We start from the raw sequence: 113,005 nt of genomic DNA, 5'->3' as shown, positions 1-113,005 counted from the left end.
GGTCTTTCGAGCGCTGGCGATTTATCTGTTCCTCGTGGTGGTATTTAAAGTGGCCGGGCGGCGCGCGCTGCTGCAGATGACCAGCTTCGATCTCATTCTGCTCCTGATAATTAGTGAAGCTACTCAGCAGGCGCTTCTCGGACAAGATTTTTCCGTCACCGGTGCGATGATAACCATTACCACGCTGGTGGTGGTGGATATTATATTTGGCCTGCTGAAGAAATATTTTTCTCCTGTGGAGAATATTCTGGATGGCACTCCCGTCATTTTGGTTGAGAACGGCGTACCTTTATCAGATAAAATTAAAAAAGTCGACGTGTCGTGTGAGGATATTCTGGTGTCGGCGCGCCAGAATAATGGCATCACGCAAATGAGTGAAATTAAATATGCCATACTTGAACGCAATGGGCATATTTCAATCATTCCTTTCGAGAAATAAGAGGCGAAAAGATGAGCAATCTTTTTCACGACAACAATTATACCGTGGGTGAACTGACGAAAAAACTGGCGAGCAAATTAACCGATCTCGGGCTTCGCTTAACCACGGCGGAATCCTGTACCGGGGGAAAGCTCTCGGTAGCACTCTGTGCCGAAGAGAACACGGCCGATTTTTATGATGTTGGCCTGGTCGTATTCAGCGACGAAGCCAAAGCGCGGATCCTCGGCGTTCGTCCTGAGACGCTCGCGCGCTATACCGCCGTCAGTGAGCAGACGGTGACCGAGATGGCCGCCAGCATCCGCGACATCGCCCAGGCGGATATCAGCATCGCCATCAGCGGATACGCAGGTCCGGAAGGGGGCGACGACGGCACGGCGGCGGGGACGGTCTGCTTTGCGTGGAACATCCGCGGTGAGACGAAAACCCGCACCGTACTGTTTTCCGGAGACTGTCAGGACGTAGTGGAAAAAGCGGTGCATTTTTCGCTGGCCGAGCTGGTAACAGCATTGTCGGACGGGCATAACGGATAAACTCACGTGGAGGTTCTATGGCTGTCATAGTGATTACCGGTGGGACGGCGGGCGTGGGAAAAGCCACGGCGCTGCACTTTGCTAAAGCAGGTTACGATGTCGGCCTCATCGCCCGCGATGAAGCAAGCCTGCATTCTACCCAGGAAGAGTTGCGCCGCTTCGGCGTAAATGCACACGCCGTACAGGCGGACGTCGCCGACAGTCAGGCGGTGGTGGATGCGGCTAACGAGATTGAGTATCGCCTCGGCGCGATTGATGTCTGGGTGAATAATGCCATGGGGGCCGTGCTGGCGCCGTTTCGCACCCTTACGCCGGACGAGTTTCGGCGCGTGACTGAGGTGACCTACCTCGGCTACGTGAACGGTACCCGCGCGGCGCTGGAGCTTATGGTTCCGCGCGACAGGGGCGTGATTATCCAGGTAGGGTCCGCGCTGGCCTACCGTTCCATACCCCTGCAGTCCGCCTACTGCGGGGCCAAAGCGGCGATCCGCGGCTTTACCGATGCGGTGCGTACCGAGCTGATGCATGAGAACAGCCGCGTTCAGCTTTCGATGGTGCAGATGCCGGGGCTTAACACGCCGCAGTTTGAATGGGCAAGGAACAAGTTCGCCTGGGCCATGCGCCCGGTGCCGCCGGTTTTCGAGCCAGAAGTCGCCGCCAGCGCCATCTTCAGGGTGGCGCAAAAGCCGGTGCGCGAGCTGTGGGTTGGCAGCAGCACCATTCAGTCGATTGTCGGGCAGTTCCTCTTTCCGGGCTTTCTTGACCGGCTGATGGTGAAGAAAGCCTGGGAAGGTCAGATGACCGACGATCTGAACGCGCCGGACCGCCGGGACTATCTTGACCAGCCGGTTAACGACCTGCACAAAATCCATGGCCGTTTCACTCACGAAGCGAAAACCCGCGCGACGTCCGTGACCTCCGGTATGCCGGGCAAAGTGGCGTTAGGGGGGCTGGCGGTGGCGGGGCTTGTATTAACGCGTTTGCTAACCCGCCGGAAACCGTAATCAGCGCAGCGCGCTGCGGTGCGTCCAGAACCAGCGATAGCCGTAGCCGCCAAGGCTGAGCTCAACGGTTTTACCGCAAACCAGCGCGTCATCGTAGCGTTTGTCCGCGAGACAGGCGGTCCAGGTGGCGTTGCGGATCCCCTTGACGGTGAACCGTACCTGCTGGTCGCTGAAGTTAACAAACGTCAGGATGCTGCGTTCTTCGGTTTCGTAATAGATCCCCAGCACCGCGTCACTATCGATCGTGAGGAGCCGAAAGGGCGCAACGGCGATTTCGGGAAACTCCGAGCGGGTATTGGCGATATCAATGATCCGGTGCAGGAGCGAGTTGCGGTGGAGCAGCGAATCGGCGACGTTGATTTTCTGATAGCGATAAGGGCCGTGGTCGATAATCGGCGCAATAAATTTGCCCGGATCGGCCGCTGAGAAACCGCCCCCTTGCGATCCCGCCCACTGCATCGGCGTGCGGACGGCGTAGCGCTCCTCCAGATCGAGGTCATCACCCATGCCGATCTCGTCGCCGTAGCGCATCACCGGAACACCCGGCAGGGAAAACAGCACCGCATGACAGAATGCCAGCCGCTTCCTATCGCCATTGAGCATCGGCGCCAGGCGGCGGCGGATCCCGCGCTGATAGACGTTCATCTCCTCATCAGGGGCGAAGGTATCGAGGACAAACTGTTTGTCTTTCTGGCTGATGCCTTCCAGATCCAGCTCGTCGTGATTGCGCAGCCAGTTGGCAAAACAGCAGGAGTCAGGCGGGACGATCATCTTTTTCACCGCCTTGCGCAGCGGGCGGGCGCTTTTGCGGGCCAGGCTGACGTAGAAATACTTGTTGAGCCAGAAATTGAGCACCAGATTCAGGCGATCGTTATTGCCGAAGTAGTCCTGATAGGCCTCCACCTCGACGTCCACCTCACCCAGCAGGATCGCCTCCGGATTATGCTCTTCGATAAGACGCCGCATGTGTTCGAGGATCCAGAGCCCCTTTTTTTCATCACCGTTTCCCGCCTGCGTGGTGAGGTGGGACGCGGCATCGAGGCGGAACCCCGACACGCCCAGCTTGAGCCAGAAGAGGATGATATTCTCAATCTCTTTCAGCACCGCGGGCGAGGTGAGGTTCAGATCCGGCTCGTGGCGATAGAACATGTGCCGGTAGTATTGTCCCGCCTCGTCGTCCCAGCTCCAGATGCTCTTCTCCACGCCGGGGAACATGGGGGGCGTATCGTCCTCGTCGCTATCCGACCAGAGGTAATAATCACGATAGGGTGACGCCGGGTTGCGGCGGGCCTGCTGGAACCAGGGATGCGCGTCGGAGGTGTGCTGGATTAGCAGCTCGATAATGACCTGCATGCCCAGCTCGCGGGCCTGTTCGATAAGGGCAATGATATCGGCCAGCTTTCCGAAGCGGGGGTCCACCTGAAGATGATCGCTGACGTCATAGCCTTCATCGAGAAAGGGCGTGAGGTAAAACGGGGTGATCCAGATAACCGTCGCCCCCATCCGGCGAATGTAGCGCAGCTTGGCCGCTATCCCGGCGATGTCCCCGCAGCCATCGCCGTTCAAATCATAAAAGAGTGCGGTATCAATCTGGTAAATAATGGCTCGTGTATGCAAGTCCGTCATAGCGTTCCTCAGTGATAGCCTTCAGTATCCGAAACCTTGCCCCGGAAGACGTAGTAGCTCCAGGCGGTGTACACCAGGATCACCGGAATAATCAGCAACGTGCCTACCAGCATAAACAGCTGGCTGGCAGGCGGTGCCGCGGCTTCCCACAGGGTGATGCGCGGCGGAATTATGTTCGGCCAGAGGCTGATGCCCAGCCCGCTAAACCCGAGGAAAATAAGCCCCAGCGTCAGCAGGAAAGGGCGCGCGTGGCTGGCCGGATTGCGGGTCAGGCGCCAGATCAGCACGCTGAAGATCCCGACCAGCAGAGGAACCGGCAGGAACCAGAAGAAGTTGGGTAAGGTAAACCAGCGGTCGGCGACGTACTGCCAGCCGAGCGGCGTCCAGACGCTGACCACCGCGATAACCACCATCAGCGCCAGCAGCACGTGGCGGGTCAGCTCGCGCATGCGGACCTGCAGCGCGCCTTCGCTTTTCATAATGAGCCAGGTGGTGCCCAGAAGCGTGTAGGCGACGACCAGACCGATGCCGCAGAAGAGGTTAAAGGGGGTGAGCCAGTCCAGCGCGGAGCCGACAAAACGTCGGCCCTCCACGTCAAAGCCGTTGATCACGGCGCCCACCACCACGCCCTGGCTGAAGGTAGCGAGCAGAGAGCCGCCTGCAAAGGAGTAGTCCCAGAATTTGCGGTGCGACGGCGTGGCTTTGAAGCGGAACTCAAAGGCGACGCCGCGAAAGATGAGGCCAATCAGCATCGCGGTGAGGGGGATCGTCAGCGCATCAATAATGACCGCATAGGCCAGCGGAAACGCGCCGAAAAGACCCGCGCCGCCGAGCACCAGCCAGGTCTCGTTGCCGTCCCAGACGGGCGCTACGCTGTTGACCATCACATCGCGCTCTTTCGCATCGCCCACGAAGTTAAACAGCAGGCCGATGCCCAAATCAAAGCCATCCATGATGATGTACATCAGCGTGGCAAAGACGATGATGGCAAACCAGATAACTGAGATATCGATGCCCATCAGATTCTCTCCTCTTCCGGAACAGACTCAGCGGCAGACAGCGGACGGGCTGGCGTGCCCGAAGTGTTTGACGTCAGCGTATCGACAGGCTGCGGCCCTTTCTTAATCAGCCGGATGAGGTAAACATAGCCCACGCCAAACACGGACGAGTAGACGACAAAGAACGCCAGCAGGCTGATGCTCATCTGCAGCGTGCTGTGCAGCGATACCGCGTCGATGGTGCGCAGGTAGCCATAGACGACCCATGGCTGACGTCCCACTTCGGTAGTCACCCAGCCGGCGAGCAGCGCCAGCAGCCCGGCTGGCCCCATGCACAGGGCAAACCAGTGGAACGGGCGCGAGTGGTAAAGTCGATGGCGATAGCGCAGCCAGACGCTGATAAGACCAAGGGTAATCATCAGCAGTCCCATCCCGACCATCACGCGGAACGACCAGAAAACGATGGTCGAGTTTGGGCGATCCTCTTTCGGAAAGTCTTTCAGCGCGGGGACCTGCTTGTCCAGGGTGTGCGTCAGGATCAGGCTGCCGAGCGCGGGGATTTCCAGTCCGTATTTGGTGCGCTCCTCCTCCATATCCGGCAGGCCAAACAGCAGCAGCGGGGTGGCCTCGCCGGGGGGATTTTCCCAGTGACCCTCAATGGCGGCAATTTTTGCCGGCTGATGCTCAAGCGTGTTCAGGCCGTGCATATCACCCACCACCGCCTGAATGGGCGCGACCAGCAGCGCCATCCACATCGCCATCGAAAACATGGTGCGAACGGCGGGCGTATCGTTACCGCGCAGCAGATGCCATGCGCCCGACGCGCCGACAAACAGTGCGCTGCTGAGAAACGCGGCGATAGCCATATGAATAAGACGGTAAGGGAAGGAGGGGTTAAAGACGATGGCCAGCCAGTCCTGCGGGATCACCTGCCCGTTTTCGATAGTGAAACCCTGGGGCGTGTGCATCCAGCTGTTTGAGGCAAGGATCCAGAAGGTCGACATCAGCGTGCCGAGCGCCACCATGCAGGTCGAAAAGAAATGCAGGCCCGGACCGACCTTATTCCAGCCGAACATCATGACGCCGAGGAATCCGGCCTCCAGGAAGAAGGCGGTTAAGACCTCATAGGTCAGAAGCGGGCCGGTAATGCTGCCTGCGAACTGGGAGAACCCGCTCCAGTTGGTGCCAAACTGGTACGCCATCACCAGCCCGGAAACGACGCCCATGCCGAAGTTAACGGCAAATATCTTTAGCCAGAAATGGTATAGCGATCGCCAGACGTCGTTTTTGGTGCGCAGCCACATGCCCTCCAGCACCACCAGATAGCTGGCGAGACCGATGGTGATCGCGGGAAACAGGATGTGGAACGAGACGGTAAAAGCGAACTGAATTCTGGCCAGATGAAATGCATCGAGTTCGAACATGGTCCGTACCTCTGAGACGATGGGGCACGCGAATTGCCGGGCAGTTCAGTGCTGCCCGGCAAACCGATTACGGTTTAGTCTTTCCGGCACCCAGCTCGGCGCCGGTCAGCGGATCGGAATGTGGATCGGATTTAGTGCGGGCAGACATCGCCTTGACCAAGGTTGCCTGTTCGGTCGTGAGCGTTACGCTGGCACTGCCATCGCCGCCGTCCACCGCAGGCTGGGGGGACTCAACGTAATCGAAATGTTTATCGCTGTTCCAGCTTCCGCGAACCTCTCCACCTTCAGACATATTGTAGTACTTGTTGGTGAATTCCTCGATTGGCGGCAGTTTTCCCGGCGGGAAATTATTACGGATGGACTGCAGCGCCTTCTCAAAGGAGAGCTGATGCGCCGCCTCACGCGTCATCAGAAACGCCAGCGCGTCCTTAACGCCGGGATCGTCGGTCACGTTGATCAGCCGTTCATAGATGATTTTCGCTCTGGCCTCGGCCGCCACGTTTGAGCGCAGGTCCGCCGTCGGCTCGCCGATGGTGTCGACGTAGGCCGCCGTCCAGGGCACGCCCGCCGAGTTGGTAAGCGGGGTACCTCCGCCGTAGAGCAGGGAGGTGATGTGGCTGTCATTGCCGTTTTCGGTCATGGACCGATACAGTTCAGCCTCATTTTCGACCCCTTCCGCCAGCGCGCCTTTGGCACCTTTATTCAGCATGCCGACCAGGGTACCGATGATTTCGAGATGGCTTAGCTCCTCGGTCGCGATATCCATCAGCATATCCTTGCGGCCCGGATCGTCATCGCTCAGCCCTTGCGTAAAGTACCGGCAGGCGGCGGCCAGTTCGCCCTGCGGCCCGCCAAACTGTTCCAGTAAAAGGTTGGCAAGGCCAGGGTTGGGTTCGGCGACGCGAACCGTATATTGCAGCTGCTTGACGTGTCGAAACATAGGCACTCTCCTGTGGATTATTTTTTCGCTTCGACACCCGATGCGTCTGAGCGCAGCAGGAACTGTTCCGTCGTTTGCGGGATATGGCGAATCAGCCAGTCGGCCATTTCACGTTCTTCTGCGAGGATCGTCTCAATAGCGGGTATCGAAGCGGTGTCCCCGGCTTTTTTGGCCGCTGCCAGCAGGGAGGTATAGCAGGCGATTTCAAACTGTTCGAAGACATAGCCGCTGATGGAGCCTTTAACGATCTCATCAGAAGGGAACATGCCGCCGATGGATTGACCCAGCGCCGCCATTTTGCTCATTGAGTCTTTTAAGACCGAACGAGAAATATCATTACGATCGAGGATTTCCTCCAGCAATGTAATTTGCCGTTTTGTCTCATTAATATGCTGTTCAATTCTGGCGCGAACATCAGGATAATTATCGATACGGCTGGCCATGGATTCCAGCATTGATTCGGCTTGCTTTTCCATCGCATGGGCATCGCGTAGCCAGTCATGGTAGTGTTCTACGTGATTCATTAATGTATCCTCTTTAGGGGTTCGCTTATTTGGTCTCACTTTCAGCAGCCTGATCGGCACGTGCGGCGCTGTAGCCAGATAAATGGCCGACAATATTGGCGTAAATACTGATGATAATGACCCAAAGCACGCTGTTCTTCCACCATATTACGGAAGGGATAGCGAGAATGAACCATATTATGGCTGCCGTTAAATGGCACCGTTTAATTGTCCTGGGACTGATGCTCATTTTATTTAACCTGTGTTATTGCGTCATTTCTGCGCTTTTTGGTTAATATTTCCAACGGCCAGGTCGGTGAGTTTAAGGTCGGTCTCTTTTTCTTCTTCCAGCGTTTCGGCAAGAAGTTTAACGGCTTTTTTATAGCCCAGTTGTTCTGCTAATGTGGCAAGGGTACCGTAGCTGGCTATTTCGTAATGCTCAACTTTTTGTGCAGCGGCAATTAACGCGGCATCACGCACTTCATTTTTTTCCGTGCTCTCGATAACTTCGTTGGCTTCTTCAATTAAGCCTTCCATTGCCACGCACTTCATGCGTTTGATCTTAATACCGTCTTCCTGCTCGACGATCTGGTCAATACGTTCAATCTGCCCCTGCGTCTCTTCCAGGTGTGCGGTAAAGGCTGCGCTCAGCTTCTCGCTGGACGCGGCGCGGGCGAGCTTGCTCAGCGCGCGGGTAAGCTGCTTTTCTGCGCTGTAGGTATCCGACAGAAGATGAATAAATACATCCTCAACACTTTTCATATTCATAATAATTACGCTCCGGTAAAATAAAGAAAGGGTACTGCGAGCTATTCAGCCCGCAGCATGCTCTCTGGTTTTATTAAAAGAGTACTAAATAAGATCAGGAGTTATCAGACTTACGGCCTCCGCCGTGACTGTTCTGTCCCCCTTTCTTACCCGCTTCAGATGCGCGTTGCGGATCGTTTTTAAAATTACCACCGCTGTGCTGGCCACCTTTACGTCCAGCTTCTGATGCTTTTTCACGGTCTTCAGCGAAATTACCGGAACCACCACGATGCTCTGCCATATTAAACCTCATAGTCATATATTGGTTATGTCAGTACGATACGAAATTATTCCGTATCACTCGTCGTTCGAGTAATAACTCTAGTCGCTGTGCGTCATCCGTCAAATGCGGTTTGCTATTTGCGGTTGCGTTATTTTTAAATGTTTGTAAATTTGCGCTTCGCTTAAAATGGAAATATGGATAAGCAGGAAGGACTTGAAAACATCCATTCGGATTAATCCTAACTTCGAACTAAAAATTTGAAAGATGAGGGAATAATTACGGCGTGCTCAAATTGGTTAATTTGCAGTCAGTAGAAAGGCAAAAAATACTCCTTTATAGCTAGAAAGCGGAACCCTAAATAATTATAAGGAAAATCCTGGATAAAAGCGTTCAGGTAGAAAGGGCGGTTCCGTTCGGCGCTGTTCAGGGGCCAGTAGCACACGGTTTAACCACTGTCGTCTTAAGATCACAAATCAGAAATTCTTCCCCCCGGAAGGAACGGGTTTCTCTACACTCCAGGTAATATTCACTGGAGGCATGACATCATGGCGAACACCATCACGGCTGATGACATTCGGGAACACTTTTCGCAGGCTATGTCGGCGATGTACCAGCAGGAAGTTCCGCAGTACGGCACCTTGCTTGAACTGGTTGCGGACGTAAACCTGGCGGTGCTGGAAAATAACCCACTTTTACATGAACAACTGGCTAACGCCGATGAGCTTGCTCGCCTGAACGTTGAGCGTCACGGGGCAATCCGCGTTGGCACAGCACAAGAACTTTCAACCCTGCGCCGTATGTTTGCCATTATGGGGATGTACCCGGTCAGCTATTACGATCTCTCTCAGGCGGGTGTGCCGGTCCACTCAACGGCGTTTCGTCCGATCGATGATGCGGCGCTGTGCCGTAATCCGTTCCGTATCTTTACGTCGCTGCTGCGCCTTGAGCTGATTGAAAACGTCGCGCTGCGCGAACGTGCGGCGGAAATCCTCTCTCACCGAAACATCTTCACCCCGCGCTGTCTGGCGCTGCTCGATCTGTATGAATCAGAAGGGCAGTTCACTGACGAACAGGCGCACGAGTTTGTGCAGGAAGCGCTGGAAACCTTCCGCTGGCACCGTCACGCGACGGTCGATCAGGAAACCTATCAGGCGCTGCATAACGAGCACCGCCTGATTGCCGACGTGGTCTGCTTCCCGGGCTGCCACATTAACCACCTCACGCCGCGCACGCTGGATATTGACCGGGTGCAGGAGCTGATGCCGAAGTACGGTATCGAGCCGAAAATTCTGATTGAAGGGCCGCCGCGTCGCGAGGTGCCCGTGTTATTGCGTCAAACGAGCTTTAAAGCCCTGGAAGAGCCGGTGCTGTTTGCCGGTGAACACAAAGGCACCCACACCGCGCGCTTCGGTGAGATTGAGCAGCGCGGCGTGGCGCTGACGCCGAAAGGACGTGAACTGTACGATAGCCTGCTTTCCCAGGCCGGTACCGGCAAAGATAACCTGACGCATCAGCTGCATCTGCGGGAGATCTTTAGCGCCTTCCCGGACAGTGAACTGTTAATGCGCCGTCAGGAGCTGGCGTATTTCCGCTACCGTCTGACGCCTGCGGGTGAAGCGCATCGCCATGCGTTTCGGCCGGGAGACGATCCGCAGCCGCTCATAGAGCGCGGATGGGTGGTCGCCCAGCCGATCACCTACGAAGATTTCCTCCCGGTCAGCGCCGCCGGGATTTTCCAGTCCAATCTCGGGAACGAAACCCAGGCCCGCAGCCACGGTAACGCCAGCCGCGATGCGTTTGAAGACGCGCTCGGCTGCCCGGTGTATGACGAGTTTGCGCTCTACCAGGAGGCTGAAACCCGCAGCAAACAGCGTTGCGGTTTGCTCTGAAATCGTTACTCTGCTGGGGTGTGATGGAAAAAATAAGGTCGTTATGCAAAATCCTTCCGCCCCTGTGGTTGAAACGCGCCAGGGCGCACTGTCTGGTTTAACCGATGAAAATGTCCACGTCTGGTGCGGTATTCCCTACGCAGCACCGCCCGTGGGCGAGTGGCGCTGGCGCTCCCCGCAGCCCCCTGAGCCGTGGGATGGCGTTCGCGAGGCCACCGCCTTTTCGGCCTCAAGCTGGCAAAGCAGCGAATATTGTCAGGAGCTGGGCGGGGGCGACCCCGGACAGTTCTCGGAAGACTGTCTTTATCTGAACGTCTGGTCCCCCAAAGAGCGCGCCGGGGCGCTTCCGGTCATGTTATGGCTGCACGGGGGCGGGTTTACGATTGGTGCCGGCGGCCTGCCGCCCTATAACGGCAAAGCGCTGGCCACGCGCGGGGTGGTTGTGGTCACGATTAACTACCGTCTCGGCCATCTCGGCTTTTTCGCCCATCCCGCGCTGGAAGGCGAGGAAGATCGCGTGGTGCATAATTTTGCCCTGCTGGATCAGATCGCGGCCCTCGAATGGGTAAGGGACAACATCGCCGCATTTGGCGGCGATCCCGCTAATGTGACCCTGTTTGGCGAATCCGCCGGCGCGCGCAGCGTGCTCTCACTGCTGGCCTCTCCGCTGGCAGCTGGATTATTCCATAAGGCGATTGTGCAAAGCGGGTACACCTTGCCGGACACGCCGCGTGAACAGGCGCTGCAAAAAGGGGAGGCGCTGGCCGCCCATTTTGGCCTGGAGAAGGCGACTGCCGAGCAGCTGCGCGCCATTCCGCCCGAGGCGTTCTGGCCGTTAACCGCGCCGCTGAACGTCGCTCCGGCGCCCATCGTCGGGGACTGCGTTCTGCCCGAAGCGATGCTGGACGTCTTTTTCGCGGCCCGCCAGCATCCCGTACCGGTAATGATTGGGTCGAACAGCGATGAGGCCAGCGTGATGGCGGTTTTTGGCATCGATCTCGCCGGGCAAATCCAGAAGCTCCGCCGGGAGCGGCGCTTCGGACTGGGGCTGATTAAGCTGCTCTATCCGGGCGTCAAAGGCGATGAAGAGCTGGGCAGGCAGGTGTGCCGCGACATGGCGTTTACCACCATGGGCTACGTCGTGATGCAGGCCCAGCAGCGCGTCGGCGGACTGTGCTGGCGTTACTGGTTTGACTATGTCGCGGAAGCAGAACATGCCACCTACATCAACGGCGCCTGGCACGGCAATGAGGTGCCCTACGTCTTCGATACCCTCGGCCAGGTGGAGCCTTCACGGCAGTATGTCAACGAACGGGATTTACAGTTTGCTGCCCGGGTGGCCGATTACTGGGTGAGCTTTGCGCGAGACGCAGGGCCTCGCGAGATCCTGCCGGGGCCGACGCACTGGCCCGCGTGCCGAAAAGGGCGGGACGTTTTGTTACGCATCGGTGTGAATAAACATGCAGGTTTCCGGCTTGAAAACCGCTTTATGCGCGCCCGCATGAGCCTCTTCAAACGGGTGATGAAGCACCACGTCAGCCTCGATTAAGCAAACAGGCGCGAAACGCCGCCAGTCCATTTTCCTCCCCTGGCGTTTCGCGCAGCACCAGACGGTAGCTTGCGCCGGTTTTTATGCTGGTTTCATAAGGCCGTATCAGTCTTCCCGCGCGAACATCTTCGGCCACCAGCGTTTCGTCGGCAATGGCAACGCCCAGCCCCTGAATGGCGGCCGTGATGGCGAGATCCATCGTGTCGAAGTGTTGATTTTTGCGCATGGCAAAGCCCGGACCTTCCTGTTTCGTCAGCCACAGCGACCAGTCTGTCTTATCTCTTGTCGGGTGAAGAAACGTTAACGATCCCAGCGCTGCACCTGCCCGCACCGGGCTAATTACCGGGGTGAGCGCCTCTTCGAACAGCAGGTCGCCTGCGCTCATGTGCGTGCCGAACACGATGGCCGCGTCGTAAGATTCGGTTTTGAAATTGACGTTGTGATCGGTGGTGGTGGTCAGGGCGATTTGCAGATCCGGCTGCTCGAGCTCCACTTCCAGCAGGCGCGGCACCAGCCAGCGCATGGCGCAGGTGGGCGCCTTGAGCCGGATCACGGTCTGCTGGCTGCGGGCCCTATCGGCCACGGTCAGCAATTGTTCGAAAGCAGACTGCAGTTCAGGAAGCAGGGCGCTGCCCTGCGAAGAGAGGCGCAGGCCGCGCGCGTGGCGTTCAAAAAGCGGAAAACCAAACCACGCCTCAAGGGAGGCTATCTTGCGGCTCACGGCCCCCTGCGTCAGGCAAAGTTCTGCGGCAGCATGGGTCAGATTCAGGTGACGCGCGGTGACTAAAAATGCGTCAATGGCATTGAGCGGGAGCGAACGGCGCGACATGGAAACACCTCAGCTATGCATTTTTCTCATGGCTATTATGACAACAATTCGATTGTCCCGACAACAGAGATGTTGTTTGAATAGTTATGCAATGTCCATGAGAAGGGAAAGAGGATGACTTTACGAACGCCAGTGCAAACGCGCTCCAAACTGCCCGATGTGGGCACCACCATATTTACCGTTATCGGCCAGCTTTCGGCGCAGCATAACGCGATTAACCTTTCTCAGGGCGCACCGAATTTTTCCTGCGACCCGAAGCTTGTTGCGGGCGTCACCCGCGCAATGGAGGCGGGGCATAACCAGTATGCGTCGATGACCGGTCTGCAGCCGCTCAAAGAACGTATTGCCGATAAAATAGCCACGCTGTACGGCACTCGGTATGACCCGGCCAGCGAGGTGCTGGTGACCGCCAGCGCCAGCGAAGGGCTCTATTCGGCGATTAGCGGGCTGGTGCATCCGGGCGATGAGGTGATCTACTTTGAGCCGTCATTTGACAGCTACGCGCCGATTGTCCGTCTGCAGGGGGCAACGCCGATTGCCATCAAGCTCACCGTGCCGGATTTTGCCGTTAACTGGGATGAAGTCCGCGCCGCCATCACCCCGCGCACGCGCATGATCGTCGTCAATACGCCGCACAACCCGAGCGGCAAGGTCTTTTCAGCCAACGACCTGCAGCAGCTTGCGGCGCTGACGCGCAATACCGACATCATTATTTTGTCTGACGAAGTGTATGAACACGTGGTGTTTGACGGTGAGCCGCACCACGGTATGGCCACGCACCCGCAGCTGGCGGAGCGTAGCGTGATTATTTCTTCTTTCGGAAAAACCTATCACGTTACCGGGTGGCGCGTGGGTTACTGTGTTGCACCGGCGGTGCTGATGGACGAGATTTGTAAAGTCCATCAATTTTTAATGTTTTCTGCTGATACGCCAATGCAGCACGCGTTTGCTGAACATATGGTCGACCCGCAAACCTGGCTGTCGCTGTCGGCGTTTTACCAGCGCAAGCGCGATCTGCTGCACAGTCTGCTGGCCGATTCGCCGTTCGCGCTGCTGCCCAGCGCCGGATCGTTCTTCATGCTGGCGGACTACAGCCAGTTCAGCGACGAGCGCGACAGCGATCTGGTGAAGCGGCTGATCGTCGAGTATGGTGTTGCCACCATTCCGCTGTCGGCGTTTTATGCGGACGGTACGGATAATAAATTGATTCGTCTCTCTTTTGCGAAAGATGAGGCGACGTTACGGGCAGGTGCCCAAGCCCTGTGTCGGGTTAAACCACGCTGAGATAGGCTCTGAGGAGTTTGAGATGAAAATACGCGCGCTAGTTGTCGGCATGGGATTGCTGTGTACCTTTTCCTCCTTCGCGGCGTCCGAGCTGCGTTACGGTCTGGAAGCCGAGTATCCGCCGTTTGAAAGCCGCAATGCGGCAGGCGAACTGGAAGGGTTTGACGTTGAGCTGGGGAATGCCATCTGCAAAGCGGCAGCGCTGAAGTGCAGCTGGGTGGAAACCTCGTTTGATGCGCTGATCCCGGGCCTGGTGGCGAAGAAATTCGACGCTATCAACTCGGCGATGAACATTACCGAGCAGCGCCGCAAGAGCATTGATTTTACCCAGCCTATCTACCGTATTCCGTCTCAGCTGGTGGGCAAGGCCGGTACGGCGGTCGAGGCGACGCCTGAAGGGTTGAAGGGGAAAACCATCGGCGTGCTGCAGGGCTCCATTCAGGAAACCTATGCCAAAGAGCACTGGGAAAAGCAGGGTGTCACCGTGGTGTCTTATAAAGATCAGAATATGGCCTGGGGCGATCTGCTGAATGGCCGTATCGACGCCTCGCTGGTCATGTCCGCGGCCGGGCAGGCAGGTTTCCTCAGCAAGCCGCAGGGGAAAGGGTTTGGCTTCATCGGCAAGCCGGTGTCTGACGACACTATCCTCGGCAGTGGGATCGGTTTTGGGTTGCGTAAAGGGGACGAGGCCACCAAAAAGCAGCTTGATGCCGCGATTGATAAAGTACGTGCCGACGGCACGATCGCCAAACTCGCTGATAAGTACTTCCCGGGTATCGATGTCAGCGTAAAATAACCGCCTCATTCGCCCCGTCAGCTGATGTCCTGACGGGGCATTTTTATACACATTTTCCAGGCTTTCTTTACACCACTTTCGGGCCGTTCTGGTCGACAGAAAATATTTCTCACTTTGTTCAGATAATCACCGGCCAACAATTGGATTCTTAACCATTTTTGTTTAGGCTGTGCGTTCTTTCTTGCCGTCATTTCGCCGAGCGCGAAACACATTCACACGACCATAAGGACGTTTTTCCAGGCATGAATCGCAGACGTTTTCTAAAAGGCTCGCTGGCAGTGGCAGCCCTGAGCGGCACATCCGGCCTTGCTTCCCTGTTTTCCAAAGCGGCATACGCTGCCGACTCTGACATTGCTGACGGCCAGAGCCGTCGTTTTGACTTCTCCGTACTGCAATCCATGGCGCATGACCTGGCGAAAACCCCGTGGGGTGGCGCGCCGCGCCCGCTGCCGGAGACGCTGGCGACCATGACGCCGCAGGCGTACAACGCCATCCGCTACGATGAAAAACAGTCACTGTGGAACAACATTGAAGGGCGTCAGCTGGACGTGCAGTTCTTCCATATGGGAATGGGATTCCGCCGTCGCGTGCGGATGTTCTCGCTGGACCAGTCCACCTCTATGGCGCGCGAAATCCACTTCCGTCCGGAGCTGTTCAGCTACGGTGAAACGGGGGTGGATACCAAACAGCTGGAAGGGCAAAGCGATCTCGGCTTTGCGGGCTTCCGCGCGTTTAAGGCGCCGGAGCTGGCGCGTCGCGATATCGTCTCTTTCCTTGGCGCGAGCTATTTCCGCGCGGTGGATGACACCTACCAGTACGGCCTTTCCGCCCGCGGCCTGGCGGTAGACACTTTCACCGACACGCCGGAAGAGTTCCCGGACTTTACCTCCTTCTGGTTTGAAACCGTCAAGCCAGGCGACACGACCTTTACCGTTTATACGCTGCTCGACAGCCCGAGCATTACGGGCGCCTATAAATTCGTGATCCACTGCGAGAAAAGCCAGGTGATCATGGAGGTGGAAAACCACCTCTACGCGCGGAAGGACATCAAGCAGCTCGGCATCGCGCCGATGACCAGCATGTTCAGCTGCGGCAATAACGAACGCCGCATGTGCGACACCATTCACCCGCAAATTCATGACTCCGACCGCCTGGCGATGTGGCGCGGCAACGGGGAGTGGATCTGTCGTCCGCTTAACAACCCGCAGAAGCTGCAGTTCAATGCCTATATGGATAAGAACCCGAAAGGGTTCGGCCTGCTGCAGCTCGATCGCGATTTCTCGCACTATCAGGACGTAATGGGGTGGTACAACAAGCGTCCAAGCCTGTGGGTGGAACCGCGTAACGACTGGGGCAAAGGCGCGGTTGGCCTGATGGAGATCCCAACCACCGGTGAAACGCTGGATAACGTGGTCTGCTTCTGGCAGCCGGAAAAAGCCGTCAAAGCGGGCGACGAGCTGGACTTCAAGTATCGCCTCTACTGGAGCGCGATGCCGCCGGTGCGCTCCCCGCTGGCCAACGTCTACGCCACCCGTACCGGCATGGGCGGCTTCCCGGAAGGCTGGGCGCCGGGCGAAAACTACCCGAAAGTGTGGGCCCGTCGCTTTGCGATTGATTTCGTGGGCGGCGACCTTAAGGCCGCCGCGCCAAAAGGCATCGAGCCGGTGATTACGCTCTCCAGCGGTGAAGCGAAGCAGGTGGAGATCCTCTACGTTGAGCCGTTTGACGGCTATCGCATTCTGTTTGACTGGTATCCGACGTCGGATTCGACGGAACCGGTGGATATGCGCCTGTTCCTGCGCTGCCAGGGCGACGCCATCAGTGAAACCTGGCTGTACCAGTATTTCCCACCGGCGCCGGATAAACGTCAGTATGTTGACGACCGGGTAATGCGTTAACTTTTGTGGAATTGTGCCGGGTGGCGGCTTCGCCTTACCCGGCCTACGTTTCAGTACTGTAGGCCCGGTAAGCGCAGCGCCACCGGGCGATGACGAGGCGCCATGACATCTGAAATCATCCCCGTTTCACAACACATCGAACTACGTTCCGTCGAAGAACGCTACACCGCTGACCTGCATAATCTCGTCGTCAAAAACAGAGCCTTTCTGCAAACCGCCTTTGACTGGGCGCAGCACGCGGGCAGCGTAGAGGATACTCGCCGTAACGTGCAGAGTAACCAGATGCTGCACCAGCGCGGCTACGCCAAAATGTTTCTGATCTTCAAGGATGATGCGCTGGTTGGCGTACTGTCGTTCAACACGATTGAACCGACCAACAAAGCCGGGTACATCGGCTACTGGCTGGATGAAGCCCACCAGGGGCAGGGCATTCTCTCACAGTCACTGCAGGCGTTTATGCGCTACTACGCTGAACGCGGTGAGATCCGCCGTTTTGTGATCAAATGTCGGGTGGCGAATCAGCACAGCAACAGCGTTGCCGTGCGCAACGGTTTTACGCTGGAAGGGTGCCTGCGGGAAGCGGAATACCTGAACGGCCGCTTTGACGATGTGAATATCTACGGCAAAATATATACCCTATAACGCGCCCAGCAGCGGCGTGCGGGTGATGCGCTGCTCGCCGTTAATCACTTTTTCGCCGCGCAGGTGAATGCTCTCGCCGGCAAACGCTTCAATGACCGCATCGTCGGTGATTTCAACCCGATGTTCGATCAGCACATCTCCGCTGATGCGCGCGCGCCCCTGAATGACCACTTTATCATCCAGCATGATCGGCCCGCCGCGTAGCCATGCCTGGCCGCCAATCAGGACGTGATGCTTGATGACGCAGTTGCCTTCGACCACGGCATTCTCCGCAATCTGCGAGCTGTAGCGCACCGTCGGGATGGCATCGTCGTCAAACCCGGCAATCACGCGGGCGTTACCGTAGACTTTTGCGCAGTCGCATACCCAGACGTTGTTCAGATCGTTACCCTCGAGGATCGCGTTGTCGAAGACTTCGGCCCGGTGTTCAACAAAGGCAAAGTTGACCATCGCCTCGCCGTAGATTTGCGCCTGGTGCACAATCCGCGACTGGCTCACCGTCGCCTTGTCGTAGATTTGCAGGATCTGTTCATGGTCCGGCGTCAGCCCTTTGGCGGCAATGACCACGCTGTGATGCAGCACGCGCGCTTCGCCGTAGATATGACACTCGCCCCGTACGCAGGATTGCTGAATGGTGACGTTGTCACTTATGCGCGCCCCGTGGCTGACCTCCGCGCCGTCCAGCCAGCAGCTGTCGCCTATACGCGCGTCATGGCTAATGATGCATGGAAGGGTAAGCCGCGCGTTGCCGGACACGACTGCACCCGCGAACACCACGCTGTTTTCATCGTAGATCCAGCAGTCGCCGTCCTGCGCGAGGGCGCGCTCGTCGTCAATCCAGCCGCCTCTCGTGCCGACCGTCACGTCGTTAAAGTCCGCCGTGGCGATAATCTGCCGCAGCGTGGTGGCGTGGGTAGTTTCGCCGTTTTTCCATTGCCAGAGGCGGGTCTTGTCGCTAAGGCGATATTTGTTCATCTTCATGTCTCTGCTAAGCGTCTTCACTAAACGTAGCAAAGTTTTCGCTTTTCGAGCGGCTGGAAACCAGACGGTAAACGCCTTAAAATGGCATCCAGAATACACTTTCAGCTTATGTAGGCTCAGGAAAAAATAATGACCGTCGATGAGAATTACTTCACAGAGAAATATGGCTTAACCCGTACCCATTCAGAGGTGCTGTACAGCGCGGGGATTGTGAAGCCCGGTAAAACGCTGGATCTGGGCTGTGGCAACGGCCGCAACAGCCTGTACCTTGCGGCTAACGGCTACGACGTGACCGCGTGGGACAAGAATCCGATGAGCATCGACAATATCGAGCGCATCAAGGCGGAAGAAGGGATCGCTAATCTGAATACGGCGATTAAGGATCTGAACAACCTGAGCTTTGACGGCCAGTACGATTTTATTCTCTCCACCGTGGTGCTGATGTTCCTGGAGGCAAAAACCATCCCGGGCCTTATCGCCAATATGCAGCGCTGCACGAAGCCGGGCGGTTACAATCTGATCGTTGCCGCCATGGATACGGCAGACTACCCCTGCACGGTCGGCTTCCCGTTTGCGTTCAGGAGCGGTGAGCTGAGCAACTACTACGAAGGCTGGGAGTTGCTCAAATACAACGAAGACGTTGGCGAACTGCACCGCACCGATGAAAACGGCAACCGCATTAAGCTGCGCTTTGCCACGATGCTGGCACGCAAGCCCGCTTAACGGGCGGCCAGCAGGCAGATCTGCAGGGCTGTTCTGTAAGACGCTTCGAACGAGGAGAGCGGCAGGAATTCAAACTTCGAGTGGAAGTTATGCGCCCCGGTGAAGAAGTTCGGCGTGAGTAGCCCTTTTGCCGAGAGCGCCGCGCCGTCGGTGCCGCCGCGCATCGGCGTCGGTTTCGGCGTGATGCCGAGCGATTCCATCGCCTCGAACATCAGATCGATGGCGCGCCGGTCTTCTCCAATCGCATTGCTGATATTGCTGTAGGTATCCTCAATGCGATAGTCCACCCTGGCCGTCGGATGTTGGGCGGCAATTAGTGCGGCAACGTCGGCAATCTGCTGCTTGCGGGCGGCAAAGCCCTCCTTGTCAAAGTCGCGGATATTGGCCTTAAGAACGGCCTCGTTCTGTCCGGCCTGAATGCCGTTAAACCAGATATAGCCTTCACGTCCCTCGGTACATTCGGGCGTTTGCTGGCGGTCAAAATGGCTGATGTAATCAGTCGCCATCAGCAGGGGATTCACCAGCACGCCTTTGGCGGACATCGGGTGCGCCGTCACGCCGGTAAAGCGGATCTCCGCGGCTGCCGCATTAAAGTTCTCGTAGACAATCTCACCCAGCTCGCAGCAGTCAATGGTCCAGGCAAAGTCTACGTCGAAGCGCTTAAGATCCAGCGCCTTGGCACCGTTCAGGCCGATCTCTTCGTCAGGCACAAACGCCACGACGATATCGCCGTGCCGATGCTCCGCCGTCAGGTTTTCCAGCACCGTCATGACCACCGTGACGGCGGATTTATTATCGGCACCCAATACGCTGGTACCGTCGCTGAAAATAATCTCCTCGTTCGGATAAGCCAGAATTTCAGGGTGCTCTTTAACCCGCAGCCAGATGTCTTTCTCTTTATTCAGACAGAGATCTTCACCGGTAAACGTTAATATTTGTGGATGAATATCCGGTGAAAGTCCCACGTCGACGGTATCAATATGGGTTATAAAGCCGATGCGCGGCGCACCGGGAACGTTGCCTTTTTTCACCGCCGTCACCGTGGCGAATTCATCAATCACAATGTCGTCTAACCCCAGCTGTGCCAGCTCCTGCGCCAGCTCCCGCGCCATGTCATGCTGGCCCGGCGTTGAGGGCAAGGTTTTGACTTTAGGATCGCTCTGGCTGGTGATAGAGAGATAGCGGAAAAAACGATGCGTTAATTGTCTGGAAAGCGGCGAGCCCATAGTGATTTATTCCTTATTTATTTTTCAGGTGTTTGCCACATCACTTTAATGTTATTTATGAAATGGCAAAAGAATTAATTAGCCGTCGAATTAAAAGACAGGAATAAATGATGACAAGCAAACTCACAACTTTCACGCTGGCGCTCGCGGCACTCACGGTCAGTTCCGCCGTCGCCGCCAAAACGCTGGTGTATTGCTCCGAAGGATCGCCGGAAAACTTTAACCCTCAGCTTTACACCTCGGGAACCAGCGTGGACGCCAGCGCGGTGCCGGTCTATAACCGTCTGGTTGATTTCAAACCCGGCACCACGGAGCTGGTGCCGAGCCTGGCGGAGCGCTGGGAGGTGAGCGACGACGGTAAGGTTTACACCTTCCATCTGCGTAAGGGCGTTAAGTTCCAGAGCAATAAATCCTTCACCCCGACCCGCGACTTTAACGCCGACGACGTGATCTTCTCTTTTATGCGGCAAAAAGACGTGAATCATCCCTACCACAACGTCTCTAACGGCAGCTACTCCAACTTCGAAAGCCTGGAGTTCGGCAGCCTGATAACCGCCATTGATAAAGTAGATGACCACACCGTGCGCTTTACCCTGGCGCACCCGGAAGCGCCGTTTGTCGCCGATCTGGCCTGGTATTTTGCCTCGATCCTTTCAGCGGAGTATGCCGACGCGATGCTGAAGGCGGGCACGCCGGAGAAGGTGGATATGGAGCCCATCGGCACCGGGCCGTTTAAGCTGGCGCAGTATCAGAAGGATTCCCGGATCCTGTTCACGGCGTTTGCCGACTACTGGCAGGGGAAATCGAAGCTGGACAGGCTGGTGTTCAGCATCACCCCGGATGCCTCCGTGCGTTTTGCAAAAGTTGAGAAGAACGAATGTCAGGTGATGCCGTTCCCGAACCCGGCCGATCTGCCGCGCATGAAGGCCAACAAAGATATTAATCTGATGAGTAAGGCGGGGCTGAATACCGGTTTCCTGGCGTTCAACACCCAGAAGCCGCCGCTGGATAACGTGAAGGTCCGTCAGGCGCTGGCGATGGCCATCAACAAACCGGCCATTATTGATGCGGTGTTCCACGGTACCGGCACCGTGGCGAAGAATCTGCTGCCGCCGGGCGTCTGGAGTGCCGACAGCGAGCTTAAGGATTACGACTACGATCCTGAAAAAGCCAAAGCGCTGCTGAAAGAGGCAGGGTTTGCCAATGGCGTGAGCGTCGACCTGTGGGCGATGCCGGTTCAGCGTCCGTACAATCCGAATGCGAAACGCATGGCGGAGATGATTCAGGCCGACTGGGCGAAAATAGGCGTTCAGACCAAAATCGTCACTTACGAATGGGGCGAGTATCTGAAACGCGTGAAGGGTGGAGAACATCAGGCCGCGCTAATGGGCTGGACGACGGCCACCGGGGATCCGGACAACTTCTTCGGCCCGCTCTTTACCTGCACCTCGGCGAACGGCGGGTCAAACTCGGCGAAATGGTGCTACAAGCCCTTTGATAGCATCATCGCCGAAGCGAAATCGATAACCGATCATGATAGGCGCGTGGCGTTGTATAAAGAGGCGCAGCAGATGATGCATGACCAGATGCCCGCGGTGATGATTGCGCATTCAACGATTTTCGAACCGGTACGCAAGGAGGTGAAGGGCTATGAAATCGACCCGTTTGGCAAACATCTGTTCTGGCAAGTGGATATAAATCAGTAATTTTTCACTGCCCGGCATGCGTCCGGGCAATCTTTTTGCAATTTGTGCTCCCCGCATCATTTTTTGTCACAACAAACCCGGCCGTCTTTTGCTATAACTTCAAATGCATACTTGCAGATAACATGGAAAACTATCATGCGTACTCAAACTTTTTTTAAAGTTGCAGTGCTTACTGGTCTGTTGGCGTTAGCGGGCTGTTCTTCAAAAGTCGCTGCGCCAGAACAATACTCCGGCTTTTTAAAAGATTACTCAGGCTTGCAGCAAACGACTTCGGCGACGGGAAAACCAACGCTGCGTTGGGTTGACCCTTCATATAATGAAGCGAATTATGACAATATCGTCTGGAACCCGATTACGTATTATCCCGTTCCAAAACCAACCACGCAGATTGGTCAGAAAACACTGGATGAGTTGCTGAACTATACCAACAACAAAATGAAAACCGCGATTGGCCAGCGTAAACCTATCGTCACTACGCCAGGGCCGCGTAGCCTGATTTTCCGCGGTGCGATTACCGGGGTAAGCTCGAAGAAAGAAGGTCTGCAATTCTATGAAGTGGTGCCTGTCGCGCTGGTTGTAGCGGGTACGCAAATGGCGACGGGTCACCGCACAATGGATACCCACCTGTACTTTGAAGGTGAGTTAATTGATGCGAAAACCGGTAAGCCGGTCATTAAAGTGGTTCGTAAAGGCGAAGGTAAAGAGCTGAATAACGAAAGCACACCGATGACCTTTGCAACGCTGAAGCAGGTTGTTGATGACATGGCGACGGATGCCACCATGTTTGATGTTAAAAAGACAGCAAAATAAAATAAAAGGGCCTGCGTAATGCAGGCCTTTTTATTTACGCAATCCGTAAGCGCCTGAACCAGGTTTCCGGTTTGGTAAACATCACCATATTTCCCCCCAGAATCAGCACTAATCCCACAATACCGTTGATATGCCAGACGTAGCCTTCATAGACCGTGGAGATGGAGAGCGCCACCAGCGGAAAGAGCAGCGTGCTGTAGGCCGCTTTGCCCGGACCAATGCGTCCCACCAGCGTGAAGTAGGCGCCAAAAGCAATCACCGAGCCAAACAGGGCCAGATACACCAGCGCGCCGATATAGCTCACCGTCCATTCCGGCACAAAGCTATCGCCTCTGAACAGGGCAATGCAGCCCATCACCAGCGTGCCATAGAGCATCGCCCAGGCGTTGGTGGTCATGGTTTCAAGGCCTCTGCGCTGATGGCGCATGCTGATCATATTGCCCAGCGAGAAGCCGTAGGTACCGAGTGCGGAAAGCCCAATACCGGTCAGGAGCGACGCGCTCCAGCCGCTGGCCAGCAGATCGTCCCAGAAGAGGGTGACGATCCCAACCAGCCCCAGTGCCGCCGCCGTCCAGAAACGCGCGGGCGGGCGCTGCCCGAAGAAAATAAAGCTGTTAATGGCGTTGTAGAGCACGGCCATGGAGAAGATCACCGACTCCAGCCCGGTGTTGATGTGCGAGGCTGCGGCGTAAAAACACCAGAAGTTAAAGCAGAAAACACAGCATCCCTGAAGCAGGCAAAAAAGATGATCCCGTAGCGCCAGCGCGCGCAGGCGACGCAGGGCGAGTAACACCACCATCATGGTGAGGCTGGCGACGGCGAAGCGCCAGAAAATCGACACCGGCGCCGCGACGGGGCCCTGCTGAAGAAAAATCGCAATCCAGGTGGTTCCCCAGATAATGACCACGAGTCCATATAATAATGCGTTCATAGTTGTCTCTTCTCAAACCGCGGAAGCCCGCAGTATGGCGCTGAGATGCGTAACGGGCTTTCACCGGCTTGCGGGTGACTTGCAAAATCTTGCGCTTTTTTCTTCCCAGGGGGCTGGCAACGGGGGACAACTCTTCTTAGACTGATATTCCCATCAATCATGCGCTAACGGTTATGTCTTACGCTTACGATACCTTTGAAACGCTTTGCCAACAGAATGCAGTCCTGCGGGAAACCGTCTCGCTGAATTCGGGTATTCAGCTGGCAGCGTGGTACAACAAGCACGACACGATAACCGTTAAAAGCAACCATCATACCCTCAGCCTGTACGTGGCGGACGGCTACGAAAGCTATCAAAAAACGCCGGGCGGCTGGAAGAACGGCGGGGGGCCGGACCGTTTCTGCCTGATGCCAAAAGAGAGCGAATCGACGTGGGATATCCGAGACGACCTGTCGTTCGTGCATCTCTACTGCACCGATGAACATCTGCGCGACGTGGGGGAAAAGATCTGGGACAAGCGGCCGCTTTCGCTGACGCTGGACGAGCGCATTTTTGGTAGCGATCCGAAGATCACCGCGCTGTATCGTCAGTTTTTGCTCGGCTGCGACTGGCAGCAGCACGCCAACCAGCTCACCCTGAGCACGGCCTCTACGCTGCTCCTGACCCATCTGCTGCAAAACTACTCTAACGTTCAGTGGAAGCTGCCGGTCGTCACCGGCGGGCTATCGCCATTCGTGCTGCGCAACGTGCTGGCCTTTATCGAAGAGAATCTGGGCCAGCCCCTGACGCTGGCTGAACTGGCGGCGCAGGCCGCCCTCAGCGAATACCATTTTGCCCGCATGTTCCGCCAGTCGACGGGGCTGGCGCCGCATCAGTACGTGATGCAGAGGCGAATGGAAAAAGCGAAGGCCCTGGTGCAGCACACGACTACGCCGCTGACGGACATCGCCCTTGCCTGCGGGTTTAACTCCGCCAGCCACTTCAGCAACCGCTTTCGCAGCGCGACGGGCATGACGCCTTCGCAGCTACGCGCGGCGAGCGCGTGAAAACAGGGCGTAACATACCCCGCCCAGCACCAGCCCCCAGAATGCCGAACCGATGCCCAGGATTGTCACGCCGCTTGCGGTCATCAGAAACGTGACGATAGCCGCGTCGCGTTCCGCTTCGTGATTCAGCGCCTGATATAAACTCCCGCTGATGGTGCCCAGCAGCGCCAGGCCTGCCAGCGTCTGGATCCAGCTGAGCGGCAAAGCGGCCATCAGCCCGGTAATGGAGCCACCGAAAATTCCCGCCAGCAGATAAAACCCTCCCGCTGCGATGGCCGCCAGCCAGCGTTTATCCGCATCCGGGTGTGCATCCGGGCTTTGGCAAATGGCGGCGGTAATGGCCGCAATGCAGATTGAAAAGACGCCAAACGGAGAAAACAGCAGCGCCAGTCCCCCCGTGACGATAATGAGCGGTGAGACCGCCAGCGGGTAACCGGAGGCTTTCATCGTGGCGAAACCCGGCGCGTTTTGCGAGGCCATGGTCACCAGGAAGAAGGGCACGCCAATACTCACCAGACTGGTGAAGGTGAACGTGGGCGCAATAAACTCAGGCATCACAAGGGAGAGCGAGAGCTTATCCGTGACAACGTCACCACCGGCCCATGCCACAATACCGCCCACCAGAAGCGTGACCACGATGGCATAGCGCGGCGACAGCGCTTTCGCGATCAGCCACGCCGCAATCATGCTGCCGCACAGCAGAAAGTGCCCCTCCAGATGCGCAAACGCGTGCAGGCCAAACTGAAGCAATACCCCGGCCAGCATGGCGGCAGCAAGCGAATGGGGGATCAGCTTCATCAGGCGGGCGAAAAGCCCGGTAATGCCGCAGAGTAAAATAAGCGCGTTAGCAAAGATGAACACGCCGATGGTTTCCGCCAGCGTGACGCCGTGCAGGCTGGTGGCGAGCAGCGCCGCGCCGGGCGTCGACCAGGCGGTCAGTACTGGCGCTTTGTACCACCAGGAAAGCGCCAGCGTGCTGACGCCCATCCCAATCCCCAGCGCGGTCATCCAGCCCGCAATCTGCTGCGCGCTGGCGCCTGCCGCGGCGGCGGCCTGCCAGATGATGGCGGCCGAGCTGGCGTAACCGACCAGCACGGCGACAAATCCAGCCAGTGCGACTGGAATAAGATGAGAGGAAGGGCGCATGAAAACTCCGTTGTGCGTTATAACGTCCGGAGTAAGGTAGCACTGTGCGCTATAGCGTACAAGTGGTATGCTGAACGTCACCAGGAGGGAACATGGACATCACACGACATCTTGCAACCACATTGAAAACGCTGCGCCAGGCGCGCGGCTGGAGTTTGTCGAAGCTCGCGGACGAGACCGGCGTGTCAAAGGCCATGCTCGGACAAATCGAGCGTAATGAATCAAGCCCCACGGTGTCGACGCTGTGGAAAATTGCCACCGGGCTGAACGTGCCGTTTTCCGCCTTCATTACGCCTGAGGCGGACCAGCAGGCGGTATTTGACCCGCAGCAGCAGGAGATGGTCGTAAAGCCGCTCTTTCCATGGGACGAGGCGCTCCGTTTTGATTATTTCTCCATTACCCTGGCATCCGGCGCCCTGAGCGAGTCCACGCCGCACGAGGCGGGAGTGATTGAACATGTCGTGGTGGTCAGCGGCGAGCTGGAGATGAAGCTCGACGGCAAATGGCAGACGATTTCAGCCGATTCGGGCGTCCGTTTCGCCGGCGATAAACCGCATGCCTACCGCAACAGCAGCGACCGGACGGTGCATTTTCACTCCCTGATTCATTATCCCCGCTGAGGCTACGCAAAACTGTTTCGCTGACGCATACTTCTGACTACAATAGCCGCCATTTTGACCATAACGGATAACGACGAAGTATGCGCCTGCAATCCCATCATCTTGAACTTTTAAGCCCGGCCCGTGACGCCGCCATTGCCCGTGAAGCGATCCTTCATGGCGCAGACGCCGTCTACATTGGCGGCCCAGGCTTCGGTGCCCGCCATAACGCCAGCAACAGCCTGAGCGATATTGCTGAACTGGTGCCGTTCGCCCACCGTTTCGGGGCGAAAGTGTTCGTGACCCTGAACACCATTCTTCATGATGATGAGCTGGAGCCCGCGCAACGTCTGATTACCGATCTCTACCAGGCCGGCGTTGATGCCCTGATCGTTCAGGATATGGGCGTTCTGGAGCTGGATATTCCGCCCATTGAACTGCATGCCAGTACCCAGTGCGATATTCGTACGGTCGAGAAGGCGAAGTTTCTCTCCGACGTCGGCTTTTCGCAGATCGTTCTGGCGCGCGAGCTGAACCTGAATCAAATCCGCGATATTCACCAGGCGACAGACGCGACGATTGAATTCTTTATCCACGGCGCGCTGTGCGTCGCCTATTCCGGCCAGTGCAACATTTCCCACGCGCAGACGGGGCGCAGCGCCAACCGCGGCGACTGTTCACAGGCCTGCCGTCTGCCGTATACCCTGAAAGACGATCAGGGCCGCGTCGTGGCGTTCGAAAAACACCTGCTTTCGATGAAGGATAACGATCAGACCGCCAACCTGGGCGCGCTGATTGACGCGGGCGTGCGTTCCTTCAAGATTGAAGGGCGCTACAAAGATATGAGCTACGTGAAGAACATCACCGCGCACTATCGCCAGATGCTTGACGCCATCATCGAAGATCGCGGCGATCTGGCGCGCGCGTCGGCCGGTCGTACCGAGCATTTCTTTATTCCGTCGACGGACAAAACGTTCCACCGCGGCAGCACGGACTATTTTGTGAATGCCCGTAAAGGGGATATCGGCGCGTTTGACTCACCGAAGTTTATCGGCTTACCGGTTGGCGAAGTGCTGAAAGTGGCGAAAGACCACCTTGATGTTGCGGTGACGGAACCGCTGGCGAACGGCGATGGCCTTAACGTGATGATTAAGCGTGAAGTCGTGGGCTTTCGCGCCAATACGGTCGAGAAAACCGGTGAGAACCGCTACCGCGTCTGGCCGAATGAAATGCCCGCCGATCTCTACAAGGCGCGACCGAACGCGGCGCTTAACCGTAACCTCGATCACAACTGGCAGCAGGCGCTGCTGAAAACCTCCAGCGAACGTCGTATCGCGGTGGATATTGAACTGGGCGGCTGGGAAGAGCAGCTGATTCTGACCATGACCTGTGAAGACGGCATCAGCGTAACGCATACGCTTGATGGCCTGTTCGAGGTGGCAAACAACGCGGAAAAAGCGCTTAACAGCCTGAAGGATGGCGTGGCGAAGCTGGGCCAGACGATTTACTACGCGCGCGCTATAGACGTGAATCTGCCGGACGCGCTGTTCGTGCCGAACAGTCTGCTTAACCAGTTCCGCCGCGAAACGGCTGAGATGCTGGATGCCGCGCGCCTGGCACAGTATCCGCGTGGAAGCCGTAAAGCGGAAGCCATCCCTGCGCCAGTATACCCGGACACCCATTTATCCTTCCTCGCTAACGTCTACAACCATAAAGCGCGTGAATTCTATCATCGCCACGGCGTGCAGCTGATTGACGCGGCCTATGAAGCGCATGAAGAGAAGGGCGATGTGCCGGTGATGATCACCAAGCACTGCCTGCGCTTTGCGTTTAACCTGTGTCCTAAGCAGGCGAAAGGCAACATAAAGAGCTGGAAGGCCACCCCAATGCAGCTGGTAAACGGTGATGAAGTTCTGACCCTCAAGTTCGACTGCCGTCCTTGCGAAATGCATGTGATTGGTAAGATGAAAAACCATATCTTCAAAATGCCGCAGCCAGGCAGTATCGTGGCGTCCGTCAGCCCGGACGATCTGATGAAAACCCTGCCAAAACGCAAGGGCAGCTAATCACCGAACGTGCGTGTCGGGTTTGCGCGATTTCTGCCACAGGTGGTGTTCGCGCAAACCCTCCGCCGACTCTTCCGCAGCGCTTCGCAACTCGTCGCTGTCGGCTTCATGACGAAGCTGATGCGCCACATTCTTGACCCAAAGATATTCATGTCCTTTGTGCCCGGCCATAAGCTGGCCAGAAAAGAGCGCACAGATAAGCATGACGAGAGATAACCCTTTTTTAATCATGGATTCACCGCTTAAAAACAATGCGGGACGATCATGTCGATTATTTTTAAGGGTTATTATTCAAAAATTAAAATTAGCGCAAAGAAAATGTCAAATAATGTGCGTTCGAAATAGTGGTTAGGACATTTCCTAAAAACAACTGAATCTTTGTAAACTACCATTTCTGGTCCACAATTGGACGTATGCATAAAGGATTAATCTTATATAATAGCGATCTTAGGCTAAGGAACAGGTCATTCATAAATGAAAAAAATAATAGCGCTTGCGCTTGTGGTGGCGGCTGTTGGAGCCGTCGCAGCGATTCGTTATGCAGGTAATGACGAACCAGAATATATTCAATCAGCAGAAATGCGCGTGGGTTCTTATTTAACCAGCGATTATGGTGGCGTTGCCTGCGCCAGCAAAAAAGTGAACGATCAGCGTTGGGAATTAGATTGTACTCATCAGGCAAGAGGTAAAACATTCCAGTTCGCGGTGTATCCCTCTGAAAAAGCACCTTATGGTGTCGCTCGCTCCTTTTATCTTGAAGCCATTAATGACGACGCAAAAGAGAGCGCTGAGCAGGGTCTTATGCGTTATTTGCAGATAAACACCCATACAGGTTAATAAGGTTGTTTAGCGTTCGTTAAGGATACAGGTGTTAGGTTGTAAGCGATCCGCAGCCCGGCCATGGAGTGTCGGGACGTAGAGACCAAAATACAAATCTATCCATGCAAGCATTTACCGCCATTTTTGGCGGTTTTTTTTGCGCAGCGTTTACCGCGGTTTTATGGCATCAGTCGATAGTGCGACTGCACCAGGCCTGAAGGGAAGCTGCGGCTGGATACCAGCGTCAAATCGATATCTCCGGACAGGGCGCCAAACAGCGATTTACCCGAGCCGAGCAGGACAGGAACGGTCGTGATCACCATATCGGCGACCAGTCCTTCCCGCAGAAACGACTGTATCACCTGCCCACCATCCAGATAGACGCGACGCACGTTCTGCATCGCCAGGTCGTCGAGCACTTCCTTGGGCGTGCGGTCGGAAAACTGTACTTTGCCCCTCAATGCATCTGGCACGGGCGTGTCGGCCAGCTGCCGGGAGAGCACCAGCACGGGCCGGTCATACGGCCATGTGTCAAAAGTCCGTACCTTCTCATAGCTCCCCCGGCCCATGACAATCCACTCTTTGTCTGCGATGAACGCCGCATAGCCATGATCCTCAATCGGGTCATCGCGCTGCAGCAGCCAGTCGATATCGTCATTATGTCGGGCGATATAGCCATCGAGACTGGTTGCGATAAAAACGTGTGTGGTGACCATCATGCTCTCCATATTCCTGCGAAACAAAAAGACTGACGCCTCAGCGAGCAGTACCGGAATGAGAAAATTGTTTGCGGTACTGGGCCGGGGAAATCGCGAACTGCTGGCGAAAATGATGGCGGAGCGTCGATGCCTGGCCAAACCCGGTCTGTTCCGCGATGCTGTCGATGCTTAAACGACTGCTTTCCAGATAATCCTTCGCGCGCAGCAGGCGTTCATTAATCAACCAGCGAACAGGCGTCGTCCCCGTGGCCGCTTCAAATCGGCGAAGAAAAGTGCGCTGGCTCATGCCGACGCGGCGCGCCAGCGAGTCGATGCTGTGCGGCTCGTTAAGATGCGTGTGCAGAAAATCAAACAGCTGGCCGAGACGTTGACTCTCCCGCAGCTGCGCCACAGGGCGGCTCAGCTGTTGTGGCTGTGAACCATCCCGGTGAGGGGGAATGACCAGCCGACGCGCCACGCTGTTGGCGGTTTCCATTCCATAATCTCTTCGTACAACGTGAAGGCAGAGATCGATCCCCGCCGCGCTGCCTGCGGAAGTGAGTATATCGCCTTCGTCCTGGTAGAGCACATCCTCCACCACGTCGATGTCAGGGAAGCGGGTTTTTAGCGTCTCAATGTAGCGCCAGTGCGTCGTGGCTTTACGTCCATCCAGTAGCCCCGAGGCGGCCAGCACAAACACGCCCGAGCAGATGGAGAGCAGTTGACACCCTCGCGCGCTGGCCTGACGTAATGCGTTGCAGAGCGCGTCCGGAACCGGCGAGTCCAGCCCCCGCCAGCCCGGCACTACGATCAGATCGGCAGACTCAAGCAGGGAGAGATCGCCATCGGTAATAATACGGATCCCGCCTGTTGCCCGAAGCTCACCGCAGTCAACGCTTGCCACGGCAAAACGATACCAGTCGTCGCCCAGCTCGGGGCGCGGCAGGCCGAAGATTTCCACCGCTACGCCAAACTCAAAGGTACACAGACCGTCATATGCCAGCACTACCACCTTCGGGCGGGCAATCTGTCTTAACGTTGTCATCTTTTTGCTGTTTTCTGGCATAAGCGAGCGCATTCACGGGCTGAATTTGTGGATAGAGTAGTGTTAACACAAACGCCAAAGATGAGGAAGGATCATGAGCTATGTTACTGAATTTCCGGCCGCCGAGCCGCAGGAAGCCGTTACCCATTTCCTGCGCCGCCTGAGCGTCGAAACCGACTGCGCCGACGTGCACCATGCCATCGCCAGTAATGAACAGGACTTCGTCCTGCTGCACGTGGTGGGAAGCCCGGAGCAGTTTGCCCGCCGTCACGTGCCGGGCGCTCTGCATATGCCGTGGAGCCAGATGACCGCTGAGCGCATGGCCCAATGGCCCGAAGGGACGCTGTTTGTCGTCTACTGCGCAGGGCCGCACTGTAACGGCGCGGACAGAGCCGCGCTCAAGCTGGCGCGCCTTGGGCTGCCGGTCAAAATCATGCTGGGCGGGATTACCGGCTGGGAAGATGAACGATTCGCCTTTGCCAGCAGCGAAACCGCTGCCGCGCTGTGAAGATGAATTTTTTTCAACACCCGTGAAATTTTCTCGTTTGCCGGCGCCGGTGAGGTATGACATTGTTTTTGGACATTTAGACATCCAGAAGTCTAAAACTTCAAATAATGAATTATCACTGCGGGCAATTATCGCCGGCAGACTGAGGAGATTTTATGCAACGACACCACGCCCCGTTCCGCGCCGATGTAGTCGGCAGTTTTTTACGCCCGGATGCCATCAAGCAGGCTCGCCTGAAGTTCGCCGGCGGCGAAATTGACGCCGGACAGCTTCGCGCGGTGGAGGACGAGGCCATTCGCCACGTCGTTGAGCAGCAGTGTGCGTGCGGTCTGCATGTGGTCACCGACGGTGAGTTTCGCCGCGCGTGGTGGCACTTCGACTTCTTTGACGGTCTGCAGGGCGTTGAGCGTTACGATTCGCAGCAGGGTATTCAGTTTAACGGGGTACAAACCAAAGCCCATGGCGTACGCGTCACCGGCAAGCTGGGCTTTGGCGAGCATCCGATGCTGGAAGACTTTCGCTATCTGAAAAGCATCAGCGGGAACGCCCAGCCGAAAATGACCATTCCCAGCCCGAGCGTGCTCCATTTCCGCGGCGGTCGTAAAGACATTGATGCGACCGTCTATCCGGACCTGAACGTCTATTTTGACGATCTGGCTACCACCTGGCGCGACGCCATTCGGGCCTTCTACGATGCGGGCTGCCGTTATCTGCAGCTGGATGACACCGTCTGGGCCTATCTCTGCTCGGACGACCAGCGCCGTCAGATCCGCGAGCGCGGCGATGATGCTGATGAGCTGGCGCGCATCTATGCCCGCGTGCTGAACAAGGCGCTGGAGGGCAAGCCTGACGACCTGACCATCGGATTGCACGTCTGTCGCGGCAATTTCCGCTCCACCTGGATTTCCGAAGGCGGCTATGAGCCGGTGGCGGAAGTGCTGTTCGGAACGGTTAACGTTGACGCCTTCTTCCTCGAATATGATAACGACCGCAGCGGGGATTTCGCACCATTGCGCTTTGTTCGCCCGGGCAAGCAGCAGGTGGTACTGGGTCTTATTACCACGAAAAACGGCGAGCTGGAGAACCCGGAGGGGATTAAAGCCCGTCTGGAAGAGGCGGCGAAATACGTGGCGAAAGAGCAAATTTGCCTCAGCCCGCAGTGCGGCTTTGCCTCTACCGAAGAGGGCAACAGCCTGAGCGAAACCCAGCAGTGGGACAAAGTCCGTCTGGTCACGCAGATCGCCAGCGAAGTCTGGTAAAACATCCTCATCAGCGCTGCATTATAAAAGTGCAGCGCTGTGCCATTCTGAGACGTTCTCTTTACATCCGGCGTTCCCCTCCCAGAAATAGCGCTATCTCCATTCTGGCATTCTTTTTGCTCCTGCTTCGCTGACACATTTATTTCCGCGTCCACGCCGTAACGGACGTTTTCGCACAGCGTTCTTTTTCAGGAGTGAAAATATGCACCGTCGTACTTTATTAAAAGCCTTCGCGTTGTCTGCGTCCGTCGTGGCGATGGGGATGAGTTTTGGCGCACAGGCGGCCGATACCATCAAAGTGGGGATCATGCATTCTCTTTCCGGCACGATGGCTATCTCCGAGACTCCGCTGAAAGATGTCGCCCTGATGACTATCGATGAGATCAACGCCAAAGGCGGCGTGCTGGGCAAGAAGCTGGAGCCGGTGGTGGTGGATCCGGCCTCGAACTGGCCGCTGTTTGCCGAGAAAGCGCGCCAGCTGTTAAGCCAGGATAAAGTGGCGGTGGTATTCGGCTGCTGGACCTCGGTTTCGCGCAAATCCGTGCTGCCGGTCTTTGAGGAGCTGAACGGACTGCTGTTCTATCCGGTGCAGTATGAGGGCGAGGAAATGTCGCCAAACGTCTTCTATACCGGCGCGGCGCCGAACCAGCAGGCGATCCCGGCGGTGGAATACCTGATGAGCGAAGACGGCGGCGCGGCGAAACGCTTCTTCCTGCTGGGAACCGATTACGTCTATCCACGCACCACCAACAAGATCCTGCGCGCGTTCCTGCATTCGAAAGGGGTGGAGGATAAGGATATCGAAGAGGTTTATACCCCGTTTGGTCATAGCGACTACCAGACCATCGTCGCCAACATCAAAAAATTCTCTGCGGGCGGTAAAACCGCCGTGGTGTCGACCATCAACGGCGACTCCAACGTACCGTTCTACAAAGAGCTGGCTAACCAGGGGCTGAAGGCGACCGACGTGCCGGTAGTGGCATTCTCCGTGGGCGAAGAAGAGCTGCGCGGGATCGACACCAAACCGCTGGTGGGTAACCTGGCGGCGTGGAACTACTTTGAGTCCGTCGATAATCCGACTAACCAGGCGTTCGTGGCGGATTACAAAGCCTATGCGAAGGCGCACAAGCTGCCGAACGCCGATACCGTGGTGACCAACGACCCGATGGAAGCGACTTACGTGGGGATTCATATGTGGGCGCAGGCGGTGGAAAAAGCGGGCACTACCGACGTGGACAAAGTGCGTGCGGCGATGGCCGGCCAGTCCTTTAAGGCGCCGTCTGGCTTTACGCTCACCATGGATGCCACCAACCACCATCTGCATAAGCCGGTCATGATCGGTGAAATCGAAGGCAACGGCCAGTTTAACGTGGTGTGGCAGACCGAACAGCCGGTACGCGCCCAGCCGTGGAGCCCGTTCATCGCCGGGAATGACAAAAAGCCTGACCAGCCGATGAAAACCGCCAGCAACTAAGCCATCACCGCAGGGAGAAACGTCATGAACGCCATGCGCATGTTCATCGCTCTTGTATGGCTTTCCGGACTGCTGTCAGGGATGGCGCAGGCATCGGATGCCGATCGTTTTGTTGCCGCCAGCCGCAGCCAGCAGGCGGATTTGTTGACGCAGTGGGCCGCCGCGCCGGATGCGTCCAGGCTGCCGCTCCTTAAGGCGCTGCAAAAGGAAAACCTCTACGTCGATACGCAAAAGCACGCCTTTACTCAACGCGATGGCAACGTCATCCCGCTGGGTGAAAGCCAGACGGCAGAAGGGCAAACCAAAGCCGTGCGCCTGACGAACCGGCTTCGCGTGCTTGCTGCAACCGCCATCGCCACGCATCAGCTGGTGAGTGACAGTGTCACCGAAAGGCGAGCAGCGGCGCGCCAGCTGCAGCGCGATGCCCAGCCCGGGATGCTCGCTTTTCTGGAAAAGCGTGTGACCGCTGAAACGGATGCCGTGGCGCGTCAGGCGCTGCTGCTCGCGGTCGCGGATCTCCAGCTGGCTAGCCCGCAGGCCGAGGTGCGCCGCAGGGCCGTCGAATTGTTAGGCCAGTCAGACGATCCGGACGTACAGTCCAGACTTACCCCCTTTACCCAGCCACAGACTGAGCCGGATAGCGGCGTTCGCGCGGCCGCAGAAGAGAGTCTTAGCCAGATCCAGCACCGACTGATGTGGGGCGATCTGCTGGGCCAGGCGTTTATGGGGCTGTCCCTCGGGTCGGTGCTGCTGCTGGCCGCGCTGGGGCTGGCTATCACCTACGGCCTGCTGGGCGTGATTAACATGGCCCACGGCGAGATGCTGATGCTGGGGGCATATGCCACCTGGATGGTACAGCAGGCGATGGCCGGGCTTGCGCCCCAGTGGCTGGCGCTCTATCCCGTTATCGCCTTGCCGGTCGCGTTCTGCCTGACGGCGGGCATTGGAATGGTGCTGGAGCGCACGGTGATCCGTCATCTGTACGGACGTCCGCTGGAAACGCTGCTGGCGACATGGGGGATCAGCCTGATGCTTATCCAGCTGGTGCGCATGACCTTTGGCGCCCAGAACCTGGAGGTGGCGAACCCGGCATGGCTCTCCGGCGGGGTGCAGGTTTTTGCCAACCTGACGCTGCCGTGGAACCGCATCGTGGTGCTGGGCTTTGTGCTGCTGGTGCTGTTCTTCACCTGGCTCATTCTGAATAAAACCCGTCTGGGGCTCAACGTGCGCGCTGTGACGCAGAACCGCAGCATGGCCGCCTGCTGCGGGGTACCGACAGGCCGCGTCGATATGCTGGCGTTCGGGCTTGGCTCAGGGATTGCGGGGTTAGGCGGCGTGGCGCTATCGCAGCTGGGTAACGTCGGGCCGGAGCTGGGTCAGGGCTACATTATTGACTCCTTCCTCGTGGTCGTTCTCGGTGGCGTAGGCCAGCTGGCAGGCAGCGTGGCCGCGGCGTTTGGTCTGGGCATTTTCAATAAAATTCTTGAACCGCAGATGGGAGCGGTGCTGGGCAAGATCGTGATTCTGGTGGCGATCGTGCTGTTTATTCAGAAGCGTCCCCAGGGTCTGTTTGCGCTGAAAGGGAGGGTAATTGACTGATGAGCCAGCCGCTGACCTTAACGCTGGCGCGCAAAGCGCCACGCACAACGCAACTTGCAGGCAGCCTGCTGGTGGTATGTCTGCTGATATTACCGTTTTTCGCCTTACTGCCTGCGACGCATCCGCTGGCGCTGTCGACCTGGATGCTGACGCTGATTGGCAAGATCCTCTGCTATGCCATCGTTGCGGTGGCGCTGGATCTGGTGTGGGGCTATGCCGGTATGCTGTCGCTTGGGCACGGGATCTTCTTCGCGCTGGGCGGCTACGCGATGGGCATGTACCTGATGCGCCAGGCCGCGGGTGACGGTATGCCCGCGTTTATGTCGTTTCTCTCCTGGAGCGAACTGCCGTGGTTCTGGTGGGGAACGCAGCATTTTGCCTGGGCGCTGGTCTTGATTGTGATGGTGCCGGGGCTGCTGGCGCTGGTTTTTGGCTGGTTTGCCTTCCGCTCAAAGATCAAAGGGGTCTATTTCTCGATTATGACCCAGGCGCTGACCTATGCCGGGATGCTGCTGTTCTTTCGCAACGAAACCGGCTTTGGCGGCAATAACGGCTTTACCGGCTTCACCACGCTGCTCGGGTTTTCGGTAACAGAAACGACTACCCGTATCGCGCTGTTTCTGGCAACCGTTATGTTGCTGCTCCTGGCCCTGGGCACCGGATTTGCGCTGGCAAAGAGCAAGTTTGGCCGCATCCTGACCGCCGTTCGCGACGCCGAAAACCGCCTGACGTTTTGCGGCTACGATCCGCGCGGGTTCAAGCTGCTGGTGTGGACGCTCTCTGCCGTGCTGTGCGGCCTGGCGGGGGCGCTCTATGTCCCGCAGGTGGGCATTATCAACCCGGGCGAAATGTCGCCGACAAACTCGATTGAGGCCGCCATCTGGGTAGCGCTGGGTGGCCGCGGCACGCTGGTGGGGCCAGTGATTGGCGCGGCGCTGGTGAACGGGGCGAAAAGTTTCTTCACCGTTGCGATGCCGGAATACTGGCAGCTGTTTCTGGGGCTGATTTTTATCGCCGTTACGCTGTTTTTACCGCGCGGCGTCTACGGACTGTTTCGTAAGGGAGAAAAATAATGCAGCCAGCCGAAGGATTATTTACCCGCCAGCTACCCGGCGATCGTTACCGCGAGCAGACCGACCCGGTTCTGCAGCTTGAGGCGATTAACGTCAATTTTGATGGCTTTCAGGCCCTGACCGATCTTTCGCTTAATATCGGCGTAGGCGAGCTGCGCTGCGTGATCGGTCCCAACGGTGCCGGTAAAACCACGCTGATGGACGTCATTACCGGCAAAACTCGGCCAAAGAGCGGCAGGGCGATTTACGACCAGTCCATCGACCTGACCGCGCTGGAGCCTGCGGCCATTGCCCGCCAGGGCATCGGGCGTAAATTCCAGAAACCCACGGTCTTTGAGGCGCTGACGGTGTGGGAAAACCTGGAGATCGCGATGAAAAGCGATAAGTCCGTCTGGGCGAGCCTGCGGGCAAAACTCAACGGCGCGCAGCGCGACCGGATCGATGAGATGCTGGTTTTACTGCGGCTGACCGGCGAGCGCGACCGCCGCGCCGGGCTGCTTTCCCACGGACAAAAGCAGTTTCTGGAGATTGGCATGCTGCTGGTGCAGGACCCGCACCTGCTGCTGCTGGATGAACCCGCCGCCGGGATGACCGATGCGGAAACGGAATACACCGCAGAGCTGTTCAAAACGCTGGCGGGCAAACACTCTCTGATGGTGGTGGAGCACGATATGGGTTTTGTTGAAACCATCGCCGACCATGTGACGGTGCTGCATCAGGGGCGGGTGCTGGCGGAAGGATCGCTTCGCGAGGTTCAGGCCAACGAGCAGGTGATTGAGGTCTATCTGGGACGTTAAGGAGAGGGAATGTTACAGGTCAACGAACTGAATCAGTATTACGGCGGTAGCCATATCCTGCGCGGCGTGAGCTTTGAGGCCGTCACCGGCGAAGTCACCTGCCTGCTGGGTCGCAACGGCGTGGGGAAAACCACGCTGCTGAAGTGTCTGATGGGGCTGATCCCGGCGAAAACCGGGGAGATCATCTGGCAGGGAAAAACGATCACCCACAGTAAACCGCACCAGCGGGTACAGTCCGGCGTGGCGTATGTCCCGCAGGGACGTGAAATTTTCCCGCGCCTGACCGTGGAGGAGAACCTCCAGCTGCGGCTGTCGCGATTTTCCGCCCGCGAGGCGAAGCAGGTGCCGGAGGAGATCTGGCAGCTGTTCCCGGTGCTCAAAGAGATGAAGCATCGTCGCGGGGGAGATCTCTCCGGCGGGCAGCAGCAGCAGCTGGCGATTGGTCGCGCGCTGGCGAGTCGTCCGCAGCTGCTGATCCTGGATGAACCGACCGAAGGCATACAGCCTTCCGTCATTAAAGAGATCGGCCATGTGATCCGCACCCTGGCAAACAGAGGTGACATGGCGATCCTGCTGGTGGAGCAGTTTTACGACTTTGCCGCCGAGCTGGCCGACAGCTATCTGCTCATGTCCCGCGGCACCATTATTCAGCGCGGGCGGGGCGAAAACATGGAGCAGGAGGGCGTTCGAGGCCAGGTTGCGATTTGAAATGTTATAATATAACATTCTCATTTTTATGAAACGGAATGAGGATGTTATGTTGGCTGCACATATTGGAAAATTTGCCATGACTCTGGGGGCGCTGCTGGTCAGCGGCCAGCTATTTGCTCACTCGCACGGCCATCAGATGACCGAAGCGGAACAGAAAGCGGCGAACGGCGTGTTTGAGGATAAAGACGTGAAGGACAGAACGCTGTCTGACTGGGACGGGACCTGGCAGTCGGTCTATCCGTTCCTGCTTGATGGTTCGCTGGATCCGGTCTTTAAACAGAAAGCCCAGAAGGATAAAAGCAAATCCTTTGATGAGGTGAAAGCCTACTACCGCAAGGGTTATGCGACGGACGTGGATGCCATCGGCATCGAAAATAACGTGATGGAATTCCATCAGGGGAAAGCGGTCAGCCGCTGTCAGTATGATTACAGCGGCTACAAAATTCTGACCTACGCATCAGGTAAGAAAGGCGTTCGCTATCTGTTTGAGTGTAAGGACGCCGCCAGCAAAGCGCCGAAGTTCGTGCAGTTCAGCGACCATACCATCGGACCGAAGGCCTCCTCGCACTTCCATATCTTCATGGGCAACACCTCCCACGAGGCGCTGCTGAAAGAGATGGACAACTGGCCGACCTATTACCCGAACGAGATGTATAAAGAGCAGGTGGTGGAGGAGATGTTGCACCACTAGATTTTTGCTTTTGCCGGGTGGCGGCTTCGCCTTACCCGGCCTTTTCTACGCCGCTTTGGGCGACTCGCACCACGCCTTCACGCTCATCCCGCGCAAAATCATCAGCCAGGCCATGACGATGGCGACCATCATGATCGCAAACAAGGACCAGTGCGGCAGGTTGGTCAGGATGATGCCGGTGATCATCGGGTTTGCCGCCGCACCGAGCCAGCCCAGCGCCTGCGCGGAGAAATAGCTCGCCTTCATTCCCGGTGGCGCAATGTTGTCGATCAGCATGTATTCACCCGGCGCATAAATAATCTCACCCAGAGTAAAGATGGCGGCAGCAATGCCCCAGTAAACCAGGTTTTCACCGGAGATCATAAAGCCGCCCAGCCCCACGATAAAAAACAGGGTGGCGAGGGTCATCAGCGGGCGGATATTGCTGGCTGAGATTTTGCGGCCCAGCGCATATTGAAGGGTCACCACCACGGCGGCGTTGACGGGCAATACTACGGCCACCACTTTTTCTGCGAAATCGCTGTCCGCATGCGCGGCCAGAACGTATTGCGAAATGCAGGTCGCGAACGACCCGCCAACGTAGGACGCGAGCAGGCCAGAAAGGGTGTACCAGAACAGCGCGCGGTCTTTCAGCAACACCGATGGCTGCCAGGGCATCTTCTCCTCTGCGGTATCTAACGCCACGCTTTTTTGCACAAAGAAATGGATGAATCCCAGCGGCAGGGCGGCGCAGAAGGCCGCCAGCCAGAACGGCAGCTGCAGGCTGTACATCACCAGCAGGGTGCCAATCGGTGGTCCGATCGTCCAGCCAATGTTCAGGAAGCTGTAGTTCAGCGAGAAGACGCGCGCCTTTTGGCTCGTGGTGAGCACGTCGGAGAACCAGGCCTTCAGCACCGTCGAAAAGACGGAATAGGCGCAGTTGATCAGCGCAAAGAACAGCACCACCAGCGTGACGTTATCGACCAGGGGGATCGCGACAAACCCCGCGATAAAGGCCACTATTGCGATCAGCATGTAGCGTTTTTTATCAAACTTATCGGCCAGAATGCCAAATCCCAGGCTGAATACCACGCCAATGGTCAGCGCCACGGTCAGGGCATAACCAATATTCTCAACGCTCATGCTGTAGACGCGCGTGAGATAGATGGTCATGAACGGCAGCGTTGCCCCTCTACCGATGGTTAACAACAATGACGATGCCAGCAGCGCTGCGGTTGAGCGCCTGAGAGATGGTTTCATATTCCTGCCCGACAGTTGCTTATGCTTTTATTAGAGGTGTGTTAACAGGATTACCATGACATAAGGGGCTTGTATAGCACCTGATTTATCCCTAAGTGCTTCAGCTGCCTGCCAGAAATAATGATCTTCTCGTGACGTACTTTTTTCTGTTACCTTGAAGTGTTAACAAATTATTAATAATTCAGGGGCTGGATATGACGCGGAAAGACGGGCTGCTGGCGTTGCTGGTGGTCGTAGTATGGGGGCTCAATTTTGTGGTCATTAAGCTGGGGCTGCATAATATGCCGCCGCTGATGCTGGCCGGTTTACGCTTTATGCTGGTCGCTTTCCCGGCCATCTTCTTTGTGGCGCGTCCAAAGATCCCTTTTAAACTGCTGCTGGGCTACGGTCTGACCATTAGCTTTGGCCAGTTCGCGTTTCTCTTTTGCGCCATCAAGTTTGGAATGCCGGCGGGTCTTGCCTCGCTGGTGTTACAGGCGCAGGCGTTCTTTACCATTATTCTCGGGGCGTTTGTGTTTGGCGAGCGTCTGCAGGGCAAACAGCTGGCGGGGATCGCGCTGGCGGTGTTCGGCGTGCTGGTGCTCATAGAGGCCAGCCTGAATGGTCAGCACGTGGCGCTGCTCGGGTTTATGTTGACGCTGGCGGCGGGGCTGAGCTGGGCCTGCGGGAATATCTTCAACAAGCTGATCATGCAGCACGAGGCGCGCCCGGCGGTAATGTCGCTGGTGGTGTGGAGCGCGCTGATCCCGGTTATCCCGTTTCTGCTGGCGTCGAGTCTTCTGGACGGTCCGGCGGTGATGCTGAACAGTCTGGTTGACATCGATATGACCACCATCCTTTCTCTTGTCTATCTGGCCTTTGTCGCCACCATTGTGGGCTACGGGATCTGGGGATCGCTGCTGGGGCGGTATGAAACCTGGCGCGTCGCACCGTTATCCCTGCTGGTGCCGGTGGTGGGGCTTGCCAGTGCGGCACTCTTACTGGATGAAACGCTGAGCGCGCTGCAGCTGTTTGGCGCCGTGCTGATCATGGCCGGGCTGTACATTAACGTGTTTGGTCTGCGGGTTCGTCGGACGACGCGGGTAAGCGAAAAGGCATAAAAAAAGCCCCGCATCTGCGGGGCAAAAACGAATCAGAAGCCGTGCTGATTATAATAAGGCACGCCTAATTCGTCGGATTTGTCGCTACCAGCACCCATATGGTTGAAATCATAAGGCGACTGGTCATGTGCTGACGGCAAAATCATCGTATCAGGATTATTTTGCTGCGTTGCACGAGGGGGTTGCTCCGCGAAGGTCTGGCTGGAGAACAGCACCAGCAAGGCGAGGGCGGCGGAGGCGATAACTTTCATGATTTCCTCGGTTACGTCTGTTACAGGCGATGATTAACTACAGTGTTTTAACGGATACAGGTATCGGGATTCACCCGGCACGCTGGTGATTCGGTACTTATGAGGCGGCACGTCAAAATAGTTCTTGAACGTACGCGTCAGGGTTTGCTGCGATTCAAATCCGTAACGCTCCGCCAGATAAAGGATCGGCTCATTGCTTTCTTTCAGTTTCTGGGCAATTTCCGTCAGCTTGCGGCTGCGAATGTATTGACCTAATGAATGACCGGTCTCTTTTTTGAACATCCGTTGCAGGTGCCATTTGGAGTAACCTGAACGCTCTGACACTTTTTCAAGGGAGAGCGGCGATTCCAGGTTATCTTCGATCCAGTCCAAAATGCTATGAATGGTGATAGCGTCAGTATTGCGTCTGGACATCGTCATACCTCTTTTTCTGTTTACGGCAGTATTTTTTTGAGCAGAAGCTCAAGAGTTGCCACTTCATCTGCCGTTAAGTTTTTTGTTAGTTCCTGATGCAGTGTTTGTCCTACTAATTGATGACATTGCTCGCACATGGCCGCGCCATCGCTGGTTAGCTTCACCAGTACGCCGCGTTTGTCATTCGGGTTAGGGCTTCGTTCTATCCATCCTTTGCAGACGAGACGATCGAGCATGCGGGTTAACGCACCCAGATCGACAGAGAGCACCTTTTTCAGCTCAACCGGCGTGATACACACTTCGCAGCGAATGGAACACAGCACTTTGAACTGTGTTGCGGTGATATCCAGCGGTGACAGGTAGTCATTGAGCAGGCGGTCTTTTTTCTGATTTACCATATGAATAAGACGACCCAGCGGAACAACGTCGTTAAAGATATCACTGGTGCTTTTCACAATGGTTGCCCTGGCAAGTAGTTAGTCACGGCAGATATTATTGCTCAGGCAAGTATAAGTCAACTGAATGAGTCAGCCGATGCCACGAATTGCTAAAACGTTTCATGAATTTTTTTTGAGGTCTTTCAAATCATATAGATAACTGACAGTTATCTTTTCTAAAGGAAAATAATCGTTACGTTGCGCCCATGGCTGAATGTCGCACTTTCCCCCTATAATTTCTGTGTTAAATATGGATAAGGACGACAACGCACTATGTTGGATTTAATTAAAGCAGTCAGCCTTGGGCTGGTGGTCTTGCTGCCGTTGGCTAACCCGTTAACGACGGTGGCGCTTTTCCTCGGGCTGGCAGGGAATATGAACAGCGCCGAGCGCAACCATCAGTCGATGATGGCCTCGGTGTATGTGTTTGCCATCATGATGGTGGCTTATTACGCCGGACAGGTGGTGATGAATACCTTCGGGATTTCCATCCCTGGTCTGCGTATCGCCGGGGGGCTGATTGTGGCCTTCATTGGTTTCCGCATGTTGTTCCCGGCGCAGAAAGCGCATGAGTCGCCGGAAGCGACCAGCAAATCGGAAGAGCTTGAAACCGAACCGAGTGCGAATATCGCCTTTGTGCCGATTGCCATGCCGAGCACGGCGGGGCCGGGGACCATCGCGATGATCATCAGCTCCGCGTCAACGGTGCGTGACAGCGCAACCTTCCCGGACTGGGTGCTGATGATTGCGCCACCGCTGATTTTTGCGATTATCGGTCTTATCGTGTGGGTGTCGCTGCGGAGCTCTGGCGCTATTATGCGCTGGGTAGGTAAGGGCGGTATCGAGGCAATTTCCCGTCTGATGGGCTTCTTGCTGGTCTGTATGGGCGTGCAGTTTATTATTAACGGCGTGCTGGAAATTATTAAGACCTATCATTAAGTTCATTGCCGGGTGGCGGCTTCGCCTTACCCGGCCTACGAAATCCGTCTTTTTGTAGGCCGGGTAAGCGCAGCGCCACCCGGTACCAACAATCCTCACCCGTGCTGACCCTGTTCCTCCAGCGCTACCGGCCATTTACGGAAGATGAGCACTGACCAGATCAGCGCCACCAGGGCCGGAATAGCCCCCAGATAGCCAATCGCCGACATCGACACGTGCAGTATGACCTGATTTCCCACCAGCGCCCCCGCGCCAATGCCCAGATTGAAAATCCCCGAGAACAGCGACATGGCGACGTCCGTCGCATCCGGCGCCAGGGCCAGCACTTTCACCTGCATACCCAGGCCAATAATCATAATCGCCACGCCCCAGAACAGGCTGAGGATCGCCAGATGGCTTTCGCTGCCCGCGGCGGGCATCAGCAGCAGCAGGCAGGCCAGCAGCAGGCCGATGGCGCTGCTCACCAGCACGGAGGCGTGCCGGTTACCCAGCTTGCCAAACAGAACGCTGCCAACAATGCCAGCGCCGCCGAGGATAAGCAGTAATACGGTGGCAAAGTTGGCGCTAAAGCCCGCTACCACCTGCACAAACGGTTCAATATAGCTGTACGCTGTGTAGTGGGCCGTCACGACGATGGCCGTCAGCAGGTAGATGCTCAGCAGCGCAGGGCGACGCATCAGCAGCGGCAGGCTTTTCAGCGAGCCGGAATGTTCGCTCGGCAGCGCGGGCAGCAGTTTAATCAGACACACCAGCGTAACCAGCGCGCCCATGCCGATGGCGAAGAAGGTCGTGCGCCAGCCAAAGTATTGCCCCACGATGCGGCCGATCGGCAGACCCAGCACCATCGCCAGTGCGGTACCGGTGGCAATCAGGCTCAGCGCCTGAGCGCGTTTTCCCGCCGGTGTCAGGCGAATCGCCAGCGAAGCGGTGATCGACCAGAACACCGCATGGGCAAAGGCAATGCCGATGCGGCTCATGACCAGCACCGTAAAGTTCCACGCCATAAACGACAGCACGTGGCTCGCAATGAACAAGACAAACAGACCGATCAGCAGCCTGCGACGCTCCATCTGGCTGGTCAGCAGCATAAACGGCAAGGACATCAGCGCTACCACCCAGGCGTAGATGGTCAACATAATGCCCACCTGAGCCGTTTCCATCTGGAAACTGTCAGCGATGTCAGACAACAGCCCAACCGGAACAAATTCTGTGGTATTAAAAATAAACGCGGCAATGGCCAGCGTGACCACGCGTAGCCACGCAACCCTGCGGGAAACTGTGTTCGTTGTCATAGGGATGTCGGAGATTCGTTGCTGAAAAGAAGAGGAGACGATCTTAAAACGTCAAACGGCGAAAACTCAACCATTATGTGATGCAGATCTCAATATTTACCTTATGAAAGCGGTAGCCGGGAACGCTGTTTTCATTGAATATAAAAGAACAACACAATAAAAACAGGCGGTAATACAATGCAAGAAATTGATTTTTATCTGGTGGATGCCTTCAGCGACAAAACCTTTGGCGGAAACGCGGCAGCGGTATGTCCTCTGGAAGAGTGGCTGCCGGACGAGACGCTGCTCAAAATGGCGCAGCAGCATAACCAGTCTGAGACCGCCTTTTTCGTCCGTACCGACGGTGGTTTTGAGCTGCGCTGGTTTACCACGCTGGATGAAATTAACCTGTGCGGCCATGCCACGCTTGCCGCATCGCACGTTATTTTTGAATACCTTGACTATCCGCACACTGAAATCACCTTCACCACGCGCTTCGTGGGTGAACTGACGGTTAAACGCAGCGGCGACTGGCTGACGCTGAACTTCCCCGCGTGGTCAACGGAGGTGGTCGAGAACCCACCTGCGCTGCTTTTTAGCGGTCTGGGCATCACAGAGGCAAAAGAGGTGCGCGTGGGTCGGGATTACATGGTGGTGCTGGAGAGCCAGCAGCAGGTAGAAGCGTTAACGCCGGATATTGGGGCCATGCTTCCGCTGGATAAAATGGTCTGCGTGACGGCGCCGGGAGAAAACTATGACTTCGTCAGCCGCTTCTTCTGCCCGGGCGAAGGGGTGCCGGAAGACCCGGTTACCGGATCTGCCCACAGCATGCTGATCCCTTACTGGAGCGAAAAGCTGGGTAAAACGTCGCTCAATGCCCGCCAGGTGTCACACCGTGGCGGAGATCTGCGCTGCGAATTGAAGGGCGACCGCGTGCTGATCGGCGGTCAGGCCACCCTGTATCTGAAAGGGCGTGTCTTTTTGCGCTAACAGGGCGGAGCGATAAGTTAATACTATGAAGCACCCTGGCAGGCCTGCGCTATGTTGAAATTTAGCCTCATAAAAAAGCAAGGAGCCTGCCATGTATTCCATTACCTCTGAATCTGCTCGTCACCCGGACATTCTCGGCCTGATCGCGGCGCTTGACCGCTATCAGAGCGAACTCTATCCCGCCGAAAGTAATCATCTGCTCGATCTGGCTGCACTGCCGGAAGCCTCGCTGATCCTGATGATCGTTCGCGACCAGCAGCTTCAGGCCGTTGGCTGTGGCGCTATCGTGCTCAACGGCGACGGTACGGGCGAGATGAAGCGGGTCTATATCGATCCGGCACATCGCGGGCAGCATCTGGGAGAGACTCTGCTGGCCGCCCTGGAAGATGAGGCCCTGAGCCGTCATTGTCATACCGTAAGGCTGGAGACGGGCATCAAACAGCATGCCGCAGTGCGGCTGTATGAGCAGTGCGGATACGATTTACGTCCGGCATTTCCCCCATACGTTGACGACCCGCTCAGCCTGTTTATGGAGAAGGCGCTGGTTGAAGACGTTCGTTTAGCAGCGCTATAAAGGCCTCCAGCTGGCGGGTCATCGCCCCGCGTCGCCACACCAGCCAGGTAGTCAGCCAGCGCCAGTTCTCCGCCAGCGGCCAGGCTTCCACCTGATGATGCCCAGGCATACTCTCCAGCATCGAGCGCGGCATCAGCGCGATGCCCGCGCCCGCAATGACGCAGGCGAGCATGCCGTGGTAGGACTCCATCTCATGAATGCGGCCGGGCGTGGCGCGGTCAGCGTGAAACCAGCTCTCCAGGTGTCGGCGATACGAGCAGTTGGCCCGAAAGGCATAAACGTCGCTGCCGCTGACCTGCGCGGCACGCGTCACCTCCGCGTGCCCGGCAGGCGTGACCAGCATCATCTCTTCCCGGTAGACCGGCATTCCTTCCAGCTCCGGGTGCGACAGCGGCCCGTCGACGAAGGCGGCGCTGAGGGTTCCCTCCAGTACGCCATCAATCATCGTCCCGGATGGTCCGGTCGAAAGGGCAAACTGGATGCGCGGATAGCGCTGGTTAAACTGCGCCAGCGTTTCAGGAATGCGCACGGCGGCGGTGCTTTCCAGCGCGCCGAGGGCAAATAACCCTTGCGGTTCATCCCCCGCGACAACCATGCGCGCTTCATCCACCAGCGCGAGGATCTGCTTGCTGTAGCGCAGGAAGTTATGTCCAGCCGGGGATAAACGCAGACGCTGGTTCTCACGAATAAACAGCTCAACGCCCAGATCGGCTTCCAGCTGGCGGATGCGGGTCGTCAGGTTGGACGGCACGCGATGCACCTTCTGCGCCGCCTGGGTGATACTGCCCGTCAGCGCGACGGCGTTAAACATCTCAAGCTGGGTTAAATCCATAATATTCTCGTTTTGTGAATAAGGTGGTTAGTATTATTCATTTTTAAGAAATAGCAGAGTGGGCCACAATTAATCAACCGAAAAACGTGGAGAACACCATGACTTATTCCTCTGCAACACATGCCTTCTCAGTCAACCCGGCCACGGGTGAAACCCTCGCCGCGTATCCGTGGGCGACGCCGGAACAGGTTGAACGCGCTATTTCTCAGTCCGACGCGGGCTATCGCCAGTGGCGTCGCGAAAATGTTTCCCACCGGGCGCAAAAGCTGCGCGATCTTGGCGCCGCGCTGCGTCATCGCGCTGAAGAGATGGCGCAGACGATCTCCCGTGAAATGGGCAAACCCATTCAGCAGGCGCGGGCGGAGGTGGCGAAATCCGCCAGCCTGTGCGACTGGTACGCCGAGCACGGCCCGGCGATGCTGCACGCGGAACCTACGCAGGTAGAAAATCAGAACGCGGTTATTGAATACCGTCCGCTTGGGCCGATCCTCGCGGTAATGCCGTGGAACTTCCCGCTCTGGCAGGTGCTGCGCGGCGCGGTGCCGATTTTGCTGGCAGGGAACAGCTATCTGCTTAAACACGCGCCCAACGTGCTCGGCTCGGCGGACCTTATTGCGCAGATCTTTGCGGATGCGGGTTTCCCTGAAGGCGTGTTCGGCTGGGTGAACGCCACCAACGACGGCGTCAGCCAGGCGATTAACGATCGTCGTATTGCGGCGGTGACCGTCACCGGCAGCGTGCGTGCCGGGGCAGCCATTGGCGCTCAGGCGGGGGCTGCGCTGAAAAAATGCGTTCTTGAGCTGGGCGGCTCAGACCCGTTCATCGTTCTCAAAGATGCCAACCTGGATCTTGCCGTGAAGGCGGCGGTAGCGGGGCGCTACCAGAATACCGGACAGGTGTGCGCGGCGGCCAAACGCTTCATTGTGGAGGAGGGCATTGCGGACACCTTTACCCAGCGCTTCGTCGATGCGGTTGCGGCCCTGAAGCTGGGTGCGCCGGACCAGGAAGAAAACTACCTGGGCCCGATGGCGCGTTTCGATCTGCGCGATGAACTGCATCAGCAGGTGCAGGCGACGCTGGCAGAAGGGGCAACGCTGCTGCTGGGCGGAGAGAAAATCAGCGGCGAGGGGAATTATTATGCGCCAACCGTGCTGGCGAATGTCACCCCGTCGATGACGGCTTTCCGCCAGGAGCTGTTTGGTCCCGTCGCGGCCATTACTGTTGCGAAAGACGCGGAGCACGCCCTGATGCTTGCCAACGACAGCGATTTTGGCCTGTCTGCGACGGTCTTCACCGCTGACGCAGCGCTTGCGGATAAATTCTCCCGCGAACTGGAGTGCGGCGGCGTGTTTATCAACGGCTTTAGCGCCAGCGATGCGCGCGTAGCCTTCGGCGGCGTGAAGAAAAGCGGCTTTGGCCGCGAGCTTTCCCACTTCGGTTTGCACGAATTCTGCAATGTGCAGACTGTGTGGAAGGATCGCGTGTAATCCCGTGATTTCGGCCCTCCTCGCGAGGGCCGTTGTCATTTCTCTGCAATGGTTCTGTCATTTTCATTTCGTAGACTCGCACGCGTCTAACGTCTTGTTACTGAAGAAAATTATGAACCTAACGCAAATTTTTCGCCGTATTGCGCAGCGTCTCACCCCTCGTCACTTTGGTCTGCTGACGGGTATCTTTTGCATTATTGGCCTTTTCTCCGCGCTGCAGCTTTCCTCGTCATTCCTGCTTAACGCCTCCCTGAACGACGCCCAGCGCAACGAGCAGCAAAACCTTCTGGCCTGGCAGCAGCAGAGCAAGCTGGATCTGGCCCGTGTTTCTCTGCTGGCCGCAAGCGATCTCCTTAACCGGTCCGGCGTCTGGTTTATGCAGGATAAAGAGACCGGATCCGACGGGAGCTGGCATAGCCTGATGGATGATGCGCAAAAGGCGCTGGCGGTTTCGCAGCAGGCATGGAAGGCCTGGCTGGCGCTGAATCCGCCTAAAGACGATGCGCTGGTGAACAGCTATCAGCTTTTCTATGGTGCAATCAAAGAACAGGCGGACGGTCTGATAAAAACCAACACCATCGACGCTTTTTTTGCCGTACCGGCGCAGGCGTTTCAGTCTGATTTTAACGACAACTATGCGCGCTATCAGCAGGCAAGCGAGAAGCAGGCCATGCAGGGGCGTCAGAGCCTCATGGCGCAGCTCTCAGGATTGCAAACGTTGTTCCTGTTTGCCCCGGTGCTGCTGCTCGCCATCGCGGTTGTCGTCTGGTTCGGCATGTCCAGATGGGTAATTACGCCCTTGCGTCGTTTGATTGCGCATATTAACCGGCTGGCGGCAGGGGATCTCTCCGGCACGCCGCCGAACGTCATGCGCTTCAACCGTGAGATAGGGCAGCTTAGCGACAGTATTGCGACGATGCAGCACGGTCTGCAGCAGCTGGTGACGCAGGTCAGCCATGCTACTGCCACCATGGTGGAGAATATTGGCTCCCTGGCGGAAGGTAATCAGAAGCTGTACCAGCAGTCGACGCGCCAGGCGAAAGAGCTAGAGGATGTGACGGCGCATATCGCGGCGCTGGAAAGCCATGTGGAAGGGAATACCGGCTATGCCAGGCTCGCCAGCTCCCGGGCCGATGAAGCGCGCCAGGCAGCCGTGGGCGGCGACCAGATGATGTCTACCGTAAACGCGTCCATGCAGGCGATCGTCGACCGATCGTCCGAGATGCGCGGGATCGTGGCGATGATCGACAGCGTGGCGTTTCAGACCAACATCCTGGCGCTGAATGCCGCTATTGAGGCGGCCCATGCCGGAAATCAGGGACGCGGTTTTGCCGTCGTCGCACGGGAGGTTGGGCTGCTGGCAAGAAAGAGCAGCCACTCGACGCAGACCATTCAGGAGCTGATCAACCGCTCGCTGCAGGGCATTGAAGACGGTTCCAGAGCCGTTACCCTGATGGAAGATAATCTGCAGCAGGTCACCGGTCTGGTGGGCAATTTAAGCAGTTTGCTTAATGAGATCTCCACCGCCACGCTCAGCCAGGGAGAGAGTATTCACCAGATGACGCGTCAGCTTCAGGCGCTGAACCAGGTCTCCCGTCAGACGGACCTGCTGGTCTCTGACGCTTCTGATGCTTCTGAACGTCTGCAAAAGCAGTCCGATCTTTTATTGCAGGCCGTTTCGCGTTTTCGTCTTAGCGCCTGACGCAATACATAAGCCTCTGTTATACTCGCAGCCCGTTTTAGCCTGAGGGCAAGGAGCAAAGTGTGGCTGCGGTCATCCATAATGAGATGTTGGACGAGATTCTGGCGCAGGTTCGTCCGTTAATTGGAAAGGGGAAGGTTGCCGACTATATTCCGGCTCTTGCCTCGGTCAGCGGGAATAAGCTGGGCATTGCTATCTGTACCATCGACGGACAGCGATACCAGGCAGGGGATGCAACAGAACGTTTTTCCATTCAGTCCATTTCGAAAGTGCTCAGTCTGGTTGCGGCGATGCGCCAGTATGAAGAAGACGAGATCTGGCAGCGGGTGGGCAAAGATCCGTCCGGCCAGCCTTTTAACTCGCTGCTTCAGCTCGAGATAGAACAGGGTAAACCGCGAAATCCCTTTATCAACGCCGGGGCGCTGGTGGTCTGCGATATGCTGCAAAGCCGCCTGAGCGCGCCGCGTCAGCGAATGCTAGAGATAGTGCGCCAGCTCTCGGGCGTCGACGACATTGCCTACGATCCGGTGGTGGCACGTTCGGAGTTTGAACACTCCGCCCGTAACGCGGCCATCGCGTGGCTGATGAAATCCTTCGGTAATTTCCACAACGATGTGGCGACCGTGCTGCAAAACTACTTCCATTACTGCGCCCTGAAAATGAGCTGCGTTGAGCTGGCCCAGACGTTCCTGTTCCTTGCGCACCAGGGACACGCGCCGCATCTCGATCAGGAAGTCGTTTCTCCGCTTCAGGCTCGTCAGGTTAACGCGCTGATGGCAACCAGCGGGATGTATCAAAACGCCGGTGAGTTTGCCTGGCGCGTTGGACTTCCGGCTAAATCAGGCGTCGGCGGCGGGGTCGTGGCGATTGTGCCGCATGAAATGGCGATAGCCGTCTGGAGCCCGGAGCTGGATGAAACGGGAAATTCGCTTGCCGGCGTCGCGATTCTGGAGAAACTGACCCAGCGTCTGGGACGTTCCGTATATTGATGCCCGATCTGGATCCTCTCTTTTCCCGACTGGCGCGATCGACATTTCGCTCGCGCTTTCGTTTAGGCGATAAAGAACGACAGTACTGCTGGGACAAAGGCCCCGAAACCATTGACCAGCATGCCGCGGATTTTGTCGAAAAGCGCCTTGCGCCTGCACAACCCGCAAACGACGGTAAGCAGACGCCTATGCGCGGTCACCCGGTGTTTATCGCCCAGCATGCCACCGCCACCTGTTGTCGGGGCTGTCTGGCAAAATGGCATAACATTCCACAGGGCGTAACGCTGACGGCGCCGCAAAAAAATTATATCGTCAGCGTTATCCACCACTGGCTGGTGCTGCAAATGAACGCCTAAATTTGACGAGTTATGCTCCAGTGGTATTTGTGTTATAGATGCATCCCAAGTTAGTCCCGATCTTGCTGACGACCGCAATAATTGCCATAAGCTTTCATATGGAATGATATTTAATGCGTTCTGCTCTTACCGCCTTCAGGCCGTTCCAGGTTGACACGCCGCTGCGAAACGCAACGACGATTTTCATTCTCACCACCTTATTCTATTTTGTGGGTGCGGAATTACGGCTCGTTGAGGCCCTGTCGCTGTTCTGGCCGCTGAACGGCGTCATGGCAGGGATCTTCGCCCGCTATGTTTACCTGAATCGCCTGCATTACTATGCGGTATGTTATGTCGCGATGCTGTTGTACGACGCGGTCACAACCAACTGGGGTATAGCCTCAGTGGTGATCAATCTGTCTAACATGATCTTTATCGTTGTCGTCGCCGTGCTGGTTCAGCGCGACAAGCGGCTGATGAAGAAAACCCCCGATCCGCTTAACGCATTACGCCTGTTTAACTACTGTCTGATTGCCGCGCTGCTTTGTGCCTTGCTCGGCGCGGTGGGGTCGGTCGGGATTGATAGTCACACCTTCTGGCCGCTGTTTGCCGACTGGTTTAGCGAGCAGTTCTCAACCGGCGTGCTTGTTGTGCCCTGTATGCTCACGTTACGTATGCCCGGGCGCGAGCTCAGGTTACGTCTGGAGCAGCTGCTGCCGGTGATGGCGCTGATCGTCTCGGCGATCGCGTCGGTGGTGATTGGCGGAGCGGGGAGCCTCTCATTTCCTCTGCCTGCGCTTATCTGGTGTGCGGTTCGTTACTCACTGCCTGCGACCTGTCTGCTGACGTTTATTACGGGCGCCACTGAAATCATTTTGGTCGCCAATTCGATTATTAATATTGCCGTGGCGACGCCGTTTACGACGCCAATGATGTTTTCAGCCCGGCTGGGCATTGCCACGATGGCGATTTGCCCGGTGATGGTTTCCGTCAGCATGGCGGCGATTAATTCCCTGATCCGCCAGGTTTCGCTGAGGGCGGATTATGACTTTTTAACGCACGTCTACTCGCGTTCCGGGCTTTACGAGGCGTTAAAGCATGAAGAGACGTACCGGCATACGCGTTTTCTGACCGTCATGCTGCTGGATATTGATTATTTCAAAAGCATTAATGATAACTACGGCCACGAGTGCGGAGACCGCGTGCTGGCGTCGTTTGCCCGACAGGTTCAGCAGGTCGTCGGCGAAGATGGCATGGTAGCGCGCATGGGCGGGGAAGAGTTCGCTGTGGTGGTCAACTCAGGCGACGCGCAGCACGGTTTTGAACTTGCTGAGCGTATCCGCTCCACCGTTGCCAGCCATCCTTTTACATGGCGTCACCAGACGCTCTTTCTGACGGTCAGTATTGGCCTCGGAACCGGAAAGGCTGAGTCATGGCAGTTGACCGAGGTCTTCAACAAGCTCATGGCCGAGGCGGACGATCATCTCTATCGTTCAAAAAAAGCGGGTCGAAACCGTACCAGCGCCCGGGGGGCGGACGAGCAAATTGCCTCGCCCTCCGGGAGTGAAACATAGCTGCGTTAATCGTCATAAGGCATTGACGTGAATAGTAAGCGGCTTAACAGGCTGTCAGAACGCTGACAATGCCTCTGTTTAAGCTACGCTTTTAGTAACGCTTTACGTCAGGAGACATTATGAAAGCACCTGCAACCCCTGAAAATGAAACAGACAGACTCAACTCGCTGCGAGAATCCGGTCTGCTTGAGATAGACAGCTCCCCGGCGTTTGACCGGTTAACGCGTCTGGCAAAACGCTTCTTCCAGGTGCCGCTGGCGATGGTCAATCTCATTGATGAGCATTCGCTCATCGTTAAGTCCGCTGATGGTAAGGCACCCGACACCGTTCCGCGTAACATCTCATTTTGTGGGCATACGATCCTCACCGAAGCGCCGCTGGTGGTGGGTGATATGCTCCAGGACGATCGCTTTGCGGATAACCCGCTGGTGGCCGGTGAACCTCGCGTGCGGTTTTACGCGGGATTCCCGCTGCGCCTGCGCGACGGCGCAAGCGTTGGCTCGCTGTGCCTGATTGATTACGCTCCCCGTGAGTTTTCTGCCGCCGACCTCGCCGTCCTGGGAGACCTTGGCGCGCTGGCGGAAGATGAATTTGCTGCCATCAGCGCGGCGACCACGGATGAATTAACCGGGCTATTCAACCGTCGGGGCTTTAATCAGCTCGTGCGTTTCACGCTTTCCGTTGCCCGCCGCCGGGCTGAGCCGCTGACGCTCGGCTGGCTGGATTTGGATCGCTTCAAGGAAATTAACGATCGCTACGGCCATGAAGAGGGGGATAAGGCGCTGAAAGCCATGGCGCAGCTGATGCGCGCCTCTTTCCGTGAAGCGGATCTACTGGTTCGTTTTGGCGGGGACGAATTCGCCGTGCTGTTCGCGGATACGGATGAGCAGGGCGCCTGGATTGCCATGCAGTATCTCGCCGAGCAGGTGGAAAACTATAACGCCCGCAAGCTGCATCCCTGGTCGCTTCTTTTCTCATGGGGGCTCAGTGAATTCGATCATAACGGCAACGACCTGCAACAGTGGTTAAAAGATGCCGATGAAAAAATGTACGCTATGAAACAGCAGCGCCAGCGCGCCCGGTGACATAACAAAAGCCTATGTTCGATCCGTTTGCGTTAAGAAGATGTTAAATGCACAGTGATGGTATTCAACGTAAGGAAAAACAATGAATACCTCACTGCAAATCAAAAACCTCACCCGAGACGAAATTCTCACCCATCTTGATGCGCTGGCCGGGATCCTCGAAAACTGTGTGAACGGCGGGGCATCCGTCAGCTTTATGCTTCCCTATAGCCTGGATAAGGCTCGTATTTTCTGGCGCGGCATTGCCGAAAGCGTCGCGCGAGGCGAGCGACTGGTGCTTGCCTGCGTCGATGCGCAGGACGGCGTCATCGGAACGGTGCAGCTGATCACAGACCAGCCGGAAAACCAGCCGCACCGGGCCGATGTGGCAAAGCTGTTGGTTCACGAGAAAGCGCGCCGGAAAGGGGCCGCGATGGCATTAATGGAAGCGCTGGAAGCTGAGGCCAGGGCCAGAGAGATTTCGGTGCTGGTGCTCGATACCTCCACCGGCAGCGGGGCCGAGACCTTCTACCAGCGTGCTGGCTGGCAAAAGGTGGGTGAGATCCCGCGCTATGCCCTGATGCCGGACGGTGCCATGACGGCCACGTCCGTCTTTTATAAGTTCTTATAATTTTTCTGCACAACTACGCGACGTATTGATCAAAACAGGGTTTCTGGTCGTTAAGTTTTGATAAGTTATCGTACCAATCTTATCAGGCTGTATGACTAATCATAAAAGGAACCTCTTGTGAACACGCTCAACCGTCGCGATTTTCCCGGTGCTCTGTATCCCGAACGCATCATTCAGTTTGGTGAAGGCAATTTCCTGCGCGCGTTTGTCGACTGGCAAATTGACCTGTTAAACGAACATACCGATCTAAACGCCGGCGTGGTTATCGTCCGTCCGATTCAGAGCGACTTCCCGCCGTCGCTGAATACGCAGGACGGTCTTTATACCACGCTCATTCGCGGTCTGAATGAGAAGGGAGAGGCGGTGAGCGAAAGCCGGCTTATCCGCTCCGTTAACCGGGAAATCGACGTCTATGGCCAGTATGACGCGTTCCTGAAGCTGGCACACAATCCGGATATGCGCTTTGTTTTCTCGAATACCACCGAAGCGGGTATCAGCTACCACGCAGGTGACAGGTTCGACGATTCCCCTGCGGTGAGCTACCCGGCGAAACTAACGCGTCTTTTGTTTGAGCGCTTTAGCCACTTCAACGGTGCGGCTGACAAGGGCTGGATCATCATTCCGTGCGAACTGATTGACTATAACGGTGACGCACTGCGTGAACTCGTCCTGCGCTATGCCCGGGAGTGGGCGCTGCCGGCCGCCTTTATTCAGTGGCTCAACGACGCGAACAGCTTCTGCTCTACGCTGGTTGACCGTATCGTGACCGGTTATCCACGTGACGAAGCGGCCGCGCTTGAGGCTGAGCTGGGTTATCACGATGGGTTCCTGGACACGGCCGAACACTTCTATCTGTTTGTTATTCAGGGGCCTGCATCCCTTGCCCGCGAACTTCGTCTGGATAAATACCCGTTAAACGTGCTGATTGTCGACGACATCAGGCCTTACAAAGCGCGCAAGGTCGCTATTCTGAACGGCGCGCACACGGCGCTGGTGCCTGTCGCCTTCCTGGCCGGGCTGGATACGGTAGGTGAGGCGATGAATGATGCAGAGATCTGCGCGTTCGTCGAAAAAGCGATTTATCAGGAGATCGTTCCGGTCCTCGATTTGCCGCGTGAAGAGCTGGATTCGTTCGCCAGTGCGGTAACAGGACGTTTTCGTAACCCTTACATCAGACACCAGTTGCTTTCCATTGCGCTTAACGGCATGACGAAATTCCGTACCCGCATCCTGCCGCAGCTGCTGGCAGGGCAGAAGGCAACGGGGCAATTACCGGGACGTCTGACGTTTGCCTTAGCCGCGTTGATCGCGTTTTACCGCGCGGAGCGTAACGGGGAGAGCTATCCGGTGCAGGATGATGCGTGCTGGCTGGAACGCTATCAGCAGCTCTGGGCGCAGCACCGCGATCGGCAGTTGAGTACCCGTGACCTGGTGCAGTCGGTGCTGCGCGTGAGCGAGCACTGGGAACAAGATCTGACGCAGGTGAGTGGGCTTGTCGACCAGGTGACGCTGGACCTTGATGCCATTTTACTGAAAGGGATGCGCGCTGCGGTAAAACCGCTTTGCTAAAACGTTCACCCGGCTACGGCCGGGTTTAAATACACCTCACTTTAGTTACAACATACTATGTGCTTTGTTTTTAAAAAAGCACATGCAGCACTGTGCGCATTTCGCTAATCAGGGGAGAAAATGCAATGTCCCGTTAACAAGCTTGCAACGGTGATGGGGATCACGTTTAATAGCGACGCTACTTTCTTCAATGAAACTCACTATGATCGTTCGTCCTAAACAACACTGGCTACAACTGATTTTTGTCTGGCACGGTTCGGTACTGCCTAAGATCTATACCCGATTGCTGCTCAACTTCCTGCTTTCTATTGCCGTTATCCTGATGCTGCCGTGGTATACCTCGCTGGGCATCAAATTTACCGTGGCACCATTCAGCATTCTCGGCGTGGCGATCGCTATCTTTTTGGGTTTCAGAAACAACGCCTGTTATTCACGCTACGTTGAGGCTCGCCTGCTCTGGGGGCAGTTGATGATAGCGGCACGCTCGCTGTTTCGCGAGGTAAAAAACACCTTGCCTGACGATAAGCACCTGGGGGAATTTGTCCGTCTGCAGATTGCTTTTGCCAACTGCCTGCGCATGACCCTGCGCCGGGAGCTGAACGCCGAGCAACTCACTCGCTATCTTTCTCCAGATGATTTACGTCAGGTGATGAACGCCAGCGCGCCCGCGAACCGTATTTTACTGATCATGGGGGAGTGGCTGGCCGTGCGCCGTCGTAACGGGCAACTCTCAGACATCCTGTTTCACAGCCTGAATAACCGTCTGAACGATATGTCCATCGTCCTGTCCGGCTGCGAGCGCATTGCGACCACGCCGGTACCGTTCGCCTACACGCTGATTTTGCACCGTACGGTCTATCTGTTCTGCATTATGCTGCCGTTCGCGCTGGTTGTGGATCTGCACTACATGACGCCCTTCGTCTCAGCCCTGATTTCCTACACCTTTATCTCGCTCGATACCCTGGCGGAAGAGCTGGAAGACCCGTTCGGCACCGAAGATAACGACCTGCCGCTGGACGCCATCTGCAACATGATGGAGCGCGATCTGCTGCAGATGAACGACGAAGAGAACATTCCGGAAAGGCTGATGCCGGATAAGCACTATCAGCTGACCTGACGGGCGTTCCACTCGTCGCGGGTGATCTCCCACAGCTCGGAGTCCAGCATCCCGCTGACGTAGGCTTTTTTCTCCGTCCTGATAAGCCGCATGCCGCTACTGTCTGAAATACGCCGTGAGCGGCTGTTCGCGGCGGCTTTCGGAGCCCGCTGTGGCGCGATGATCATTACTGGAGGTGTAATGCTTGCAGGCACGGCAGCAACACCTCTTACCGCAGGAGGCAGTGGTGTTTTAGTGGCTATCGGCTACGCTGGTACTCTCGCTACCGGATTACAATGTGTTAACGGTCTTTATCGAATTTATGATCTGGTTGAAAACGGTGGCGGAAATGTTGCATGGCTCGATACGCAAGAATGGTACGTCGCCACCTCCACATCACTGGATGTAATTTCGTTAGCAAGTGCAGGTGGGGCATTAAAAGAAGCCGTTACCACCTGGCGTGCAATAAAATCCATATCTTCCTTGAAAGCCACTGAATGGTTAAAAAGCTATCCTCGTCAGGATCGTGCTCGTTTGACCGAATTGATAATTCGCGCGCAAAACCCCGGTATAAGCAACAAAGAAATCAAGGCTCTTATCCGCGCGGGTCTTTATCCGAAACGCTTTCCAACCGGGCCGGTTCAGGTCGAACTCACTCGACAACTTGGGCAAGTGGTAACAAGTGCCGCAGCATTGGCGGGAAGTGCGGTGAGCGGCGTTATTGCAGCGCCCAGTAACTTACCACGCACCGGTAAATACATTATCGGTACCATTCAGTCACTGGCGGTATTCTGATGAAGTTTTTGAGTTTGTTAACCGGACGGGTTTTCCAGGATCTCCTGCAACATGGTAAAGATATAGAGGAGGCTATTGCTCGTCGTGATACCCGCCTTCTGGATAATTCCACTCCCGAACTGGAACGGTATTTTTCGCGACCCCTCAGCGAGCTTCCGCGTCAAAATCCTTACCCGGTAGCTATGCTGTTACCTCTGTTTTTAGTGGCGTTTGCGCTAAACCTTTTGCCTTTTCTCAGCAGGTTGCAGGGTTTGTCACCTTTACATCATGCATTGAGCTTTTTCTTACCATCATTGACGATGACAGGCGCGCTCATTGTGACAAGCGTACTACTGGCTCGTGGGAAGACGTCGGGATTGTCGGGCTTTATGGCGTTGTTCATCATCCTGCTGATAACGACCCTCGTTCAGGTTCTACATATCCTGCTTTCTCATGATGGAAGCCTCTGGCCACTCGTCATTGCATCTTTCGCGCTGTTACTTTGTCGAGTGGTGATGAACCGCAGCGGCTTTGTTCTGTTTACGCTCTATTGTCGTACTCAGCGTCTTGCCAGATTGGCACGGGAAATGCGGCTAAAAAGCCGTTAAAGGGGGAGGTTATGCCATTACGAAAAGCCACGCCACATGAAGCCGAAACACTCTGGAATATTCGCAATCAGGCAATTCGTCACGGCTGTAAAACCAGTTACGACGCCGACGTCATTGCGCGCTGGACGCCAGAACTGATGCCCGAACGCTATCGGCAAATGGTCATTGAATACCCTTTTTACGTGGTTGAAGATGAAAAGGGCGATGCTGTGGCAACCGGCTATCTGGATCTTAATACCCACTGTCTGGAGGCGATTTTCACCCTGCCCGCAGCATCGGGTAAAGGCATGGCGACCATGATTATCGAGGCGCTCAAGCAGGAAGCCCGCAGCCGGGGGATAACCCGCCTGACGCTCGATGCAACGCCTAATGCCCAGTCGTTTTATCAGAAGCTGGGGTTTGTAACGCTGAGCGAAACCTATCATCACTCGCGTATGGCGGGGGCTGATTTACGCTGTTTTGAAATGGCGATCGATTTGTAATATGAGGAACATATGGCTGTCACGGTAAGACCTTTACGCGCAGAGGACTATTCCCAATGGCGACCGCTGTGGGATGGTTACACCCATTTTTATGATTGCTACCTTGAGGAATCCGTCACCGCAGCGACGTGGGAAAGGGCGCTCTCAGCGCATTCATCGATGTTCTGCCGGGTCGTGGAGAAGGACCAAAAGGTCATCGGTTTCGCGATGTGCATTCTGCATGAAGGCACATGGTCAACGGCCCCCGTCTGCTACCTGGAAGATCTGTTTGTTGATGCTGCCGAACGCGGGGCGGGAGCCGGTAAGGCGCTCATTGACGCTCTGATTGAAGAAGGCAAGCGCGAAGGGTGGTCGAAACTGTACTGGGTTACCCGGGAGAACAACCCGGCGCGTAAACTCTATGATAAATATGGTGAAGCTGACGATTACGTCCGCTATCGTCTCTCCCTCTAAGAATTCAGCGCCTGTGTTTGTATCAGACTGTATCAGCGTCCCGGATACATACACAGGCTTGCAATAAACCCGCTTTAGCACATATCCGCTATACATTGAGGTGTTGATATATCCCCGTGAATTGTACTCAACCGGAGATACCAACATGTTTAGCAAACTCGCGTACTCAACACTCGCACTGACCGTTTCGCTTGGCACAGTGATGTCCTGTCAGGCCGAAGTCACCGGCGCAAACGTCGCCGCAGCCTTTGATCATCCTCAGCAAATTAACGCCGGCGATCTGAATGTCGGTTATGTCGACATCGGCCCGAAAAATGGCCAGCCGGTTATTTTACTGCACGGCTGGCCGTACGATATTCACAGCTATGCCGACGTCGCGCCCGCACTGGCGGCAAAAGGCTATCGGGTCATTGTGCCTTCGCTGCGCGGCTACGGCACCACGCGCTTCCTGTCAGCCAAAACACCGCGCAACGGCCAGCCTTCAGCCATGGCTAAAGATATTGTGAACCTGATGGATGCCCTGAATATTAAGCAGGCGGTATTTGCAGGATATGACTGGGGTGCCCGTACGGCGGATATCGTCGCGGCGCTGTGGCCCGAGCGCGTAAAATCACTGGTGTCGGTGAGCGGGTATCTCATAAGCAGCCAGCAGATTGGCAAACAGCCGCTGCCTCCAAAAGCAGAGCAGCAGTGGTGGTATCAGTTCTATTTCGCCACCGCGCGCGGCGCTGAAGGCTATGCCAAAAACACGCATGACTTTGCGCGCTTAATCTGGTCGCAGGCCTCGCCTGACTGGAAATTTAGCGATGCGGTCTTTAACGCCAGCGCTAAATCCCTCGATAACCCGGACCACGTCGCGGTGACGCTCAGCAACTATCGCTGGCGTTTAGGGCTGGAAAAAGGCGAGCGCAAATACGACCGCTACGAGCAAAAACTGGCCACGCTGCCGAATATCACCGTCCCAACAATCACCATCGAAGGCGGCAACAACGGTGCGCCGCATCCGGCTCCGCAGGCCTATGCGGGTAAATTTACCGGCAAATATGAGCACCGCACCTTCGGCGCAACCGTGGGGCACAACCCGCCTCAGGAAGATCCACAAGATTTCGTCAAGGCCGTCGTTGACGCTGACAAACTCTGAAATGTGCTATTTTCAGTACGTTACCTTTCTGTCTGGAGAGTTCGGTGGAGCATATTGATCATATCCTTGTCGTCGATGACGACAGGGATATTCGTGAATTGATTGTCGATTATCTCGGTAAGTCTGGCTATCGCGCGACGGGCGCGGCCAACGGCAAAGAGATGCGTAGCGTGCTGGATAAACAGCATATCGACCTGGTGGTGCTGGACGTCATGATGCCCGGCGATGACGGTCTTACGCTGTGTCGAGAGCTCCGCGTCGGGAAATATAAAGATCTGCCCATTCTGATGCTGACGGCCCGGAATGAGGAGACGGACAGGATCCTCGGTCTGGAAATGGGGGCGGATGATTACGTGGTGAAGCCGTTTGTCGCCCGCGAACTGCTGGCGCGTATCAAAGCGATTTTACGACGTTTTCGCACGATGCCGCCCAATCTGCAGGTGACAGAAGCAGGGCGGCTGGTGATGTTCGGTGAATGGCAGCTCGATACTGTCGCCCGCCACTTAATCGATCCGGAAGGGGTGATTGTGGCGCTCAGCGGGGCGGAGTATCGTCTGCTGCGCGTTTTCCTGGACCATCCGCAGCGCGTGCTGACCCGTGACCAGCTGCTCAACCTGACGCAGGGGCGTGACGCAGAACTGTTTGAACGTTCAGTCGATCTGCTGGTAAGCCGGGTTCGCCAGCGTCTCAATGAAGATGCCCGCACGCCCGCCTATATCAAAACCGTGCGCAGCGAAGGCTACGTCTTTACGATGCCGGTGACCATCAAAGAGGTTAACGAATGACGCTCTGGCCACGCTCGCTGCTGGCCCGTTTGCTGATCGTCGTACTGTCCGGTTTGCTGCTGGCTAACGCCCTGAGCCTGACGCTGGTGATGATTGAGCGCATGCACAGCGCCCGCACGGTGATGCTCGGTAATCTGGAAAACGACGTCGCAACTAGCGTCGCTATTTTAGACCGCTTACCTGCCAGCGAACGCGCCGCCTGGCTGCCTCGGCTTGAACGAGGTAACTATCGTTATATTCTGGGTACAGGGGAACCCGGTGCAGCCCCGACGGATAAGCGTTCGCAGGATGCTATCCGAACCTTAAAAGCGACGCTTGCCGCGCATTACCCGCTTAGCTTTACCGCGGTTCCCGGCACCATTTCGCATATTCAGGCCCATCTTACGTTACGCGATGGCGCACCGCTGACCATTGACCTGATCCCCCGCATGCCGCCCGTCGCCAGCTGGCTACCGGTCGTTCTCATCCTGCAGCTGCTGGTTCTGGCTGCCTGCGCCTGGATTGCCGTGCGGCAGGTTGTACGGCCTTTTTCACGCTTTACCCGCGCGGTGGATGCGCTGGATCCGGCGGCCAGCACGCCAATGACGGAAAAAGGGCCGCTCGAGGTGCAGCGGGCAGCGCATGCCTTCAACGCCATGCAGGCGCGCATTCAGTCTTATCTAAGGGAACGCGCGCAGATCCTGGCCTCGATATCCCACGATCTTCAGACGCCCATTACCCGCATGAAGCTGCGCGTCGAAATGGCCGGGGAACCGGAAATACGCGACAAGCTCCTGAACGACCTTGATAGCATGTCTCGTCTGGTGCGGGAGGGTATCGCGTATGCCCGGTCATCAGAATCACTGGAAGAGACGTCTCTGAAGCTGGAGCTGAACGCCTGGGTCAACAGCATCGCCTGCGATTATCAGGACATTGGTAAAAACGTGCAGTTTCAGGCAAACGACGTCCGTTTGCCGATCGTCACGCGTCCACAGGCGCTTCGTAGAGTAATGACTAACCTGCTGGATAATGCTCTGAAGTTCGGCGGCTGTGCCGTCATTGCCATTGATGATTCATCTGCCGAAGAGGTGGTGATTCACGTTGTGGACGACGGACCGGGAATACCCGAAGCCGAGCTGGAGGCGGTTCTGCAGCCGTTTTATCGGGTTGAAACCTCGCGTAACCGTGATACCGGCGGGACAGGACTCGGCCTGGCGATTGCCGCGCAGCTGACCGCACAGCTGGAAGGAAAACTCAGGCTGGCGAACCGCGCCGGGGGCGGACTGGATGTCGCCATTACGCTACCGCGTCGTTCGTAATTGTACGGCTTTGTATCTCCCGGCCAGGGTGATACAGAGCCAGACAAAAACCGCGCGTTTACACATACCCTGAACACATCAGCACGATGAAATAGCCTCATTGCAGTGTCGCAGGACATGTAATGTGAGGTCATTATGTTTCTGGTAATCGCTTTTCTGGGCGGGATGATAAGCCTGCTCAGCCCATGTACGCTCCCGGTTATTCCACTCCTGTTCGCCGGTTTACAGGGGCAACGGCGACATATTCTGGCTATGCTCGCAGGGATGATCGTGATGTTCACCCTGGTAGCGATGGTCGTCACCGTCGCCAGCGAGTGGATAACGGAGGCAACCATAGTCGGGCGCTGGATCGCGCTCGTCATTCTGGCCACCGCCGCGCTGGCCTTAATTTTCCCGTCTTTCGCCCAGCGTATTGCGGGTCCGGCCGTCAGCGCGGGAAATGTTCTCAACTCCCGAAGCGGGCAAACGCGCGGAATGGCATCGGCTTTTCTGGCCGGGCTTGCGGTAGGACTGCTCTGGTCTCCCTGCGCCGGCCCCATTCTGGGGGCGATCTTCAGCATTAATATTGCGGGGCATTCAGCTATTACCACCGGCGCGCTGCTGGCCGCCTATGGCAGCGGATGCGCGCTGATGCTGGGATTACTCGTCATCGGAGGCCGCACGCTAGTGACCCCGCTGAGAGCAAAATCGGCGCTCATGGCAAAGCTGCGTCAGGGGGCGGGTGTAGCGATGTTAGCGGCGGTCATCCTGAACGCGACGGGGATGACCTCGCAGCTGAAAGGGGCTAACGGCGTCGCAGACCGTCTTGAGACCGCGCTCTTAAATCTGGCAAAACCCACAGCCGCGCCGGTGAAGCTCCAGCCGGTGGCGATCGCTGAGCCCAGCAGCCAGCTGCCTTCGCTAAGCGGCGGAACAGGATGGGTAAACGGTGACCCTGTCACGTCTGAAGCATTGCGAGGGAAGGTTGTTCTGATTGATTTCTGGACCTGGGACTGCATTAATTGCCAGCATACGCTCCCACATGTGCGGGACTGGGCCACAAAGTATCAACCGCAGGGTCTGGTGGTGATTGGGGTTCACACGCCGGAATACCCCTGGGAAAAACCGCTTTCGTCGGTACAAAAGGCGGTAACGAAATGGCAATTGCCTTATCGGGTGGTAACGGATAATAACTACCAAATCTGGAATGCTTTCGGAAACCAGTACTGGCCAGCGCATTACTACTTTGATGCCAAAGGTCAGCTGCGCTATACCGCCTTTGGCGAGGGTGATTATGAGCAGCAGGAAAAGGTTATCCAGCAGTTGCTTAAAGAAGCCCGCTTATAATCGGATCAGGGCTGGCGTTGCGCCACGATAAACAACCGAGGAAAAGCCAGCAGTATCTGCCCGTTTTCCTGGAGCGGATACTGCTCTTCCAGCAGTTCATGGTAGCGTTTAAGGAAACGTTTCTGCTCGCTCTCATTCAGTTCCTGGAGCCAGGGGCGCAGGCCGGTGGCACTTACCCAGTCAATAATGGCCTGATGAGAGCTCATTTTGTGATAATAGGTTGTCCGCCAGATATCCACGTCACAGCCAGCCTCCGACAGAATATCGTAATAAGCATGTACGCCCGGCAGTGGTTCGCGCCCACGGTCCGGGTAGTCTTGCTCCAGCGCCACTTCACGCATCGCCACATGGGTGGGTTCCAGCCAGTTGTCGGGCATCTGGATCGCCAGCACGCCATTTAACTTAAGCAGGGAGACGAGATGCGGCAGGAGATCGTAATGGTCCGGAACCCATTGCAGCGACGCGTTGGCATAAATCAGGCTCAGCGGCTGGACAGGCTTGTACTGACGGATATCGGCCTCAACAAAGTGGCAGTCAGGTAAGACGGCGCGTGCTTCCTCAAGCATGGCGGGGGAGTTATCGACCCCGGTAATGTGCGCAGAAGGCCAGCGATGCTTTAACAGCGCCGTGCTGTTACCTGGACCGCAGCCCAGATCGGCGATAGTAGCGGCTTCATCAAGAGGAATTCTGGCGAGCAATTCAGCGGCTGGACGCGTTCTTTCCGCGCCAAACTGCAGGTAAAGAGAAGGGTTCCAGTCGGCCATCATCAATTCTCCGTCTTACATGATTCAGCAAGAATAGCACAGGCAGATGCCTGTAAAACGGTACCGACGAGGGTTTCGGGCAGATGAAAATCAGTAGAGTCAGTAAAACGAAGGGAGGGTGGAAAAATAATAAAACAGAAATATTACCCCTTAAAAGATTAAGGGGCAATGTTTTTATTGTAATTATTGTTTTTTAATATTTTATCGGCAAAGTGCTTCTTATGCTCTGTACCCGAAACTTTAATTATTAGATAATCATCGATGGGTATATCCCTGGTGTTTCGTAGGTCTTTGACCTCCTGGCCGCTTAGTTTTACGAGAACTTCGTGGTCAGGTACTTTTTAAGTATAGGGAATATGCGGCACAATGAAAGCTGTCCTAAAAGACAGGTGATAATAGTTTCAGGTGTTATTATCAGGAACAAGAGCATGAATTCTGTCATTGAATTTTTTTTACACGACTACGATGATTTACCACCAGCATTAGCACACGAACTCTACCGACTCAGAAGAAAAACTTTTCAGGACCGACTCGACTGGAAAGTTGAATGCATCGAAGGCATGGAAAAGGATCAGTTTGATTCCCATAACACGACCTACTTGCTGGGTATGTATGATGGACAGCTGTTATGCGGCGCGCGATTTATTAACGCAACGCAGCCGACAATGATAAGCGAAATCTTTCACAACTATTTCGATAATCCCATTATTTTTCCAGCAGATGTTCCATGCTGTGAAGTGAGTCGTTTATTTTTAGATAAAGAAACACGAGACTCTGCAAGTCTGCAGGGTGTACCCGCCAGTAAGGCATTGTTTCTTGCAATGAATATTTATTGCATAAAGAAAAAATATCACGGGATGTACGCAGTAGCCAGTCGTGGTATGTATGCCATATTTCGCCATGCAAACTGGAAAGTTGAAGTCATTCAGCGCGGTGTCTCTGAAAAAGGGGAGGCTATTTACTATATTTATATGCCTGCCAGCACCAGCATTATTGAAGACATTATTAGTAAAGACAAATCCAGTCACTGGCTTCGCGAAATGCTCGAACATTTACGCCATTTATAACCAGTGGCTGAGGGTCAGTCGTCCAGTAAGCGGAGTTCCGTTCCAAGTTTTATTGCGTGTCTGGCATTATTCACACCGAGTTTCTTCATTATATTGCCCATATGGAATTTAACGGTGCGCTCAGCAATAGACAAAATAACCGCAATTTCGGCGTACGTTTTCCCGGCGCTGACCCATTTAAGGATTTGGCGCTCGCGTGGCGACAAGAAAACATTCTTTTTCTGCTGATGCTGGCTGTAAAGATTGAGCGTCTTCTGATGTAACTGAACAAGGAAGCGAAGAAATTTCGGTCGATATTTCTCAATGTCAATGCCTGAATGCTTAGGACTGATGACGGATAAGACCACAAGATTATTCAGATAGTCATGCAGAGGAAACGTCTGCCCCTGGTAAATATCATACTGGACACTTTCGTCGAAAATGCGTGTCAGGTTATAACCATCCGACAGGACCACATCACTTTCCCAGAAAAAATCTTCAACACAGCGCAAAGCCCTAATAATGACAGGGTCAATGAACTGATATTTTCTTTCAAGATAGATATTAAACCACTCAGAATTATTATTGAGTATCCTCATCTGTGAAGGATCTTTCTTATTCATAATAGCGTAGGCGAAGACGATCCCTTTGAAATCCTCAAAAAACGCGTCCAGCTCACTCTGAATTTGCGTATTGATCGCTATGTCGTTGTAATATGTATCCTTCACGTGAGTTGCTGCCTCCTGTTCGAGTGGAGGACCAAGTATAATATGCTTCGTTATCTGTAGCGAGTCGCATTTTAATCCAGACAAAAGATAAGACAGGCTACCTCAGCAGGCAGCCTCGTGAACGTTTGGCATTTTTGAATGATAAATGCAGGTGACTAAGGGAAATGTTGATGATTTTATCGAATTTCGAAATCGTTCACTAAATATAGTAGGCTGCAAAATTTAGGAGGTATTCCGCTTTTCATCCGCGTAACGGACAAGCGTACCACCTTCATGCGCCTTTAAATAAGGATTTAAACCAGTAGGTTACAGAATACCTTTAAGGGCAACATGATAAAGCAGCATGATGGTTTTACCGTCGACAATCTTGCCCGTTTCAATGCTGCGTAATGCCTCTTCAAGCGTCATTTCCAGCACGTCGATATCTTCACCCTCAGCCTTGATCCCGCCGCCTGCGCCGGTTCTGTCATCTGGCTGATACTCGGCAAGATAAAAATAGAGTTTTTCCGTAACGGAGCCCGGGCTCATATAGGCTTCAAAGATTTTCTGCACGCGCGAAACGTGAAAGCCGGTCTCCTCTTCAGCTTCTGCTTTTATGCGGCTTTCGGGATCCATGTTGTCCAGCAATCCTGCTGCAGCTTCAATTAAATCGTCCTGGTGGCCGTTGATAAAGACAGGGAAGCGGAACTGGCGCGTCAGGATCACCGTCTTTTTCTCTCGGTTATAGAGAAGAATCGTCGCGCCGTTGCCACGGTCATAGACTTCCCGATGCTGCCGTTGCCATTCGCCATCACGTCGCTGCAGGTCAAAGATATATTTTTTAAGGATGTACCAGTTGTCTGAGAGGGTTTCACTGTCGATGATGCGTACATTTGCGCGTTTTGATTGCACGATTGTTCTTCCTTACGTAGAGTAATGGTCATAAACAGCAATATCATGCATGTTCAAGATTAAACATGCAACATCAGGAATCCATGATGCTTACCAGTCAGCGAAAACAATTGATCCTTGAAAAGCTGGGTGCCGAAGGGCAGGTCCAGTCAAAAGCGCTCAGCATTCTCTTTGACGTCTCTGAAGACACCATCCGGCGCGATCTGCGCGAGCTGGCGGCAGAAGGGCGTTTGCAGCGTGTTCACGGCGGTGCGCTACCGTCATCTTCCGCTATTGCTCCGTTTGCCGAACGGCAATCCGTGAAGATGGATGCGAAAAAAAGGGTGGCCCGAAAAGGAGCACAGCTGATTTCATCAGGCCAGGTGGTGATTGTCGACGGTGGCACGACCACCTCGGAGCTGATTACCTTTTTCCCTCCTGACTTGCGCATCACCGTGGTGACGCACAGCCCGAGCATTGCTCTGGGGCTCGTTGATCATCCTTCCATTGAGGTGATTTTAATTGGCGGACGTTTGTATAAACACTCAATTGTTGCGGTCGGCGCTGCGGCCATCGAGGGCATAGAGAATATACATGCAGATCTGTTCTTTATGGGGGTGACCGGTATTCATCCTGACGCGGGGCTGACAACCGGTGATTTCGAAGAGGCATGCATCAAACGTGCATTTTCCGGCAGAGCCGCGGAAACGGTCGTTTTGGCTTCTCCGGAAAAGATCAACACCGCGTCGTCGTTTGTGATTGGCGATATTTCTTCAGTGAATACCATCGTCGTTGAAGACGGTACAGATAAGGAGTGGATCCGCGCAGTATCGCAAAAGGGGGTATCCGTCGTGCTGACCTCAGCTCGTGACAGTCTCTGACAGCCAGCCTTTAACGACAGGCTGGCTGGCGTCCTGGCTTACGCTTCTGGAATGCTCTCAAGCGCGGTATAAACGCTGAGACCATATTTTCTGGCTACCTCAATGTCCATATCGGCACCTTTAGACGCACCGGCTATACGATAAATCGCATCGCATTTTGCGATGAGCCGGTGAGCAACGGGGTACAGCATCGCTTCGCTGATTTCATCACCCACCGTTTTTGAACCTGCGGCTTTTGCCAGCGGCAAGGCAAGCCATTCACCAATCACCGGAATGTGACCACGCTGGTAAACGGCTAATGCTGCGTTTTCGAGACGCGCCAGATTCTCATCTATTCGCGCCTGAACGCCATCGGTTCCGCTGCGATAGGGACCGGCAATTAAAATCAACTGTTGTGTCATTGATACCTCTGTCAGTGTTATTGCATGAAACTGCACATTTACAGAGGATACCTTACGTCATTACTGGCCAGAAATACAACTTTTCGTGCAGTAACGTGTAAAAAGACGCATAAGTAGATCGGTTGACGGGTTTTGAAAAAGGCGTCGGGCTACGGGCTCTCCGGTGCATGGCACACGGCCTCGATGTTATGACCATCAGGTGAGATGACAAAAGCGGCATAGTAATTTTCACCGTATGGGCGTAATCCCGGTCCGCCGTTATCACGTCCGCCAACGCGCAGCGCGGCGTGGTAAAAATCATCTACCTGCTGGCGCGTATTAGCCACAAACGCCAGATGCAGAGGCGCGGGTGTGTCATTTGTCTGGAAAAGGCAAAGTGAAACGTCGCCAGCGCTCATTTCGACACCATAATCTGGCGCGCCTTCATCAATGAGCTCCACACCAAGCGGTCGAAGCGCCTCGAGGAAGAAAGTTTTACTTTTTTCATAATCGCTAACGCCGAATTTTACATGGTCAAACATTATCGACTCCTTAAAAGAGATAGAGAAATGAAGAGTATAGAAGGTGAGAGAAGTCGAATATGATCAACGGCGTGTCTATGTGACAGATGTCTCGCTACTGAGCAGACCGTTTCCGTCCAACAAATATCCAGCGCAGGTAGTCGTAGATCCAGTTAAACAGCATCGTGTACGGCAGGAAAAACAGTACAAGACCGATCTCAACAAAAAAAGCCTCCGTCACTGTAAGATTCAGCATAATCATCGCGACGGGCATTAAGGTTATGATGAGTCCCGTTTCAAAACCTACTGCATGGATCGCACGAATGAGAAATGTTCTTTCAAACTGGTATTTTTTCTGAAGGGAATCAAAGAGTTTATTAAAAATAAAATTCCAGATCGTTGCGGTAAGTGCGGATATGACGGACAAGGAGCCTGACTGGAGAACGGACACATTCATCAGCCAGGCAAGTGACAGTGCGATAATAACGTTGGCCATCACCTCAAAAATGACTGCATGGAAGATTCTCTCTTTAACACTTTTATTTAATTCAATTTCCATTTGCTTAGGGCTATGTTTTTCAAAAGATTGAGTATATCAGACATATTTCAACTCTTTCTAAACTGCAGGTTATGTTAAATACAGCCCAAACCAACTAATGTTGTATGTACGGCCTCATTAAGAGGGGTCTGAGGTTCGTGGCCTAATTGCTCGTCGAATGGGCAGGGTTGAAATAGGTCTGCATGCCGCGCCAGCCTATCTGTCACGACATGGTGCACCGGAAAGTATTGATGAGTTATTCACCCATACGCTTGTGGGTTTCGATAATATGACACCCTTTATTTTACAAGCTCTTAAACAGTACCCACAGCTTAACCGTGAGCTGTTTACCGTGCGAACCGACAGCGATATTGCACAATTAAACCTCATACGTGCCGGAGCAGGTATCGGTATGTGCCAGGTGCATCTGGCCGATTTTTCTCCGCCGTTACAGAGGATAATGCCTGATTTCTTTGCATTTCATCTCGACACATGGCTGGTGATGCATGAAGATTTACGCCACAGCCAGGCCTGTAAAACGGTGTTTGATTTTCTTGCAGAGGGTTTACAGTCTTATATCAACAGAGAAAAACGATAAGTAACCCCTGGAAGAACGGCATTGTTAAGCTGGCATGCGCTGGACGCACCGTGAGATAGCCAGTTCAGATGCCATCAGCATTCAAGCCAACGATGTCAGCAAAACGCCAGATTTTCCCTGATTCCATATCGGTGCGCATAATGTATATTATGTTAAATTAGATATTGCAGTAACCATAATCTGAATACCTTCCGCTACATCCCCTGGTCTTGCCCATAAAAAACGCCCCACTTTTAAGGAGCGTATCAAATACTCATTATCCAAGACGCGAGATTTTTTGCCTCGTTTCGTCCAGATGGCTGCGCAATGCTGCAAGACATGGCGCAAAATTGGCGGTAAAACGGCGGCAACCGTTGGCAAGTGCATAAAAGCGCTCAGCCAGCTCAAGCGCCTCATGCCAGATCCCTGTCTCGATCGCGTCGTTCAGCGCAACCGGGCGAAGCGTATTCACCATTCCGCCACCTGACTTCGGCGCAAAGCCCATAGGCAGCATGTCATAGGCTGGCGCAAGATCGTAAGGACGTCCATGGGAACTGATAAACGACAGATTGCCATGGTGCATGTCGGTATTGCCGATCAGCATGCCAAACGCCCAAAGCCTTGCCGTGCTGGCGACCGCATCCGGGTGAACACATCCCTGCTTTGCCAGCTCGTTCACCAGTACCGGCCAGGTTTCTCTTGCCCGACCGACAAACTCCGCCTCAAGCGCACGTAATGAAAAGAGCCCCTTACGACCAAGTGGTCCCGTGCGGTCGAACCGCGGGATCTCAAGGAAGCGTTGTCCACCAAAATCAAACACTTCTGTTTCGACGCCAAGCACGCTTAACGCCAGATGTTCCGCCAGCAGCAGGTCTCGCCAGCGTTCACTTACAGGGTTATCGTCCGGTGCAGTGAATTTCACAATGACGTGACCGCGTTCTGTGTAAGTACAGAATTTGGGCTGCTCACCGCCTGCGGAGGAACCCGGTACATCGCCGGCGCTAACGGCCAGCGCCAGTGACGGATATGCGGTTGCCCGGTCCACTTCAACTGGCGACGGCATCTCAACAAAATGATTCCGCGCCTGTTCCCCAATTATCAGGTTTCCTACTGCATCATGCCCATGGGCCAGCAGCGCCCTGATAACATCGGAGTCAGTCCAGTTTTCCGGATTTGCCGGCAGGCCAAGCTCGGATGAAAATCGGGAGGCATACGCGCGGCCAAGGTATCCCTGAGGCCGCATGTCAAACAACCACCACGGCAACCCGTCGCTATGGAGGCATACATTGTCCGTTTGCTCCATGACAAATCCGTCTGGATACACCGGAACGAGTTTACCCAGCGGTTTAACCTGGCCCTCTTCCGTTATGCGGTAGATGGGGGCCGAATTGAATCCACGATGCGGGTCGCGCAGCACATAGTGAATAGATGGACCGGAGCCAATGCGGACAACTTCATCGCCAAGCGCTTTAATCGATCGCGAAATGGTAGGCTGACTAATTCCCATAATATCAGTAAGTTGCCTTACCGACACTGGTCCTTGCCTCAGCAATTGTCGTAGCGTTTCGGATCGATTTATCATGGCATTGAATCGCTTTTTGAATAGGTTATTGAATAACTAATTTATCAGTTGTTGACTCCCCTGTCATCTTCTCCAAAGGCTGTCTTTGTTTTATGCCTGCGCAACCAAATTAACTTATACGCCGCAGGAATAATAAACAGCGATAGCAACGGTGCCGTAATCATCCCGCCGATCATGGGCGCCGCTATCCGGCTCATGACTTCTGATCCTGCGCCGGTCCCCCAGAGAATGGGCAGCAGACCCGCGATGATCACCGCGACGGTCATTGCCTTTGGCCGCACGCGCAGCACGGCGCCATGATAAAGAGCGTCATCAAGCCCCTGCTCAGTGAACGTTTCCCGGCAGGACAACGCCGGATGCGCTTCAACGGCATGACGCAAATACATCAGCATGACCACCCCAAATTCTGCCGCCACCCCGGCCAGGGCGATAAACCCGGTCCCGGTTGCAACTGACATATGGAAACCCTGCCAGTAAAGGAACCATATTCCTCCGACCAGGGCGAACGGCAGGCTCATCAGGATCAGCAACGCTTCATCCACGCGACGGAACGCCAGATAGAGCAGAATGAAAATAATCATCACCGTCATCGGCACCATCAGCTTCAGTTTCTTATTAGCGTGTTCAAGCAGTTCAAACTGTCCGGAGAATGACACGCTGGTACCAGGCCTCAGCTTTACGTTCTGGCCGATGGCCGTTTTAATGTCGTTCACTACCGACACCATGTCCCTGCCGCGGGCATCGATATAAATCCAGCTCGCAGGTCGGGCATTCTCCGTTTTTAGCATCGTGGGGCCGGAAACGACGTTGATATCCGCCACATCACCCAGCGTGATCTGCTGTTTCATCGGCGTCAGGATCGGCATCTGCCTCAACGCGTTCGGGCTGTTCCGGTAGTCCTGAGGATAACGAATATTAATCGGGTAGCGGGCCACGCCTTCAACCGTTTCACCCACCGTCGTGCCGCCGATGGCAGAGGAGACGAACAGCTGCACGTCGCCCACCGTCATTCCAAAGCGGGAGGCTTTCTCCCGGTTAATATCAACATCGATGTAGCGCCCGCCTTCCAGACGTTCAGCCAGGGCGGACACCACGCCCGGCACCGTTTTGGCGACTGCCTCTATGCGCTGCGCCGTGGCGTCGATATCAGCCAGAACGGTACCTGACACCTTGATGCCAATGGGGCTTTTAATCCCGGTTGAAAGCATGTCGATGCGGTTGCGGATGGGCGGAACCCAGAGATTCGCCAGGCCAGGTAAACGAACGGTCTTGTCGAGCTCGTCAACGATCTTGTCAATTGTCATGCCGGGTCGCCACTGATCTTCAGGTTTGAGCTGAATCGTGGTTTCCACCATTTCGAGCGGAGCGGAATCCGTTGCCGTTTCGGCCTTGCCGGTTTTGCCAAACACCGAGGCCACTTCAGGCACGGTTTTGATGAGTTTGTCCGTGGTCTGCAGGAGCGCCGCCGCTTCTGCCGGAGACACGCCCGGCAATGTTGACGGCATATACAGCAGGTCGCCTTCATTTATCTTCGGTAAGAACTCGCCGCCCACCTGGCTCAGGGGCCAGATCACCGTGAAGATGGATAAGGCCGCTACCAGCAGGGTTGTTTTAGGCCAGTGGAGCACCCGAATCAGAAGCGGATGATAGGCGTTAATCAGCAGTCTGTTCAGCGGGTTACGGGTCTCGGCGGGGATTTTACCCCGGATCCAGAATCCCATCAGAATGGGGATCACGATGATGGCCAGCGCGGCCGCGCCCGCCATGGCGTACGTTTTCGTGAAGGCCAGCGGACCGAACAGCCGCCCTTCCTGCCCCTCGAGGGTAAAGATGGGAATGAACGACAAGGTGATGATCAGCAGGCTGATAAACAGTGCTGGCCCCACCTCAACGGAGGCGTTGGTGATCACCTTCCAGCGCGTGGCGTTATCAATCTGTTCTCCCGGATGCTGGTGATCCCACTCTTCCAGCCGTTTGTGCGCGTTTTCAATCATGACGATGGCGGCATCCACCATTGCGCCGACGGCAATGGCAATGCCTCCCAGCGACATGATGTTGGCGTTCAGCCCCTGGAAATGCATGACGATAAAGGCAATACACAGGCCAAGCGGCAGAGAGATAATTGCCACCAGCGCCGAGCGAATGTGCCAGAGGAACAGCGCGCAGACGATGGCCACCACGATAAACTCTTCGAGAAGCTTGCCGCTCAGGTTATCAATGGCCCGGTCGATGAGCTGGCTGCGATCGTAGGTGGTCACAATCTCAACGCCTTCCGGCAGGCTGGCCCTCAGCGTCTCCAGCTTATCCTTCACCGCCGTGATGACTTCGCGCGCATTTTTGCCCGAACGCAGGATCACCACGCCGCCCGCCACTTCGCCCTGCCCGTTCAGCTCGGCAATGCCGCGGCGCATTTCCGGCCCTGTTTGTACGCGGGCAACGTCACGCAGATAAATCGGGACGCCGTTCTCGCCGGTTTTCAGGACGATGTTATTGAAATCATCGATGGTCTGCAGATAGCCGCTGGCCCGCACCATATATTCCGCTTCCGCGATTTCTACGGACGATCCCCCTGCTTCCTGATTAGACGATTCAAGGGCCTGCTTAACCTCCGGCAGGCTGACGCCGTACTGAGCCAGTTTTAACGGATTGACCTGGATCTGATACTGCTTCACCACGCCGCCGACGGAGGCCACTTCAGCCACGTTCGGGATCGTTTTCAGCTCAAACTTCAGGAACCAGTCCTGCAATGAGCGCAGCTCGGCGAGATCGTGTTTTCCGCTTCGATCCACCAGCGCATACTCAAATATCCAGCCCACGCCGGTGGCATCCGGGCCGATCTCGGAACTCACGCCGGCAGGGAGTTTGCCCTGAACCTGATTCAGGTACTCCAGCACGCGCGAGCGGGCCCAGTACAAATCGGTACCGTCTTCAAAAATGACATACACATACGAATCACCAAACTGTGAAAAACCGCGCACTGTCTTTGCGCCGGGAACCGACAGCATGGTAGTTGTGAGTGGATAGGTCACCTGGTTTTCAACAATTTGCGGGGCCTGACCGGGATAGCTGGTTTTGATAATCACCTGAACGTCAGACAGATCGGGCAAGGCATCGACCGGCGTGTTAATAATCGTCCATGTTCCCCAGACGCTGAGGAACAGCGCACCCATCATGACCAGGAATCGATTGGCCACTGACCGCCGGATAATCCATTCAATCATCATCGTCTCCTTAATGGCCAGAATGCGCGTCGTCAGGTGTTTCCGCGTGGCGCATGCGCTCTAGCGCACCGGTAATATTGGCCTCCGAATCAATCAGGAACAGACCGCTGACCACGACTGACTCCCCCTCTTCCAGCCCGCTACCAATGCCGGACTGCTGCTGAGATTCATGCAGAACGTGGATCGATTTCGGCACAAAGCGCCCTTCTGCATCAACGGTAATGACGCGCTGCTCTTTGCCGGTATCGATAACGGCCTGAGACGGAATCAGCAGCATTTCCTCACTTTGGGTATTCAGCTTCAGGTAGGCATTCATGCCCGGTTTCAGCAGCTCATCCCTGTTGGAGACCTGCAGGCGCACCTGCAGCGTACGGGTGGTTTGATCCACGCTCGGCAGAAGACTCCACTTTTCAACCGGGAAGGATTTATCCGGATAAGCCGGTATGGAAACAGCAAACTGCGAGGTGTCTTTCAGCAAATACGCAATCGATTCTGGGATCGCCGCGGCGATCCATACCGGATCCATCCCCTGAATTTGCGCTACGACCTTATCTTTCGAAATATTCATCCCGGTGCGCAGGTCAAAGGCCGTGATCACCCCGTCAATGGGCGCCCTGATGGTAAAACGGGTCTGGATCGTTCGGGTCGCACGCAGCCTCTGAATATCGCCATCCGGCATACCCGCCAGCCGCAGCCGTTCCAGAACCCCCTTAATCTGCGTCGGCGTTCCACCGGTGCCGGATAGCAGCAGGAACTCGCTCTGCGCTTCGACCCAGTCCGGAATGGTAATATCAATTAGCGGCGTGCCTTTCTTCACCTTGTCGCCGATCGTCAGCGGGTACACTTTCTCAACGAACCCCTCCGCACGCGCCTGTACAATGACAAACTGATAGTCGTTATAGCTGACGTTGGCCGGGATCGTCTGGGCATAATTCAGCGTTCCGCGCGTCACTTTTTGCGTTTTTAATCCTAAATTCTGGACCTGCGTCGGATCGATACGGATACCGACACTGCTTTTATCGTCATTTTCGTCCGCATATTTCGGCACCAGATCCATATCCATAAACGGTGATTTACCGGGCTTATCGAATTTCACGTCAGGTTTCATCGGGTCATACCAGAAAAGAACCTTTCTTTCCGCAGCGCTATTTTCTGTTTTTTCAGATGAATAAAGCGTCTGCCAGGCCGTCACGGATATCAGCCCTCCCGCAATAAGGCTGCTGACTATCATGGCAGCGTATTTTATTTTTAATGAGGCCATGCCGTTTCTCGCTATTTAATGCTCTTCAGTAAAGAGATATTGCCCTGCTGAACAAATGAAAAATCAACGTGACGGCCGACCTTTAAGGCGTTGATGCTCTCATCGGCCTGAATAAAGGTGAAACGCATGGTCATCGCGGGCCAGCCAATCGCCGGGATGGCCTCATGAGAAATCGTGACTTTTTTATTTGTAAGATCAATGTCTTTCACGATACCGGTCCCGGTAATAACCTGCTCTGCGGCACCTTCACGGGCGTCGCTCATCGCCTCGTGCTGATGAACTTCGGCCTGCAGGCCGGCAGAAAACACAATAGAGATCGCACCGAATACAACAGCCTTAAGTGAATTGCGCATATTTATTTTCCTGTTTAATTAATAACGTTATTCGACCCAGCCGCCGCCGAGCGCGGTGAAAAGATTAATTTCATTAACCTGCCGGGCATAAATAAGATCGAGAATATTTTGCTGCGTGGAGAAAAGAGAACGTTCCGCGTCAAGCACTTCGATATAGCTGACAGCACCGCTGGAATATAACCCTCTGGCCCGCTGCAGGGTGATGCGTAGCGAATCAAGATACCGCTGTTGCGCAGCTAGCTGCTGGTTAATACTCCCCCGCAGCGCGAGCGCATCGGCTACCTGTTTGAAGGCGGCCTGTATTTTTTGTTCGTAATTCACGACCGACTGCTGCTGGCGAATTTCAGCCAGCTTCAGGTTGGCCTTATTCCTGCCCGCGTTAAAAATGGGAATGTCTATTTTAGGGATAAAATTCCACATCCCACTGCCCGCGGTGAACAGGCTGGATAATTCCGTGCTGCCTGTTGAAAGCCCGCTGGTTAGAGATATGGACGGGAAAAAAGCGGCACGCGCGGCGCCGATATTCGCATCGGCCGCTTTAAGCTGATACTCCGCCTCCATAATATCCGGGCGCTGCAGCAGTATCGCTGAGGAAAGATGGGGCGGGAGTTTTACCGGCGCAATATCGCTGGCGTCCATTCCGCTGTCGCCCGGCAGCGCACGGTACGTCCCGAGGACCAGCTGCAGGGCATTATTGGCCTGCGCCAGCTCTCCCTCTCGCCTGGCAATCTCTGCACGCGTGCTTTCGATCTGTCCCCGGGCCTGTTCCAGCGCCAGGACGTTCGTACTTCCCGTCACCAGCTGCTGCTCAACGAACGCATATGACTGCCGGTAATTTTCCAGCGTATCCCGCGCAATGCGCAGCTGTTTATACGCCAGCTGCTGGTTGAAATAGCTCTGCGACACGTTAGAAACGAGCAGAATATGTACCGCGCGACGGGCCTCTTCGCTGGCGAAATAGTTTTGTCGGTCAGCCTCGCTCATGTTCTTCAGCTTGCCGAAGAAGTCGAGTTCATAGCTAAGCGCAAGGCCCGCGTCGTACTGCTGCGTGGTGGGTTTGTCACTTTTCAGCCCACCGCTGTACGTGATGCCCGAAGAGGCATTCAGCTGAGGATAGCGATCCGCATCAGTCACGTTGAACTGCGCCCGGGCCTCTTCGACCTTCAGAGCGGCCATTTTTATATCGCGATTATTGTTCAGGGCTTCCGTAATCAGCCCGGCTACCTGCGGGTCGACAAAAAAGGTGCGCCAGCCGGTATCCTGATACCCCACCACCGCGGGCGTCAGGCCGTTGCGCGAGAGCGAAAATTGCTGGGGTACCGGTGACGCCGGGCGCTGATATTCGGGGGCCAGCGAGACGCAGCCTGCCAGAATAAATACCGTACTGATGCTTAGTCGTTTTAACAGGAACATAACGGTTCAAATGAAGTCCAGAGTAGTTTTAGGGCTACTCTACGGAACGCTTCCTGTTTGACGGGTGACGGGATAATGACAATGTTGTCATTTTTAACGTAAGTCATTGTGAACGGTGGCGGGCGCCATAGAATGTCATCAGCAGCCAGTCAGGGGAGCAAGATGAAAATACTGATCGTTGAAGACGAAATGAAAACCGGCGAGTACCTCAGCAAGGGGCTCACTGAAGCGGGGTTTGTCGTGGACCACGCTGATAACGGCCTGAACGGCTACCATCTCGCCATGACCGCTGAATACGATCTGCTGATTCTTGACATCATGCTGCCCGATGTGAACGGCTGGGATATTGTCCGCATGCTCCGCTCTGCCGGAAAAGGGATGCCCATATTGCTTCTGACGGCTCTCGGTACGATAGAACACCGGGTTAAAGGGCTTGAGCTGGGCGCGGATGATTACCTGATTAAGCCATTCGCCTTTGCCGAACTGCTCGCCCGGGTAAGGACGCTGTTAAGGCGCGGGAATACGGTGATCGCGGAAAGCCAGCTACAGGTGGCTGACCTGACGGTTGACCTCGTGTCGAGAAAGGTCAGCCGGGCCGGAAGCCGCGTCCTGCTCACCAGCAAGGAGTTCAGCCTGCTGGAGTTTTTCATGCGTCATCAGGGGGAAGTGCTGCCCCGCTCCCTGATTGCCTCCCAGGTGTGGGACATGAACTTTGACAGCGACACGAACGCGATTGACGTGGCGGTAAAGCGGCTGCGCGCAAAGATCGATAATGACTTTGAACCGAAGCTGATCCAGACGGTGCGCGGCGTGGGCTATATGCTGGAGGTACCGGATGCGCGTTAAGCCCCTTCGACGCCCGTTCTCACTTGCGCTGCGGCTGACCTTTTTTATCAGCCTCTCCACCATATTGGCCTTCTTCGCCTTTACCTGGTTCATGCTGCACTCCGTTGAGAAGCACTTTGCCGAGCAGGATATCAGCGACCTTGAGCAGATCAGCACCGCGATGCACCGCATACTGCACTCACCGGCAGACCCCGACCAAAAGAAAATCGGTAAGATCAAGGAGTCGATCGCCAGCTACCGCAACGTAGCCGTCCTGCTTCTGGATCCGCAGGGCAATACCCTGTTCAGCTCGACTCAAGGGGCGACATTGCGCCCGGCAATGAATACGGCGGACTTTAGCGAACACCGTCGCGCGCAGGATGTGTTTCTCTGGACGGTAGAAGACCCGGCCAACCCCATGCATGCCGGGTCCGACATGAAAATGGAAACGTACCGGATTATCGCCTCCTCAGGCACGGCGACGCTGCAGGGCAAAACCCAGGACTACGTCATGCTGATCGGCCTCTCCATTAATTTTCATCTTCACTATCTTGAGGCGCTGAAAAAAAACCTTCTGGCGATTGCCGCGGTTATCAGCCTGCTGATTATTCTTGTCATCCGCATCGCGGTGCGTCAGGGACATTTGCCCCTGCGTAACGTCAGCAACGCCATTAAAAACATCACCTCCGAAAATCTGGATGCACGACTGGAGCCTTCCCGCGTCCCCGTTGAGCTGGAACAGCTGGTCATCTCCTTCAACCAGATGATTGAAAAGATTGAAGATGTCTTTACCCGTCAGGCTAACTTTTCCGCCGATATCGCGCACGAAATCAGAACCCCTATCACCAACCTGGTGACGCAAACGGAGATCGCGCTGAGTCAGAACCGCACTCCGAAGGAGCTGGAGGATGTGTTGTACTCCAGCCTTGAAGAGTACAACCGGATGACCCGCATGGTCAGCGACATGCTGTTCCTGGCGCAGGCCGATAATAATCAGCTCATCCCGGATCGGGTGATGTTTGATTTAAGCGCCGAGGTCATCAAGGTGTTTGATTTCTTCGAAGCCTGGGCGGAAGAACGCCACATCGCGCTGAAATTCAACGGGATGCCCTGTCTGATAGAAGGCGATGCGCAGATGTTCAGAAGGGCAATCAATAATCTGTTATCCAACGCCCTGCGCTATACGCCAGCGGGCCAAACGGTGACGGTCTCACTGCGAAAACGGGATAACGAAGTTGAACTGGTGACAGAAAACCCCGGCACGCCGATCCCGCAGGCGCATCTGCCGAAGCTGTTTGACCGTTTTTATCGCGTCGATCCGTCCAGGCAGCGTAAAGGCGAAGGCAGCGGCATTGGGCTTGCCATCGTGAAGTCCATCGTCACGGCACACCGCGGAAAAGTCCGCGTGGAATCGGATGCGGCGTCGACGCGCTTCATCCTCACCGTGCCGGGGAAAGTGCTCTGAGCGTCAGCAAACAGCGCGGCACACCTCAAGGACCTTTTCCCTGAGCCAGCGATGCGCCGGGTCTCGTTCCATGCGCGGATGCCACATCTGGGACACCGTAATAGTGCGGGTCTTAAAGGGGAGTTCAAAGACGTGCACGCGCTCGGTCATCGCCTGGTTGCGCAGGTATAACGCCGGCACCATGGCAATCAGATCGGAGGCCAGCGCCACGGATAACGCCGTCGGAAAGCCGGGCACCACGCTGGCGACCTTGCGCTTCATCCCGCGATCCGCCAGCGCCTCATCGACAAAGCCGTGCAGCGATCCGTCCGGCGAGGCCACCACATGCCCCCAGGCAACATAGTCACTCAGGCCGATCTCCGGCTGCTCTGAAAGCGGATGCCCCTTGCGCACCGCGCCTACAAACCGATCCTGGAAAAGCCTTTGCAGCCGTATTTCAGGCCCCATGTTGCCCTGCACGCCAATCTCAAGGTCGACAAGCCCCTCCCGCAAGTAGCGCGACGTTTTTTCCGGTTTCGGTGAGAAGCGGATGCACACTCCGGGCGCGACGCTCGCCACCGCTGCAATCAGCATTGGACCAAACGCCACCACAAAACCGTCGTTGGCCCGGATAGTGAACAGCCGTTCGAGGCTTTCCACCTTCAGCGCGTCGGTGGAGGGCTGCAGCACTGCCCTCGCCTCGTGCACGGCGCTTCTGGCGCGGTCCCGGGTGGCTTCGGCCCAGGGCGTCAGCACCATATGACGACCGGCCCGTACCAGGATCGGATCGCCAGTCACCTCCCGCAGCCGGCTCAGGGTGCGGCTCATCGCGGAGGTGCTCAGGTTCAAACGTCGCGCCGCGCTCGCCACGCTGGCTTCTGCCAGCAAAACGTCGAGCGCAACCAGAAGGTTAAAATCAGGATCGGACACGGTGGCTCCTCAGATGTGGCGTTATGTGCAATGATTAAGTGCAAATGCTGCGTCTTCCGCCCTGTATACCGCATGATTATAGTTTCGTCATCACGATTCTTATTCGGAGTAACGACGATGACGCTCTTTTCAAACCAGCCCGGCGATGAAGGTTTACCCGGGCATGAACGCGCCAGGGTGATGGCCGCCGTTATGACCACCACGCTGATGGGCGTTTTTGACGGTACCATGATCAACATCGCGCTGCCCTCTATGGCAAAGGCGATGCAGGTTCCCGCAAACGTTGCGGTCTGGTTCGCCAACGGTTACCTGCTGTCAGCGGCAATGACGCTAGCCATCTTCGCCGCGCTGGCGGCACGCGTGGGCTATCGCCCGGTGTTTCTGGCCGGGCTTGCCACCTTTACGCTCACCTCGCTCGGCTGCACGCTGGCAACGACGCCGGAAATGTTAACCGCGATGCGAATACTGCAGGGCATAGGCGGCGCGGCTACCCTCAGTATCGCCCCGGCGATCCTGCGCTCCGTTTTTCCGGGCCGGCTGCTGGGCCGCATTCTGGGGCTGCACGCCCTGCTTATCGCCTCCAGCACGGCGATTGCCCCGGTACTCGGCGGAACAATACTGGACGCGCTGAGCTGGCAGTGGCTGTTCGCCATTAACCTTATTCCGGGCAGCATCGCCCTGCTGCTGGCATGGCGGGCATTGCCTCGGGAATCGATCGTTGACCGCACTCCCTTTGACGCGCCGGGCGCCGTGCTCTCCGCCGCGCTGTTAGGTTCGGCGATCATGCTGGCCGACAGCCTTCAGCACGTGACGCAACACATTAACCGGCAGACCGTCTGCTGGGGCGTTCTCGCGCTGGTCAGCGCCTTCGCGTTTACCTGGCGTATCCGGCGCGCGAAACATCCTTTACTGCCGCCGGTGATGTTCAGAAACGGGCGCTTCACCCTCGCCGCGCTGACCTCGCTGGCGTCGTTTGTGAGCCAGGGGATCGCGTTTGTCGCGCTGCCGTTCCTGTTTCAGAGCGTGTATGGCTACAGCCCGGTGGTGTCGGCGCTGCTGTTCACCCCGTGGCCGATTGGCATCGTGCTGATCGCGCCGCACGCGGGTCGCTGGGCGGATACGATCTCCGCGCCGCTGATCTCGACCCTCGGGCTGATCGTTTTTGTCGGTGGGTTGGTCCTTCTGGCCACGTTGCCGGACAATCCTTCCGTGTGGAATATCTGCCTGCGCAGCCTGGTATGTGGGATAGGGTTTGGCTGTTTCCAGAGCCCCAATAATCGGGAAATGCTCTCTAACGTCGCGCGGGAATATGCCAGCTATGCTTCCGGCGTGTTGTCGATAGTGAGGACATTCGGCCAGTGTCTCGGCGCCGCCGCGGTGGGGGTTTTGCTGGGAGCAGCGGCAGGATGGGACCATCAACATGCTATCCAGGTTGCACTGTGGCTAGCCGTCATCGCCTCGGCGGGTTCGGTGGTATTTAGCCTGAGCAGGCTGCGCCCTGCGCGGCCTGCAGGCAAGCGTTGCACAATGTAGGCCGGGTAAGCGCAGCGCCACCCGGCAAGAAAGACGACTCGTTTGTTTACTCCAGCGCCAGCAGCGCAAAGCTCGCCAGCCAGTGTCCGCCGCTGTAGTGGCTGCCGACCACATGCCCGACGCTAGCGGCCAGATGTTTCGTCACCGCCTCGCGTAGCGCCTGCTGCGCCGGGTGGCTGGCAGGAAGCGCTTTCGCAATGTGCTTCATACACCACGCGCGGCTGAGGTTTAACCCGTCCAGATGGGCAATTTTCGGGTCGGTACGATCGCTCACTTCCGCCGGGTTCATCAGTGCCGTAACGGCCCCCACATCCGGCAGAAACGCGTCAAACCAGGCCAGAAAGTCTTCAGACACCTTGCTCATTAGCAGCGCTTCCGTCAGCGCGCCGGAAATATACTCGTCTCCGCCGGGTTCGTAGTGTGCCGGATAGCGCGTATCGGCGAGATAGAACCGCTCCGCCGCCGCCAGAATCGCCTGCTCAAGCGCCTTGTCTCCCACGATGCGACCGTAATCGAGCGCCAGCGCGAGGGCAAACGCCGTGTTGTAGTGCGTCCCGACGCGGATCGGATAGGTGAGCTTACCGAGGTAATCCACCAGCCGGTTGCGAATATCCTGGGTGAGCGGCTCCAGCGTCTCGTACCAGCCCGCGGCCTGCGGCAGCGACGACTGTTTCAGCTCCTGGGCCAGCGCCAGCAGCCAGCCGTAGCCATACGGACGCTCAAACGAGGCGCGGAACGGCGCGGTGAAATAGGCCAGCTCCTTCGCCACGTTCTCTTCGGTCATGTGCTCGTCAAAAAGCGCGACGACCGCGTCCCTGCTCGGCAGTTCCGGGAAAAGGCGCACGCAGCGCAGCAGCAGCCAGTAGCCGTGCACCGCCGAGTGCCAGTCAAAACAGCCATAGAAAATCGGGTGCAGTTCGCGCGGTGGCAGAACGTCACCATCATCATTAAGCAGGTGCATGATGTGGTTCGGGTATTCCTGGCGCAAATAGGTCAAAGGCATGCGGGCAAACGCGTCGGCCTGATGTTGCGTTAATTCCATGACAGCTCCTTAGCGAAACACGAGGAAATACATTAAGAACACGTTCACCACCAGCAGGGTTAACGCGGTCGGGATCTGGATCTTGATCACCTGATATTTGTCTTTCAGCTCCAGCAGCGCGGCGGGAACGATATTGAAGTTCGCGGCCATCGGCGTCATCAGCGTACCGCAGTAGCCCGCGTACATGCCAATCGCCAGCAGCGGCGCCGGGTTGCCGTGATGCACGTTGATCAGAAACGGCAAGGCGATACCGGCACTTAACACCGGGAAGGCCGCAAAGGCGTTACCCATGATCATGGTAAACAGCGCCATGCCCACGCAGTAAATCACCACCAGCATGAAGCGGCTATCCGGGTTCACAAACAGGCTCACCACCTTCTGTACCGAATCACCCGTGTTGGCCACAACGAACACGCCGCCTAGCATGGCCAGCATCTGCGGCAGGATCACCGCCCAGCCGATGGTGTCGACAAGACGACGGGACTGACGAACGGCATGCAGCGGTGTGCCTTTGGTCAGCCACCAGCCGGTGAGGATCGCCGCGACGCAGGCCACGCAAAGCGCCGCCAGGGTAAGCTGCTTCTGATCGAGCAGAAAAACGCCGCCGATCGAAACGCCCTTCAGGAATAACGTGCCCAGCACCGTCACCACCGGGATCATCAGCGCGGGCAGGAACAGCCAGTTTTTAAGGCGGTTTGACGACGCGACGCGCTCCTCCTCGGTCGACATTTCATAGTGCCCTTTCCCGACCAGGCCAAAGCCCGCCAGCAGCGCGATAACGATAACGCCGCCGCCGATGATCCGGTACGCCAGCGATTTCCCGAGCTCCTGTACCATCAGGTCGCCAAACAGGAAGATCCCGCCAAACAAGAACCAGAACAGCGCGGTGGTAAAGCGCTTCGGATTGGCGCGATCGCGCAGGGTCATCACGACCAGCAGCATCACGACAAAGCCAATCAGGTAGTACACGCGGTTAATGGTGATAAGCGTCATCATTGTGCGGCCTCCTGCGTACCCTGCTCTGCACGCCAGGCCATCACGTCGCGACGGATGCTGGCATCGAGGCGCAGCAGGCGCGTCATATGAATAATCAATGCCGCAATGGCGGTTGGAATGGCCCACAGGCCGATATGCAGCGGTTCAATGCCCTGAATACCATTCTCTTTCAGGAACGCGTCGATCAGCAGCACCGCCCCGAAGGCGATAAAGATATCTTCCCCAAAGAAGACCGCGATGTTGTCGCACGCGGCGGCATGGGCTTTGATTTTGTCGCGAATGTGCTGCGGAAGCTCGCCATATTCGTTCAGCGCCGCCCCTTCGGCCATCGGCGCCAGCAGCGGGCGCACCGTCTGCGCGTGACCGCCCAGCGACATCAGGCCCAGCGCGGCGGTGCCTTCCCGCGCGACAAAATAGAGCATCAGAATACGCGCCGAGGTAGCGCTGGCGATCTTCGCCACCCAGGCCTGGGCGCGCTCCTTAAGCCCGTAATATTCCAGCAGACCAATCACCGGCAGGATCAGGATGAAGGTCGCCAGCGACCGGCTATTGACGAATTTTTCGCCAAAGGTCTCCAGCAGCATGCCGAAATCCATCCCGACCAGCAGACCCGTCGCCAGCCCCGCCACCACGACCACCAGCAGCGGGTTGAAGCGCAGTGCAAAACCAATAACCACGATCGGTATCCCGATCAGCGGCAACAGCGTAGTACCGTCCATAACGTTTACCCTATCCAAAGTGAGCGTTGCGCGCCGACGGCTATTTTTTTAATTTGCGGCGAGCGATGTTGTGTTTTTCGTCAGGTTTCGGAAAACCTGCGCTAAAAAGCTATATCTGAACCTCAAAAACATGTAAACAAATTATCAATAAAATGTTCTTATTTTATCGATGAGTTTACATTTCTGGCTAAGGAACGTTATGACCTCGAAAAAGAGTGATTCACCCGATCGCGACGATATCAACGATGGCCGGATCGTCTCATCCCGCCATCTGGTGTCCGAGCGCTGCGCGGAGTTATCAGAGCTGGAATACGCGCTGATCATGACCAGCAACGCGTTTAACAAATGGATGGTGCGCTGCATGACGGCTGCCGGCGAGCCCGATATGGGTGCTTTTGACGTTTCGCTGCTGCATCACGTGAACCACCGCGACCGCAAGAAAAAGCTGGCCGATATCTGCTTCGTCCTCAACGTGGAAGATACCCACGTGGTGACTTATGCCCTGAAAAAGCTGGTCAAAGCAGGCTACGTGACGAGCGAGAAAGCGGGTAAAGAGCTCTTTTTCTCTACCACGGAGGAAGGGAAAGCGTTGTGCATGAAATACCGTGACGTGCGGGAAGCGTGTCTGATTGCGATCCACGCTGAGAGCGGCATTGCCGGGAAGTCGATTGGCGAGACCGCGCAGCTGTTACGCACGATCTCCTCCCTGTATGACACCGCCGCCCGGGCGGCGGCGTCACTGTAATTAAGGACGTCGGAACAGCGTAATGCTGCGCCCGGCCAGTTCATATTCTACGGTTTCGGTGATCGCTGTCCCGGTGGCAGCGTCATCTGCCGTAGACAGCTCCAGCACCCATCCCCCTTCGCCAAACTGCGGGATCTGGAACGGCACGGTGCCTTCAAACGGGTTGAACAGCATCAGCACGTCGTGCCAGATACCGTCCTCCTGCCGAAGGTCCGGCCTGCTGATGGAGACTCCAAGCGTCGAGCCTTCATCCCACTGCTCGGCCTGCTGCGCGCCGCCTCCGGCATTGAACCAGCGGATCTCCAGCCCGTCGCGCCAGCTTTCACGACGCAATAACGGCTGCGATGCGCGCAGGGCAATCAACCGCCGGGTAAACTCGCGCAGCGCGGCGTCATTTTCGGACATCCCTTTCCAGTCGATCCATGAGATCTCACTGTCCTGGCAGTAGCCGTTATTGTTGCCCTTTTGCGTACGGCCAAACTCGTCCCCCGCCAGCAGCATCGGCGTGCCGTGGGAGAACAGCAGCGTGGTCAGGAAGTTACGCTTCTGCCGCTCCCGGGTGGCGATGATATCCGGATTCTCGGTTGGCCCTTCCTCGCCGTAGTTGTACGATCGGTTATCGTTATGCCCGTCGTTATTGTCCTCGCCGTTATCGGCGTTATGCTTTTCGTTGTACGACACCAGGTCATTCAGCGTAAAGCCGTCATGGGCGGTGATGAAGTTGACGCTGGCCCACGGGCGGCGGCCGCGCAGATCGTACAGATCGCCGGAACCAAGCAGACGCGCGGCAAAGTCCGTGGAGACGTTATCCCCCTTCCAGTACTCGCGAACGGTATCGCGGTATTTGTCGTTCCATTCCCCCCAGCCCGGCGGGAATCCGCCCACCTGATAGCCGCCGGGACCAATATCCCAGGGTTCACCAATCAGCTTCAGTCGGGATAAGACCGGATCCTGAGTCATGGCGTCGAAGAAACCGCCGCGCGGGTCAAACCCTTCGGGCTCGCGGCCCAGAATCGTCCCGAGGTCGAAACGAAAGCCGTCAATGTGCATCGATTCCGCCCAGTAGCGCAGGGAGTCCATCACCATCTGCAGAACGCGCGGATGCGAAGTGTTGACCGTATTTCCCGTCCCGGTGTCGTTGATGTAATACCGGTGCTGGTCCGGGAGCGTGCGGTAATAACTGTAATTATCAATCCCCTTAAACGAAAGCGTCGGGCCAAGCTCGTTCCCTTCCGCCGTGTGGTTGTACACCACGTCCAGAATCACCTCGATGCCCGCGTCATGATAGGCGCGCACCATGTCGCGAAAGCCCTGGATCCCCGCCGGGCCGTAGTAGCGGGACGCCGGAGCAAAAAAGCCGAGCGTGTTATAGCCCCAAAAGTTCTTCAGGCCCCGGTCGAGCAGGTGCTGATCGTCCGGGAACCAGTGAACCGGCAGCAGCTCCACCGAGGTAATGCCGAGGCTTTTTATATAGTCGACCGAGGCTTTATGCCCCATGCCTTCAAACGTGCCGCGCAGCTCGGGCGGAATGGCCGGGTTCATCTGGGTAAAGCCTTTCACGTGGCTCTCATAAACAACGGTATGCGGCCAGGGCACGTTCGGCCGGTTGTTGTCCTGCCAGTCAAAGGCGTTCGGGTCAATGACCCGGCATTTCGGCGTATACGGCGCGCTGTCGCGGGTGTCAAAGCTCAAATCCAGCTCGTCATGCCCCAGCTCATAGCCGAAATGGGCGTCGTTCCAGTCGATATCGCCCACCAGTTCGCGGGCATAGGGGTCGATAAGCAGCTTATGCGGGTTGAAGCGATGACCGTTTTCCGGGTCGTAGGGGCCGTAGACGCGATAGCCGTACAGCGCCCCCGGCTTCAGGTCAGGCACATAGCCGTGCCAGACTTCATGGGTATACTCAGGGAGCGTCAGCCGGGCGATTTCCGTTTTCCCGGACGGATCGAACAAACAGAGCTCCACCCGCTCGGCGTGAGCGGAGAACAGCGCGAAGTTGACCCCTTTCCCGTCATAATTCGCACCCAGCTGTTGGCCATGACCGGCCCGAATTTCAAACCTTGTATCCTTTGCCATTTTCGTTCTCCACGATTATTCGCAGGTAAGCAGAACCAGTACACATCCCTTTTCTGACGTTAAATCCAGCGTTTCTTGCAGCATGCGGCTTTCGCCGCTGAACAGATCCCGATAGCGCTTCCCGGCCAGTTCGTCGGGTAACGCGACCGTGGTATTGACCCACAGCCGATGATTATCGGTGACGTCAAAAACCAGGCGCGGCACGGCAACAATCAGCGCCTCATCGTCCTTAACGCGCGCGTAGACAATCAGGTTCTCCTCGCGATCGCCGGTGACCTTAAGCGGCAGCCAGTCGCCGTAGCGGAAAAGCGCGTCGTAGTGCGGTCGAAGCCGCAGCAGCGTGGCGGTAACGAACTGTTTGACCCTGCCGTCCCGCCAGCATGCCGGGCTGTCAAACACCGTGGCATCCGCCGCGCTGAGGCGCTGCACCAGGGCCGGAAAGTCCGGCTCGCGTCGGTTATCCGGGTCGACAAGGCTGAAGTTAAGCGCCTCGCTGCCCTGATAGATATCCGGCACGCCGGGGGCCGTCAGCTTGATCACCGTCTGGCTGAGGCTGTTCATCAGCCCGGCGCGGATAAAGGGCTGCATCGCCTCGCTGAAATCGTGCAGGAACAGGCTATTGTCCGGTGAAAGCAGGTGTCGCGCGTAGCTCAACACCACGCTCTCGTAGCTCTCGTTGCTGTCGATCCAGTCGGTGCGCCGTTTCGCCTCGCGCAGCGCTTTCTCGAGGAAGCCAAGGAAACGTTCTTCCAGTGATTTCAGCCCGTCGGCGTCGTCCGGTGACAGCGTGGCGGGCCAGACGCCCGCCAGCGCCTGGTAGATCATCCACGTATCGGCGGCGTTCGGCGCGGTACCGTCATTGAGAAAACGCACCTGGGTCTGGTTCATCTGCCGCCAGCGGGCCAGATTTTCCCCCCAGCGTTCCGGGGCTTCCGTCAGAGTGTAAAGGCGCGCCCGGGCATCTTCCCCGCGCTTGGTATCGTGCGTGGAGGTACCCAGCAGCGCGTCGGGCTGACGGGCCAGGCGAATGCGCATCTCCTGGTGGAAACGGGATAATGAAAACGCGCGCGGCGTCGGGTCGGCCCCCACTTCATTGAGCGCAAGCTCGAGGTTGTGGCGAAAGAACAGCGTGTCTTCAACGGACTTTGCCATCAGCGGCCCGGTGAGCTGCTGAAAGCGGGTCCTGAAAAGCGCGGCGGTATCGCGGCAATCTTCCGACAGATCGCCAGTAAGAATGCGCACGATCGGGCTGAGCACCGCTTCCGACGTCTCCACGCTGGCGACCACGCGGTTAAGCAGCGCCACGTCCGGTGGGGTTAATCCTTCCCGGGTGCCGTAGGTGCGGTATACCGGAAAGGCGATAAGCAGCTCGCGCAGCGCGTGGCGAATATCCTCAAGCGGCAGCGCAACCTCATTGCGGCGGGCCAGATCGTCAGCCAGGTTTAGCAGCGTGGTGAATTCACCCTCGAAATTACGATCGGCCATCAGGCCTTTGGCATCGCGAAGCTCCGCGTGGCGATCGACCGTCACGCCGAGCGTTTCGTCGTGGATTTTCTCCAGACGCCCCAGGCTATCGTCGTCGACCAGCACTTCCGCCAGCGAGGCGATAAACTCGTAGCCGGTGGTGCCGGATACCGGCCAGTCTGCGGGGAGCTGTTCCCCTTTGGCGAGGATCTTTTCGACCGTAATGTAGCAGTCGGGCCCGGTGGCCTGCCGCAGGCGCTGCAGATAGCCCAGCGGATCGGCCAGGCCGTCGACGTGGTCAATGCGCAGACCATCCACCACGCCCGCGTGGACCAGCTCAAGGATCAGCCGGTGCGTGTCGTCGAAGACCGCGTCATCTTCAACACGAACGCCGACCAGACCAGTGATTTCAAAGAAGCGCCGCCACGAGAGCTGCTTCGGCGCTTCCCGCCAGGACATCAGCCGCCAGCTTTGCGCGTCGTGCAGTTCCGCAATGCTCTTTTCTTCGCTGTACGTACCGGGGTTGAGCGGATACTCGGCGTCATAGTAGACCAGCGCGGCCTTTTCCGTGACAGGGTCACGTTTTAGGGTGATGGCGCCCTTCTCCAGCTCCGCCTCAAAGGTATCGCCGAGAAACGGCAGCGTAAGCGGTCGCGACCCGTCGATATCGAAATAGCGGAAGTAGCGGCTCTGCTGGCCGTATTCAATCACGTCCCGCCACCAGGGGTTTTCCAGCGAGGTCGACATATGGTTCGGGACAATATCCAGAATCAATCCCATGCCGGCCTGCTTAAGCGCCGCGGCCATGCGGTCAAACCCCTCTCGTCCGCCGATGGCGGGGTCAATTTCATTCGGGTTGGTCACGTCATAGCCGTGGGTGGAATCCGCTGTGGCGGTAAACACGGGCGACGCGTAAAGATGGCTGATGCCAAGATCTTTCAGATACGGCACCAGCGCCGCAACGCGGTCAAACGTCATGCCGTTACGGAACTGAATTCGGTACGTGGCGGAAGGGATCATAACGATGCTTCTCCATCAGCAAAGCGAACGACAATACCGTTCGGGGGTAAAACGTCAGTGACTTCCGGCCAGGCAAAGCGCGTCTCACCCGTGAAATCGGGCAGCCCGACGGGCTTATTACCGATATTGAGCGCCAGAGAGAGCGTCCCCGACGGGAAGCGCCAGCACACCGCCACCATGCCGGGCGCGGTCTTGATCACCTTGCCCTGAACGGTGCCGCCATGACGCAGAAGCGGAACGATATGGCGATGACGCAGCGTCAGCAGATGGCGCGTGAAGCGTAGCCACGTTTTACCTTCGTCGGTGGCAATCTTATTCCAGTCGATCTTTGAGCGAACAAAGGTGTTCACGTCATTCGGATCCGGGACGGTTTCATCGTGCCCGGCATGGCCGGTAAACTCTTTTGCGCGCCCTTCCCGCACCGCCTTAGCCAGATCGCCGTGAAAATCGGTGAAGAACAGGAACGGATGCGTTTCACCGAACTCCTCGCCCATAAACAGCAGAGGGATATGGGGGGAAAGCAGCAGCGCGGCAAGCAGCACCCGCGTCTTATCGGCACCGGCCAGAGTAATAAGCCGCTCGCCCTGGGCGCGATTCCCGGTCTGATCGTGGTTCTGAATAAAGTCGACGAAGAACTGCGGCGGCTGCGTCTGACACTCCACCCCGCGCGACTCGCCGGTTTGCAGCGAAATCTCACCCTGATAGACAAAGCCTTCCGCCAGTGCCCGGGCGAACTTTTTCTCCGGCTCAAAGGCAAAATCCTGGTAGTAGGCGTGCGTCTCACCGGTGGCAAACACGTGGGCGGCGTTGTGGAAGTCATCGTTCCACTCGCCGGTAAACAGCGGCGCGTTGCCATGCTCATCGCGCGGATGCAGAAAGATCACGTTGCGGCTGTCTTCCGTGGTCAGGTGAACGTGACGGTGCGGAATGGCCTCGCGAATTTTTGCGGCAATCTCCTCGAGAATATGCGGGTCCGAGCCGTCTTTAATCTGGTCGATGGCATCAAAGCGCAGGCCGTCCAGGCGATATTCCGTCAGCCAGTAGAGCGGCGCGTCGGTCATGTACTGCCTCACCGGCTCGCGCTCGTAGGCAATGCCGTTGCCCCACGGCGTCATCCGCTGTGCATCGAAAAACGCGGGCGACAGCAAAGGCAGATAGTTCCCCTCCGGACCGAAGTGGTTGAGCACGATATCCAGCACCACGGAAAGCCCCAGCCCGTGTGCGGCGTCGATAAACGCGTGGAAATCCTCCGGCGTACCGTAGGCGGAGTGTGGGGCATACAGCAGCACGCCGTCGTACCCCCAGCCGCGGGAACCGCCAAACTGAGAGACGGGCATCACTTCAAGCTGGGTAATCCCGAGCTCTGCCAGATACGGCAGCTTGTCGATGGCCGCCCGGAAGGTGCCCTCCGGGGTAAAGGTGCCGACGTGCAGTTCATAAATGATCGTCTCTTCCCACGGACGCCCTGCCCAGTCGCGGTTGACCGGCTGGTAGCGCCGGGGATCGATCACAACGGAGGGTCCGTTAACGTCCCCCTTTTGCGCGCGCGACGCCGGGTCGGGCAACGCCATACCGTCCTGAAGAACAAACAGATATTCTGCGCCGTGCGTGACGCCGGGTACGTCTGCCTGGAACCAGCCGTCGCCGGTTGCCGTCATCGGCACGTCGGCGGCGGCAAGACGTAACGTAAGTTCTTTCTGTCCTTCTGCCCAGACGCGAAAACGTACAACGTCATCGGAAATAAACTCAGCACCCCACTGCTTTTGAAATGTCCTGAATTCCATTCATTGTCCTCGAATGACCCACATTTTACGCGGAACGAAGTACAAGCTTAGTTCAGGATTAAAAGTGTGTTAGCCCAGCGAATTTAACCGCTTCGTCTATTCTTTATGAAATAACTCACTATCGGGAATACTATGCAGATTCGAAAAGGACTCAATACTGACCTCACGCGCCTTGAATGCTGTGACTTTTCTTTCACTATAAGCCACATTGCGCGAGAGCCCTTTATCCACTGTGATTTGCATATCGAAGCCGTCGCCGAACCGTGGATAAAAACCTACGAACTCGACATTCAAACCCTTGAAAACCACTGCGTTAATCCGGACGCCATATTTCTTGTTGCGGAAACGGATGACGGTGAAATAGCCGGATTTATTACCGCGTCTATTGGCTGGAATAAATTTATCTCAGTGGATTATATCGCTGTTGAGCGTACAAAACGCAGAACCGGCGCCGCGCAAAAATTAATGGCCGCTGCACACGTGTGGGCGCGCAGCGTAAACGCGCCGGGATTACGGCTTGAAACACAAAATGTGAACGTCTCTACCTGTCTGTTTTACCGTAATTACGGATTCACCCTGGGCGGATACGATCGTTATCTCTATAACGCCTTGCCGGAAAAAGACGAGGTCGCCCTGTTCTGGTATTACATGCTGGTCTAGCGGAAACACATTGCCACATCGCGGTCATATTTCTGTCACTGAATTTCATTACGCTTTCGGGATTTTAACAAGGGTGTTGAGGAAAAAAGCGTGAATTCAATGGCTAAGGCATTACTGTTGGCATTACCTGTTATGAGTGCAGCGGCAACCGCGACGGCTGCCGGGCACGACCTGTGTGAACCGAAAGCGTACGAAATGGCGCTGCGCTACCAGCAGAAATCGGCAGAAATTATGGCCCTTCAGCTGCAAACCTATCGGTTTGCCACCGAGCGTTTCAACGAAAAGTTAAAGGATCTGAAAACGCCCGAAAGCTACGCCGTGGTGATGGACCTCGATGAAACGGTGCTGGATAACACCCCTCTGCTGGTGCGCGACGCGGAGCAGTGCCATGACTATACAAAATGGGACACCTGGAGCGACTGGGAGAAACAGGGAAAACCCGGCTTAATTCCGGGGGCGAAGGCGTTTCTTGACCATGTGAATCAGAGCAAGGTCCGTATCTACTACGTCTCGGACCGCATGCAGGAAAATAAAGCCGACACGCTGAAGACGTTAAACGCTCTCGGCCTTCCGCAGGTGTCTGACGAAAGCGTGCTTCTGGATACGGTCAGCAAGGAAGAGCGTCGCCAGAATATCCTCAAGAAGCAGCAGATCGTGATGCTGTTCGGCGACAGCCTGCCGGATTTCGCCGTGCAGTTTAAAAACAAAAAACCAAGCGAGCAGCAGCGTGAGCTGGTTGAGGCCAGCGCCGAACACTTCGGCAACGACTGGATTGTGCTGCCTAATTCCGCCTATGGCGCCTGGTCCAAAGCCACGCTGGATAGCTGGAACGCACCGCTGAAAAAATAAGGTCTTACGGGCCGGGAAAGCTATCGCGCGCCTTCCTGGCCCTTCAGTTTCCTATCCATCCCGTTTATAGGTCCTATCATTTCTGGGCAGGTTCTTATAATTTTACGAAGAAGTAAGATGAGTGCTTTCAAAGGAGACTCGTATGCTTACCGTGAAAAAACTTGCTCTTTCCACGCTGATTTCCAGTTCACTGCTTTTCTACCCTGCGCTCCAGGCCTCGGCAGAGACGCCCCAGCACGTCGTTAAACAACCGGCGGGCGGGTACAGCGTTCAGGTCGGCGACGTTCTGGTAACCTCGTTTACCGACGGGACCGTCGCGCAGGATCTGCACAAGCTGCTGCGCCGGACAACGCCGCAAAACATTGATGCGCTGCTCGCGAAAAACCTCCAGACCAACCCGGCTGAGGTCTCCATCAACGCCTTCCTGATTGCAATACCCGGACATAAAATCCTGGTTGATACCGGCTCGGGCCAGCTCTTTGGCCCTAATACCGGCGGACGTCTGGTTGAGAGCCTCGCCACGCAGGGGATAAAGCCCGAGGACATCACTGAAGTCCTGCTGACCCACGCCCACTCCGATCATGCCGGTGGCCTGGTGAAGGATGGAAAAGTGGTGTTCAGCAACGCGCGCGTTTTCGTTGGCAAACCGGATATCGACTTTTTCTTTAACGACGACAATCAGAAAAAAACCGGCTACGGCAAGAACTACTTTACCGTCGCACAGAAGACCTTAAAGCCGTATCTTGACGCGGGGAAAGTGGTGCCGTTTAGCGGCACATCGGAGATTCTCCCGGGGCTGACCGGCACGGTTCATCCCGGCCATACGCCGGGCTCAGCCTTCTACACGCTGACAAGCAAGGGCGAGAAGATCACCTTTGTCGGCGACATCATTCATGCCGCGGCGGTTCAGTTCCCGCAGCCTGCGGTGACCATCACCTACGATGAAGATCAGAACAAAGCGGCAAGCGTACGCGAGCATGCGTTCGCTGACTTTGTGAAAAACAAGGACCTGGTTGCCGCCCCGCACCTGCCTTTCCCGGGCATCGGCTATGTGACGAAAGGCGAGAAAGGCGGCTATGCCTGGGTCCCTGTCACCTATACCAACCGGGACGCCAGCGGCGCGAAATAGAGCCATGACGCGGATCTCTGACATGGACATAGACCTGCTCCTGACGCTGGACGCCCTGCTTCAGGACAGGAACATCACCCATGCGGCCGCGCGGCTTGGCATCAGCCAGCCCGCGCTGTCCGCCCGTCTCGCGCGTCTGCGCTCGCTGTTTGGCGAACCGCTGTTCATTCCCTCCCCGCATGGACGCGGAGTATTACCCACGCCGCGAGCGGAAGCGCTCAGGCCGCAGGTGGCGAACGTGCTGCGCGGCATCAGCGCGATGTTTGCACCCACCGCGTTTGAGGCGCAAACCAGCAGCCGGACCTTTGTTATCGCGCTGCATGAGAACCCGGCGCTGATGCTCGGCACCGGGCTGCTTAACCAGGTGGGAACCGACGCCCCCGGCATCCGCCTGCGCTTCGCCCTGCCGGAGATGGCTGACCTGCCGCAGCAGCTAGAAAACGGGGATGTGGACGTCTACATCGGCGTGAGCGCGGGCGCCCATGACGGGTGGGTAAGGCGCAAACTCCTCGACGACGCGTTTGCCACCGCCCAGCGCAAAGGCCATCCGCGCGGAACAGGTCCGCTGGATCTGGAGAGCTACTGCGCGCTTTCCCATCTGGTGGTGTCGTCGGCGGGTGATCCGTTTACCGGCTTTGTCGACCAAACCCTTGCCGGGCTGGGCTATCAGCGGCACGTCGCCATGTCCACCCAGAGCTACGCCATGGCGCCGCCGCTGGTTGCCGGTACCGACCTGGTCTGTACCCTGCCGGAACGGATGCTGCGACGGTTCGCCAGCACACTGGATATTTTTCCACCGCCGCTACCTCTCCAGCCGATTACCATCAACATGTACTGGCATCCGAAAAACAGCCAGGATCCGGCGAACGCCTGGCTGCGCGAGCAGCTGCTGCGGGCCGCAGGACGTCAGGTGTGATCGAGGGTAACCAGAAACTTTTTAAGCACCTCTGAGCGAATAATCCGGTGGCAAACCAGGGTAAGTTCGCTCTCCCGCAGCCGGTCGAGGATGTCCACGTAGACGACGTTCTCGACGCTCACCGCCTTTGCAGACGCGGGCAGCAGCGCCAGTCCAAACCCTGCCGAAACCAGGCTTATCACCGTGGGCACGTCGGTCGCGTTTTGCACCACGTCCGGCTGAAAGCCCGCCCCGCTGCATGCGTCATAGAAATACTGTTCCAGCCCCATTCCCTCAGGGTCGCGCAGGGAGATCCATTTTTCGTCTTTTACTGACGAAAGCGTCAGCGCGGCGGACCCGGCCAGCGGATGCTGACGATACAGCGCCAGCACCGTTTTCTCCGAGGCGAACGGACGGCTTTGCAGATCGTCCGGCAGCGACGGCAGCGGCGCGCGGATGATAGCCACATCCAGCTGGTTGCTCTGCACGGCGGCGTAGAGCGTCTGCACGTTTCCCGTCATCAGGGACATGGTAATGGCCGGCCAGCGGCTGTGCATCTGGCGAAGCGCGGCGGGCAGCCTGCCGTCAAACATCGCGCTCGACACGCACCCGAGGTTTAACACGCCCTGCTCGCCCCTTGCCGTTTGTCTGGCGTCCAGCACCGCCTGCTCGGTTAGCGAGATGGCAAGCCTGGCTTTTACCAGGAACGCTTCGCCCGCAGGCGTCAGGGTTAAGCGGCGGTTCGCCCGGCTGAAAAGCGTAACGCCTAAACGTTCTTCCAGGGCCTTTATCTGCTGGCTTAGCGCCGGTTGCGCCATGTTCAGACGCTCGGCGGCCCGGTGCATGTGGAGCTCTTCGGCAACGACGATGAAATGGCGCATCTGGCGAAACTGCACGAGACGCCTCCTTATATTGATATTAATTTACTTATCAATTTAACATTAATGATGCAATTGATGCTATTGGTCATTGCCATAAAAATGGAGGTATTCAACCAAGGGAGGAAAATATGGAAAACAAGATTAACGATCTCCGCAGCGCCATCGCCTTACTGCAGCGCCACGAAGGGCAGTATCTTGAAACCGATCGTCCGGTCGATCCCAACGCGGAGCTGGCGGGCGTTTATCGCCATATCGGCGCGGGCGGCACGGTCAAACGCCCAACCCGCACGGGCCCGGCCATGATGTTCAACAGCGTTAAGGGCTATCCGGGCTCCCGGATTCTGGTGGGTATGCACGCCAGCCGCGAGCGCGCGGCGCTTCTGTTAGGCTGCGAGCCCTCTGAACTGGCAAAACACGTTGGCCAGGCGGTGAAAAAACCGGTTGCGCCGGTTGTCGTTCCGGCCTCGCTGGCCCCTTGTCAGGAGCAGATCTTCTACGCTGACGATCCCGACTTCGATCTGCGCAAGCTGCTTCCGGCCCCGACCAACACGCCGATTGATGCAGGTCCGTTCTTCTGCCTGGGGCTGGTGCTGGCAAGCGATCCGGAAGACAGCTCGCTGACGGATGTCACCATTCACCGCCTCTGCGTCCAGGAGCGCGACGAGCTTTCCATGTTCCTTGCCGCCGGGCGCCATATCGAAGTGTTCCGCAAAAAGGCTGAGGATGCCGGAAAACCGCTGCCGGTGACGATCAACATGGGGCTCGATCCCGCCATCTATATCGGCGCGTGTTTTGAGGCCCCTACCACGCCGTTCGGCTACAACGAGCTGGGCGTCGCCGGAGCGCTGCGCCAGCAGCCGGTCGAGCTGGTGCAGGGCGTGGCGGTAAAAGAGAAAGCCATCGCGCGGGCGGAAATCATCATCGAAGGCGAACTGCTTCCGGGCGTACGCGTGAGAGAGGATCAGCACACCAACACCGGCCACGCGATGCCGGAGTTCCCGGGCTACTGCGGCGAGGCGAATCCCTCCCTGCCGGTGATCAAAGTGAAAGCCGTGACCATGCGAAACCACGCGATCCTGCAGACGCTGGTGGGACCAGGGGAAGAACATACCACGCTGGCCGGATTGCCGACCGAGGCCAGCATCCGTAATGCCGTTGAAGAGGCTATTCCGGGCTTCCTGCAAAACGTCTATGCCCATACGGCGGGCGGCGGTAAGTTCCTCGGGATATTGCAGGTGAAAAAACGCCAGCCGTCAGACGAAGGACGCCAGGGCCAGGCGGCGCTCATCGCCTTAGCCACCTATTCGGAGCTGAAAAACATTATTCTTGTCGACGAAGACGTGGATATTTTCGACAGCGACGACATCCTGTGGGCGATGACCACCCGCATGCAGGGCGATGTCAGCATCACTAACATTCCGGGGATCCGCGGCCACCAGCTGGATCCGTCCCAGTCGCCGGATTACAGCACCTCGATTCGCGGCAACGGCATTTCCTGCAAGACGATCTTCGACTGCACGGTGCCGTGGGCGCTGAAGGACCGCTTCGAGCGCGCGCCGTTTATGGAGGTGGATCCGCGTCCGTGGGCACCGGAGCTGTTTGCCGGTAAAAAATAGAGAAAATCACGCGCGTATGGCCCGCAGGTCATACGCTTATTTTCTTTTCAAGCGTGGCGATATTTTCACCCGCCACGCGTTCCACAGTGAAACGATCGACGCTCAGCAAAATGAGCATCAGCCCCCTGCCGCTCTCCAGCAGCGGCGACATTTCGCAGAAGCGGTCTCGCCTGGCGGCCTCAAGCCTCTCCTTCGGGAACGCGTCACCCGCGTCGCTAAAAACAACGCAGACGTCGTTGCCGCGGACGTCGAACTGGACGCTAAAGACGCGCGAGTTATCCTCGTGAAGCGCGTAGCGGATGATATTCGTCGCCACTTCACAGGCGGCGAGATCGAAGGCGAAACGCCACTCATCATCTACGGGAAGCGCGCTCAACCTGTCTCCCAGCCAGCCGGACAGCGGCGTCAGGGAATCGATCGCCGCCGGAAATTCAGCCTGCTCCGGCCCCTGCATCTACTGCCCCAGCTGCGCAAGCGCGCTATGTTTATCCGGATAGATGCGGAATATGCGATCCATTCGGGTCAGGGTGAACATGTTCATGATCCCTGGGTTCAGGGAGCACAGCGCCATTTCGCCTTTACCGTTCATTAGCTTGAACAACGACACCAGCATTCCCAGCCCGCTGCTGTCGATGAAATCCACTTTGCTAAAGTCGACGATTAAGGCTTTACGATCGCTGCCAATCTCCTCCGTCACGGACGCTTTAAACGTCGCGGCAACGGAGGCATCCAGCCGCCGGACCGCGGGAGTGAGAATATTGGCATGCGCTAATCGCTCGGTGTTAATAATCATTCTGTTCTCCCTGACGTTCAATCACGAGCAGTGACACGTCGTCGGTTAAGGCGATCGGTTCATCACGATTTGCGTTGCGCCAGCCGGTCAGGTGGTCGCCAAACCGCGGCAGGAGCTGGTCAACCGGGAGCCGGGCATGCTCACGAAGCCACCGTTCGAGACGCAGCGGGCCAAACTGCTCGCCGCTGACGTTCTCACACTCCGTAATACCGTCACTGAATAAGCATAAGCGATCCCCCGGATTGAGGGTAAACGCGACATCCTCCCAGCTCAGGTCTGGGATCAGCCCGACCGGCGGGCCGCCATCGCCCACGGACGTGACGGCGCTGTCTGCGTTCACAATGACGGGAGTAGGATGCCCTGCCTGGCACAGCAACCCCTGCCCAGTTTCTGGATCGATCACGCCGTAAATGAGCGTGAAATAACTGGTGATGTCGCTCTCTTCACTGCAAAAGCGGCTGTTCAACATCCTGACGACCTCCGCGGGTGACTGAATGCCGCCCTCATCGGTAAACAGAAAACGATCCACCACCCGGCCGTGTAAAAACTGGCGAGCCACCGCGAGGGACATCATCGCCGCCCCCACGCCGTGACCCGAGACATCAACGCAATAGAATCCCAGATGGGAATCCAGCGGAAAGATATTGAACACATCGCCCGAGACCCAGGCTGACGGTAAGAAAAGCCAGTCGGAGAAGTAGTCCCCATAGCGTAAGCGGCGTGAAGGCAGCACCGAATGCTGAACGCGCGCCGCCAGTTCAAGATCTTTTTCAATCTGATGCAACGCTTCACTCAGGCGCTTGTTGTGCGCCGCGAGGGTCGCTTCCAGCGTCAAAATACGCACCCCGGCGTGGAGCCGCGCCCGGAGTTCAGCCTGTTCAACGGGCTTACTCAAAAAATCATCCGCCCCAGCGTCAAAACCCTGCGTCACGTCCCCGGCATTCTCGCGGGCCGTCAACAGGATGATATACACATAGTGGCCAAACTGGCGGTTGCGGATGGTCTGACACAGCGTCAGCCCGTCCATTTCCGGCATTTCCCAGTCGCTTATCACCATGCTGACCGGCTGGCTGGACAAGATTTCCAGCGCGGCAACACCATTTTCCGCCTCGCTCACGAGATACCCCCACTGGGTGAGCATCCGGGAGAGTAGACGACGATAAATCAGCGAATCTTCAACGATTAACACGTGCAGCGCCGACATGTATCCCTCCTATAGCGGTAAGAACCAGATGAGGCTCACGGTCCCTTCCCTGAATTTTGCGTTACCGTTGCCGTGCCCCGGATAGCGCGTCCCGGCATAGTTTGCGTACTGGACGGAAAACGATCCCGGCGTATAGCCCGCGTAGCCAAAGCTGTAGCTGTAATCGCCGTTCCAGGGCTGCTGCTGGCTGCTGTCCGGGAACCAGAACGCCGTTGCGCGAACGAAGAAATGTTGTTTAAAGGTGTAGCCGCAGCCGCCGAGCATGACGTTTTTATTTTTGCGGATGTCATCGCTGCTAAGGTCGTAGTACCGCGGAACCCAGCTGTACCCAACCTGGCAAATGATAGAGTCCCCTTTATTAATCAGGAGCGTGTTTTCAACCGGTTTCGGTAGCGAAAACTTATAGGCAAGCGTAAAGGCGCCCTGTTCGAAATAGGTGTGTCTCCGGCTGCCCGACGTCCAGAAGTGGTTATCGCCGTAGTTGCCGTATACCAGGCTGAACGTATTGGCATGCCAGTCGTCATAGCCGAAGCTGTAGCGAAAATCGGCGGTATAGCGGGTGGTATCTCTGACCGGTAGCCGGGAGGTAATGTTGGCAAACCAGAAGCTGTAGGGCGAATACTGCAGACTAAGATTCAGCGTCTGGTTAATTTTTTTTTCCTGCGCGGCGCTGTCAGAGCTATTAGGCACGCTCACCATCTGCTCTTTCAGCCCTGAACTGAAGCTCAAAGCCCCTGAAAATTTCTTGTCATTTCCCGAGAACAAACGCCCCCACCGGCTGGTAAACACGCCTGCCTGAACGGGTTCTCCGTTCTTATCGCGCAGGGTTTCTTTATCACTGCTTTGCGCCGCCTCTGCGGCGGGGATCGCGGCGAGCAGCACGCCCGCCAGAAGCCATTTTTCGCGCATAACCGCCATCCTTAGTTAGGTATCCAGCGTGCGCCGACGTCGTATTTTGCCATCAGCCACAAAATACCCAGTGCCGCCGCATGCACTAACGTGTTCTCTATCCAGGCGTGACGCCATAAATCGAAGGTAACGAACTGGCTCACCAGCAGCACCACGTACACGTGCAAAATAAAGGTATAAAGCGAGTGCTGCCCTAGCGGGATCAGGAACCATCCCAGCAGGCGGTTGAGCGGCGTCCAGCAATACGTCAGCACCAGGTAGACGGTGACCATCAGGGCGATATCGTTTAACACCCGCACCGGGCCCAGCCCATTCTTCGCCGCCCAGGTGTGATAAAACGTATTGAAGCTGTCAGGCGGGATGACGTGCATGAGCAGTGCGGGCGGCATAAACGGGTTGGTATGGTTCTGTGCGACGAACCCAAGAATGAGCGCCACCATCACCAGCGCAACCACCACCACTTTTCCCGGCGGCGTACGGGCGAAAGAGATCAATTCGGCTTTATACCAGCCGCTGGCCATGCCCAGCACAAAGATGAACTGCCAGGCCAGCAGCGGAAAGGCAAATTCGAACTCCGACGGCGTCAGCCGAAGCGGCCACCGCTGCCACAGGCCGTACACCAACAGCGACAGCCCTAACAGCCACCAGACTTTTCCTTTCTGCAGCATCCCTAAAAAAAGGGGGCTAAAGAGCAGCAAAAAGATATACAGCCCCAGAATTTGCGTCTGATGGGGGCCGATCTGCAAATAGAGAATAATGTTGAACCAGGTCTCTTTAATTTGCGGCGTAACAGGATAAAGCGACCAGCTTTGACCCGAAAAGCGGTCGGTAAAATGGGTGACTTCGAAAACATTAATATGTGTAATATAGGCCAGGAGAATAAACGACACTATGATAATGATATTTACGCGATATATTTTCCACGCCCTGAGATAAAGCCCCCAGGAAACCGTGAGCAAAACCACTTTTTGCAAACGCGCGCGATTCAGCATTCCCAGCATAAACCCCGAGAGAATGACAAAGCCTTCTGCACCGGTAGTTAACCCAAAACGCTCCCAGGAGAATATATTAAATACCGACATCACCTCCGTATGCGCCACGACCATCATGACGAGGGCAATGCCGCGCATAAAGTCAATTCTCAGGTCCCGGGCACCTGCAACGGCATAACGCCATGCCGTTGATTTAGCGCTATCTTCTTGCGCGATCGACGGCGCAACATGGCTCATAGGGTGTCCTTTGCCTGAAAACGAAAATTAAGGTCTAAATAAAGTAGATAGCCTAAAGGAATAGTAACTGCAATTTATCGGCGACAGATGAAACATATTAAGCGGAGTTTAAGCTGAATTAACCTCTGCTACATATTAATAAAAACGCGGCTGGACACTTTTATTCGGCGTTCTACACTTATCTTAAATCTTGTTTAATCGCTATTTTCTTTCGCTTTTGGGCAACTTTCTGCGCAGCAGAATGGGTCTGCATTTTCACGGAATCAGGAACGCCGGAACTATGGATTTTTATTTTTCCCGTTTTGAACATCGTCGTCCTCCGGAGCCGTTAACAACACCGCGTTGGGTAATGATGACCTGGCAGGTGTTAGCGGTCGCGGCGCTTATCCTGGGTGCCAATTATATTTACTGGCGCTGGACCGCCTCCCTGAATACTGACGCATTATGGTATGCCATACCGCTGGTCCTCGCCGAAACCCTGGCGTGGATTGGCACCGTGCTGTTTACCATCAATTTGTGGAAAGAACAGGATCCTCCCCAGTGCCCGCCGCCCGGCGAAATCAACGAATGTTTGTCGCCAGAGGAGGCCGTAGAACCTCGTCCTGTAAAAGTGGATTTGTTCATTGCCACCTACTCGGAAGACACCGAGCTTGTCAGGCTGTCCATTCGCGACGCCCTGAAGATGGCGTACCCGTTCCCGATTGACTACCGCATCCACGTTCTTGATGACGGCCGACGCCCGGAGATGAAAGCCGTCTGCGAAGAGGAAGGCGTTAACTATATCAGCCGCCAGACCAACATCGGCTTTAAGGCCGGCAACCTGCGCAATGGCCTTGAGCAAACCGACGGCGATTTTATTGTTATCTGCGACGCCGATACCCGCGTCTTTCCCACCCTGCTCAGCCATACGCTGGGCTATTTTCGCGATCCGGACGTGGCCTGGGTGCAGACGCCGCAGTGGTTCTTCGATCTTCCGGAAGGAGAGAACTTGTCGCGCTGGGGCCAGCGAAAAGCCGGCAAAGTGGGTTACGGTCTGGGCTGGCTAATTCAAAAGTGTGTTGGCCCTGTGACAGTTGGCCGCGACCCGTTTTTTAACGATCCGCGCATGTTCTATGACGTGATCCTGCGGCGGCGCAACTGGGCAAACGCGGCTTTCTGCTGCGGCGCGGCCTCCATCCACCGTCGCGAGGCGGTCATGCAGGCCGCGCTGCGCAGCTACGTCTGGTCCGTCGAAGAGGAGATCCATCGCCATACGCGCGACATTCGCGATGACGAAACGCGTGAAGCGCTGCAGCAGGCAATGCGCCCGCACGTGGCGTTTGACACCGAGCTCACCCCCTACAAATTCCACGTCTCAGAAGATATTTACACCTCGGTGCTGCTGCACGGTGACGCCGCAAGACGCTGGCGTTCGGTCATGCACCCGCGCGTTGAGTCGAAGATGCTCTCTCCTCAGGATATGCTGACCTGGATGATCCAGCGCTTTAAGTACGCCGCCGGCTCGCTGGATATTTTGTTCCATGACAACATCTTCAGCCGTCGCCGCTTCAGGCTTTCCCTCCCCCAGACGCTGATGTATGCCACTACCTTCTGGTCGTACATGGCTTGCGTGTGGAACACGGTATTTTTGATCTCGCCCATTATCTATCTGTTCACCGGTATTCCGCCGGTATCCGCCTGGTCGACGCCGTTCTATCTCCACTTTCTCCCCTTTTTTATTTTCTCTGAACTGGCCTTTATGTTCGGAACATGGGGGATCTCGGCCTGGGACGGCAGGGCCTCTTACCTCTCCTTCTTTTCCATGAACCTGCGCGCGCTCAATACGGTGCTGCGGGGCGAGCAGATCAAATTTCACGTCACGCCAAAAGAGCGGCAGACGGGCCGTTTTCTCTACCTGGTGAAGCCGCAAATTGCCATCGTGGTGCTGACCCTCGCAGGGCTTATCTGGGGCGGTATCCAGGTGGCGCGTGGACAGGTGGACGACCCCTCCGGCTACGTCATCAATATTTTCTGGGGAGGTGTGAACATCGCCGCCATGCTGCCGCTGATTTTCGCGGCCATGTGGACGCCCGCCGAAGAGGATGAGGTCACCCAATGAGGATACGTGATGCCCTGCTGCCCGCGCGCAGCTACCTCACCATTTTGCTCGGGTTTCTGCTCGGCTTTGCCATTGTGGTCTGGGTGGAGAAACAGATGCCCACGCGCGTGGAAAGCAGCGGCGGCATCGCGCTCAGTAAAGACTTCCCTCCGCTGCCTGCAAAACGCCCGCTGACCTATGACGAAGCCATCTGGGCGCGGGTCGCCTGGCAATACTACGTGAATAATACCCAGCCAAACGGCCTGGCGAACGCCAGCGACGGTGAACCGTGGCTGAGCCTCTGGAGCGTCGGGAGCTACCTGTTTGCGACCGCTGCCGCAGAGCAGCTCAACATTATTTCCGCCGATGAGTTCGACGAAAGGATCGGCACGGCCCTGTTTGCGCTGGGGCAGCTGCCGCTCAACGAGCGAGGCCTCCCTGCCGCGTATTACCATGCGGACACCCTGAAGATCCTCGGCAAACCCGACGCCTCGGCAATTGGGCTGAGCCGCCTGCTGACGGCGCTTCAGACCCTCCTGTGGCGCTATCCTCAGCACGCGGCGGCTATCAACGATCTATTTAGCCTCTGGAACACCGGCGCACTGATTGAATATAACGTTCAAAGTCAGGCGGCCGTGCCGCTCCATCACTGGACGCTGACCGATGACGAACAGCGGGACAGCTTTGGCTACCGTCTCTATGCCAGCCATACGCTGCGCCTGATTGACAGCGCGGCAGGCCTCGCGGTGACCAACCCGCCTGAAGGGCAAAAGATGATCGATCTGGATGGCGTGATGGTGCCCGATGAGGGTCTACGCACGCCCTGGGGCAAGCAAACCTCCCTGATCAGTCTCCCCTATCTGTTAACCGGTCTTGAGCTGGGCTTTGACGCGCAGAGCGCTGAAATCGCGTGGCGGATTATGCAGATCCAGCAGCGGCGCCATAGCCTGCGCACCCCAAAACCGCCGGTCAGCACCGATTATGCCGAACCGGCGCCGGATTACGTCAACGATCTGCCGGACAGGCAGCCGGTTCAGGCGCGTAACCTGCGCGACGAGGTGCCGGAGAAAGTGGCGATTACCTCCACCCGCACCGCGTTTGCCTGGTATGCCCTGTTCCGCAACGGCTGGAGCGAAGCGCTGCGCCAGCAGGTTCTGGCCCTTCAGGTGCCGGGTAAAGGCTGGCAGCGCGGGTTAAATCTCAACAACAGCGTCAATGCCGTCGTGGACGCCGATACCAATGCTATTGTGCTGGAAAGTTTGTCGTATATCGCCCATGGCCAGATGCTCTGTCTGGCCTGCCTCTACACTTCCCCCTCAGCAGGAGCAACGCCATGAAGCCACGATCCCCGATCCTTTTCCACCTGCTCACGGGAATAACGATCTGCTGGCTGGCGTTATCGACCGTGCGTGCGGATACCGAGCTGCCTGCATCAGGTTACTCCCCGCGCAGCGGCGAGCTGACGGCCCGGGAGATGACCATTGCGAAAAACGCCTGGCAGTATTTCGTCACCAACTATCAGCCCACGACGGGCCTGGTGAATGCGGTCAACAAATATCCCTCCACCACCATGTGGGACAGCGCCTCCTATCTGGCCGCCCTGACGGCGGCGCGCGAGTTGGGGATCGTTGATAAAGCGGAATTTGACCGCCGGATGCTGAAATTCCTCGCCACGTTAAACACCCTGGTACTGTTTCGCAACGAGCTGCCCAACAAGGCCTATAACACCATCAGCGGTCAGAAGGTGGACTACACCAACAAGCCCGGCGAAATTGGCTTCTCGGCGCTGGATATCGGGCGAATGCTGGTCTGGCTGAAAATCATCAAAGAGCGGTACCCGGAATACGGCAACAGCATTGATAACGTGGTGCTCGGCTGGGATTTCAGCCACGCGATCGATCCCTGCGGCACGCTGTACGGCGCCTATCTGGAGAACGGCCAGCCGAAATATGTTCAGGAAGGTCGGCTGGGCTATGAAGAGTACGGCGCGGCCGGTTTCCAGCTGTGGGGGTTTAATACCTGCAAAGCCAGCCGTCCGCAGCCTTACGAGCTGGCCGAGATCTACTGCGTGCTGGTCCCGTACGATACGCGCGACCCGCGCAATACGTCGCAGCATAACTACGTGGTGACGGAATCCTATCTGCTCTACGGGCTGGAGTTCGGCTTTGATAAACCGACCGACCGGGATAACGCCCCGCGCGACTACTCCCTGACGTGGATGAAAAACTTTGCCGACCGCGTTTATCAGGCGCAGGAGAACCGCTATACCATTACCGGCGTCCTTACCGCACGCTCCGAGCACCAGCTCGATAAGGCCCCTTACTTCGTCTATGACACCGTCTTCAGCGACGGGTACAACTGGAACACCATTACCGATAAAGGCCAGTTTGTCCCTAACGCTGCCGCGATATCGCTGAAGGCGGCGCTGGGCATGTGGGTGTTGTGGAACTCCCCTTATACCGACCGCCTGCTGAATACCATTGAGAATGCCAACGAAGAGGGAAAAGGCTACTACGAAGGTCTGTATGAAAACGGTGACGGGCCGATCAAAGAGTTCACCGCGAACAATAACGGCATCATGCTGGAGGCCCTGTTGTTCAAAAAAGAGGGAAAACTGCTGGCCTTCAACACCGACAACCCGAAGAGCAAGGATTTTGCCCCGTCGCTGTGGGATCAAAAGCTGCTCGACCAGTTTGAAGAGAACAACGCGCTGCGCAGCCGTCCGTTCCTGACCAGCACACCTGCCGTAAAAAGCTGGTGCGACCGGACCGGCGTCACGCAGCGTACCAAACCCGCCTGTCAGGCCTGCCAGTGCGCGTCATGCAGCGCGGACGAGCCCGTTAAACTGCCTCCGGTGACTGCGCAATGCTTAAAACCTTAGCCAGAGGGCTAGCGGGATTACTCCTCGCAGGCGCGATCGTCTTTGCTCTGTTTGGCCATCAGGGAGCAGGCTGGCGCTGGCTCATCAATGGCGGCTGGCACTCCAGCGCGCGTATTGCCGCCCTGACGCCGGAAGAGCAACAGTGGGCGGCGATCGCCTGGCGCTATTTCGTCAATAATACCCAGCCGCAAACGGGGCTGGTCAACGGGAGCGACAAACAGCCCCGCGTCACGCTCTGGCAAATGGGCGATACGCTTATCGCCCTGCTGGCGGCAAAAGAGCTGGGGCTTATTGATGATGCCGAGTATGACGCTCGCTTAACCCGTATCATGGGCACCCTTAATCGCCTGATGCTGACCGATGCCCGGACGCCGGGCCGACTCTATTCCAGCCAGACGGCGACGCCCGTCGACTTTAGCGGCAAGCCCATCAAAAATGGATGGTCCGCGCGCGATATGGCGCGTCTGATGCTCGCCCTGCGCCTCACCGCAGAGCGGGAACCGCAGTACAGCGAATACCTCGATAAAATTATCCTGCGCTGGAATTTCTGCCCGGTCATCGACGGCGAAGGCGAACTGTGGTCATCTTCCCTGCAAAACGGTCAGCCGGTGGTGCGCGAGGAGTTGCGCCTGGGCGAGAGCGAATATGCCGCGACGGCGTTTCAGCTGTGGGGATTTTTTCCGGATAAAGCGTTTTCGCCCCCTGCGCACCACGTCATCATCGCCCAGCGGCGTCTGGCCGTCGATGCCCGGGATCCGCGCACCACGTGGCAGCCCTCCCTGATCACCACCCTTCCCTATATGCTGCCGGGTCTGGAGTTTGGCTGGGAGCCAGAAGGCGTTGCGGCCGATCTGCAAAAGCGTCTGCGCAAGCAGGCCGAAAACGTCTGGCTGAGCCAGAAGACCCGCTGGGAGACCGATAAGATTCTGACGGCCAGGGCAGATTTCTCGCTCCCGCAGGCGCCCTGGCATATCCAGGATACGGTCTGGGGAAATGGCTACGCCTGGAACTCTGTCGCCGACGATGGCCGGGACTACACCCGTTTTGCACAGGTATCGACCAAAGCAGTCTTTGCCCTGTGGGCCCTGTGGGACACCCCGTACACCGACGTGCTGATGACGGTCACAAAACACCTTAACGATCCGCAGAAAGGCTGGTACGAGGGCCGTCAGGAAGCCACGGGCGATACCAACGCTGCGTTAACCCTCTCCACCAATGCCACGGTTCTGGAAGCACTTTTCTTTAAACACAACGCCGGGCCGCTGTTTGACGTTCGTCGGTCGAAGAAAGAGAGCTATTTTTCACGCCGTCTGGCAGAGGAATACACGCCCATCGGGCACTGTCTGCCGGGCGAAAGCGCCATAAGGAGGACGCCGTGAAGTTTTATCGCGATCTGTTTGAATCCAGCCTGAACCGCGTCTTTCCGAATAATGAAAAAACCGCGTTTTTTCAGACGTTCTATGACGCCTTCGTCCACATGTCACCCGAAACTGAGGCGCATTTTTCTCGTCTGCCGGATCGGGAAGGTCAGCAGACCCTGTTTAAAAGCTTCTTCGCCATGCTTGCGGTGGACGGCGCTCTGATCGTCCCTGATTTTCTCGAACGCCTGGCGCGGGAGCAAAGTGACGACGGTCTCCACCTCCCCCCGCGATTTTTTGCCCTGTGGCGCGAAGCGATGTTGAACGCGGTGAGCGAACGCGATCCGCAGTGCGACGATGAGATCCTGACGGCCTGGGCCATGGCGATCGCGCCTGGGCTGGAATATCTGCGCCGACAGGCAGAACTGCACTACCGCGCGTAAGGAGGATCACGATGAGTTCGTTCACGTACGATCTTAACGCGCTGCCGGCCGCCGTCATGATTTATGACCGCGAGGAACGCCTGCAGGCCTGGAATCACAACGTTGTCCTGTTTTATCCGGTCATCACCCCGTGGCTGAAGGTAGGGACGACCCTTGAGGCGCTGGCGGAACGCTTTATCGATGCCGTTTACAACGTCGACCCCGGCCTGCGCCAGACGCTGCGCGAGTCGATCGCGCGTAACTGTCGGCAGGATAAACACTGCGAGGTGCGGCAGACAGGCCAGCGGCGGATCTTCGTCCAGCATCAGCGGCTTGCGGACGGCGGCATTGTCAGCCTGCACAGCGATATTACGGAGCTGGATGAAGCGCAGCGCGCGCGCCACCAGCTGCATGATGATTTTCTGCTGACGGCGGAATCCATTCATATCGGGATCTGGGACTGGCAGGTTTCCGACGACACGCTCCAGGTTAACGACACCCTGCTTGCCATGCTGGGCCAGTCGCGCACGCAGTGGCGTTATCCGGTGCGTTTTCTGCTCAATCAGGTCCACGAGGACGATCGCGCACCGCTGCGCAAGGCGCTGCAGGCTTCTAAGCAGGATCACCGCCCGGTCTTTGAATGTGAAATTCGCGTGCATCACCCTACCGAAGGGCTGCGCTGGATGCTGCTGTCCGGCCAGGTGGTCACGCTCTCCATTGAGGGAAACGCCGAGCGCGTCATTGGCACGCTGCAGGATATTACGCGGCGCAAAGAGGCTGAAATTCAGGCGTTCGCCTCGGCCCTTGAGGCACAAAAAGCCAATGAGGCGAAAAGCGCGTTCCTGGCGAATATGAGCCATGAAATTCGTACCCCGATGAACGGCATTATTGGCATGACCCAGCTGTGCCTGGATACGTCTCTCAGTGCCGATCAGCGCGATTATCTGACGCTGGTAATGAGTTCTGCCCAGTCTCTTCTGCATATCATCAACGATATTCTCGATTTTTCCCGTATCGAAGCCGGCAAAGTGGAGCTGGAGACGGACCCCGTGCCTGTTCGCCCCTTCATTCAGTCGCTTATTCGTCCGCACATGCCGGGGGCGAGCGAAAAAGGTATCGAGCTGCTGGTTGATATTGCGCCCGACGTCCCCGACGTGCTGCTGGTCGACGGCGCGCGGCTGCGCCAGATCCTGACCAATCTGCTGGGTAACGCGCTGAAGTTTACCCATCAGGGAGAAGTGATCCTGGTTGTTGAACCCGGCGATAGCGCGGATCGATGGCGTTTTGGCGTGCGCGACAGCGGCATTGGCATACCGGCAGATAAGCAAAAGGCCATTTTTGAAGCCTTCAGCCAGGCGGATAACTCAACCACCCGCCGCTACGGCGGTACGGGGCTCGGTCTAACCATTTCTGCGAGGCTGGTTGCGGCGATGGGGGGCGAATTAACGGTCTCCAGCGAGCCGGGAAAAGGCAGCGAATTTTCGTTCTCGCTGCCGCTGGCGGCACAGACCCTTGCGCCCGGAGAGCGTCCACATAGCCATCGCTTTAACGGTGAACCCGTGCTGGTAGTTGATGATAACGAGACCAACCTGCGGCTGCTGGCAGCAATGCTAAGCCAGATGGGGCTGAAGCCCACCTGCGTTAACAACGCCAGCGAGGCAATCGCCCGGGTTAAAGCTGGAACAGTATGGCCGCTGATCCTGCTGGACGCGCAGATGCCGGATATGGACGGCGTGTCTCTGGCCCTTGAGCTTTCAGTTCTGCCGCAGGTTGCTGAAAGCCATATCATCATGCTGAGCTCCATGAGCCGCCATTTTGATATCAATATGCTGAAGCGGATCGGGATCAAGAACTATCTGCATAAGCCTATCGCCCAGGATGAATTACATCAGGCGATTGCCGCCGCGTTTGAACATTCGCCCGCGCCCGCGGGTGAAAGCACGCCCGCGCCTGTCGTCTCTCCAGGGGCTACGGAACTACGGATCCTGCTGGCTGAAGATAATCTGGTTAACCAGAAGGTCGCCGCGCGCCTGCTTGAGCGGCTCGGGCACACCTGTCAGATCGTCGATAATGGCGTCGCGATGCTGGAACGCTGGCGCGCGGGCGCGTGGGACGTTTTGCTGATCGATCTTCAGATGCCGGAGATGGACGGTGAGACCGCCATTCGCCTGCTTCGTGAAGAAGAACGGTCCCGGCCCGGCCCGGCGCAGCCCACCGTCGCTATGACCGCACACGCCATGCAGGGGGACAAAGAGCGCTGTCTTAACATGGGTTTCGACGGCTACATTGCCAAACCCATCAGCCAGGAGCGTCTCGCTGAAGAGATTGCTCGCGTGCTTCAGCGTCACGAAGATTCCTCCGGTCTTCCGGATGAAGCTCGCCTGCTGAAGCAGTGCGCTGACGATCCCGCCCTGGTGCAGGAGCTGCTCGCCCTGTTTGGCGAAGGGCTGGAGGAGGCCATGAAGGCCATCACCCGGGCTATCGACAGCGGCGATCGCGACGCGCTGCGCCGCGCGGCCCACAAGCTGCGGGGAGAAGCCGTCACCCTGGACTTCAGCACGCTCGCACAGCAGCTGCAGGTGCTGGAAAGCGACGCACACGCTCTGGATGGGCAACGGCTTGCGGCCCTGAATGAAAACCTTCGCCAGGAATCGCAGCGCCTCACGGCCTGGCTCGCCGCACGCGGGGTAAACGCATGATGACTCGCAGCTGCGCGCTGTTTTTTGCCCTCTTAACCAC

109 protein-coding genes and 2 pseudogenes (2 of these 111 only partly in view) are annotated in these 113,005 nt (G+C 56.5%); 64 read left to right on the top strand and 47 right to left on the bottom strand.

Features of this window, described 5'->3' with window-relative positions; all coding sequences use genetic code 11:
- The 3 genes in view from RVY89_RS07870 to RVY89_RS07860 are tightly spaced (at most 17 nt apart) and all read left to right on the top strand, a layout consistent with a single transcriptional unit that may run on beyond the window.
- Positions 1-439, top strand: partial view of a DUF421 domain-containing protein gene (locus tag RVY89_RS07870; RefSeq protein WP_484827434.1) — the 3' portion only. It extends 8 nt beyond the left edge of the window; only the last 439 of its 447 coding nucleotides appear in the window; its start codon lies off the left edge, out of view; its stop codon occupies positions 437-439.
- An 11-nt stretch (positions 440-450) separates the two neighbouring features.
- Positions 451-969 carry a 2-oxo-tetronate isomerase gene (locus tag RVY89_RS07865; protein ID WP_484827433.1) on the top strand — a complete coding sequence of 173 codons (519 nt, stop codon included), beginning with the start codon at positions 451-453 and terminating at the stop codon, positions 967-969.
- A gap of 17 nt (positions 970-986) precedes the next feature.
- On the top strand, positions 987-1,973 hold the full coding sequence (locus tag RVY89_RS07860) for an SDR family oxidoreductase (RefSeq protein WP_484827432.1): 987 nt from the start codon (positions 987-989) through the stop codon (positions 1,971-1,973).
- Here RVY89_RS07860 and RVY89_RS07855 read toward each other — a convergent pair whose 3' ends face one another.
- From RVY89_RS07855 to RVY89_RS07820, 8 genes are all read right to left on the bottom strand, one after another.
- Positions 1,974-3,599 (bottom strand): alpha-amylase family protein, encoded by a 1,626-nt coding sequence (locus tag RVY89_RS07855; RefSeq protein WP_484827431.1) that lies wholly within the window; start codon positions 3,597-3,599, stop codon positions 1,974-1,976.
- 8 nt (positions 3,600-3,607) lie between these two features.
- A complete protein-coding gene (cydB, locus tag RVY89_RS07850; RefSeq protein ID WP_484827430.1) occupies positions 3,608-4,618 on the bottom strand; it encodes a cytochrome d ubiquinol oxidase subunit II in 1,011 nt (336 codons plus the stop codon).
- Positions 4,618-6,021 carry a cytochrome ubiquinol oxidase subunit I gene (locus RVY89_RS07845; RefSeq protein WP_484827429.1) on the bottom strand — a complete coding sequence of 468 codons (1,404 nt, stop codon included), beginning with the start codon at positions 6,019-6,021 and terminating at the stop codon, positions 4,618-4,620. The genes cydB and RVY89_RS07845 overlap by 1 nt, the downstream gene beginning before the upstream one ends.
- Before the next feature lie 67 nt (positions 6,022-6,088).
- Positions 6,089-6,961: a manganese catalase family protein gene (locus RVY89_RS07840; RefSeq protein ID WP_008502274.1), complete on the bottom strand. Its 873-nt coding sequence runs from the start codon at positions 6,959-6,961 to the stop codon at positions 6,089-6,091.
- A gap of 17 nt (positions 6,962-6,978) precedes the next feature.
- Positions 6,979-7,485: a ferritin-like domain-containing protein gene (locus RVY89_RS07835; RefSeq protein WP_014883791.1), complete on the bottom strand. Its 507-nt coding sequence runs from the start codon at positions 7,483-7,485 to the stop codon at positions 6,979-6,981.
- 25 nt (positions 7,486-7,510) lie between these two features.
- A complete protein-coding gene (locus RVY89_RS07830; RefSeq protein WP_013096662.1) occupies positions 7,511-7,714 on the bottom strand; it encodes a hypothetical protein in 204 nt (67 codons plus the stop codon).
- A 23-nt stretch (positions 7,715-7,737) separates the two neighbouring features.
- Positions 7,738-8,232 (bottom strand): YciE/YciF ferroxidase family protein, encoded by a 495-nt coding sequence (locus tag RVY89_RS07825; protein WP_023311678.1) that lies wholly within the window; start codon positions 8,230-8,232, stop codon positions 7,738-7,740.
- Positions 8,233-8,326: 94 nt separating this feature from the next.
- Complete coding sequence (locus tag RVY89_RS07820) at positions 8,327-8,512, bottom strand: con-10 family general stress protein (RefSeq protein ID WP_004150795.1); 186 nt, start codon at positions 8,510-8,512, stop codon at positions 8,327-8,329.
- Positions 8,513-9,039: 527 nt separating this feature from the next.
- On the opposite strand from RVY89_RS07820, the gene hglS reads away from it, so the two are divergent.
- Positions 9,040-10,383: a 2-oxoadipate dioxygenase/decarboxylase HglS gene (gene hglS / locus RVY89_RS07815; RefSeq protein WP_484827428.1), complete on the top strand. Its 1,344-nt coding sequence runs from the start codon at positions 9,040-9,042 to the stop codon at positions 10,381-10,383.
- Positions 10,384-10,426: 43 nt separating this feature from the next.
- Positions 10,427-11,932, top strand: a complete 1,506-nt coding sequence (locus tag RVY89_RS07810) for a carboxylesterase/lipase family protein (RefSeq protein ID WP_484827427.1) — start codon at positions 10,427-10,429, stop codon at positions 11,930-11,932.
- On the opposite strand, the gene RVY89_RS07805 is transcribed toward RVY89_RS07810, so the two are convergent.
- Positions 11,919-12,761 carry a LysR family transcriptional regulator gene (locus RVY89_RS07805; RefSeq protein ID WP_484827426.1) on the bottom strand — a complete coding sequence of 281 codons (843 nt, stop codon included), beginning with the start codon at positions 12,759-12,761 and terminating at the stop codon, positions 11,919-11,921. The genes RVY89_RS07810 and RVY89_RS07805 overlap by 14 nt on opposite strands.
- A 114-nt stretch (positions 12,762-12,875) precedes the next feature.
- Between RVY89_RS07805 and RVY89_RS07800 the strand changes: the two genes are divergently transcribed.
- The 4 genes from RVY89_RS07800 to rimL all read left to right on the top strand — a co-directional run bounded on the left by RVY89_RS07800 (position 12,876) and on the right by rimL (position 17,381).
- A complete protein-coding gene (locus tag RVY89_RS07800) occupies positions 12,876-14,045 on the top strand; it encodes a methionine aminotransferase (RefSeq protein WP_484827425.1) in 1,170 nt (389 codons plus the stop codon).
- Between the two features lie 22 nt (positions 14,046-14,067).
- The gene (locus RVY89_RS07795; protein ID WP_048030514.1) at positions 14,068-14,841 is read left to right on the top strand and encodes a transporter substrate-binding domain-containing protein; all 774 of its coding nucleotides are present in this window, start codon (positions 14,068-14,070) and stop codon (positions 14,839-14,841) included.
- A 242-nt stretch (positions 14,842-15,083) separates the two neighbouring features.
- Positions 15,084-16,739, top strand: coding sequence for a glucan biosynthesis protein D (locus tag RVY89_RS07790; protein WP_047075337.1), 1,656 nt, complete (start codon positions 15,084-15,086; stop codon positions 16,737-16,739).
- Positions 16,740-16,841: 102 nt separating this feature from the next.
- Positions 16,842-17,381 (top strand): 50S ribosomal protein L7/L12-serine acetyltransferase, encoded by a 540-nt coding sequence (gene rimL / locus RVY89_RS07785; RefSeq protein WP_484827424.1) that lies wholly within the window; start codon positions 16,842-16,844, stop codon positions 17,379-17,381.
- Here rimL and ydcK read toward each other — a convergent pair.
- Positions 17,376-18,356 (bottom strand): YdcK family protein, encoded by a 981-nt coding sequence (gene ydcK, locus RVY89_RS07780; protein ID WP_484827423.1) that lies wholly within the window; start codon positions 18,354-18,356, stop codon positions 17,376-17,378. The two genes, rimL and ydcK, sit on opposite strands and share 6 nt — an antisense overlap.
- 135 nt (positions 18,357-18,491) lie before the next feature.
- On the opposite strand from ydcK, the gene tehB reads away from it, so the two are divergent.
- Positions 18,492-19,085: a tellurite resistance methyltransferase TehB gene (tehB, locus tag RVY89_RS07775; RefSeq protein ID WP_484827422.1), complete on the top strand. Its 594-nt coding sequence runs from the start codon at positions 18,492-18,494 to the stop codon at positions 19,083-19,085.
- On the opposite strand, the gene pepT is transcribed toward tehB, so the two are convergent.
- On the bottom strand, positions 19,082-20,311 hold the full coding sequence (gene pepT / locus RVY89_RS07770) for a peptidase T (RefSeq protein WP_484827421.1): 1,230 nt from the start codon (positions 20,309-20,311) through the stop codon (positions 19,082-19,084). The two genes, tehB and pepT, sit on opposite strands and share 4 nt — an antisense overlap.
- A 110-nt stretch (positions 20,312-20,421) precedes the next feature.
- Here pepT and RVY89_RS07765 point away from each other — a divergent pair, with 110 nt between their 5' ends.
- Together RVY89_RS07765 and RVY89_RS07760 are read left to right on the top strand one after the other, a co-directional pair.
- Positions 20,422-22,017: an ABC transporter substrate-binding protein gene (locus tag RVY89_RS07765; protein WP_484827914.1), complete on the top strand. Its 1,596-nt coding sequence runs from the start codon at positions 20,422-20,424 to the stop codon at positions 22,015-22,017.
- Between the two features lie 135 nt (positions 22,018-22,152).
- Positions 22,153-22,827, top strand: coding sequence for a DUF3313 domain-containing protein (locus RVY89_RS07760; protein WP_484827420.1), 675 nt, complete (start codon positions 22,153-22,155; stop codon positions 22,825-22,827).
- Positions 22,828-22,861: 34 nt separating this feature from the next.
- On the opposite strand, the gene RVY89_RS07755 is transcribed toward RVY89_RS07760, so the two are convergent.
- Positions 22,862-23,758 carry a DMT family transporter gene (locus RVY89_RS07755; protein ID WP_484827419.1) on the bottom strand — a complete coding sequence of 299 codons (897 nt, stop codon included), beginning with the start codon at positions 23,756-23,758 and terminating at the stop codon, positions 22,862-22,864.
- A gap of 173 nt (positions 23,759-23,931) precedes the next feature.
- Here RVY89_RS07755 and RVY89_RS07750 point away from each other — a divergent pair, with 173 nt between their 5' ends.
- Positions 23,932-24,804 (top strand): helix-turn-helix transcriptional regulator, encoded by an 873-nt coding sequence (locus RVY89_RS07750; protein WP_484827418.1) that lies wholly within the window; start codon positions 23,932-23,934, stop codon positions 24,802-24,804.
- Here the strand turns inward: RVY89_RS07750 and RVY89_RS07745 are convergent.
- Positions 24,784-25,950 carry a benzoate/H(+) symporter BenE family transporter gene (locus RVY89_RS07745; RefSeq protein ID WP_484827417.1) on the bottom strand — a complete coding sequence of 389 codons (1,167 nt, stop codon included), beginning with the start codon at positions 25,948-25,950 and terminating at the stop codon, positions 24,784-24,786. The two genes, RVY89_RS07750 and RVY89_RS07745, sit on opposite strands and share 21 nt — an antisense overlap.
- 92 nt (positions 25,951-26,042) lie before the next feature.
- Here RVY89_RS07745 and RVY89_RS07740 point away from each other — a divergent pair, with 92 nt between their 5' ends.
- Both RVY89_RS07740 and RVY89_RS07735 read left to right on the top strand, forming a co-directional pair.
- A complete protein-coding gene (locus tag RVY89_RS07740) occupies positions 26,043-26,570 on the top strand; it encodes a helix-turn-helix domain-containing protein (RefSeq protein ID WP_484827416.1) in 528 nt (175 codons plus the stop codon).
- 80 nt (positions 26,571-26,650) lie between these two features.
- Positions 26,651-28,615, top strand: coding sequence for a peptidase U32 family protein (locus RVY89_RS07735; protein ID WP_484827415.1), 1,965 nt, complete (start codon positions 26,651-26,653; stop codon positions 28,613-28,615).
- On the opposite strand, the gene RVY89_RS07730 is transcribed toward RVY89_RS07735, so the two are convergent.
- Positions 28,616-28,846 carry a DUF2554 family protein gene (locus RVY89_RS07730; protein WP_115876065.1) on the bottom strand — a complete coding sequence of 77 codons (231 nt, stop codon included), beginning with the start codon at positions 28,844-28,846 and terminating at the stop codon, positions 28,616-28,618. It abuts the gene before it with no gap.
- Between the two features lie 243 nt (positions 28,847-29,089).
- Between RVY89_RS07730 and RVY89_RS07725 the strand changes: the two genes are divergently transcribed.
- Positions 29,090-29,452 (top strand): hypothetical protein, encoded by a 363-nt coding sequence (locus RVY89_RS07725; protein ID WP_484827414.1) that lies wholly within the window; start codon positions 29,090-29,092, stop codon positions 29,450-29,452.
- Positions 29,453-29,613: 161 nt separating this feature from the next.
- Here the strand turns inward: RVY89_RS07725 and RVY89_RS07720 are convergent, their stop codons facing one another.
- Entirely contained in the window at positions 29,614-30,150 is a 537-nt protein-coding gene (locus RVY89_RS07720; protein WP_484827913.1) for a dihydrofolate reductase family protein, read from the bottom strand.
- 40 nt (positions 30,151-30,190) lie between these two features.
- Positions 30,191-31,198, bottom strand: a complete 1,008-nt coding sequence (gene ftrA, locus RVY89_RS07715; protein ID WP_484827413.1) for a transcriptional regulator FtrA — start codon at positions 31,196-31,198, stop codon at positions 30,191-30,193.
- Positions 31,199-31,271: 73 nt separating this feature from the next.
- On the opposite strand from ftrA, the gene RVY89_RS07710 reads away from it, so the two are divergent.
- The 8 genes from RVY89_RS07710 (at position 31,272) to zinT (ending at position 39,289) form a co-directional block, all read left to right on the top strand.
- Positions 31,272-31,685, top strand: coding sequence for a rhodanese-like domain-containing protein (locus tag RVY89_RS07710; protein WP_484827412.1), 414 nt, complete (start codon positions 31,272-31,274; stop codon positions 31,683-31,685).
- A 155-nt stretch (positions 31,686-31,840) separates the two neighbouring features.
- Entirely contained in the window at positions 31,841-32,944 is a 1,104-nt protein-coding gene (locus tag RVY89_RS07705) for a cobalamin-independent methionine synthase II family protein (RefSeq protein WP_484827411.1), read from the top strand.
- A 202-nt stretch (positions 32,945-33,146) separates the two neighbouring features.
- Positions 33,147-34,418, top strand: a complete 1,272-nt coding sequence (gene urtA / locus RVY89_RS07700) for an urea ABC transporter substrate-binding protein (protein WP_023618714.1) — start codon at positions 33,147-33,149, stop codon at positions 34,416-34,418.
- A gap of 24 nt (positions 34,419-34,442) precedes the next feature.
- Positions 34,443-36,017: an urea ABC transporter permease subunit UrtB gene (gene urtB, locus RVY89_RS07695; RefSeq protein WP_484827410.1), complete on the top strand. Its 1,575-nt coding sequence runs from the start codon at positions 34,443-34,445 to the stop codon at positions 36,015-36,017.
- Positions 36,017-37,090 carry an urea ABC transporter permease subunit UrtC gene (urtC, locus tag RVY89_RS07690; protein ID WP_484827409.1) on the top strand — a complete coding sequence of 358 codons (1,074 nt, stop codon included), beginning with the start codon at positions 36,017-36,019 and terminating at the stop codon, positions 37,088-37,090. The genes urtB and urtC overlap by 1 nt, the downstream gene beginning before the upstream one ends.
- Positions 37,090-37,887: an urea ABC transporter ATP-binding protein UrtD gene (urtD, locus tag RVY89_RS07685; RefSeq protein ID WP_484827408.1), complete on the top strand. Its 798-nt coding sequence runs from the start codon at positions 37,090-37,092 to the stop codon at positions 37,885-37,887. The genes urtC and urtD overlap by 1 nt, the downstream gene beginning before the upstream one ends.
- 9 nt (positions 37,888-37,896) lie before the next feature.
- Complete coding sequence (gene urtE, locus RVY89_RS07680) at positions 37,897-38,595, top strand: urea ABC transporter ATP-binding subunit UrtE (protein ID WP_484827407.1); 699 nt, start codon at positions 37,897-37,899, stop codon at positions 38,593-38,595.
- A gap of 52 nt (positions 38,596-38,647) precedes the next feature.
- A complete protein-coding gene (zinT, locus tag RVY89_RS07675; protein ID WP_484827912.1) occupies positions 38,648-39,289 on the top strand; it encodes a metal-binding protein ZinT in 642 nt (213 codons plus the stop codon).
- A 45-nt stretch (positions 39,290-39,334) separates the two neighbouring features.
- Here zinT and ydeE read toward each other — a convergent pair whose 3' ends face one another.
- The gene (ydeE, locus tag RVY89_RS07670) at positions 39,335-40,528 is read right to left on the bottom strand and encodes an efflux MFS transporter YdeE (protein ID WP_484827406.1); all 1,194 of its coding nucleotides are present in this window, start codon (positions 40,526-40,528) and stop codon (positions 39,335-39,337) included.
- 194 nt (positions 40,529-40,722) lie between these two features.
- On the opposite strand from ydeE, the gene eamA reads away from it, so the two are divergent.
- Positions 40,723-41,628, top strand: a complete 906-nt coding sequence (gene eamA, locus RVY89_RS07665; protein WP_484827405.1) for an O-acetylserine/cysteine exporter — start codon at positions 40,723-40,725, stop codon at positions 41,626-41,628.
- 32 nt (positions 41,629-41,660) lie between these two features.
- Here eamA and marB read toward each other — a convergent pair whose 3' ends face one another.
- Genes marB through marR form a run of 3 tightly spaced genes read right to left on the bottom strand, consistent with a single transcriptional unit; the run spans position 41,661 to position 42,748 of the window.
- Entirely contained in the window at positions 41,661-41,879 is a 219-nt protein-coding gene (gene marB / locus RVY89_RS07660; RefSeq protein WP_159125157.1) for a multiple antibiotic resistance protein MarB, read from the bottom strand.
- A gap of 33 nt (positions 41,880-41,912) precedes the next feature.
- A complete protein-coding gene (marA, locus tag RVY89_RS07655; protein ID WP_008502237.1) occupies positions 41,913-42,293 on the bottom strand; it encodes an MDR efflux pump AcrAB transcriptional activator MarA in 381 nt (126 codons plus the stop codon).
- A 20-nt stretch (positions 42,294-42,313) separates the two neighbouring features.
- Positions 42,314-42,748 carry a multiple antibiotic resistance transcriptional regulator MarR gene (gene marR / locus RVY89_RS07650; RefSeq protein WP_008502236.1) on the bottom strand — a complete coding sequence of 145 codons (435 nt, stop codon included), beginning with the start codon at positions 42,746-42,748 and terminating at the stop codon, positions 42,314-42,316.
- 255 nt (positions 42,749-43,003) lie between these two features.
- Between marR and RVY89_RS07645 the strand changes: the two genes are divergently transcribed.
- Positions 43,004-43,669, top strand: a complete 666-nt coding sequence (locus tag RVY89_RS07645) for a MarC family NAAT transporter (RefSeq protein ID WP_484827404.1) — start codon at positions 43,004-43,006, stop codon at positions 43,667-43,669.
- 95 nt (positions 43,670-43,764) lie between these two features.
- Here RVY89_RS07645 and RVY89_RS07640 read toward each other — a convergent pair whose 3' ends face one another.
- Positions 43,765-44,961 (bottom strand): sugar transporter, encoded by a 1,197-nt coding sequence (locus tag RVY89_RS07640; RefSeq protein WP_484827403.1) that lies wholly within the window; start codon positions 44,959-44,961, stop codon positions 43,765-43,767.
- 177 nt (positions 44,962-45,138) lie between these two features.
- Between RVY89_RS07640 and RVY89_RS07635 the strand changes: the two genes are divergently transcribed.
- Positions 45,139-45,930 (top strand): PhzF family phenazine biosynthesis protein, encoded by a 792-nt coding sequence (locus tag RVY89_RS07635; protein WP_371898084.1) that lies wholly within the window; start codon positions 45,139-45,141, stop codon positions 45,928-45,930.
- A 91-nt stretch (positions 45,931-46,021) separates the two neighbouring features.
- Complete coding sequence (locus tag RVY89_RS07630) at positions 46,022-46,504, top strand: GNAT family N-acetyltransferase (RefSeq protein WP_484827402.1); 483 nt, start codon at positions 46,022-46,024, stop codon at positions 46,502-46,504.
- Here RVY89_RS07630 and ptrR read toward each other — a convergent pair.
- Positions 46,458-47,336, bottom strand: a complete 879-nt coding sequence (gene ptrR, locus RVY89_RS07625; protein ID WP_484827401.1) for a putrescine utilization regulator PtrR — start codon at positions 47,334-47,336, stop codon at positions 46,458-46,460. The two genes, RVY89_RS07630 and ptrR, sit on opposite strands and share 47 nt — an antisense overlap.
- Before the next feature lie 98 nt (positions 47,337-47,434).
- On the opposite strand from ptrR, the gene sad reads away from it, so the two are divergent.
- The 9 genes from sad to RVY89_RS07580 all read left to right on the top strand — a co-directional run bounded on the left by sad (position 47,435) and on the right by RVY89_RS07580 (position 57,804).
- Positions 47,435-48,823, top strand: a complete 1,389-nt coding sequence (gene sad, locus RVY89_RS07620; protein WP_484827400.1) for a succinate-semialdehyde dehydrogenase — start codon at positions 47,435-47,437, stop codon at positions 48,821-48,823.
- Between the two features lie 112 nt (positions 48,824-48,935).
- Positions 48,936-50,525 carry a methyl-accepting chemotaxis protein gene (locus RVY89_RS07615; RefSeq protein ID WP_484827399.1) on the top strand — a complete coding sequence of 530 codons (1,590 nt, stop codon included), beginning with the start codon at positions 48,936-48,938 and terminating at the stop codon, positions 50,523-50,525.
- An 86-nt stretch (positions 50,526-50,611) separates the two neighbouring features.
- Positions 50,612-51,514 carry a glutaminase B gene (gene glsB, locus RVY89_RS07610; protein WP_484827911.1) on the top strand — a complete coding sequence of 301 codons (903 nt, stop codon included), beginning with the start codon at positions 50,612-50,614 and terminating at the stop codon, positions 51,512-51,514.
- Entirely contained in the window at positions 51,514-51,870 is a 357-nt protein-coding gene (locus RVY89_RS07605) for a DUF4186 domain-containing protein (protein ID WP_024908465.1), read from the top strand. The genes glsB and RVY89_RS07605 overlap by 1 nt, the downstream gene beginning before the upstream one ends.
- Before the next feature lie 113 nt (positions 51,871-51,983).
- Complete coding sequence (locus RVY89_RS07600) at positions 51,984-53,423, top strand: sensor domain-containing diguanylate cyclase (protein ID WP_484827398.1); 1,440 nt, start codon at positions 51,984-51,986, stop codon at positions 53,421-53,423.
- A 119-nt stretch (positions 53,424-53,542) separates the two neighbouring features.
- Positions 53,543-54,508 (top strand): sensor domain-containing diguanylate cyclase, encoded by a 966-nt coding sequence (locus tag RVY89_RS07595; RefSeq protein ID WP_484827397.1) that lies wholly within the window; start codon positions 53,543-53,545, stop codon positions 54,506-54,508.
- A gap of 82 nt (positions 54,509-54,590) precedes the next feature.
- Positions 54,591-55,118 (top strand): GNAT family N-acetyltransferase, encoded by a 528-nt coding sequence (locus tag RVY89_RS07590; RefSeq protein ID WP_395314373.1) that lies wholly within the window; start codon positions 54,591-54,593, stop codon positions 55,116-55,118.
- Between the two features lie 117 nt (positions 55,119-55,235).
- Positions 55,236-56,687, top strand: coding sequence for a tagaturonate reductase (locus tag RVY89_RS07585; RefSeq protein ID WP_484827396.1), 1,452 nt, complete (start codon positions 55,236-55,238; stop codon positions 56,685-56,687).
- Positions 56,688-56,889: 202 nt separating this feature from the next.
- Positions 56,890-57,804: a bestrophin family protein gene (locus tag RVY89_RS07580; RefSeq protein WP_484827395.1), complete on the top strand. Its 915-nt coding sequence runs from the start codon at positions 56,890-56,892 to the stop codon at positions 57,802-57,804.
- Here the strand turns inward: RVY89_RS07580 and RVY89_RS07575 are convergent.
- Positions 57,792-57,953: pseudogene (locus tag RVY89_RS07575) on the bottom strand (GNAT family N-acetyltransferase); the annotation flags it as partial. The gene RVY89_RS07580 and the pseudogene RVY89_RS07575 sit on opposite strands and share 13 nt — an antisense overlap.
- On the opposite strand from RVY89_RS07575, the gene RVY89_RS07570 reads away from it, so the two are divergent.
- The 8 genes from RVY89_RS07570 (at position 57,895) to RVY89_RS07535 (ending at position 64,650) form a co-directional block, all read left to right on the top strand.
- Positions 57,895-58,578 (top strand): hypothetical protein, encoded by a 684-nt coding sequence (locus RVY89_RS07570; protein WP_484827394.1) that lies wholly within the window; start codon positions 57,895-57,897, stop codon positions 58,576-58,578. The pseudogene RVY89_RS07575 and the gene RVY89_RS07570 sit on opposite strands and share 59 nt — an antisense overlap.
- Entirely contained in the window at positions 58,578-59,165 is a 588-nt protein-coding gene (locus tag RVY89_RS07565) for a hypothetical protein (RefSeq protein ID WP_484827393.1), read from the top strand. Before RVY89_RS07570 ends, RVY89_RS07565 begins: the two co-directional genes overlap by 1 nt.
- Before the next feature lie 11 nt (positions 59,166-59,176).
- Positions 59,177-59,647 carry a GNAT family N-acetyltransferase gene (locus RVY89_RS07560; RefSeq protein ID WP_484827392.1) on the top strand — a complete coding sequence of 157 codons (471 nt, stop codon included), beginning with the start codon at positions 59,177-59,179 and terminating at the stop codon, positions 59,645-59,647.
- 12 nt (positions 59,648-59,659) lie between these two features.
- Positions 59,660-60,100 (top strand): GNAT family N-acetyltransferase, encoded by a 441-nt coding sequence (locus RVY89_RS07555; protein WP_484827391.1) that lies wholly within the window; start codon positions 59,660-59,662, stop codon positions 60,098-60,100.
- Between the two features lie 145 nt (positions 60,101-60,245).
- On the top strand, positions 60,246-61,241 hold the full coding sequence (locus RVY89_RS07550; RefSeq protein ID WP_484827390.1) for an alpha/beta fold hydrolase: 996 nt from the start codon (positions 60,246-60,248) through the stop codon (positions 61,239-61,241).
- Positions 61,242-61,285: 44 nt separating this feature from the next.
- Entirely contained in the window at positions 61,286-62,026 is a 741-nt protein-coding gene (locus RVY89_RS07545) for a response regulator (RefSeq protein WP_371898100.1), read from the top strand.
- Complete coding sequence (locus RVY89_RS07540) at positions 62,023-63,324, top strand: ATP-binding protein (protein ID WP_484827389.1); 1,302 nt, start codon at positions 62,023-62,025, stop codon at positions 63,322-63,324. Before RVY89_RS07545 ends, RVY89_RS07540 begins: the two co-directional genes overlap by 4 nt.
- Before the next feature lie 135 nt (positions 63,325-63,459).
- Positions 63,460-64,650 (top strand): cytochrome c biogenesis protein/redoxin, encoded by a 1,191-nt coding sequence (locus RVY89_RS07535; RefSeq protein WP_484827388.1) that lies wholly within the window; start codon positions 63,460-63,462, stop codon positions 64,648-64,650.
- 5 nt (positions 64,651-64,655) lie between these two features.
- Here the strand turns inward: RVY89_RS07535 and tam are convergent, their stop codons facing one another.
- Positions 64,656-65,414, bottom strand: coding sequence for a trans-aconitate 2-methyltransferase (gene tam, locus RVY89_RS07530; RefSeq protein ID WP_484827910.1), 759 nt, complete (start codon positions 65,412-65,414; stop codon positions 64,656-64,658).
- Between the two features lie 428 nt (positions 65,415-65,842).
- Between tam and RVY89_RS07525 the strand changes: the two genes are divergently transcribed.
- A complete protein-coding gene (locus tag RVY89_RS07525; protein ID WP_484827387.1) occupies positions 65,843-66,481 on the top strand; it encodes an acyl-homoserine-lactone synthase in 639 nt (212 codons plus the stop codon).
- A 14-nt stretch (positions 66,482-66,495) separates the two neighbouring features.
- On the opposite strand, the gene RVY89_RS07520 is transcribed toward RVY89_RS07525, so the two are convergent.
- Both RVY89_RS07520 and RVY89_RS07515 read right to left on the bottom strand, forming a co-directional pair.
- Positions 66,496-67,188: a helix-turn-helix transcriptional regulator gene (locus RVY89_RS07520; protein WP_484827386.1), complete on the bottom strand. Its 693-nt coding sequence runs from the start codon at positions 67,186-67,188 to the stop codon at positions 66,496-66,498.
- Positions 67,189-67,494: 306 nt separating this feature from the next.
- Entirely contained in the window at positions 67,495-68,079 is a 585-nt protein-coding gene (locus tag RVY89_RS07515) for a GDP-mannose pyrophosphatase (RefSeq protein ID WP_484827385.1), read from the bottom strand.
- An 86-nt stretch (positions 68,080-68,165) separates the two neighbouring features.
- Here RVY89_RS07515 and RVY89_RS07510 point away from each other — a divergent pair, with 86 nt between their 5' ends.
- Positions 68,166-68,939, top strand: a complete 774-nt coding sequence (locus RVY89_RS07510; protein ID WP_484827909.1) for a DeoR/GlpR family DNA-binding transcription regulator — start codon at positions 68,166-68,168, stop codon at positions 68,937-68,939.
- A gap of 38 nt (positions 68,940-68,977) precedes the next feature.
- Here the strand turns inward: RVY89_RS07510 and RVY89_RS07505 are convergent, their stop codons facing one another.
- The 3 genes from RVY89_RS07505 to RVY89_RS07495 form a co-directional block, all read right to left on the bottom strand.
- On the bottom strand, positions 68,978-69,340 hold the full coding sequence (locus RVY89_RS07505) for an NUDIX hydrolase (protein WP_484827384.1): 363 nt from the start codon (positions 69,338-69,340) through the stop codon (positions 68,978-68,980).
- A gap of 149 nt (positions 69,341-69,489) precedes the next feature.
- Entirely contained in the window at positions 69,490-69,861 is a 372-nt protein-coding gene (locus RVY89_RS07500) for a VOC family protein (RefSeq protein ID WP_371898107.1), read from the bottom strand.
- 94 nt (positions 69,862-69,955) lie between these two features.
- Positions 69,956-70,399, bottom strand: a complete 444-nt coding sequence (locus RVY89_RS07495; protein WP_484827383.1) for a PACE efflux transporter — start codon at positions 70,397-70,399, stop codon at positions 69,956-69,958.
- Between the two features lie 142 nt (positions 70,400-70,541).
- Between RVY89_RS07495 and RVY89_RS07490 the strand changes: the two are divergent.
- Positions 70,542-70,976 (top strand): annotated as a pseudogene (locus RVY89_RS07490) (LysR substrate-binding domain-containing protein); the annotation flags it as partial.
- Between the two features lie 256 nt (positions 70,977-71,232).
- Here the strand turns inward: RVY89_RS07490 and yjjJ are convergent.
- The 5 genes from yjjJ to RVY89_RS07465 are packed head-to-tail and all read right to left on the bottom strand — an operon-like array spanning position 71,233 to position 78,785.
- A complete protein-coding gene (gene yjjJ / locus RVY89_RS07485; protein ID WP_484827382.1) occupies positions 71,233-72,537 on the bottom strand; it encodes a type II toxin-antitoxin system HipA family toxin YjjJ in 1,305 nt (434 codons plus the stop codon).
- Positions 72,538-72,581: 44 nt separating this feature from the next.
- Positions 72,582-75,758, bottom strand: a complete 3,177-nt coding sequence (silA, locus tag RVY89_RS07480; RefSeq protein ID WP_484827908.1) for a Cu(+)/Ag(+) efflux RND transporter permease subunit SilA — start codon at positions 75,756-75,758, stop codon at positions 72,582-72,584.
- A gap of 10 nt (positions 75,759-75,768) precedes the next feature.
- Positions 75,769-77,019 (bottom strand): efflux RND transporter periplasmic adaptor subunit, encoded by a 1,251-nt coding sequence (locus RVY89_RS07475; RefSeq protein WP_484827381.1) that lies wholly within the window; start codon positions 77,017-77,019, stop codon positions 75,769-75,771.
- An 11-nt stretch (positions 77,020-77,030) separates the two neighbouring features.
- Positions 77,031-77,372: a cation efflux system protein CusF gene (gene cusF, locus RVY89_RS07470; protein ID WP_484827380.1), complete on the bottom strand. Its 342-nt coding sequence runs from the start codon at positions 77,370-77,372 to the stop codon at positions 77,031-77,033.
- Positions 77,373-77,399: 27 nt separating this feature from the next.
- On the bottom strand, positions 77,400-78,785 hold the full coding sequence (locus tag RVY89_RS07465) for an efflux transporter outer membrane subunit (protein ID WP_484827379.1): 1,386 nt from the start codon (positions 78,783-78,785) through the stop codon (positions 77,400-77,402).
- A gap of 162 nt (positions 78,786-78,947) precedes the next feature.
- On the opposite strand from RVY89_RS07465, the gene RVY89_RS07460 reads away from it, so the two are divergent.
- Together RVY89_RS07460 and RVY89_RS07455 are read left to right on the top strand one after the other, a co-directional pair.
- Positions 78,948-79,631 carry a copper/silver response regulator transcription factor gene (locus RVY89_RS07460; RefSeq protein WP_484827378.1) on the top strand — a complete coding sequence of 228 codons (684 nt, stop codon included), beginning with the start codon at positions 78,948-78,950 and terminating at the stop codon, positions 79,629-79,631.
- Positions 79,621-81,075, top strand: coding sequence for a Cu(+)/Ag(+) sensor histidine kinase (locus RVY89_RS07455; protein WP_484827377.1), 1,455 nt, complete (start codon positions 79,621-79,623; stop codon positions 81,073-81,075). Before RVY89_RS07460 ends, RVY89_RS07455 begins: the two co-directional genes overlap by 11 nt.
- Positions 81,076-81,078: 3 nt before the next feature.
- On the opposite strand, the gene RVY89_RS07450 is transcribed toward RVY89_RS07455, so the two are convergent.
- Positions 81,079-81,984, bottom strand: coding sequence for a LysR family transcriptional regulator (locus tag RVY89_RS07450; protein ID WP_484827376.1), 906 nt, complete (start codon positions 81,982-81,984; stop codon positions 81,079-81,081).
- Between the two features lie 117 nt (positions 81,985-82,101).
- Here RVY89_RS07450 and RVY89_RS07445 point away from each other — a divergent pair, with 117 nt between their 5' ends.
- Entirely contained in the window at positions 82,102-83,517 is a 1,416-nt protein-coding gene (locus RVY89_RS07445; RefSeq protein ID WP_484827375.1) for an MFS transporter, read from the top strand.
- A 46-nt stretch (positions 83,518-83,563) separates the two neighbouring features.
- On the opposite strand, the gene RVY89_RS07440 is transcribed toward RVY89_RS07445, so the two are convergent.
- Genes RVY89_RS07440 through RVY89_RS07430 form a run of 3 tightly spaced genes read right to left on the bottom strand, consistent with a single transcriptional unit; the run spans position 83,564 to position 86,274 of the window.
- Positions 83,564-84,559 (bottom strand): DUF2891 domain-containing protein, encoded by a 996-nt coding sequence (locus tag RVY89_RS07440; RefSeq protein WP_484827374.1) that lies wholly within the window; start codon positions 84,557-84,559, stop codon positions 83,564-83,566.
- A 9-nt stretch (positions 84,560-84,568) separates the two neighbouring features.
- A complete protein-coding gene (locus RVY89_RS07435) occupies positions 84,569-85,555 on the bottom strand; it encodes a DUF979 domain-containing protein (RefSeq protein WP_484827373.1) in 987 nt (328 codons plus the stop codon).
- Entirely contained in the window at positions 85,552-86,274 is a 723-nt protein-coding gene (locus RVY89_RS07430; protein ID WP_008501655.1) for a DUF969 domain-containing protein, read from the bottom strand. The genes RVY89_RS07435 and RVY89_RS07430 overlap by 4 nt, the downstream gene beginning before the upstream one ends.
- A gap of 199 nt (positions 86,275-86,473) precedes the next feature.
- Between RVY89_RS07430 and RVY89_RS07425 the strand changes: the two genes are divergently transcribed.
- Positions 86,474-87,019: a winged helix DNA-binding protein gene (locus RVY89_RS07425; RefSeq protein ID WP_484827372.1), complete on the top strand. Its 546-nt coding sequence runs from the start codon at positions 86,474-86,476 to the stop codon at positions 87,017-87,019.
- Here RVY89_RS07425 and glgX read toward each other — a convergent pair whose 3' ends face one another.
- Genes glgX through treZ form a run of 3 tightly spaced genes read right to left on the bottom strand, consistent with a single transcriptional unit; the run spans position 87,020 to position 93,363 of the window.
- The gene (gene glgX / locus RVY89_RS07420) at positions 87,020-89,095 is read right to left on the bottom strand and encodes a glycogen debranching protein GlgX (protein ID WP_484827371.1); all 2,076 of its coding nucleotides are present in this window, start codon (positions 89,093-89,095) and stop codon (positions 87,020-87,022) included.
- A gap of 15 nt (positions 89,096-89,110) precedes the next feature.
- Complete coding sequence (treY, locus tag RVY89_RS07415) at positions 89,111-91,579, bottom strand: malto-oligosyltrehalose synthase (protein WP_484827370.1); 2,469 nt, start codon at positions 91,577-91,579, stop codon at positions 89,111-89,113.
- Positions 91,576-93,363 carry a malto-oligosyltrehalose trehalohydrolase gene (treZ, locus tag RVY89_RS07410; RefSeq protein ID WP_484827369.1) on the bottom strand — a complete coding sequence of 596 codons (1,788 nt, stop codon included), beginning with the start codon at positions 93,361-93,363 and terminating at the stop codon, positions 91,576-91,578. The genes treY and treZ overlap by 4 nt, the downstream gene beginning before the upstream one ends.
- Before the next feature lie 132 nt (positions 93,364-93,495).
- On the opposite strand from treZ, the gene RVY89_RS07405 reads away from it, so the two are divergent.
- The 4 genes from RVY89_RS07405 (at position 93,496) to RVY89_RS07390 (ending at position 96,917) form a co-directional block, all read left to right on the top strand.
- Positions 93,496-94,023 (top strand): GNAT family N-acetyltransferase, encoded by a 528-nt coding sequence (locus RVY89_RS07405; protein WP_484827368.1) that lies wholly within the window; start codon positions 93,496-93,498, stop codon positions 94,021-94,023.
- 99 nt (positions 94,024-94,122) lie between these two features.
- Positions 94,123-94,872, top strand: a complete 750-nt coding sequence (locus RVY89_RS07400; protein WP_484827907.1) for a 5'-nucleotidase, lipoprotein e(P4) family — start codon at positions 94,123-94,125, stop codon at positions 94,870-94,872.
- A gap of 142 nt (positions 94,873-95,014) precedes the next feature.
- Positions 95,015-96,001, top strand: a complete 987-nt coding sequence (locus RVY89_RS07395) for an MBL fold metallo-hydrolase (RefSeq protein ID WP_484827367.1) — start codon at positions 95,015-95,017, stop codon at positions 95,999-96,001.
- A gap of 4 nt (positions 96,002-96,005) precedes the next feature.
- Positions 96,006-96,917: a LysR family transcriptional regulator gene (locus RVY89_RS07390; RefSeq protein WP_484827366.1), complete on the top strand. Its 912-nt coding sequence runs from the start codon at positions 96,006-96,008 to the stop codon at positions 96,915-96,917.
- On the opposite strand, the gene RVY89_RS07385 is transcribed toward RVY89_RS07390, so the two are convergent.
- Positions 96,908-97,792 carry a LysR substrate-binding domain-containing protein gene (locus RVY89_RS07385; RefSeq protein WP_008501665.1) on the bottom strand — a complete coding sequence of 295 codons (885 nt, stop codon included), beginning with the start codon at positions 97,790-97,792 and terminating at the stop codon, positions 96,908-96,910. The two genes, RVY89_RS07390 and RVY89_RS07385, sit on opposite strands and share 10 nt — an antisense overlap.
- 113 nt (positions 97,793-97,905) lie before the next feature.
- Between RVY89_RS07385 and RVY89_RS07380 the strand changes: the two genes are divergently transcribed.
- Positions 97,906-99,393, top strand: a complete 1,488-nt coding sequence (locus RVY89_RS07380) for a UbiD family decarboxylase (protein ID WP_484827365.1) — start codon at positions 97,906-97,908, stop codon at positions 99,391-99,393.
- 28 nt (positions 99,394-99,421) lie between these two features.
- On the opposite strand, the gene RVY89_RS07375 is transcribed toward RVY89_RS07380, so the two are convergent.
- From RVY89_RS07375 to opgC, 5 genes are read right to left on the bottom strand one after another with little or no spacing between them, the layout of a single operon-like run.
- Positions 99,422-99,847: an ATP-binding protein gene (locus RVY89_RS07375; RefSeq protein WP_484827364.1), complete on the bottom strand. Its 426-nt coding sequence runs from the start codon at positions 99,845-99,847 to the stop codon at positions 99,422-99,424.
- Positions 99,848-100,186, bottom strand: a complete 339-nt coding sequence (locus RVY89_RS07370; protein ID WP_484827363.1) for an STAS domain-containing protein — start codon at positions 100,184-100,186, stop codon at positions 99,848-99,850. It lies immediately after the preceding gene.
- Positions 100,176-101,390, bottom strand: coding sequence for a PP2C family protein-serine/threonine phosphatase (locus RVY89_RS07365; RefSeq protein WP_484827362.1), 1,215 nt, complete (start codon positions 101,388-101,390; stop codon positions 100,176-100,178). The genes RVY89_RS07370 and RVY89_RS07365 overlap by 11 nt, the downstream gene beginning before the upstream one ends.
- Before the next feature lie 9 nt (positions 101,391-101,399).
- Positions 101,400-102,299 carry a hypothetical protein gene (locus RVY89_RS07360; RefSeq protein ID WP_371898133.1) on the bottom strand — a complete coding sequence of 300 codons (900 nt, stop codon included), beginning with the start codon at positions 102,297-102,299 and terminating at the stop codon, positions 101,400-101,402.
- Positions 102,300-102,310: 11 nt separating this feature from the next.
- Positions 102,311-103,528: an OpgC domain-containing protein gene (opgC, locus tag RVY89_RS07355; RefSeq protein ID WP_484827361.1), complete on the bottom strand. Its 1,218-nt coding sequence runs from the start codon at positions 103,526-103,528 to the stop codon at positions 102,311-102,313.
- Between the two features lie 280 nt (positions 103,529-103,808).
- Between opgC and RVY89_RS07350 the strand changes: the two genes are divergently transcribed.
- The 7 genes in view from RVY89_RS07350 to RVY89_RS07320 are tightly spaced (at most 11 nt apart) and all read left to right on the top strand, a layout consistent with a single transcriptional unit that may run on beyond the window.
- A complete protein-coding gene (locus tag RVY89_RS07350) occupies positions 103,809-105,626 on the top strand; it encodes a glycosyltransferase family 2 protein (RefSeq protein ID WP_484827360.1) in 1,818 nt (605 codons plus the stop codon).
- Positions 105,623-106,942 carry a DUF3131 domain-containing protein gene (locus RVY89_RS07345; protein WP_484827359.1) on the top strand — a complete coding sequence of 440 codons (1,320 nt, stop codon included), beginning with the start codon at positions 105,623-105,625 and terminating at the stop codon, positions 106,940-106,942. The genes RVY89_RS07350 and RVY89_RS07345 overlap by 4 nt, the downstream gene beginning before the upstream one ends.
- Positions 106,939-108,486: a DUF3131 domain-containing protein gene (locus tag RVY89_RS07340; RefSeq protein ID WP_136194892.1), complete on the top strand. Its 1,548-nt coding sequence runs from the start codon at positions 106,939-106,941 to the stop codon at positions 108,484-108,486. The genes RVY89_RS07345 and RVY89_RS07340 overlap by 4 nt, the downstream gene beginning before the upstream one ends.
- Positions 108,471-109,865, top strand: coding sequence for a DUF3131 domain-containing protein (locus RVY89_RS07335; protein WP_484827358.1), 1,395 nt, complete (start codon positions 108,471-108,473; stop codon positions 109,863-109,865). Before RVY89_RS07340 ends, RVY89_RS07335 begins: the two co-directional genes overlap by 16 nt.
- Positions 109,862-110,287 (top strand): globin family protein, encoded by a 426-nt coding sequence (locus RVY89_RS07330; protein ID WP_024909518.1) that lies wholly within the window; start codon positions 109,862-109,864, stop codon positions 110,285-110,287. Before RVY89_RS07335 ends, RVY89_RS07330 begins: the two co-directional genes overlap by 4 nt.
- Before the next feature lie 11 nt (positions 110,288-110,298).
- Positions 110,299-112,965, top strand: coding sequence for a hybrid sensor histidine kinase/response regulator (locus tag RVY89_RS07325; protein ID WP_484827357.1), 2,667 nt, complete (start codon positions 110,299-110,301; stop codon positions 112,963-112,965).
- A protein-coding gene (locus tag RVY89_RS07320; protein ID WP_484827356.1) for a glycoside hydrolase family 2 protein crosses the window boundary here: on the top strand, positions 112,962-113,005 show its beginning. It continues 2,131 nt past the right edge of the window; 44 of the gene's 2,175 nt are visible here — the first part of the coding sequence; its start codon is at positions 112,962-112,964; its stop codon lies beyond the right edge, outside the window. Before RVY89_RS07325 ends, RVY89_RS07320 begins: the two co-directional genes overlap by 4 nt.

This window comes from Enterobacter sp. 3U4, assembly GCF_057224565.1.
Note: the sequence above shows the minus strand (reverse complement) of the source record. Positions and strands in the feature narration are given on the sequence as shown.

What these genes read in the sequence shown, in the direction of transcription:
- RVY89_RS07820 (WP_004150795.1), bottom strand. Translation starts at nt 8,512, where the DNA reads ATGGCAGAGCATCGTGGTGGTTCCGGTAATTTCGCTGAAGACCGTGAA.
- RVY89_RS07640 (WP_484827403.1), bottom strand. Translation starts at nt 44,961, where the DNA reads ATGACAACGAACACAGTTTCCCGCAGGGTTGCGTGGCTACGCGTGGTC.
- RVY89_RS07440 (WP_484827374.1), bottom strand. Translation starts at nt 84,559, where the DNA reads ATGGAATTAACGCAACATCAGGCCGACGCGTTTGCCCGCATGCCTTTG.
- ydeE (WP_484827406.1), bottom strand. Translation starts at nt 40,528, where the DNA reads ATGAAACCATCTCTCAGGCGCTCAACCGCAGCGCTGCTGGCATCGTCA.
- urtA (WP_023618714.1), top strand. Translation starts at nt 33,147, where the DNA reads ATGCACCGTCGTACTTTATTAAAAGCCTTCGCGTTGTCTGCGTCCGTC.
- RVY89_RS07645 (WP_484827404.1), top strand. Translation starts at nt 43,004, where the DNA reads ATGTTGGATTTAATTAAAGCAGTCAGCCTTGGGCTGGTGGTCTTGCTG.
- RVY89_RS07405 (WP_484827368.1), top strand. Translation starts at nt 93,496, where the DNA reads ATGCAGATTCGAAAAGGACTCAATACTGACCTCACGCGCCTTGAATGC.
- rimL (WP_484827424.1), top strand. Translation starts at nt 16,842, where the DNA reads ATGACATCTGAAATCATCCCCGTTTCACAACACATCGAACTACGTTCC.
- RVY89_RS07565 (WP_484827393.1), top strand. Translation starts at nt 58,578, where the DNA reads ATGAAGTTTTTGAGTTTGTTAACCGGACGGGTTTTCCAGGATCTCCTG.
- RVY89_RS07375 (WP_484827364.1), bottom strand. Translation starts at nt 99,847, where the DNA reads ATGCAGGGGCCGGAGCAGGCTGAATTTCCGGCGGCGATCGATTCCCTG.
- RVY89_RS07360 (WP_371898133.1), bottom strand. Translation starts at nt 102,299, where the DNA reads ATGCGCGAAAAATGGCTTCTGGCGGGCGTGCTGCTCGCCGCGATCCCC.
- RVY89_RS07790 (WP_047075337.1), top strand. Translation starts at nt 15,084, where the DNA reads ATGAATCGCAGACGTTTTCTAAAAGGCTCGCTGGCAGTGGCAGCCCTG.
- RVY89_RS07740 (WP_484827416.1), top strand. Translation starts at nt 26,043, where the DNA reads ATGGACATCACACGACATCTTGCAACCACATTGAAAACGCTGCGCCAG.
- RVY89_RS07755 (WP_484827419.1), bottom strand. Translation starts at nt 23,758, where the DNA reads ATGAACGCATTATTATATGGACTCGTGGTCATTATCTGGGGAACCACC.
- RVY89_RS07595 (WP_484827397.1), top strand. Translation starts at nt 53,543, where the DNA reads ATGAAAGCACCTGCAACCCCTGAAAATGAAACAGACAGACTCAACTCG.
- RVY89_RS07865 (WP_484827433.1), top strand. Translation starts at nt 451, where the DNA reads ATGAGCAATCTTTTTCACGACAACAATTATACCGTGGGTGAACTGACG.
- RVY89_RS07630 (WP_484827402.1), top strand. Translation starts at nt 46,022, where the DNA reads ATGTATTCCATTACCTCTGAATCTGCTCGTCACCCGGACATTCTCGGC.
- opgC (WP_484827361.1), bottom strand. Translation starts at nt 103,528, where the DNA reads ATGAGCCATGTTGCGCCGTCGATCGCGCAAGAAGATAGCGCTAAATCA.
- ftrA (WP_484827413.1), bottom strand. Translation starts at nt 31,198, where the DNA reads ATGCCAGAAAACAGCAAAAAGATGACAACGTTAAGACAGATTGCCCGC.
- RVY89_RS07365 (WP_484827362.1), bottom strand. Translation starts at nt 101,390, where the DNA reads ATGTCGGCGCTGCACGTGTTAATCGTTGAAGATTCGCTGATTTATCGT.
- RVY89_RS07805 (WP_484827426.1), bottom strand. Translation starts at nt 12,761, where the DNA reads ATGTCGCGCCGTTCGCTCCCGCTCAATGCCATTGACGCATTTTTAGTC.
- RVY89_RS07725 (WP_484827414.1), top strand. Translation starts at nt 29,090, where the DNA reads ATGAAAAAAATAATAGCGCTTGCGCTTGTGGTGGCGGCTGTTGGAGCC.
- sad (WP_484827400.1), top strand. Translation starts at nt 47,435, where the DNA reads ATGACTTATTCCTCTGCAACACATGCCTTCTCAGTCAACCCGGCCACG.
- RVY89_RS07810 (WP_484827427.1), top strand. Translation starts at nt 10,427, where the DNA reads ATGCAAAATCCTTCCGCCCCTGTGGTTGAAACGCGCCAGGGCGCACTG.
- RVY89_RS07560 (WP_484827392.1), top strand. Translation starts at nt 59,177, where the DNA reads ATGCCATTACGAAAAGCCACGCCACATGAAGCCGAAACACTCTGGAAT.
- RVY89_RS07500 (WP_371898107.1), bottom strand. Translation starts at nt 69,861, where the DNA reads ATGTTTGACCATGTAAAATTCGGCGTTAGCGATTATGAAAAAAGTAAA.
- ptrR (WP_484827401.1), bottom strand. Translation starts at nt 47,336, where the DNA reads ATGGATTTAACCCAGCTTGAGATGTTTAACGCCGTCGCGCTGACGGGC.
- RVY89_RS07380 (WP_484827365.1), top strand. Translation starts at nt 97,906, where the DNA reads ATGGAAAACAAGATTAACGATCTCCGCAGCGCCATCGCCTTACTGCAG.
- RVY89_RS07475 (WP_484827381.1), bottom strand. Translation starts at nt 77,019, where the DNA reads ATGGCCTCATTAAAAATAAAATACGCTGCCATGATAGTCAGCAGCCTT.
- RVY89_RS07340 (WP_136194892.1), top strand. Translation starts at nt 106,939, where the DNA reads ATGAAGCCACGATCCCCGATCCTTTTCCACCTGCTCACGGGAATAACG.
- treY (WP_484827370.1), bottom strand. Translation starts at nt 91,579, where the DNA reads ATGATCCCTTCCGCCACGTACCGAATTCAGTTCCGTAACGGCATGACG.
- RVY89_RS07745 (WP_484827417.1), bottom strand. Translation starts at nt 25,950, where the DNA reads ATGCGCCCTTCCTCTCATCTTATTCCAGTCGCACTGGCTGGATTTGTC.
- RVY89_RS07825 (WP_023311678.1), bottom strand. Translation starts at nt 8,232, where the DNA reads ATGAATATGAAAAGTGTTGAGGATGTATTTATTCATCTTCTGTCGGAT.
- RVY89_RS07735 (WP_484827415.1), top strand. Translation starts at nt 26,651, where the DNA reads ATGCGCCTGCAATCCCATCATCTTGAACTTTTAAGCCCGGCCCGTGAC.
- RVY89_RS07495 (WP_484827383.1), bottom strand. Translation starts at nt 70,399, where the DNA reads ATGGAAATTGAATTAAATAAAAGTGTTAAAGAGAGAATCTTCCATGCA.
- RVY89_RS07840 (WP_008502274.1), bottom strand. Translation starts at nt 6,961, where the DNA reads ATGTTTCGACACGTCAAGCAGCTGCAATATACGGTTCGCGTCGCCGAA.
- RVY89_RS07370 (WP_484827363.1), bottom strand. Translation starts at nt 100,186, where the DNA reads ATGATTATTAACACCGAGCGATTAGCGCATGCCAATATTCTCACTCCC.
- RVY89_RS07505 (WP_484827384.1), bottom strand. Translation starts at nt 69,340, where the DNA reads ATGACACAACAGTTGATTTTAATTGCCGGTCCCTATCGCAGCGGAACC.
- RVY89_RS07750 (WP_484827418.1), top strand. Translation starts at nt 23,932, where the DNA reads ATGTCTTACGCTTACGATACCTTTGAAACGCTTTGCCAACAGAATGCA.
- RVY89_RS07765 (WP_484827914.1), top strand. Translation starts at nt 20,422, where the DNA reads ATGACAAGCAAACTCACAACTTTCACGCTGGCGCTCGCGGCACTCACG.
- RVY89_RS07550 (WP_484827390.1), top strand. Translation starts at nt 60,246, where the DNA reads ATGTTTAGCAAACTCGCGTACTCAACACTCGCACTGACCGTTTCGCTT.
- cydB (WP_484827430.1), bottom strand. Translation starts at nt 4,618, where the DNA reads ATGGGCATCGATATCTCAGTTATCTGGTTTGCCATCATCGTCTTTGCC.
- hglS (WP_484827428.1), top strand. Translation starts at nt 9,040, where the DNA reads ATGGCGAACACCATCACGGCTGATGACATTCGGGAACACTTTTCGCAG.
- RVY89_RS07345 (WP_484827359.1), top strand. Translation starts at nt 105,623, where the DNA reads ATGAGGATACGTGATGCCCTGCTGCCCGCGCGCAGCTACCTCACCATT.
- RVY89_RS07590 (WP_395314373.1), top strand. Translation starts at nt 54,591, where the DNA reads ATGAATACCTCACTGCAAATCAAAAACCTCACCCGAGACGAAATTCTC.
- RVY89_RS07555 (WP_484827391.1), top strand. Translation starts at nt 59,660, where the DNA reads ATGGCTGTCACGGTAAGACCTTTACGCGCAGAGGACTATTCCCAATGG.
- RVY89_RS07835 (WP_014883791.1), bottom strand. Translation starts at nt 7,485, where the DNA reads ATGAATCACGTAGAACACTACCATGACTGGCTACGCGATGCCCATGCG.
- pepT (WP_484827421.1), bottom strand. Translation starts at nt 20,311, where the DNA reads ATGGGCTCGCCGCTTTCCAGACAATTAACGCATCGTTTTTTCCGCTAT.
- RVY89_RS07400 (WP_484827907.1), top strand. Translation starts at nt 94,123, where the DNA reads ATGGCTAAGGCATTACTGTTGGCATTACCTGTTATGAGTGCAGCGGCA.
- urtD (WP_484827408.1), top strand. Translation starts at nt 37,090, where the DNA reads ATGCAGCCAGCCGAAGGATTATTTACCCGCCAGCTACCCGGCGATCGT.
- RVY89_RS07830 (WP_013096662.1), bottom strand. Translation starts at nt 7,714, where the DNA reads ATGAGCATCAGTCCCAGGACAATTAAACGGTGCCATTTAACGGCAGCC.
- RVY89_RS07465 (WP_484827379.1), bottom strand. Translation starts at nt 78,785, where the DNA reads ATGTTCCTGTTAAAACGACTAAGCATCAGTACGGTATTTATTCTGGCA.
- RVY89_RS07395 (WP_484827367.1), top strand. Translation starts at nt 95,015, where the DNA reads ATGCTTACCGTGAAAAAACTTGCTCTTTCCACGCTGATTTCCAGTTCA.
- RVY89_RS07350 (WP_484827360.1), top strand. Translation starts at nt 103,809, where the DNA reads ATGGATTTTTATTTTTCCCGTTTTGAACATCGTCGTCCTCCGGAGCCG.
- urtE (WP_484827407.1), top strand. Translation starts at nt 37,897, where the DNA reads ATGTTACAGGTCAACGAACTGAATCAGTATTACGGCGGTAGCCATATC.
- urtB (WP_484827410.1), top strand. Translation starts at nt 34,443, where the DNA reads ATGAACGCCATGCGCATGTTCATCGCTCTTGTATGGCTTTCCGGACTG.
- glsB (WP_484827911.1), top strand. Translation starts at nt 50,612, where the DNA reads ATGTTGGACGAGATTCTGGCGCAGGTTCGTCCGTTAATTGGAAAGGGG.
- tam (WP_484827910.1), bottom strand. Translation starts at nt 65,414, where the DNA reads ATGGCCGACTGGAACCCTTCTCTTTACCTGCAGTTTGGCGCGGAAAGA.
- RVY89_RS07705 (WP_484827411.1), top strand. Translation starts at nt 31,841, where the DNA reads ATGCAACGACACCACGCCCCGTTCCGCGCCGATGTAGTCGGCAGTTTT.
- RVY89_RS07535 (WP_484827388.1), top strand. Translation starts at nt 63,460, where the DNA reads ATGTTTCTGGTAATCGCTTTTCTGGGCGGGATGATAAGCCTGCTCAGC.
- silA (WP_484827908.1), bottom strand. Translation starts at nt 75,758, where the DNA reads ATGATTGAATGGATTATCCGGCGGTCAGTGGCCAATCGATTCCTGGTC.
- RVY89_RS07795 (WP_048030514.1), top strand. Translation starts at nt 14,068, where the DNA reads ATGAAAATACGCGCGCTAGTTGTCGGCATGGGATTGCTGTGTACCTTT.
- RVY89_RS07710 (WP_484827412.1), top strand. Translation starts at nt 31,272, where the DNA reads ATGAGCTATGTTACTGAATTTCCGGCCGCCGAGCCGCAGGAAGCCGTT.
- tehB (WP_484827422.1), top strand. Translation starts at nt 18,492, where the DNA reads ATGACCGTCGATGAGAATTACTTCACAGAGAAATATGGCTTAACCCGT.
- RVY89_RS07760 (WP_484827420.1), top strand. Translation starts at nt 22,153, where the DNA reads ATGCGTACTCAAACTTTTTTTAAAGTTGCAGTGCTTACTGGTCTGTTG.
- RVY89_RS07580 (WP_484827395.1), top strand. Translation starts at nt 56,890, where the DNA reads ATGATCGTTCGTCCTAAACAACACTGGCTACAACTGATTTTTGTCTGG.
- RVY89_RS07460 (WP_484827378.1), top strand. Translation starts at nt 78,948, where the DNA reads ATGAAAATACTGATCGTTGAAGACGAAATGAAAACCGGCGAGTACCTC.
- urtC (WP_484827409.1), top strand. Translation starts at nt 36,017, where the DNA reads ATGAGCCAGCCGCTGACCTTAACGCTGGCGCGCAAAGCGCCACGCACA.
- RVY89_RS07635 (WP_371898084.1), top strand. Translation starts at nt 45,139, where the DNA reads ATGCAAGAAATTGATTTTTATCTGGTGGATGCCTTCAGCGACAAAACC.
- RVY89_RS07390 (WP_484827366.1), top strand. Translation starts at nt 96,006, where the DNA reads ATGACGCGGATCTCTGACATGGACATAGACCTGCTCCTGACGCTGGAC.
- treZ (WP_484827369.1), bottom strand. Translation starts at nt 93,363, where the DNA reads ATGGAATTCAGGACATTTCAAAAGCAGTGGGGTGCTGAGTTTATTTCC.
- ydcK (WP_484827423.1), bottom strand. Translation starts at nt 18,356, where the DNA reads ATGAACAAATATCGCCTTAGCGACAAGACCCGCCTCTGGCAATGGAAA.
- RVY89_RS07860 (WP_484827432.1), top strand. Translation starts at nt 987, where the DNA reads ATGGCTGTCATAGTGATTACCGGTGGGACGGCGGGCGTGGGAAAAGCC.
- RVY89_RS07730 (WP_115876065.1), bottom strand. Translation starts at nt 28,846, where the DNA reads ATGATTAAAAAAGGGTTATCTCTCGTCATGCTTATCTGTGCGCTCTTT.
- RVY89_RS07445 (WP_484827375.1), top strand. Translation starts at nt 82,102, where the DNA reads ATGACGCTCTTTTCAAACCAGCCCGGCGATGAAGGTTTACCCGGGCAT.
- RVY89_RS07615 (WP_484827399.1), top strand. Translation starts at nt 48,936, where the DNA reads ATGAACCTAACGCAAATTTTTCGCCGTATTGCGCAGCGTCTCACCCCT.
- RVY89_RS07325 (WP_484827357.1), top strand. Translation starts at nt 110,299, where the DNA reads ATGAGTTCGTTCACGTACGATCTTAACGCGCTGCCGGCCGCCGTCATG.
- marB (WP_159125157.1), bottom strand. Translation starts at nt 41,879, where the DNA reads ATGAAAGTTATCGCCTCCGCCGCCCTCGCCTTGCTGGTGCTGTTCTCC.
- glgX (WP_484827371.1), bottom strand. Translation starts at nt 89,095, where the DNA reads ATGGCAAAGGATACAAGGTTTGAAATTCGGGCCGGTCATGGCCAACAG.
- cusF (WP_484827380.1), bottom strand. Translation starts at nt 77,372, where the DNA reads ATGCGCAATTCACTTAAGGCTGTTGTATTCGGTGCGATCTCTATTGTG.
- RVY89_RS07855 (WP_484827431.1), bottom strand. Translation starts at nt 3,599, where the DNA reads ATGACGGACTTGCATACACGAGCCATTATTTACCAGATTGATACCGCA.
- RVY89_RS07525 (WP_484827387.1), top strand. Translation starts at nt 65,843, where the DNA reads ATGAATTCTGTCATTGAATTTTTTTTACACGACTACGATGATTTACCA.
- RVY89_RS07425 (WP_484827372.1), top strand. Translation starts at nt 86,474, where the DNA reads ATGACCTCGAAAAAGAGTGATTCACCCGATCGCGACGATATCAACGAT.
- eamA (WP_484827405.1), top strand. Translation starts at nt 40,723, where the DNA reads ATGACGCGGAAAGACGGGCTGCTGGCGTTGCTGGTGGTCGTAGTATGG.
- marA (WP_008502237.1), bottom strand. Translation starts at nt 42,293, where the DNA reads ATGTCCAGACGCAATACTGACGCTATCACCATTCATAGCATTTTGGAC.
- RVY89_RS07845 (WP_484827429.1), bottom strand. Translation starts at nt 6,021, where the DNA reads ATGTTCGAACTCGATGCATTTCATCTGGCCAGAATTCAGTTCGCTTTT.
- RVY89_RS07720 (WP_484827913.1), bottom strand. Translation starts at nt 30,150, where the DNA reads ATGGTCACCACACACGTTTTTATCGCAACCAGTCTCGATGGCTATATC.
- RVY89_RS07335 (WP_484827358.1), top strand. Translation starts at nt 108,471, where the DNA reads ATGCTTAAAACCTTAGCCAGAGGGCTAGCGGGATTACTCCTCGCAGGC.
- RVY89_RS07435 (WP_484827373.1), bottom strand. Translation starts at nt 85,555, where the DNA reads ATGATGACGCTTATCACCATTAACCGCGTGTACTACCTGATTGGCTTT.
- RVY89_RS07570 (WP_484827394.1), top strand. Translation starts at nt 57,895, where the DNA reads ATGCCGCTACTGTCTGAAATACGCCGTGAGCGGCTGTTCGCGGCGGCT.
- RVY89_RS07430 (WP_008501655.1), bottom strand. Translation starts at nt 86,274, where the DNA reads ATGGACGGTACTACGCTGTTGCCGCTGATCGGGATACCGATCGTGGTT.
- RVY89_RS07605 (WP_024908465.1), top strand. Translation starts at nt 51,514, where the DNA reads ATGCCCGATCTGGATCCTCTCTTTTCCCGACTGGCGCGATCGACATTT.
- RVY89_RS07510 (WP_484827909.1), top strand. Translation starts at nt 68,166, where the DNA reads ATGCTTACCAGTCAGCGAAAACAATTGATCCTTGAAAAGCTGGGTGCC.
- RVY89_RS07600 (WP_484827398.1), top strand. Translation starts at nt 51,984, where the DNA reads ATGCGTTCTGCTCTTACCGCCTTCAGGCCGTTCCAGGTTGACACGCCG.
- RVY89_RS07540 (WP_484827389.1), top strand. Translation starts at nt 62,023, where the DNA reads ATGACGCTCTGGCCACGCTCGCTGCTGGCCCGTTTGCTGATCGTCGTA.
- RVY89_RS07800 (WP_484827425.1), top strand. Translation starts at nt 12,876, where the DNA reads ATGACTTTACGAACGCCAGTGCAAACGCGCTCCAAACTGCCCGATGTG.
- yjjJ (WP_484827382.1), bottom strand. Translation starts at nt 72,537, where the DNA reads ATGATAAATCGATCCGAAACGCTACGACAATTGCTGAGGCAAGGACCA.
- RVY89_RS07455 (WP_484827377.1), top strand. Translation starts at nt 79,621, where the DNA reads ATGCGCGTTAAGCCCCTTCGACGCCCGTTCTCACTTGCGCTGCGGCTG.